Annotated in this window: 104 protein-coding genes, 2 tRNA genes and 1 riboswitch (2 of these 107 running past the window's edge); of the genes, 35 read left to right on the top strand and 71 right to left on the bottom strand. The window is 50.5% G+C overall.

Annotated elements, in window-relative coordinates; translation table 11 throughout:
- From METH5_RS0111660 to METH5_RS0111650, 3 genes are all read left to right on the top strand, one after another.
- Positions 1 to 526, top strand: the 3' portion of a protein-coding gene (locus METH5_RS0111660; protein ID WP_029148685.1) for a GTP-binding protein. 512 nt of this gene lie to the left of the window's left edge; only the last 526 of its 1038 coding nucleotides appear in the window; its start codon lies beyond the left edge, outside the window; the stop codon is at positions 524 to 526.
- A gap of 73 nt (positions 527 to 599) precedes the next feature.
- Positions 600 to 1127, top strand: coding sequence for a TIGR00645 family protein (locus METH5_RS0111655; protein ID WP_029148684.1), 528 nt, complete (start codon positions 600 to 602; stop codon positions 1125 to 1127).
- 227 nt (positions 1128 to 1354) lie between these two features.
- The gene (locus METH5_RS0111650; protein ID WP_036308274.1) at positions 1355 to 3865 is read left to right on the top strand and encodes a methyl-accepting chemotaxis protein; all 2511 of its coding nucleotides are present in this window, start codon (positions 1355 to 1357) and stop codon (positions 3863 to 3865) included.
- A 65-nt stretch (positions 3866 to 3930) separates the two neighbouring features.
- Here METH5_RS0111650 and METH5_RS0111645 read toward each other — a convergent pair whose 3' ends face one another.
- From METH5_RS0111645 to hemN, 9 genes are all read right to left on the bottom strand, one after another.
- Positions 3931 to 5811, bottom strand: a complete 1881-nt coding sequence (locus METH5_RS0111645; protein ID WP_029148682.1) for a potassium transporter Kup — start codon at positions 5809 to 5811, stop codon at positions 3931 to 3933.
- 80 nt (positions 5812 to 5891) lie between these two features.
- On the bottom strand, positions 5892 to 6572 hold the full coding sequence (locus METH5_RS0111640; RefSeq protein WP_029148681.1) for a winged helix-turn-helix domain-containing protein: 681 nt from the start codon (positions 6570 to 6572) through the stop codon (positions 5892 to 5894).
- Positions 6569 to 8092 carry a DUF4118 domain-containing protein gene (locus METH5_RS0111635; protein ID WP_232411029.1) on the bottom strand — a complete coding sequence of 508 codons (1524 nt, stop codon included), beginning with the start codon at positions 8090 to 8092 and terminating at the stop codon, positions 6569 to 6571. The genes METH5_RS0111640 and METH5_RS0111635 overlap by 4 nt, the downstream gene beginning before the upstream one ends.
- Positions 8093 to 8104: 12 nt before the next feature.
- Complete coding sequence (locus tag METH5_RS0111630) at positions 8105 to 9019, bottom strand: hypothetical protein (RefSeq protein ID WP_029148679.1); 915 nt, start codon at positions 9017 to 9019, stop codon at positions 8105 to 8107.
- A 34-nt stretch (positions 9020 to 9053) separates the two neighbouring features.
- Positions 9054 to 13064, bottom strand: a complete 4011-nt coding sequence (gene hrpA / locus METH5_RS0111625; protein ID WP_029148678.1) for an ATP-dependent RNA helicase HrpA — start codon at positions 13062 to 13064, stop codon at positions 9054 to 9056.
- Positions 13065 to 13870: 806 nt separating this feature from the next.
- A complete protein-coding gene (locus tag METH5_RS0111620; RefSeq protein ID WP_029148677.1) occupies positions 13871 to 14290 on the bottom strand; it encodes a hypothetical protein in 420 nt (139 codons plus the stop codon).
- A gap of 21 nt (positions 14291 to 14311) precedes the next feature.
- Entirely contained in the window at positions 14312 to 15154 is an 843-nt protein-coding gene (locus tag METH5_RS0111615; protein ID WP_029148676.1) for a DNA ligase, read from the bottom strand.
- A gap of 90 nt (positions 15155 to 15244) precedes the next feature.
- Positions 15245 to 15961: a sulfite exporter TauE/SafE family protein gene (locus METH5_RS0111610; RefSeq protein ID WP_029148675.1), complete on the bottom strand. Its 717-nt coding sequence runs from the start codon at positions 15959 to 15961 to the stop codon at positions 15245 to 15247.
- Between the two features lie 9 nt (positions 15962 to 15970).
- Entirely contained in the window at positions 15971 to 17356 is a 1386-nt protein-coding gene (gene hemN / locus METH5_RS0111605; protein ID WP_029148674.1) for an oxygen-independent coproporphyrinogen III oxidase, read from the bottom strand.
- A gap of 272 nt (positions 17357 to 17628) precedes the next feature.
- On the opposite strand from hemN, the gene fnr reads away from it, so the two are divergent.
- Together fnr and METH5_RS0111595 are read left to right on the top strand one after the other, a co-directional pair.
- The gene (gene fnr, locus METH5_RS0111600) at positions 17629 to 18348 is read left to right on the top strand and encodes a fumarate/nitrate reduction transcriptional regulator Fnr (protein WP_029148673.1); all 720 of its coding nucleotides are present in this window, start codon (positions 17629 to 17631) and stop codon (positions 18346 to 18348) included.
- A gap of 31 nt (positions 18349 to 18379) precedes the next feature.
- Entirely contained in the window at positions 18380 to 19222 is an 843-nt protein-coding gene (locus METH5_RS0111595; RefSeq protein ID WP_029148672.1) for a hypothetical protein, read from the top strand.
- 13 nt (positions 19223 to 19235) lie between these two features.
- Here the strand turns inward: METH5_RS0111595 and METH5_RS0111590 are convergent, their stop codons facing one another.
- The 10 genes from METH5_RS0111590 to METH5_RS0111545 form a co-directional block, all read right to left on the bottom strand.
- Positions 19236 to 19499, bottom strand: a complete 264-nt coding sequence (locus tag METH5_RS0111590; RefSeq protein WP_029148671.1) for a FixH family protein — start codon at positions 19497 to 19499, stop codon at positions 19236 to 19238.
- A 46-nt stretch (positions 19500 to 19545) separates the two neighbouring features.
- Positions 19546 to 20991, bottom strand: coding sequence for a cytochrome c oxidase accessory protein CcoG (ccoG, locus tag METH5_RS0111585; RefSeq protein WP_029148670.1), 1446 nt, complete (start codon positions 20989 to 20991; stop codon positions 19546 to 19548).
- A gap of 18 nt (positions 20992 to 21009) precedes the next feature.
- Complete coding sequence (ccoP, locus tag METH5_RS0111580) at positions 21010 to 21906, bottom strand: cytochrome-c oxidase, cbb3-type subunit III (RefSeq protein WP_029148669.1); 897 nt, start codon at positions 21904 to 21906, stop codon at positions 21010 to 21012.
- Positions 21907 to 21936: 30 nt separating this feature from the next.
- Positions 21937 to 22077: a cbb3-type cytochrome c oxidase subunit 3 gene (locus METH5_RS0111575; protein WP_029148668.1), complete on the bottom strand. Its 141-nt coding sequence runs from the start codon at positions 22075 to 22077 to the stop codon at positions 21937 to 21939.
- Positions 22078 to 22088: 11 nt separating this feature from the next.
- On the bottom strand, positions 22089 to 22715 hold the full coding sequence (gene ccoO, locus METH5_RS0111570; RefSeq protein WP_029148667.1) for a cytochrome-c oxidase, cbb3-type subunit II: 627 nt from the start codon (positions 22713 to 22715) through the stop codon (positions 22089 to 22091).
- Between the two features lie 10 nt (positions 22716 to 22725).
- Complete coding sequence (gene ccoN / locus METH5_RS0111565; RefSeq protein ID WP_029148666.1) at positions 22726 to 24162, bottom strand: cytochrome-c oxidase, cbb3-type subunit I; 1437 nt, start codon at positions 24160 to 24162, stop codon at positions 22726 to 22728.
- A gap of 101 nt (positions 24163 to 24263) precedes the next feature.
- Positions 24264 to 24401: a cbb3-type cytochrome oxidase assembly protein CcoS gene (gene ccoS / locus METH5_RS0111560; RefSeq protein ID WP_019881964.1), complete on the bottom strand. Its 138-nt coding sequence runs from the start codon at positions 24399 to 24401 to the stop codon at positions 24264 to 24266.
- 4 nt (positions 24402 to 24405) lie between these two features.
- Positions 24406 to 26700, bottom strand: coding sequence for a cation-translocating P-type ATPase (locus METH5_RS0111555; RefSeq protein ID WP_029148665.1), 2295 nt, complete (start codon positions 26698 to 26700; stop codon positions 24406 to 24408).
- A 216-nt stretch (positions 26701 to 26916) separates the two neighbouring features.
- Positions 26917 to 28986: a methionine--tRNA ligase gene (gene metG, locus METH5_RS0111550; RefSeq protein WP_029148664.1), complete on the bottom strand. Its 2070-nt coding sequence runs from the start codon at positions 28984 to 28986 to the stop codon at positions 26917 to 26919.
- A 183-nt stretch (positions 28987 to 29169) separates the two neighbouring features.
- A complete protein-coding gene (locus METH5_RS0111545) occupies positions 29170 to 29628 on the bottom strand; it encodes a fasciclin domain-containing protein (RefSeq protein WP_029148663.1) in 459 nt (152 codons plus the stop codon).
- A 214-nt stretch (positions 29629 to 29842) separates the two neighbouring features.
- Here METH5_RS0111545 and apbC point away from each other — a divergent pair, with 214 nt between their 5' ends.
- Complete coding sequence (gene apbC, locus METH5_RS0111540; RefSeq protein ID WP_029148662.1) at positions 29843 to 30931, top strand: iron-sulfur cluster carrier protein ApbC; 1089 nt, start codon at positions 29843 to 29845, stop codon at positions 30929 to 30931.
- Positions 30932 to 30952: 21 nt separating this feature from the next.
- Positions 30953 to 31507 (top strand): DUF1003 domain-containing protein, encoded by a 555-nt coding sequence (locus tag METH5_RS0111535; protein ID WP_029148661.1) that lies wholly within the window; start codon positions 30953 to 30955, stop codon positions 31505 to 31507.
- 184 nt (positions 31508 to 31691) lie between these two features.
- Here METH5_RS0111535 and pgl read toward each other — a convergent pair whose 3' ends face one another.
- Positions 31692 to 32378 carry a 6-phosphogluconolactonase gene (gene pgl / locus METH5_RS0111530; RefSeq protein WP_029148660.1) on the bottom strand — a complete coding sequence of 229 codons (687 nt, stop codon included), beginning with the start codon at positions 32376 to 32378 and terminating at the stop codon, positions 31692 to 31694.
- Between the two features lie 184 nt (positions 32379 to 32562).
- On the opposite strand from pgl, the gene gnd reads away from it, so the two are divergent.
- The 4 genes from gnd to METH5_RS0111510 all read left to right on the top strand — a co-directional run bounded on the left by gnd (position 32563) and on the right by METH5_RS0111510 (position 38208).
- Positions 32563 to 33471, top strand: a complete 909-nt coding sequence (gene gnd, locus METH5_RS0111525) for a phosphogluconate dehydrogenase (NAD(+)-dependent, decarboxylating) (RefSeq protein WP_029148659.1) — start codon at positions 32563 to 32565, stop codon at positions 33469 to 33471.
- A gap of 141 nt (positions 33472 to 33612) precedes the next feature.
- A complete protein-coding gene (zwf, locus tag METH5_RS0111520) occupies positions 33613 to 35088 on the top strand; it encodes a glucose-6-phosphate dehydrogenase (protein ID WP_029148658.1) in 1476 nt (491 codons plus the stop codon).
- Between the two features lie 182 nt (positions 35089 to 35270).
- Complete coding sequence (gene dcd, locus METH5_RS0111515) at positions 35271 to 35840, top strand: dCTP deaminase (RefSeq protein WP_029148657.1); 570 nt, start codon at positions 35271 to 35273, stop codon at positions 35838 to 35840.
- Positions 35841 to 35961: 121 nt separating this feature from the next.
- Entirely contained in the window at positions 35962 to 38208 is a 2247-nt protein-coding gene (locus METH5_RS0111510; protein ID WP_029148656.1) for an arginine/lysine/ornithine decarboxylase, read from the top strand.
- Positions 38209 to 39169: 961 nt separating this feature from the next.
- On the opposite strand, the gene METH5_RS0111505 is transcribed toward METH5_RS0111510, so the two are convergent.
- Both METH5_RS0111505 and METH5_RS0111500 read right to left on the bottom strand, forming a co-directional pair.
- The gene (locus METH5_RS0111505; protein WP_029148655.1) at positions 39170 to 39658 is read right to left on the bottom strand and encodes a dihydrofolate reductase; all 489 of its coding nucleotides are present in this window, start codon (positions 39656 to 39658) and stop codon (positions 39170 to 39172) included.
- A gap of 12 nt (positions 39659 to 39670) precedes the next feature.
- On the bottom strand, positions 39671 to 40210 hold the full coding sequence (locus METH5_RS0111500; RefSeq protein ID WP_029148654.1) for a peroxiredoxin: 540 nt from the start codon (positions 40208 to 40210) through the stop codon (positions 39671 to 39673).
- Between the two features lie 150 nt (positions 40211 to 40360).
- On the opposite strand from METH5_RS0111500, the gene METH5_RS0111495 reads away from it, so the two are divergent.
- Positions 40361 to 42196 (top strand): tetratricopeptide repeat protein, encoded by a 1836-nt coding sequence (locus METH5_RS0111495; RefSeq protein ID WP_029148653.1) that lies wholly within the window; start codon positions 40361 to 40363, stop codon positions 42194 to 42196.
- A gap of 16 nt (positions 42197 to 42212) precedes the next feature.
- Here METH5_RS0111495 and METH5_RS0111490 read toward each other — a convergent pair whose 3' ends face one another.
- Positions 42213 to 43043 (bottom strand): HDOD domain-containing protein, encoded by an 831-nt coding sequence (locus METH5_RS0111490; protein WP_029148652.1) that lies wholly within the window; start codon positions 43041 to 43043, stop codon positions 42213 to 42215.
- 216 nt (positions 43044 to 43259) lie between these two features.
- On the opposite strand from METH5_RS0111490, the gene map reads away from it, so the two are divergent.
- A complete protein-coding gene (map, locus tag METH5_RS0111485; protein ID WP_255337187.1) occupies positions 43260 to 44090 on the top strand; it encodes a type I methionyl aminopeptidase in 831 nt (276 codons plus the stop codon).
- Between the two features lie 11 nt (positions 44091 to 44101).
- Complete coding sequence (locus METH5_RS0111480) at positions 44102 to 46678, top strand: [protein-PII] uridylyltransferase (RefSeq protein WP_029148650.1); 2577 nt, start codon at positions 44102 to 44104, stop codon at positions 46676 to 46678.
- Between the two features lie 23 nt (positions 46679 to 46701).
- On the opposite strand, the gene METH5_RS15955 is transcribed toward METH5_RS0111480, so the two are convergent.
- Complete coding sequence (locus METH5_RS15955) at positions 46702 to 46836, bottom strand: hypothetical protein (RefSeq protein ID WP_255337152.1); 135 nt, start codon at positions 46834 to 46836, stop codon at positions 46702 to 46704.
- A gap of 235 nt (positions 46837 to 47071) precedes the next feature.
- On the opposite strand from METH5_RS15955, the gene METH5_RS0111470 reads away from it, so the two are divergent.
- Positions 47072 to 49636 carry a bifunctional diguanylate cyclase/phosphodiesterase gene (locus tag METH5_RS0111470; protein ID WP_232411028.1) on the top strand — a complete coding sequence of 855 codons (2565 nt, stop codon included), beginning with the start codon at positions 47072 to 47074 and terminating at the stop codon, positions 49634 to 49636.
- Between the two features lie 74 nt (positions 49637 to 49710).
- Positions 49711 to 50586, top strand: coding sequence for a hypothetical protein (locus tag METH5_RS0111465; protein WP_029148648.1), 876 nt, complete (start codon positions 49711 to 49713; stop codon positions 50584 to 50586).
- Between the two features lie 31 nt (positions 50587 to 50617).
- Here METH5_RS0111465 and pnuC read toward each other — a convergent pair whose 3' ends face one another.
- From pnuC to METH5_RS0111425, 7 genes are all read right to left on the bottom strand, one after another.
- Complete coding sequence (gene pnuC / locus METH5_RS0111460; RefSeq protein ID WP_029148647.1) at positions 50618 to 51229, bottom strand: nicotinamide riboside transporter PnuC; 612 nt, start codon at positions 51227 to 51229, stop codon at positions 50618 to 50620.
- A gap of 69 nt (positions 51230 to 51298) precedes the next feature.
- Positions 51299 to 51559: a YkoF family thiamine/hydroxymethylpyrimidine-binding protein gene (locus METH5_RS0111455; RefSeq protein WP_029148646.1), complete on the bottom strand. Its 261-nt coding sequence runs from the start codon at positions 51557 to 51559 to the stop codon at positions 51299 to 51301.
- Positions 51560 to 51609: 50 nt separating this feature from the next.
- Complete coding sequence (locus METH5_RS0111450; RefSeq protein ID WP_029148645.1) at positions 51610 to 53694, bottom strand: TonB-dependent receptor; 2085 nt, start codon at positions 53692 to 53694, stop codon at positions 51610 to 51612.
- Between the two features lie 98 nt (positions 53695 to 53792).
- A riboswitch (TPP riboswitch) is annotated at positions 53793 to 53898 on the bottom strand.
- Between the two features lie 204 nt (positions 53899 to 54102).
- The gene (locus METH5_RS0111440; protein ID WP_019881932.1) at positions 54103 to 54378 is read right to left on the bottom strand and encodes a cupin domain-containing protein; all 276 of its coding nucleotides are present in this window, start codon (positions 54376 to 54378) and stop codon (positions 54103 to 54105) included.
- 69 nt (positions 54379 to 54447) lie between these two features.
- Positions 54448 to 54537 (bottom strand) — tRNA-Ser (locus METH5_RS0111435).
- Between the two features lie 26 nt (positions 54538 to 54563).
- Positions 54564 to 55097, bottom strand: coding sequence for a peptide deformylase (def, locus tag METH5_RS0111430; protein WP_029148644.1), 534 nt, complete (start codon positions 55095 to 55097; stop codon positions 54564 to 54566).
- A gap of 30 nt (positions 55098 to 55127) precedes the next feature.
- Positions 55128 to 55883 carry an S-methyl-5'-thioinosine phosphorylase gene (locus METH5_RS0111425; protein ID WP_029148643.1) on the bottom strand — a complete coding sequence of 252 codons (756 nt, stop codon included), beginning with the start codon at positions 55881 to 55883 and terminating at the stop codon, positions 55128 to 55130.
- Positions 55884 to 55969: 86 nt separating this feature from the next.
- On the opposite strand from METH5_RS0111425, the gene hpnC reads away from it, so the two are divergent.
- From hpnC to hpnE, 3 genes are read left to right on the top strand one after another with little or no spacing between them, the layout of a single operon-like run.
- Positions 55970 to 56839 (top strand): squalene synthase HpnC, encoded by an 870-nt coding sequence (gene hpnC, locus METH5_RS0111420; RefSeq protein WP_029148642.1) that lies wholly within the window; start codon positions 55970 to 55972, stop codon positions 56837 to 56839.
- The gene (hpnD, locus tag METH5_RS0111415) at positions 56836 to 57678 is read left to right on the top strand and encodes a presqualene diphosphate synthase HpnD (RefSeq protein ID WP_029148641.1); all 843 of its coding nucleotides are present in this window, start codon (positions 56836 to 56838) and stop codon (positions 57676 to 57678) included. Before hpnC ends, hpnD begins: the two co-directional genes overlap by 4 nt.
- Positions 57675 to 59006, top strand: coding sequence for a hydroxysqualene dehydroxylase HpnE (gene hpnE, locus METH5_RS0111410; RefSeq protein ID WP_051412941.1), 1332 nt, complete (start codon positions 57675 to 57677; stop codon positions 59004 to 59006). The genes hpnD and hpnE overlap by 4 nt, the downstream gene beginning before the upstream one ends.
- A gap of 17 nt (positions 59007 to 59023) precedes the next feature.
- Here hpnE and METH5_RS0111405 read toward each other — a convergent pair whose 3' ends face one another.
- The gene (locus METH5_RS0111405) at positions 59024 to 59308 is read right to left on the bottom strand and encodes a hypothetical protein (protein ID WP_029148639.1); all 285 of its coding nucleotides are present in this window, start codon (positions 59306 to 59308) and stop codon (positions 59024 to 59026) included.
- 270 nt (positions 59309 to 59578) lie between these two features.
- Between METH5_RS0111405 and METH5_RS0111400 the strand changes: the two genes are divergently transcribed.
- Entirely contained in the window at positions 59579 to 59863 is a 285-nt protein-coding gene (locus METH5_RS0111400) for a hypothetical protein (protein ID WP_029148638.1), read from the top strand.
- 112 nt (positions 59864 to 59975) lie between these two features.
- Here METH5_RS0111400 and radA read toward each other — a convergent pair whose 3' ends face one another.
- From radA to METH5_RS0111360, 8 genes are all read right to left on the bottom strand, one after another.
- Entirely contained in the window at positions 59976 to 61331 is a 1356-nt protein-coding gene (gene radA, locus METH5_RS0111395) for a DNA repair protein RadA (RefSeq protein WP_029148637.1), read from the bottom strand.
- The gene (gene alr / locus METH5_RS0111390) at positions 61324 to 62391 is read right to left on the bottom strand and encodes an alanine racemase (protein ID WP_029148636.1); all 1068 of its coding nucleotides are present in this window, start codon (positions 62389 to 62391) and stop codon (positions 61324 to 61326) included. The genes radA and alr overlap by 8 nt, the downstream gene beginning before the upstream one ends.
- 87 nt (positions 62392 to 62478) lie before the next feature.
- Positions 62479 to 63861: a replicative DNA helicase gene (dnaB, locus tag METH5_RS0111385; RefSeq protein WP_029148635.1), complete on the bottom strand. Its 1383-nt coding sequence runs from the start codon at positions 63859 to 63861 to the stop codon at positions 62479 to 62481.
- A gap of 239 nt (positions 63862 to 64100) precedes the next feature.
- A complete protein-coding gene (rplI, locus tag METH5_RS0111380) occupies positions 64101 to 64550 on the bottom strand; it encodes a 50S ribosomal protein L9 (RefSeq protein WP_029148634.1) in 450 nt (149 codons plus the stop codon).
- A gap of 21 nt (positions 64551 to 64571) precedes the next feature.
- Positions 64572 to 64805 carry a 30S ribosomal protein S18 gene (rpsR, locus tag METH5_RS0111375; protein WP_024929836.1) on the bottom strand — a complete coding sequence of 78 codons (234 nt, stop codon included), beginning with the start codon at positions 64803 to 64805 and terminating at the stop codon, positions 64572 to 64574.
- A 19-nt stretch (positions 64806 to 64824) separates the two neighbouring features.
- On the bottom strand, positions 64825 to 65115 hold the full coding sequence (gene priB / locus METH5_RS0111370) for a primosomal replication protein N (RefSeq protein WP_029148633.1): 291 nt from the start codon (positions 65113 to 65115) through the stop codon (positions 64825 to 64827).
- A gap of 5 nt (positions 65116 to 65120) precedes the next feature.
- Entirely contained in the window at positions 65121 to 65495 is a 375-nt protein-coding gene (gene rpsF, locus METH5_RS0111365; protein ID WP_029148632.1) for a 30S ribosomal protein S6, read from the bottom strand.
- 135 nt (positions 65496 to 65630) lie between these two features.
- The gene (locus tag METH5_RS0111360) at positions 65631 to 65966 is read right to left on the bottom strand and encodes a hypothetical protein (protein ID WP_029148631.1); all 336 of its coding nucleotides are present in this window, start codon (positions 65964 to 65966) and stop codon (positions 65631 to 65633) included.
- Between the two features lie 245 nt (positions 65967 to 66211).
- Between METH5_RS0111360 and epsA the strand changes: the two genes are divergently transcribed.
- Positions 66212 to 66991: an XrtB/PEP-CTERM-associated transcriptional regulator EpsA gene (epsA, locus tag METH5_RS0111355; RefSeq protein ID WP_029148630.1), complete on the top strand. Its 780-nt coding sequence runs from the start codon at positions 66212 to 66214 to the stop codon at positions 66989 to 66991.
- A gap of 8 nt (positions 66992 to 66999) precedes the next feature.
- Here the strand turns inward: epsA and METH5_RS0111350 are convergent, their stop codons facing one another.
- The 8 genes from METH5_RS0111350 to METH5_RS0111315 form a co-directional block, all read right to left on the bottom strand.
- Positions 67000 to 67425, bottom strand: a complete 426-nt coding sequence (locus METH5_RS0111350; protein WP_036307854.1) for an RNA-binding S4 domain-containing protein — start codon at positions 67423 to 67425, stop codon at positions 67000 to 67002.
- A gap of 4 nt (positions 67426 to 67429) precedes the next feature.
- Positions 67430 to 69595 carry a Lon protease family protein gene (locus METH5_RS0111345; RefSeq protein WP_029148628.1) on the bottom strand — a complete coding sequence of 722 codons (2166 nt, stop codon included), beginning with the start codon at positions 69593 to 69595 and terminating at the stop codon, positions 67430 to 67432.
- Positions 69592 to 70068: a molybdenum cofactor biosynthesis protein MoaE gene (locus METH5_RS0111340; RefSeq protein ID WP_029148627.1), complete on the bottom strand. Its 477-nt coding sequence runs from the start codon at positions 70066 to 70068 to the stop codon at positions 69592 to 69594. The genes METH5_RS0111345 and METH5_RS0111340 overlap by 4 nt, the downstream gene beginning before the upstream one ends.
- A 1-nt stretch (position 70069) precedes the next feature.
- Positions 70070 to 70327, bottom strand: a complete 258-nt coding sequence (gene moaD, locus METH5_RS0111335) for a molybdopterin converting factor subunit 1 (RefSeq protein WP_029148626.1) — start codon at positions 70325 to 70327, stop codon at positions 70070 to 70072.
- A complete protein-coding gene (locus METH5_RS0111330) occupies positions 70324 to 71679 on the bottom strand; it encodes a DNA recombination protein RmuC (RefSeq protein ID WP_051413024.1) in 1356 nt (451 codons plus the stop codon). The genes moaD and METH5_RS0111330 overlap by 4 nt, the downstream gene beginning before the upstream one ends.
- Before the next feature lie 130 nt (positions 71680 to 71809).
- Positions 71810 to 72496, bottom strand: coding sequence for a hypothetical protein (locus tag METH5_RS0111325; RefSeq protein ID WP_232411027.1), 687 nt, complete (start codon positions 72494 to 72496; stop codon positions 71810 to 71812).
- A gap of 139 nt (positions 72497 to 72635) precedes the next feature.
- Positions 72636 to 74174, bottom strand: a complete 1539-nt coding sequence (locus tag METH5_RS0111320) for an alkaline phosphatase (protein ID WP_029148623.1) — start codon at positions 74172 to 74174, stop codon at positions 72636 to 72638.
- A 34-nt stretch (positions 74175 to 74208) separates the two neighbouring features.
- Entirely contained in the window at positions 74209 to 74952 is a 744-nt protein-coding gene (locus METH5_RS0111315; protein WP_232411026.1) for a PEP-CTERM sorting domain-containing protein, read from the bottom strand.
- 473 nt (positions 74953 to 75425) lie between these two features.
- Here METH5_RS0111315 and METH5_RS0111305 point away from each other — a divergent pair, with 473 nt between their 5' ends.
- The 3 genes from METH5_RS0111305 to METH5_RS0111295 are packed head-to-tail and all read left to right on the top strand — an operon-like array spanning position 75426 to position 78540.
- The gene (locus METH5_RS0111305) at positions 75426 to 77150 is read left to right on the top strand and encodes a CHASE2 domain-containing protein (RefSeq protein ID WP_029148621.1); all 1725 of its coding nucleotides are present in this window, start codon (positions 75426 to 75428) and stop codon (positions 77148 to 77150) included.
- The gene (locus METH5_RS0111300) at positions 77147 to 77638 is read left to right on the top strand and encodes an SH3 domain-containing protein (RefSeq protein WP_029148620.1); all 492 of its coding nucleotides are present in this window, start codon (positions 77147 to 77149) and stop codon (positions 77636 to 77638) included. Before METH5_RS0111305 ends, METH5_RS0111300 begins: the two co-directional genes overlap by 4 nt.
- A complete protein-coding gene (locus tag METH5_RS0111295) occupies positions 77635 to 78540 on the top strand; it encodes a M48 family metalloprotease (RefSeq protein WP_029148619.1) in 906 nt (301 codons plus the stop codon). Before METH5_RS0111300 ends, METH5_RS0111295 begins: the two co-directional genes overlap by 4 nt.
- 96 nt (positions 78541 to 78636) lie before the next feature.
- Here METH5_RS0111295 and METH5_RS0111290 read toward each other — a convergent pair whose 3' ends face one another.
- The 6 genes from METH5_RS0111290 to METH5_RS0111265 all read right to left on the bottom strand — a co-directional run bounded on the left by METH5_RS0111290 (position 78637) and on the right by METH5_RS0111265 (position 85194).
- Complete coding sequence (locus METH5_RS0111290; protein ID WP_029148618.1) at positions 78637 to 79641, bottom strand: AI-2E family transporter; 1005 nt, start codon at positions 79639 to 79641, stop codon at positions 78637 to 78639.
- Positions 79642 to 79681: 40 nt separating this feature from the next.
- Positions 79682 to 80239, bottom strand: a complete 558-nt coding sequence (locus METH5_RS0111285) for a YigZ family protein (protein WP_029148617.1) — start codon at positions 80237 to 80239, stop codon at positions 79682 to 79684.
- 10 nt (positions 80240 to 80249) lie between these two features.
- Positions 80250 to 81893 carry a formate--tetrahydrofolate ligase gene (locus METH5_RS0111280; RefSeq protein ID WP_029148616.1) on the bottom strand — a complete coding sequence of 548 codons (1644 nt, stop codon included), beginning with the start codon at positions 81891 to 81893 and terminating at the stop codon, positions 80250 to 80252.
- Between the two features lie 35 nt (positions 81894 to 81928).
- A complete protein-coding gene (locus tag METH5_RS0111275; RefSeq protein ID WP_029148615.1) occupies positions 81929 to 83422 on the bottom strand; it encodes a helicase HerA-like C-terminal domain-containing protein in 1494 nt (497 codons plus the stop codon).
- A gap of 244 nt (positions 83423 to 83666) precedes the next feature.
- Positions 83667 to 84200: a DUF302 domain-containing protein gene (locus METH5_RS0111270; RefSeq protein ID WP_029148614.1), complete on the bottom strand. Its 534-nt coding sequence runs from the start codon at positions 84198 to 84200 to the stop codon at positions 83667 to 83669.
- Positions 84201 to 84267: 67 nt separating this feature from the next.
- On the bottom strand, positions 84268 to 85194 hold the full coding sequence (locus METH5_RS0111265) for a CysB family HTH-type transcriptional regulator (protein WP_029148613.1): 927 nt from the start codon (positions 85192 to 85194) through the stop codon (positions 84268 to 84270).
- Positions 85195 to 85300: 106 nt separating this feature from the next.
- Here METH5_RS0111265 and METH5_RS0111260 point away from each other — a divergent pair, with 106 nt between their 5' ends.
- The 7 genes from METH5_RS0111260 to fdxA all read left to right on the top strand — a co-directional run bounded on the left by METH5_RS0111260 (position 85301) and on the right by fdxA (position 91895).
- A complete protein-coding gene (locus METH5_RS0111260; protein WP_029148612.1) occupies positions 85301 to 86071 on the top strand; it encodes a sulfite exporter TauE/SafE family protein in 771 nt (256 codons plus the stop codon).
- 41 nt (positions 86072 to 86112) lie between these two features.
- Complete coding sequence (locus tag METH5_RS0111255; RefSeq protein WP_029148611.1) at positions 86113 to 87777, top strand: nitrite/sulfite reductase; 1665 nt, start codon at positions 86113 to 86115, stop codon at positions 87775 to 87777.
- Positions 87777 to 88394, top strand: a complete 618-nt coding sequence (locus METH5_RS0111250) for a DUF934 domain-containing protein (protein WP_029148610.1) — start codon at positions 87777 to 87779, stop codon at positions 88392 to 88394. Before METH5_RS0111255 ends, METH5_RS0111250 begins: the two co-directional genes overlap by 1 nt.
- Complete coding sequence (locus METH5_RS0111245; protein ID WP_029148609.1) at positions 88391 to 89149, top strand: phosphoadenylyl-sulfate reductase; 759 nt, start codon at positions 88391 to 88393, stop codon at positions 89147 to 89149. Before METH5_RS0111250 ends, METH5_RS0111245 begins: the two co-directional genes overlap by 4 nt.
- Before the next feature lie 130 nt (positions 89150 to 89279).
- Positions 89280 to 90209, top strand: coding sequence for a sulfate adenylyltransferase subunit CysD (gene cysD, locus METH5_RS0111240; protein WP_029148608.1), 930 nt, complete (start codon positions 89280 to 89282; stop codon positions 90207 to 90209).
- Between the two features lies 1 nt (position 90210).
- The gene (cysN, locus tag METH5_RS0111235) at positions 90211 to 91485 is read left to right on the top strand and encodes a sulfate adenylyltransferase subunit CysN (RefSeq protein ID WP_029148607.1); all 1275 of its coding nucleotides are present in this window, start codon (positions 90211 to 90213) and stop codon (positions 91483 to 91485) included.
- A gap of 86 nt (positions 91486 to 91571) precedes the next feature.
- Positions 91572 to 91895 carry a ferredoxin FdxA gene (gene fdxA / locus METH5_RS0111230; RefSeq protein WP_029148606.1) on the top strand — a complete coding sequence of 108 codons (324 nt, stop codon included), beginning with the start codon at positions 91572 to 91574 and terminating at the stop codon, positions 91893 to 91895.
- Positions 91896 to 91973: 78 nt separating this feature from the next.
- Here fdxA and rnhB read toward each other — a convergent pair whose 3' ends face one another.
- From rnhB to METH5_RS0111150, 16 genes are all read right to left on the bottom strand, one after another.
- On the bottom strand, positions 91974 to 92555 hold the full coding sequence (gene rnhB, locus METH5_RS0111225) for a ribonuclease HII (RefSeq protein WP_029148605.1): 582 nt from the start codon (positions 92553 to 92555) through the stop codon (positions 91974 to 91976).
- Positions 92555 to 93718, bottom strand: a complete 1164-nt coding sequence (lpxB, locus tag METH5_RS0111220) for a lipid-A-disaccharide synthase (protein ID WP_029148604.1) — start codon at positions 93716 to 93718, stop codon at positions 92555 to 92557. Before lpxB ends, rnhB begins: the two co-directional genes overlap by 1 nt.
- Before the next feature lie 12 nt (positions 93719 to 93730).
- Complete coding sequence (lpxA, locus tag METH5_RS0111215; protein WP_029148603.1) at positions 93731 to 94510, bottom strand: acyl-ACP--UDP-N-acetylglucosamine O-acyltransferase; 780 nt, start codon at positions 94508 to 94510, stop codon at positions 93731 to 93733.
- Positions 94511 to 94553: 43 nt separating this feature from the next.
- Complete coding sequence (fabZ, locus tag METH5_RS0111210; RefSeq protein ID WP_029148602.1) at positions 94554 to 95018, bottom strand: 3-hydroxyacyl-ACP dehydratase FabZ; 465 nt, start codon at positions 95016 to 95018, stop codon at positions 94554 to 94556.
- A gap of 8 nt (positions 95019 to 95026) precedes the next feature.
- Positions 95027 to 96079: a UDP-3-O-(3-hydroxymyristoyl)glucosamine N-acyltransferase gene (gene lpxD, locus METH5_RS0111205; protein WP_029148601.1), complete on the bottom strand. Its 1053-nt coding sequence runs from the start codon at positions 96077 to 96079 to the stop codon at positions 95027 to 95029.
- A 45-nt stretch (positions 96080 to 96124) separates the two neighbouring features.
- A complete protein-coding gene (locus tag METH5_RS0111200) occupies positions 96125 to 96622 on the bottom strand; it encodes an OmpH family outer membrane protein (RefSeq protein WP_029148600.1) in 498 nt (165 codons plus the stop codon).
- Between the two features lie 52 nt (positions 96623 to 96674).
- A complete protein-coding gene (gene bamA / locus METH5_RS0111195; RefSeq protein ID WP_036307846.1) occupies positions 96675 to 98945 on the bottom strand; it encodes an outer membrane protein assembly factor BamA in 2271 nt (756 codons plus the stop codon).
- A 62-nt stretch (positions 98946 to 99007) separates the two neighbouring features.
- Positions 99008 to 100375 (bottom strand): RIP metalloprotease RseP, encoded by a 1368-nt coding sequence (gene rseP / locus METH5_RS0111190; RefSeq protein WP_029148598.1) that lies wholly within the window; start codon positions 100373 to 100375, stop codon positions 99008 to 99010.
- On the bottom strand, positions 100372 to 101580 hold the full coding sequence (gene ispC / locus METH5_RS0111185) for a 1-deoxy-D-xylulose-5-phosphate reductoisomerase (RefSeq protein ID WP_029148597.1): 1209 nt from the start codon (positions 101578 to 101580) through the stop codon (positions 100372 to 100374). Before ispC ends, rseP begins: the two co-directional genes overlap by 4 nt.
- 9 nt (positions 101581 to 101589) lie before the next feature.
- Positions 101590 to 102417 (bottom strand): phosphatidate cytidylyltransferase, encoded by an 828-nt coding sequence (locus METH5_RS0111180; protein ID WP_029148596.1) that lies wholly within the window; start codon positions 102415 to 102417, stop codon positions 101590 to 101592.
- 7 nt (positions 102418 to 102424) lie between these two features.
- Positions 102425 to 103192, bottom strand: a complete 768-nt coding sequence (gene uppS / locus METH5_RS0111175) for a polyprenyl diphosphate synthase (RefSeq protein WP_029148595.1) — start codon at positions 103190 to 103192, stop codon at positions 102425 to 102427.
- 27 nt (positions 103193 to 103219) lie between these two features.
- A complete protein-coding gene (frr, locus tag METH5_RS0111170; protein ID WP_029148594.1) occupies positions 103220 to 103777 on the bottom strand; it encodes a ribosome recycling factor in 558 nt (185 codons plus the stop codon).
- Positions 103778 to 103805: 28 nt separating this feature from the next.
- On the bottom strand, positions 103806 to 104522 hold the full coding sequence (gene pyrH / locus METH5_RS0111165; RefSeq protein ID WP_029148593.1) for a UMP kinase: 717 nt from the start codon (positions 104520 to 104522) through the stop codon (positions 103806 to 103808).
- A 135-nt stretch (positions 104523 to 104657) separates the two neighbouring features.
- Complete coding sequence (gene tsf / locus METH5_RS0111160; RefSeq protein ID WP_029148592.1) at positions 104658 to 105533, bottom strand: translation elongation factor Ts; 876 nt, start codon at positions 105531 to 105533, stop codon at positions 104658 to 104660.
- Between the two features lie 169 nt (positions 105534 to 105702).
- Positions 105703 to 106449, bottom strand: a complete 747-nt coding sequence (gene rpsB / locus METH5_RS0111155; protein ID WP_036307843.1) for a 30S ribosomal protein S2 — start codon at positions 106447 to 106449, stop codon at positions 105703 to 105705.
- A gap of 166 nt (positions 106450 to 106615) precedes the next feature.
- Positions 106616 to 106691, bottom strand: a tRNA-Arg gene (locus METH5_RS0111150).
- A gap of 122 nt (positions 106692 to 106813) precedes the next feature.
- Between METH5_RS0111150 and dhaL the strand changes: the two genes are divergently transcribed.
- From dhaL to METH5_RS0111135, 3 genes are all read left to right on the top strand, one after another.
- Positions 106814 to 107446, top strand: coding sequence for a dihydroxyacetone kinase subunit DhaL (gene dhaL, locus METH5_RS0111145; protein WP_029148590.1), 633 nt, complete (start codon positions 106814 to 106816; stop codon positions 107444 to 107446).
- A 60-nt stretch (positions 107447 to 107506) separates the two neighbouring features.
- The gene (gene dhaK / locus METH5_RS0111140) at positions 107507 to 108505 is read left to right on the top strand and encodes a dihydroxyacetone kinase subunit DhaK (RefSeq protein ID WP_029148589.1); all 999 of its coding nucleotides are present in this window, start codon (positions 107507 to 107509) and stop codon (positions 108503 to 108505) included.
- A gap of 356 nt (positions 108506 to 108861) precedes the next feature.
- Complete coding sequence (locus tag METH5_RS0111135; protein WP_232411025.1) at positions 108862 to 110814, top strand: diguanylate cyclase domain-containing protein; 1953 nt, start codon at positions 108862 to 108864, stop codon at positions 110812 to 110814.
- Between the two features lie 13 nt (positions 110815 to 110827).
- On the opposite strand, the gene glnE is transcribed toward METH5_RS0111135, so the two are convergent.
- Positions 110828 to 113560, bottom strand: a complete 2733-nt coding sequence (gene glnE, locus METH5_RS0111130) for a bifunctional [glutamate--ammonia ligase]-adenylyl-L-tyrosine phosphorylase/[glutamate--ammonia-ligase] adenylyltransferase (protein ID WP_029148587.1) — start codon at positions 113558 to 113560, stop codon at positions 110828 to 110830.
- 134 nt (positions 113561 to 113694) lie between these two features.
- Here glnE and acs point away from each other — a divergent pair, with 134 nt between their 5' ends.
- Positions 113695 to 115343, top strand: partial view of an acetate--CoA ligase gene (gene acs / locus METH5_RS0111125; RefSeq protein WP_029148586.1) — the 5' portion only. The gene runs 328 nt beyond the window's last position; the window shows 1649 of its 1977 coding nt (coding positions 1-1649); it begins with the start codon at positions 113695 to 113697; its stop codon lies off the right edge, out of view.

Genomic DNA, 115343 nt, shown 5'->3' with positions numbered 1-115343 from the left:
GCGCGACACGGCGACACCTGAACAGATTGAGGCCTTGCAGGCGAAGCTGAACGAAATCAACCCGAATGCGACGCAGCAGTTTGTGTCGCATGGCGAGATAGACCCGATGCAGATTATTGATGTAGGCTTGTTTGATTTTGCGAACAAGCAGGCCAACCCGCAGCGCTGGTTACGTGCGCCTGCCAGTGGGTTTAGCGCAGCTAAAAAAGGCACGCTGCCTAAAGCACCTGCGCATGATGATGTGAATACGTTTACGGTGTATTTGCCTAAACCAATGGCGTGGGCTGACTTTAAAGGCGTGATCCTTAAGCTGTGCCAAACACATGGTGAAAAGCTGCTGCGTTTAAAAGGCATTTTGCATGTGGAAGATGCGCCTGCGCCGCTGGCGATTCACGCGGTGCACTTTACGCCCTACCCGCCGACCTTGCTTGAAGGCTGGGATGAAGAAGAACCGATTAGCCGCATTGTGATTATCGGCAAGGGGATTGATGAGGAAGCTGTGCGCACAATGCTGACGCAGTTTTAGAAATAAGCCTCTGCGCGGGTGAATGCTTTGTTGCGCCGTGCTAGTGATTAAAAGTAGTTATTTTGGAGTTGATATGGGACGTTATTTAGAAAGATTATTAGAAGGCTGGATTTTTCAGAGCCGTTGGTTAATGGCGCCGATGTATCTCGGCCTGGTGGGTGGCTTGTTTATTTTGCTGGTTAAATTTGGCCAGGAGTTCTTTCATATTGCGGTGCATTTAGCCTCGTTCTCAGAGCAGGAAACCGTGCTCTCATTGCTGGCGCTGGTCGATATTACTTTAGTCGGCAACTTGCTGATTATGGTGATTTTTAGCGGTTATGAAAACTTTGTGTCGCGCATAGACACGGCAAACAGTGAAGACCGCCCGGAGTGGATGGGTAAAGTGGATTACTCAGGCCTCAAGCTCAAACTCATCGGCTCGATTGTGGCGATTTCTGCCATCGACCTGCTCAAAGCGTTTGTGCACCAAAGCTCGGGCACGGCGAGTTTTAGCACCGAGCAAATGGCCTGGCTGGTGGGCATACACCTGACCTTTATCATCACTGGCGTATTATTTGCCTGGATGGATAGAATCGCTGGTCATGGCGGCGGCCATAAATAGATGCACCACTTTTAAGCAACCCGCCGCTGGCGGGTTTTTTATTGCCTGATGCACTGGCTATAAACAACCAAGTTTGCAATAAAAGGCAAATCATGGCTGCTTATTTGAGAAATGGCAGCAAAAGGCTATTTTCTTCCATCAATTATATTGTCAACAATGTTGGTTTAATGCAGGTAGATAATTGTCGCGATACTTATTTTACTTGTTGCAGTACCCGGAGAAAAACCATGCGCCTGGCTATACTGAATAAATTTAAAAAAACATCCTCGCCGGAACAACGGCAACCACAGAGTGACCAGCGAGGGCAAATGGACGCCATTAGCAAGGTCATGGGCGTGATTGAGTTTGATCTCAAAGGTAACATCATTGCCGTGAACGATAAGTTTGCGGCGGTCACCGGTTACAGCAAACAGGAAATCGTCGGCCAGCACCATCAGATGTTTGTTGCCGCCGATGAGAAAGCCACCCCTGAATATAAACAATTTTGGGATAAATTAAGCCGTGGCGAGCCAGACGAAGGTCAATACAAGCGTATTGGTAAAGCCGGGAAAGAAATTTGGCTGCAAGCCAGCTACAACCCGATTTTTGGGGCGGATGGCAAGCCGTTTAAAATCGTTAAATATGCGACAGACATTACGGCAGATAAACGTAGAAACGCTGACTTTGCCGGCCAAATAGAGGCCATTAGCAAAGTAATGGGCGTGATTGAGTTTGATCTCAAGGGCAATATCACTGCGGTGAACGATAACTTTGCTGCCGTCACCGGTTATAGCAAACAAGAGATCATCGGCCAGCCGCATAGCATGTTCGTTGAAACGGCTTATAAAAACAGTGCGGCATACAAACAGTTTTGGGAACAACTCGGCCGTGGCGAGCCAGACGAAGGCCAATACAAGCGCATAGGCAAAGGCGGTAAAGAAATCTGGCTGCAAGCCAGCTACAACCCGATTTTTGATGCCGAAGGCAAGCCATTTAAAGTGGTGAAATACGCCACTGACATCACCGCAGAAAAACGCAGCAATGCTGACTTTGCCGGGCAAATTAGCGCCATTAGCAAAGTGATGGGCGTGATTGAATTTGACCTCAGCGGCAAGGTGACTGCTGTGAACGATAATTTTGCCGCCGTGACTGGCTATAGCAAACAAGAAATCATTGGCCAACACCACCAAATGTTTGTCGAAACCAACTATAAAAACAGCCCGCAATATAGACAGTTTTGGGACAAATTAGGCCGTGGTGAACCAGACGAAGGCCAATACAAACGCATAGGCAAAGGCGGCAAAGAAATCTGGCTGCAAGCGAGCTACAACCCGATTTTTGATGCCGAGGGCAAGCCATTTAAAGTGGTGAAATATGCCACTGACATCACCGCCGACACACTTAAAAACGCTGACTTTGCCGGGCAAATTAGTGCCATTAGCAAAGTGATGGGCGTGATTGAGTTTGACCTCAGCGGTAAAGTGACCGCCGTGAACGATAATTTTGCCGCCGTCACCGGTTATAGCAAGCAAGAAATCATTGGCCAGCACCACCAGATGTTTGTGGAAGCTGCTTATAAAAACAGCCCGGAATATAAACACTTTTGGGACAAATTAGGCCGCGGTGAACCCGACGAAGGCCAATATAACCGCGTTGGCAAAGGCACTAAAGAAATCTGGCTGCAAGCGAGCTACAACCCGATTATGGATGCCGAGGGCAAACCATTTAAAGTGGTGAAATATGCCACTGACATTAGCGCCAAAGTGGCTGAAGCACTGGCGATGAAGCAAGCGGTGCATGAAACGGCAGATGTGGTTGCCGCCACCAAAGCGCACGACCTGACCCAACGCATTGAAACGGCCAATAAACAAGGCGAAATCAAGCAGTTGTGTGAGGGCGTGAATGAGATTGTAGACACCATGAGCAATATTTTGTCGGCGATTAAAGTCGCGGGCGAAACCATTAACTCGGCGGCCTCAGAGATTTCACTGGGCAATAATGATTTGTCGCAACGCACCGAAGAGCAAGCCAGCTCGCTGGAGGAAACCGCCACCAGCATGGAACAAATTGCCACCAATGTGAAAAATAATGCTGAAAACGCCAAACTGGCGCATGGCATGACAGACCAGGCTAATGATATTGCCACCAAAGGCGGCGAAGTGTTTGGCAAAGTGGTGACGACCATGTCCGAAATCACAGAGAGCTCCTCGCGTATTGAAGAGATTATTTCGGTGATTGATGGCATTGCGTTTCAAACCAATATTCTGGCGCTCAATGCGGCGGTAGAAGCCGCGCGTGCAGGCGAGCAAGGCCGTGGCTTTGCCGTGGTGGCCAGTGAGGTGCGCAACCTGGCACAACGCTCTGCCAGTGCCGCCAAAGAAATCAAGGTGCTGATTAATGACTCGGCCGAAAAAGTCGCTAATGGCTCACAATTTGTTGAGCAAGCGAGCGGCACAATGGAAGAACTTGTGAGCGTAATCAGCAAGTTTTCGCAGTTGATAGGCGAAATTACTGTTGCTTCTGTTGAGCAAAGCACCGGCATTGAGCAAATCAACCTGGCCGTCTCCCAAATGGATGAAGTGACCCAGCAAAATGCCGCGCTGGTAGAAGAAGCTGCGGCAGCAGCCATGTCGCTGGTGACCCAGGCAGAGAAACTGCAAGAAACAGTGAATCAATACCAGTTGCCTGATGAGGAAACTGCATCATACAGCGCTGGCAGCCGGGCATATTTGCCTAGAACCGGCACCGATAATTACTAATAGCAATAATGTTTGACTTAAAACCCGCCAGCTGGCGGGTTTTATTTTTGCCGTTATATGCGTGTTTATATCTGCACCCGGCTCCCCAACTCAATCACGCTATTGGCCGGGATATTAAAGTACTCTACCGCACTGCTGGCATTGCGTGACATGACCGAAAATAATTGGTCGCGCCAGCGTGGCATGGCACCACCGACGTCTGGCACAATAATATCGCGGCTTAAAAAGTAGGAGTTGGTAAACGGGTCCAGGCGCTCGCCATCTAGCGTGAGTTGCAGCAAGGCTTGCGGAATATCAGCATGTTGCATAAAGCCGTAGCGCAGTTGCACTTGCCAAAAGCCATCGGCCAGGCGCGTAGCGGTTACGCGCTCAGCGGTATTCATAAACGGCACGTCTTCAAATGACACATTTACCAACAGGTTGCGCTGATGCAGCACCTGATTATGCTTGAGGTTATGCATCAAGGCCTGCGGCACGGTCTCGAGGTTAGACACCATATAAACAGCGGTTCTTGCCACCTGCGGCAACTTGCTGCTAGCCAGTGTGGCGAGCAAGGGCGCTAGTTTTGGGTCGGTATCGGCAATGCTATGCAGCAAGGTAAAGCGCCCTTTTTTCCAGGTGGTCATTAGCACAATCAGCACCACACTCAACGCTATTGGAAACCAGCCGCCTTGCAAAAACTTCATCGAGGCTGAGCTAAACAAAATCGCATCTACCGCGCCCAATGCGCCTGTGATCACCCACGCCAACCAGGCCGGAAACTGCCAGCGCTGGCGCATGACCACAAACAGCAGAATGGTGGTGATGAACATGGTGCCTGTGACGGCGATGCCATAAGCAGAGGCCAATGCCGATGAACTTTGAAAGGCCAGACAGACCACAATCACTGCCAGTAACAACGCCCAGTTAACTGCAGGAATATAGATCTGCCCCGACTCACTGGCCGAGGTATGAATAATGCGCATACGCGGCAAAAAGCCTAATTGAATCGCCTGCCGCGTCATGGAAAACGCGCCGGAAATCACCGCCTGCGAGGCAATAATCGTCGCCAGCGTGGCTAGAATCACTGCGGGGATTAACAATGGCTGCGGAAACGATAAATAGAACGGATTGCTAACAGTCTCGGGATGCTGCAACAGCAACGCGCCCTGCCCCAGGTAATTTAAAGCCAAACAGGGAAACACAAGCCCCAGCCAAGCCAATTGTATGGCTGGGCGGCCAAAGTGACCCATGTCAGCATACAAAGCCTCGGCACCGGTGACTGCCAGCAAGATGGCTCCAATGGCGATAAACACCCCGGCGCCACGCGCTTGCAAAAACTGCCAGGCATGTTGCGGATGCAGCGCTTGCAATATGTCTGGCGCTTGGGCAATTTGCCACAGGCCTATGGTCGCCAATGCAACAAACCAGACGATGACAATTGGCCCGAAAAAACGGCCCACTGCATGCGTGCCATGCCGCTGAAACCAGAACAGGCCAATGAGAATACCAATGGTAATGGGTAATACTTGTGCGGCGAGCGCGGGCGCAGCCACTTGCAAGCCCTCAACGGCTGAGAGCACCGAAATGGCGGGCGTAAGCACGCTGTCACCGTAAAACAAAGCTGCACCGAGCACGCCCAACAGCAACAACCAGCCGGTACGCTTATCTTGCGGGCGCAAACTGGACACTGCCAGTGACAGCAAGGCCATGACACCACCCTCGCCCTTGTTGTGCGCGCGCAACACCAGCAACACATATTTAAAGGTCACCACAAACATCAGCAGCCAAAAAATAGACGAAATCGCCCCCAGAATATTGGCCTGATTAAGCGGCACGCCGGTGCTCTCGCTAAAAATGACTTGTATGGTGTAGAGCGGGCTGGTGCCGATGTCGCCGTACACCACGCCGATGGCGCCCAGCGCCAGTGCCGCCAAACTACTTTTTCGTATGGAAAGATTGTCCATCACATCCCCTTATGGTTGATTGATGGAGGCAGTGTGCGACTAACGGTATATCAATCGCATAAACAAACGGGATAAATACCTCAGGCGAGGCGATAACCGATGCCGAGCTCAGTGAGTAAGGTTTGTGGGCTGGATGGATGGTCTTCAAGCTTGGCACGCAAGCGGCCAATATGAATACGCAGGTAATGCGTGTCGTTAATGTAATCTGCCCCCCATACCTGCGCCAAGAGCTGGCTGTGGGTAAAAATGGTGCCGGGTTTGCTGGCCAGTAACATCAGCAACGCATGCTCAATCGGGCTTAAATGCAGCGGCTCGCCATGTTTGGTGACCATGCCACTGGCGCGGTTGATGCTTAACGATTGATGTTGATACACATGGTCGCGCATCTGCATGATTGCAGTGCGCCGCAACGCGACTTGTATTCTGGCCAAGAGCTCCGGCAAACCAAACGGTTTCATCAGATAATCATCGGCGCCCAGGTTTAGGCAATGCACTTTATCCTGCTCGTCCTGCCGGGCAGAGAGCACCAAAATAGGCACGTCAGAATAGCCGCGCAGATGCGGGATAAACTGCTCACCTTCACCATCTGGCAAGCCTAAATCGAGAATCACCATGGCAAAACCACTCGCCGCGCGGGCTTGCGCGAGGTCACGCGCATGTTGCACGCGATAGCCATGCGCCGACAATGCAGGCAACAAAAAGGTGTAAACGCCGGGGTCGTCTTCTACCAACAGCACGGTTGGTTGCGCTACGTGGCTCATGACTCAGGCCCCTGTAGTAAATCTGCCGCCCGCGCATAAGGAAACAGCAGCCGCACACAGGTGCGCTGGTCTGCACCGGGGGCAATGTGTACCTGGCCTAAATGCAATTGCATCATACTGTGCACAATTGAGAGACCCAACCCAAAGCCGCGCATGCCCGCCACAGCCTGCTTGTGCGTTTCAAATGCAGCGATGGCAAAGCCAGGCGCAAACCCCGGCCCCTGATTCAACACCGACAACACCAGCCATGGCGCCTCTATAGTCATCGCCACCTCAACCACACTGCCAGCCTCGCGCCACTGCAAAGCATTATCAATCAGATTTGCCAGCGCATGCGCCACCAGCACCGCATCTACCTTAAATAGCACGTCTTGCTGCGGGTCTAGCTTGGGCAAAGTCACTTGCACCGCCACCGCAGGTGTTCGTTGCAAATAACGCTGCACAACGTGTTGAATAATGTCTGGCGGCGACTGCCAATCCAGATGCAAACTACTGCTACCCGCATCCAGTTTGACCAGTGTCAGAATATTCTCGGTGGCCTGGGTCAAATAGCTGGCTTCGGCCTGAATACTTTGTAATAACTGTGCAGACTGCGTGGGCGCCAGCGCAATCTGCGCGTCTGCCAGCACATTCACCGCCCCTATAATGGCAGTGAGCGGCGTACGCATATCGTGCGACAGCGCCGTTAACAGGGTCTTTTTAAAATGCGCCTCACTGGCATCACGCGCGGCTTGTGCTAGCGCAATTTGCTGGCGTAATTTGATGGTTGCTTGCGCACATTGATGGGTGAGCAAGCGCAAAAAATGCAGGTCTGGCGTAGCCTCATGGGCGCTAAACACCAATACCTCAGGCTGCGACAAGCCAAACGGCAACAGGCAGGCGCCCAACTCGGGCCAATCTGCAGTGCCTGCCCCAATCGCGCGCTGGTAATCCAGTGCCCATTGCACGCTGGAGGCCTGCAGCTCGATGGGTGGCGTTCCGGCCAGAGTCGTTAATGCGCCAGCATCGGATAATTGCACCACACTCACTTGCCAGCCGAATACCTCGTGCAGATGCTGGCAGGCCGCGTGCAACAAATGTTCAACGCTGGGTTGAATCGCCAGCAGCTCCGCCAACGATTGAAAAAAGCGTGATTGTTGTGCGGCGTGTTGCGCCTGTTGCCTTTGCTGCTTTAATTGCTGCATGGCGCGACTCACAATCAGTGCGAGTGTGGCAAATACACTGAGCATGACCCAGGATTGCAGGCTGGCGATGCCCAAGCTATAGCGGGGCTCAATAAAACAATAATTGATCAGCAACACAGCGATGACGGCCGTGAGCAAGGCATGCGAAAAACGCAAAAAATACGCTGCCCACAACACACACAACATATATAACAGCGCGATGACCGTTACCCCAAGCAGGGTAAAATAAAACAAGCCCAGGCTGGTCACCAATGCCAGGCCGGCTATTAAAACGCTATAGGGTTGCCAGGCTAGCGGTTTTGACAAAGCAGGATAATCAACGTTGCCTGGCATCATCAATGGCCGTGACTACCGCCCGTAAACATCCAGGTTTTTATAGTTGGGCCCAAAAAACTCTTTCATCATAAAGTCTTCAAGGAAGGCATTGTCTGCCGGGCGGGCAGATAGCGAGATGGTGCGGCCCAGACGGTTGGATATCCAGTCAAAATCGCCGTTGTAATGCTCACGGATAATCGCGATCATACGGCGCATCATCATCAGCCGAATATCTTCACCATTGCGCGCCTCCACCTCGTAATACTGCGTATTGGCCGAAGTGTAATCATTGACCCAGCCCTTAAAGCTGAACGTTGCATTGTATGGATCCATGCGCCGGATCTGGAACAAACCATTGGTGCCAAACTTCAGGTTGTTCATAATGTTTTTATTACGGCGTTCATCCTCAGATGGCCCACGCTCGGCAGCCGCAGCGGCGTCATTCACCTGCTTGGCGGCCATTTCGTCAGAGTTACGATCTGACTGCCTACGCTTGATAAAGTTAGAAAAATCTTCCACCGGCGGTGACGGCATAGGCGGTGTTTGCTCTGGCCTATTCTGCGGCTTGGGCTCAGGCAACTTAAACGGGCTATCCGGCCGTTGTGATTGAATGATTTTTTTAGGTAATTTTGGCTCAGACTTAGGCTGTGGCTTGGGTCTGGGTTGTGGTTCAGGTGGAGGCTCAGACGGCATTTGTGGCGGCGGTGACACCTTGGGTGTTTTAGGCGCGGGCACGCCAACATCCAGCACGATATTGAGCGGCTCTTGGGCCGGTTCTTCAAGTGGCTTGAGCAAGTCCAGTAAAAACCCCCAGAACAATACCGCATGAAACAGCAGCGACAGAAAAAACGCCCACATCAGGCGCGCCGGGATATGCAACACGCGGTCGCGTTGCTTGGGCTTTAGCCAGTTTGGCGTACTAAAGGGTTCAAAAGGAGAAGGCTGCATCAACTGAATTAATCAAAATAGCGGATGTCACGCATCACGATTGCATTTCTAGCCAGAGTTTTTCAAGACGTTTGATTGAGACAGGATAAGGGGTTCTTAATTCCTGCGCAAATAATGATACACGCAACTCTTGCAACTGCCACGTAAAGTCTTGTAACCGGCTTGTTACAGGCAAATGCGCTTTGCGCAATTGATCAATTTTTTGCTGCCAGCGCTGCTCTAGCTGCGCTAACGCCTGTGCGTGACGGCCATCGCGCTCTATGCTGGTTGGATATTTATCTATGCGCATTTTAATCGCTTTGAGATACCGCGGCAGATGCGGCAGATGCTCCCACGGCGTCTGGCTAAAAAAACCATGGTAGAGCATGCCTTGCAACTGCTGCTCACTCTCGCGTTTAATTTTCTGTGTCACTGGCGTCATTTTTTGCAACGCGGCAACCAGTATTTGATATTCGTTGGCAATCAGTTGTGCCTGCCGGGTGAGTGCCTCGGTCACGGCGGGCAACCGCGTGCGCGCACGCGCTTTGAGCTGCATAAACGCTGCATTGGTGCGCGGCAGCTCATCCTCGGCAATAAACGCACGGTCGGCAATGGCCTGCAGCATGTCTTCACGCAATTGGTCGGGGTTCATGACGGCACGCAACAACAAAGCATACTGGTTAAAGCCCGGCAAACCTTTCTCGAGCTGCTTGATTTGCTCTTTAAGCTCAAACCGCATTAACCGGCACACACCTTTGCGATGCGAGGCAGCCGCTTCTTCTGCGGTATCAAACAGTTTCACCGCTACGCTGTCACTGTTGTCTTCCAGCCCTGGGTAGCCGGTGAGTTGGCGGCCATCTTTGCTAAAGGTCAGTGTTTGCGGCAAGTCGCCAAAATCCCATTGCTTGAGGCCAGACTTTTCAATGCCGGGCGAACCGGTTCTAAACGTCAGTTGTGCCGCCGAACCCAGTTGTTTTTTGAGTTGAGCCCAGTCGCGGCCCATGCCCAGCTCGCGGCCCTTTTCATCCACCACACTAAAGTTCATCAGGTGATGCTGGTCCAGTCCCGCCAGGTCAAATTCTTCTGGCTTTAATTTAAGCCCAACCTTGTGCTGGATAAACTCAGCAAGCGCAGGCAACAAAGCATGCTGCGCATTTTTTGCCTCTAAAAAGCCGGTCACAAACTCAGGCACCGGCACGCACACGCGGCGCAACGTTTTGGGCAAGGCTTTAATCAGCGCCGTCACCTTATCGCGCACCATGCCGGGCACCAGCCATTCAGTGGCGGTGGCATCTAACTGGTTAAGCAACGCCAATGGAATCGTCGCCGTCACGCCATCGAGCACATGGCCAGGCTCAAAGCGGTATTTAAGCGGCACCGTTTCACCGTCTATCACCATTTGCTCCGGAAACTGCACCTCGGTAATCGCACTGGCACCATGCCGCATTAATGACTCACGCGTCAGGTATAACACGGTCGGATTAATTTTCTCTGCATCTTGCCGCCATTTTTCAAACGCGGCACCGTTATACACGCGATAAGGCTCTTGTTGACCAGGCCCCGCAATCTGCGGCACCACTTTGTCGTAAAACACAAACAATTGATACTCATCCACCAATACATCCTGGCGACGTGCCTTATGCTCCAGCGCTTCGACTTCTGCAATCAACCTACGGTTAGCTTCAAAAAATGGTGCCCGTGTATCAAATGCCATATTGGCCAGTGCTTCACGGATAAAAATCTCGCGTGACTCGGTCGGGTTAATCGGCCCGTAATGCACCCGCCGCTTAGGCACGATGGTCAGGCCGTACAAACTCACACGTTCCCAGGCCACCACTTGCGACGTTTTTCTATCCCAACGCGGGTCGGTATAGTCACTTTGCGTCAGGTCGCGGCTACCGCCCTCATTGGCAATCGGCTCTATCCAGTCCGGGTCTATCTTGGCCACCCCGCGCGCATACAGTTTGGTGGTATCCACCAACTCAGCCGCCATCACCCATTTAGGACGGTTTTTCTTGAGCGCAGAGCCAGGCGCAATGGTAAAACGAATGCCGCGCGCGCCAGCATAGGTCTCGCTCTCGCCATCCTTAAAGCCAATATTACCCAGCAGCCCAGACAACAAAGCGCGGTGCACCTGCTCGTAGCTGGCTTCTTTATCGCTACGCTTAAAATCCATCTCTTCGACCATAGATAGCAGTTGTTGATGCAACTCGCGCCACTCTTTCAGCCGCAAAAAGGACAAGAAATTTTGATGGCATTGATTCAGTAAATCACGATTAGACTTTTTGGTTTTAAGTGTTTGCTCGTACCACTCCCACAATTTTAAATAACTCATAAAATCAGAGTCATCGGCCTTAAACTTGGCGTGAGCGCTATCAGCTGCCTCGCGTTTATCCATGGGCCGCTCGCGCGGGTCCTGCATGCTGAGTACGCTGGCAATAATCAATATCTCGCGCAAACAGCCTTCTTTTTTCGCCGCAATAATCATGCGCGCCACGCGTGGGTCTAATGGCAAACGCGCCATTTGCCGACCCAGCTCGGTAATCTCGCGCCGCTCGGTGACCGCACCTAACTCTTGCAGCAGTTGGTAACCATCACTCACCAAGCGCGACGAAGGCGCTTCAATAAACGGAAACTCAGCCACATCGCCCAAGCGTAAATCGGCCATACGTAAAATCACGCTGGCCAGCGAACTACGTAAAATTTCGGGGTCGGTAAACGCCGGGCGCTGGTTAAAGTCTTCTTCAGAATACAAGCGCACACAGATACCGTTAGACACACGGCCGCAACGCCCTGCCCGCTGCTTGGCGGCTGCCTGGCTGATTTTTTCAATCTGTAATTGCTCGACCTTGGCACGCGTGCTGTAACGATTCACACGCGCCAAACCGGCGTCGATCACATACTTAATGCCCGGCACTGTCAGTGAAGTTTCTGCCACGTTGGTCGCCAGCACAATGCGGCGCTGGCCACTAGGGCGAAAAATCTTTTGCTGATCCTCAATGCTTAACCGCGCAAACAGCGGCAATACCTCAATCGACTTCAGTTTGAGCGAGCGGCCCTGATATTTACGCAAATGGTCGGCGGTGTCGCGAATTTCACGCTCACCAGGTAAAAACACCAGAATATCGCCATCGCCCAAGCGCAATAAATCATCCGCCGCATCCAGAATGGCGTCTTCCATCACCTCTTCTTCGTCGTCTTCCTCCAGCCAGCGCGTTTCGGTGCGAGGTGGCTTGCGCTTAATGCCCATCAAGTCTTGCGCAAAACGGTCTATGTCATCCAGCCCATCATCCACCGGCACCTCTACCGCCACCATGCTGGTTTTGTTGCCCAGCGGACGGTAACGGATTTCAACCGGATAGGTACGGCCACTGACCTCAATCACCGGCGCCCCATTAAAGTGATTAGAAAACCGGTCAGCATCAATCGTCGCCGAGGTGACGATGATTTTTAAATCTGGCCGCTTGGGTAATAACTGTTTGAGATAGCCGAGCAGGAAATCAATATTCAGGCTGCGTTCGTGCGCCTCGTCAATAATGATGGTGTCATAGCCATTTAAAAACTTATCGCTCTGCGTCTCAGCCAGCAAAATGCCGTCCGTCATCAGCTTGACATAACTGCTCTCGGACAACTTATCGTTAAACCGCACCTTGTAACCCACCGCTTCACCGAGCGGGCTTTTGAGCTCCTGTGCAATACGCGACGCCACCGAGCGCGCGGCGATCCGGCGCGGCTGCGTATGGCCGATCAAACCAGCCACACCCCGCCCCAGCTCCAGGCAAATCTTGGGTAACTGCGTGGTTTTACCTGACCCGGTTTCACCGCACACAATCACCACTTGGTGCTTTGCAATTGCCGCTGCAATCTCGTCTTTTTTGCCGCTCACCGGCAACTCTGGCGGATACTCAGGCTTAGGCAACGCCGCTAACCTGGCTTGCAAACGCTGCTGTGACGCCTGCACTTTATGCGCAATATCCACCAATGCTTTATCCACCGGCTTGTTCTGCTTTAAGGCATCTTTAAGCTGCTGCAAGCGACGTTTAAGCGGAAAACGGTCGGCCAGCATGCACTGGGAAAGTTGTTTTTCGAGTTGGGTGATGAGTTGGATTGGGGAGACGGCGGTCATAGGGTGGAGATTTTAACATGGCATACCAACAGGGATGCAGCATGGTAGCTTACGAGTGGCTGAATTTGCTCTGTTTCATGCATTGTTTTTCGCCTCTCGGCGAGTCACTTTCTGGTGCTTGTCCACCAGAAAGTAACCAAAGAGGACGACACCCAGCCATCACGGCCTGCGGCTCCCTTGCGTTGCTCAACAAAATAAGCGGTCACGAAACTCAACCTGACAAGCCACACAAAACGTGGCTTGTTGCGGAGCTCAGACAGTCGCTCCCTTCCTCCTTATTTTGTCTCCGCTACTCAGCGTGATGGAATGGGATTTATCTCATTTAAGTAGCAGTGTAGAAGTTTGGACGGCTCAAAAACTAAATTCATTTATTAAAATCACTAACCGTTGCGCCCAGTAGGTGTTCGGGGTCCCCATCTGACGCGCCGAGTAGCGCAGGCAAAATAAGGAGGAAGGGAGCGACTGTTCGAATCCCGCAGTAGCTCACGTTCTGTGTGAGCTACCAGGTTGAGTTTCGTGACCGCTTATTTTGACGAGCAACGCAGGAAATAAGCGGAAGCTGGGGTGCATTTCTTTTGGTTACTTATTCTTTGGGCAAGCAAAGAAAAGTAACTCGCCGAAAAGGCGAAAAGGAACCGATCAATCCAAAATAACCATTAGCCAAGACAACAACTCTGCCTGGACTCCAGGCATACGCCTAAATGGCGTAAATAGCGTGTCAATATCTAACTAGAAAAATGAAGGAATTACTTTCTAACACACTCTTCCACCCCGGTATTCCCACCCTTAAACCCCGGTTCAAAATAAAACTTCCTGAAGCTCAATTGCCCTTTGGCATTTTTCTTAAACTCGGCAATCCCGGTGCCATAGTCATGCGTCTTGCCGCCGTACTCCCCATTTTCTGAAGGTAGGGCAAAATGCATGGCGGCATGCATGCCGTGTACGGCGGCGTGACCTTTATACACGCCGTAATCTGGCACCTCGAGTTGAAAGTCGTAGCTAGCATCTGCGCCTTTGCTATGTTCTGGGCGCAGCTTCATGGTCACCGTGCCGCTATACTTGCCTTCGTGTGCATCATCACCGGTGCAGGCGTAAACACCGCTTAAATCGAGCGCATATGCGTTTGCTGCCATCCAGCCGCTTAATAATGCTGCTACCCATTTCATATTATTTCCTTATCTCAACATTTATTCAGGCGGACGTACACGTAGAAAACTGGCAAATTTAGGTTTGCCTTTATTGGTCACGTCACGGTAAGTATAAGTGACCTGGCTGCCTATCGGTGGTGGATGCGCGCGCTCTGCGTCGCTGAATCCGGTGCCGAGTTTAAATTGTATGCCTGCCGGTGTTTCAAGCAATAGCGCGCCCATTTTACCCAGATATTTGCCTTTGCCAGGCACATGGGCAATGACTTTGGCTTCCGCGTCTAATTGTGGTTTGAGTTTTAGCAGCACCTGGCTGCGACCGGTGAGGTATGGCGCATCGGCTTGATGCAGCATCAAGCCTTCTCCGTGTTGCGCGACAACACGCGCTAATGTACGTTTAAGTGCTTGCGTATTTTGCACTCTAAACTGTGGCAGGCGTTTTAAATAAGGGCTATGCGCTTGTTTAACAATTTGAGCAATCTGCTGTGCACGTTGAGAAAAGTCACCTGCGGCTTCTGGCAGCTCAAACACATAGTAAGCGACTTGTGACCAGGCGGCGTCATTGGGGCTGGATTGCCTGACCGTGGATGATAGCCGTTCAAATTGGCCGCGGCCTATCCACAACTCGCCATCTAATGGCTGCTTAGGGAAATCTTTGCTAAACCAGGCCGGGGCATGAATGGGGTGGCCCTGGCGACTCACAAATTGCTGGCCATCCCAGAGCGCGCGGATACCATCCAGCTTTTCGCTCACCAGGTAATCCTGCACATGAATATTTTCGTGGTAAATCTGAGCCAGCAAGATGGCTGGTGGCTGCGCACAGGATTGACCTACCCATAATAACGACAACAGCACACACAGCAAATATCGCACAAACTTCAGCATCACAACCCCAAAAGTTAATTTAAGTTAACAATTGAAAGTTACAGAATGCTGGCGATAAAAGCAATGATTGTGAAAACGCGGAGAACGGTTTTAAAGTAATTGGCACCACAGTTTGTCGTGATGCATGACGTCCATCCATAAAGCAACCACGCTAAGGGCGATGAGCAGTACACCGCTCAAACGCATGCCGGTAGATTCTTTAAACCAGCCTGGCATGGATTGCTGGCTGGCGCGCCATATCAAGGGGGCAAGCGCCAGCACAGTGGCTGATCCACAGGCAAACGCCATCATGACCAAGGCGCCTTGCAGCCATTGTGATTGTAGTGAGGCGAGCATGACGGCCGAGTAGAGTAAGCCGCATGGCAGCAAAGCCCAGATCATGCCTGTGAATAAAAACCCTAGTTTGGCATGCTCGGTGCGCTGTTTGATCCAGGCCCAGACTTGTTGCGCACGCCGCACCGCCCAATGTGGCTGCTGGCCGGTGACTAACAACAACACGCCCCAGGCAAAAATCAAGGTGTGTGAAAATGTCCACAAGGGTTGAAACACATGGCTCTGGTTAGATAGCCAGGCCAGGCCACGCAGAGTTTCTGCGGCAACGGCACCGAGCATGCCGTAACCGAGCATGCGGCCGAGGTAAAAACTCCACGGAACCGTTTTAATCACGCGCAATGGAATCGAACGAAACTGGCTGGTGGTGTGCTGTGAAGACTGCATGGCGCCGCAAGCTGCACCGCACATGGCAATGCAATGCGGGCCGCCTGCCAGCCCCATGACAAAGGCGGTCAGGAGTAAGCTGGCTAACATGCCGAGAGTTTAAAGGATTTTGGAAAACCTTGCACGATTGACATCGTGCTGCAAATAACGGTCAAACACCATGGCAATGGCACGCACAAAATACCAGCCCATGTCAGTCACTTTGAGGCCGTCCTCCTCCAGCACAACCAGGCCTTGGTTTTCTTTTTCTACCAGTTGCTGCATCTCCAACTTAAAGTAATCTCTAAAACTAACCATGTAGGAAAGATCTATAGACTCATAGCTGAGTTCGCCATGACACATAATGGCCATAATCACCGCGCGCCGAATCAGGTCGTCGCGGCTCAATGCCAGGCCACGTACAATTGGCAGCTGGCCTTGATCGAGAAAGTCGTAATACTCTTCCAGCGTTTTGGCATTTTGACTATAAGTGGGCCCCATTTTGCCAATGGCAGACACGCCCAACGCCAGAATATCCTGGTCGGCCATGGTGCTGTAGCCCTGAAAGTTGCGGTGCAATCTGCCCTGTTGCTTGGCAATGGCGAGTGCATCACTGGGCAAGGCAAAGTGGTCCATGCCGATATACACATAGCCTGCCTGCATCAATTGCTGCATGGCCTCTGACAGCATTTGAATCTTGTCGACCGCATGCGGCAACTCTGTTTGCAAAATACGACGCTGCGGTTTGAACCGTGACGGCAAATGCGCATAGCCATACAAGGCAATACGATCCGGACGCAAGGTGGTGATTTTGGCAATCGTCTCGCGAAAGGTCGCCGGGGTCTGCTTGGGCAAGCCATAAATCAAGTCGGCATTGATCGACTGATAGCCCATCTGCCGCGCCTGCTGCATCAGGCTATCGACTTGTTCATAAGACTGCACCCTATGCACGGCCTGCTGCACGTCGGTGTCAAAGTCTTGCACGCCAAAACTCAGGCGGTTAAAGCCCAGATTGCGCAAATGCTGCAACCGTTGCTGATCAACGGTGCGCGGATCAATTTCAATCGAGTACTCGCCCTCTTCGCTCCATGTAAAGGCTTTTTTCAGCATAGCAATCACACTGGTGAGCTCTTCATCGCTGAGAAAAGTCGGCGTGCCGCCGCCCAAATGCAGTTGGTTTACCGTTTGTGCTTGCGAAAACTTGTCCAGATGCAAGTTAAGTTCACGTTGCAGATAATTAAGATAAATCGCACTTTGTTCGTAGCGCTTGGTGACGATTTTATTGCAGGCACAATAAAAACACAGTGAGGCACAAAACGGGATATGCACATAGACTGACAGCGGCTGCGCCCAATGGCTGATATTACGTTGCTCTGCCGCTTTGCTATAAGCCGCTGCATCAAACGCTTCAACAAAGCGGTCGGCAGTGGGATAAGACGTATAACGCGGCCCAGACACATCATAGCGTTCAATATGCGCCTGCGTAATTATCAACGGTTGTTTCATGGTCTCTAGCAAATTCTTTCCTGTCGGCACAAGTGAGACATCGCGTCCCCGGGGTCATTGACGGCACTTTGCCACAAAGCAAACCATGACTTATTGATGCACATCAAACAGCGCACATAGCGGTCGGGGCATAATGTGACGCACTATAATAGGGAAGAGATTAAGCCATCATGCTCAATACAATTGTTGCTCATGAAATAGTGAGCCAGGAATCGGACACACAAGAAGCGTATAATCAGTCGCAAGCTCAACGATCGCCAAGGACATCCCCCATGCAAGCCGAACCCAGCTTCAAGGTCGCCTGCTCTAATTGCAACCTGCGCGAGCTGTGCCTGCCGATAGGCTTAAGTACTGATGAAATGAATCAGCTCGATGGCATGGTTGCCACCAGAAAAAAAGTCAAACAAGGTGGCCATCTGTTTAGCAGTGGCGACCCGTTTACCACCTTGTATGCGATTAGAACCGGCTTTTTCAAAACCTGCGTCGTGTCTGAAGATGGCCGTGAGCAAGTTACCGGCTTTCAAATGGCGGGTGAGATCATGGGCCTGGATGGCATAGTCAGCGACAAACATAATTGCCATGCGATTGCGCTTGAAGACGCCGAGGTTTGCGTGATGCCGTTTAATCACGTTGAAGACCTGTCGCGTCAAATCCCGATGCTGCAACGCCATGTACACAAAATCATGAGCCGCGAAATTGTGCGCGAAAATGGCGTCATGATGCTGCTCGCCAACATGCGTGCAGAAGAGCGCCTGGCGGCATTCTTGCTCAATTTACTGCAGCGTTTGCATGCGCGTGGCTACTCAAAAAGCGAGCTCATTTTGCGCATGACGCGCGAAGAAATCGGTAGTTATTTGGGCATGAAACTGGAAACAGTCAGCCGCACCTTCTCCAAATTTAGCGAAGACGGCATTATTGAAGTGAAACAGAAAAATATTCGCATTCTTGACCACGAAAAACTGCAAACTATTTTCAACGCCAGCACCTGCTAATTAAACACACAGTCGCTGGCTACTTACGCACATGGCGACCTCCACGCTGTTTGAGGCTTTAAGCGCCTATGTCAGCGCACGCAAATGGCGCTATATTTACCCGGTATGGTCACGCCGCGCACAAGGTATTTCTATCGGTGTTAACCTGCACCCTAACCACTGTTGTAACTGGCATTGTATTTACTGCCAGGTGTCAGGTTTGCAACGCGGCCCCTCGCCTGCCATCAACACGCCCAGCTTGCAACAAGAGCTTAGCGACTGCCTGAACTGGCTCAGCCAACACACACCCCTTAGCATGCGCACCTGCGTGCGAGACATTGCCTTTGCAGGCGACGGTGAACCAACCACCTCGCCACAATTTTTTGAAATATTACAGATGGTAGCCAATCTGCTGCAACAGCGCAGCCTGGATGACCGCCCTGCGACCATAAGACTCATCACCAATGGCAGTCAGCTACAACAGGCGCAGGTGCAACAAGCACTTAAACTGCTGAATAGTATGGAGGGTGAAGTCTGGTTTAAAGTGGATGCAGGCAATGATGCAGAGATGCTGGCTATTAACGATGCGCACTTGGCATTGGCGTTACATCTGCAGCGCTTGCAACACTGTTGCGCACTGTGCCCAACGTGGGTACAAACAGCAGTTGTTAGCAGAAAACACGCTGGCGGCACAATCACCACGCCGACACTTGATAGCTACGTGCAGGCGCTGTTGCCATTTAAACAGCAGATCGCCGGCATTTTGCTCTATGGCGTTGCCAGAGCCAGCCAGCAAGATGCACAAGGCAGTATTCAAGCCACGGCCGCAGCGATATTGGAAACCTATGCCGAAGCATTGCGCACACAAGGTTTCTGCGTGCGCATGTTCGTTTAACTGAGGTTAAAAATTACTCTTCGGCCGGTTTAAGACCGGTTTGCGCATGATTACGTGCTTGAATGGCAGGCGCCATAGACTCGTCCTGCATATCCTGGCCTTGTGCATCCAGCGTTTTATTGATTTCTATCCCCTTGCGGTAATAGTCATCAATCGCCGGATCCGGGTGTGTAATCGCCAGGTATAAGGTAATAAAAGACGCCACAATCACCAAAGACGGGCCGCCTATAATCAGCCAGACATACGCATTCTGGTACCATTTTTGTGAATTAACCATCTGTGTTCCTTTATTTATATTGCTTGGTGTCGCCATACGCTCGCCACTAATTACTGGGGACAATAAAAACAGATTTTTCCTTAATCGTTTCTTTGGTTTCAATCTCGGTTAACTCAAAGAAAATCTTGTGCGACCCGGCACGGGTCTCGGCTTCTGGCACCTGTATCTCTACAATGACATTACGCTTTTCAAAAGGTTTAAGCGCTTTGAGCTGCTGACTGTTATTGTCTGAAAAATGAACGGCAAGCGTAGGTAAACCCGTGACTTTCAATTCATAATCCCGCGCAACTTCGGTCTCATTTTCAAGCTTGAGGTTGTATACATTCTCGATGTTGCCATCGTTGGTGTAACGCGCCATCACCGAGCGATCACGCAACACGTCGAGCCTGAAATCGGGTTTGTAGTAGATACCCACCCCCATGCCGACAATCATGATCAACAAAATCGTCGTATAAATCAGCACGCGCGGTCTTAACAAACGCGCAAACATCTGCTGGCGGCTCCAACGACTTTCCATGCCATTTTGCGTCGTATATTTAATCAGGCCTTTGGCGTAGCCCATCTTATCCATCACGTCATCGCAGGCATCAATACAGGCGCCACAGCCGATACACTCATATTGCAAGCCGTTACGGATGTCGATGCCGGTCGGGCATACCTGCACGCAAATACTGCAATCAATGCAACTACCCAGCCCATTGGCGTTCTCACCCGCTTTTTTGGAGCGTGAGCCACGTGGCTCACCACGTGTCTCATCGTAAGTCACCGTCATGGTGTCGCCATCAAACATGGCACTCTGAAAGCGTGCATATGGGCACATGTATTTACACACCTGCTCACGCATGTAACCGGCGTTGCCATAGGTGGCAAACCCATAAAAACACACCCAGAATGTTTCCCAGCCACCGGCCTGAAATTGGAGCAAGCTAGGCACCAGTTCACGCATGGGCGTAAAGTAGCCGACAAACGTCACACCGGTCCATAAACCAAAACCGATCCAGGCAAACTGTTTTAGGGATTTACGCGTGATTTTATTCAGGTTCCACTTGCTGTCATCAAGACGCATGCGAGCGATACGGTCACCCTCTATTTTTTGCTCCATCCACATATAGATTTCGGTATAGACCGTTTGCGGACAGGTATAACCGCACCACAAACGCCCTGCAATCGCAGTAAACAGAAACAGGGAAAGTGCAGAAACAATCAGCAGAAATGCCAGATAAATCAAATCCTGCGGATGGAAAATCAGGCCAAACACATAAAAGCGCATGCCTTCCAGATCAAACAGCATGGCCTGGCGACCATCCCATTGCAACCACGGCACACCGTAGAAGAACAGTTGCGTCGCCCACACCATCACCCAACGCCAGTTAGTGAAAAAACCGGAGACGTGACGGGCATAAATCTTATCTTCGGACCTATAAAGTGATAAAACCACCTCCTGTTCAGGGATGGTGGTTTTATTCACAGCGTTTTGTTTAGTATCGCTCATGTTTATATCTGCATTCGCTTACTTGTTGGAGAGACCCCAAACATAAGCGGTCAGCAAATGAATTTGCTCAGGACTGAATTTCTCTTGCCAGGCTGGCATCTGGTTGGTTTTGCCTTCGTGAATACGCTTGATAATGGCGGCCTCACCTTGACCATGCAACCAGATATTGTCTGTCAGGTTAGGCGCACCAATCATCTGGTTACCTTTGCCTTCTGGGCCATGACAAGCAGCACACACCACGAATTTGTCTTTACCGGCATTAGCACGACCAGAGTCATGAATACTGCCAGACAAACTTAACACATAGTTGGCGACATTTTTCACGTCTTCTTCGTTACCCACTGCGGCTGCCATCGGCGGCATCATGCCCATACGGCCACCAGTAATGGTTTCCTTGATACGCTCCGGGCTACCACCATACAACCAGTCAGTGTCGCTCAAGTTAGGAAACCCGCGGCTACCTTTGGCATCTGAACCATGGCAAGCCGCACAGTTGTTCAAGAAAATACGCTTACCAATATCACGTGCTTCCGGGATCTTGGCCACATCTTCCACTGGCATCGCCGCATATTTGGCATACAGCGGTGCGATTTTTTCATTGTTTTTAGCAACTTCAACTTCGTATTGCTTCACGCCAGTCCAGCCAAACTTACCGTCGTAAGTCCCCAGGCCTGGGAACAGGTACAAGTAAGCCAAGCCAAAAATAACCGTGATGATAAACAAACCCACCCACCACATTGGCAGTGGATTGTTCATTTCTTTAATGCCATCCCACTCGTGACCATTAGTGTTGTCACTGTCCAGGGTTACTTTGACGCGGCTTGCAAAAATCAGCAAACCCACACAAAAAGCGATCCCACCCAAGGTAATGGTCGAAATCCAAATCGGCCAAAATCCGCTTACAAAATCATTCATGATGTTTTCCTTAACCTTTCCGCGCAGCTATTAGTCTTGGTCGAACGGCAGGTTTTGCGCGTCCTTGAATTGCGCGGAGTTGCGATTGCGCCATGCCCAAACGAGGATTGTGATGAACAGGGCAAAACTCAATACCGTAAATAATATGCGTAATACATTGATCATATCCATGGCGCGTCTCCTTATTTCAGGTGTGTACCCAGAATTTGCAGGTATGAAACCAAGGCATCCATCTCGGTTTTACCCTTAATGTCTGCACCAGCCGTTTTAATCTGCTCATCGGTGTAAGGCACGCCCACTTTACGCAGTGCAGTCATATGGTCACCAATCGTTGCATCATCTACCAGGTTTTCATTCAACCATGGATAAGCTGGCATGATGGATTCCGGCACAACGTCACGTGGCTGGTTCAAGTGCACACGATGCCAGTCGTCACTGTATTTGCCGCCTACACGGTGCAAGTCAGGGCCGGTACGCTTACTACCCCACTGAAACGGGTGGTCATACACGTACTCACCCGCCACAGAGTAGTGGCCATAACGCAGTGTTTCTGCGTGGAAAGGACGAATCATCTGTGAGTGGCAGTTGTAGCAGCCTTCACGCAGATAAATATCACGTCCAGCCAACTGCAATGCAGTGTATGGCTCCAAGCCACGAATAGGCTCAGTCAGCGATTTTTGGAAAAACAAAGGCAAGATTTCAACCAGGCCGCCAAAGGAGATCGTGATAAACGTCAGCACGATCAGCAGGAAGTTATTGGTTTCAATCTTTTCGTGCAGATTGCCACTATTGTTTTGATGCGTTGCCATAATGAGCTCCTTAAGCGTGTGCAACAACAGCTGGTATTTCTACCGTTGCTGGTTTGCCATTAGTGGCTGTTTTATAGGTGTTCCACAACATGATGACCAAACCGCTCATATACAGGAAACCACCCAATGCACGTGTGAAGTAGTAAGGGAACTTGGCTTTCACACTCTCAACGAAGGTATAAGCCAATGTACCGTCAGCGTTCATGGCACGCCACATCAGGCCTTCCATCACACCAGAAATCCACAAGGCAGCGATGTACAACACTACGCCAATCGTCGCCATCCAGAAGTGCACTTCAATTGCTTTGACGCTGTACATGGTTTTCTGACCAAACAAACGTGGGATCAGGAAGTACAGGGAACCGATAGAAATGAAACCAACCCAGCCCAACGCACCAGAGTGCACGTGACCAACCGTCCAGTCAGTGTAGTGAGACAAAGCGTTCACGGTTTTGATCGCCATCATTGGGCCTTCAAAGGTACTCATACCGTAGAAAGACAATGAAACGATCAGGAAGCGCAAGATAGGGTCAGTGCGCAGTTTGTGCCATGCGCCGGACAAGGTCATGATACCGTTGATCATACCGCCCCAGCTTGGTGCAAACAGAATCAGAGATAACACCATACCCAGAGACTGGGTCCAGTCAGGCAAAGCGGTGTAATGCAAGTGGTGCGGACCCGCCCACATGTACGTGAAAATCAGTGCCCAGAAGTGCACGATAGACAGACTGTAAGAATACACAGGACGCTCAGCTTGTTTAGGCACAAAGTAGTACATCATGCCTAAGAAACCCGCTGTCAGGAAGAAACCTACCGCGTTGTGACCATACCACCACTGCACCATCGCATCTTGCACACCTGCATAGGCAGAGTAAGACTTGAACCAGCCAGCCGGAATCGCCGCACTCTCAACAATGTGCAATAAAGCCACCGCCAGAATAAATGCACCGTAGAACCAGTTAGCCACGTAGATGTGTTTAACCTTGCGGATACCGATGGTACCGAAGAACACAACTGCATAAGAAATCCATACAATCGCAATCAGGATATCAATTGGCCACTCCAGTTCACCGTACTCTTTACCCTGGGTGTAACCCAATGGCAGAGAGATGGCAGCAGCAACAATCACCGCTTGCCAGCCCCAGAAAGTAAAACTGGCCAGTTTGTCGCTAAACAAACGGGTTTGGCAGGTACGTTGTACCACGTAGTATGAGGTGGCAAATAAAGCACAGCCACCAAATGCGAAAATCACTGCATTGGTATGCAGTGGTCGCAAACGGCCAAAAGAGGTAAACGGCAAGCCCAGGTTAAGCTCTGGCCACACCAGCTGAGACGCAATAATCACGCCCATCAATGTACCCACAACACCCCAAACCACTGCCATGATTGCGAATTGGCGGACCACCGTATCGTTATAGGTCGCAGCCTTCACACTTGCATTTTGCATGGATTTCTCCCAATGATTAAAACAAACACCCAACACTAAAAAACTTCTAGTTGTTCAACTTGGATCATCTCAGACTTGTCACAAATCTGATTTGACACATATCAATCCTGTTCAAGAATTCGTGAACCTTCTTCTTCCAGGTCTTCAAACTGACCGGTTTGAATCGCCCACCAGAGGCCACCCAAAATCACAAACACCAGCAACACTGCCAGCGGGATCAATAAAAATGCAATTTCCATAACGCTATGCCTGACCTTTCTGCCAGCCCGACTTATCCCAGTCGGTCAAACGTAATGCATTGAGCAATACCAATAGCGAACTGGCCGCCATGCCGAGCCCCGCGAGCCAGGCGGGCAACAGGCCCATAATCGCCAATGGCACACCAGCCGCGTTATACAACGCGGCCCACAACAAATTCTGTTTTACGATGAGAATGGTTTTTTGACAATGCGAAATGAGCGAAACCAGCACACCGATATCATTACCCAACACCACCATATCGGCCTGTGCCTGCGTCAAAGGGACGCCGGAACCCATTGCAATAGAAGTATGCGCTGCTGCAATGACAGGGCCGTCATTCAAACCATCACCAACCATTAATACTTTCCGCCCCTGTTGTTGCAACAACTTTACGTGCTGCAGCTTATCTGCTGCTTTTTGTAACCCGAATGCGCGCTCAATACCTAGTTGCGCTGCAAGGTTTTTAACGGGCGCTATTCTATCACCAGATAACAGTTGAATATCAAGCCCATGTGCAATTAATTGTGAAATCGCCGCTTTGGCATGCGGTTTGACCTGCTCCGACAAGGTCAGTCGCGCCAGCATCATTTCACCCGTGGTGACATAGACCTGGCGCAGTGCGTCACCCTCAACTTCATTGGTCACGCCACAAAATTCTGCATTGCCTAGCTTGACCGGCAGTAACGTACCATTGGGGGCATTAAAGCTAGCAGACATGCCGCCGCCTACCGTCTCCTGCCAATCCTGCATCACGCGTTGATCTTGCGCAGCCTGTTGCAAAGCAAACCCATGCAGTGCTTGCGCCACCGGATGCAAAGAATCACGACTCATGCTGGCAATCACATCGAGTATCCACTGGCGATCCCATGCGTCACGGCTCTCTACCAAAGTAATTTGCTGCAAATTCTCAGTCAAGGTGCCGGTTTTATCAAACACGATGGTATCAACCTCACTGATGGCTTGAATCGCCTGCAAGCGACGAATCAACACGCCACCTTTGGCAAAGGTGCCCGCACTGGCCAGCATCGCCGCCGGCGTCGCCAGCGACAATGCACACGGGCAAGTCACTACCAGCACTGCCACAGCTGACATAATGGCTTTGGCAGGGTCAGTCGTCCACCAGAAAAACACCGCATAAATGGCTGCCAACAGCACTACCCACAAAAAGGGTTGCGCCACTTTATCTGCCAGCAAGGCAATCCCCGGCTTTTCAGTCGAGGCAGACGCCATCAGGTTAACCAGCGCATGGTATTGCGTGCCCTCGCCGACTTGCTCCACCTGCATTTCAATCGCAGAGGTCAAATTGCCAGAACCGGCAATCACTTTGGCGCCCGCAGGTTTCATTACCGGCTCAGACTCACCGGTTAACATTGATTCATCGGCGCTGGTGCTGCCAGAAAGCACTAAACCATCCGCCGCGAATACCTCACCCGGACGCACATACAGCACATCGCCCACATTAACATTGCTGGCTGCAATTTGCACCCATTCACCAGGAGCACTTTTTTTAAGCACCGCATTAGGCAAGCGGCGCATCATATTTTCCAAGGCACCAGCCGTGCGGTTGCGCAATTTGACATCCAGCCAGCGACCAATCAGCAGAAAGCTGACGAACATGGTGAGTGAATCATAATAAACCACATCACCCCACCAACCGCCTGGCGCAAAGGTGGCCAGGGTGCTCATGACAAAGGCGGCAATAATACCCAGCGACACCGGCACATCCATGCCCAACTGGCGTTGTTTGATACTGGCCCAGGCTTGCGACAAAAATGGCGTGGCTGAAAACAGCATCACCGGCAGGGTGAGCACCCATGACGCCCATTTCATTAATTGCACCATATCCGGCGCCATATCATTGCTATGAGACCAATAAGTAGGATACGCGTACATCATGACTTGCATCATGCAGAACACGGCCACCACCAAACGCCACAGCATTTTTCGTTGCTGCACGGTGCGGTCTGTAATTGCGCTGTATTCGTTGACGGGGAGTGCCGGATAGCCAATCTCATTTAAATTGGCAAACCAGCTGGATGGAGAAATCTGTTGTGCGTTCCACACCACACGCACGCGTTTGGAGGCAGAACTGGCATGCACGGCAAGCACGCCGGGCTGTTGTTTGATGGCTTGTTCAATACGCCCGCTACAAGCGGCGCAGTGCATATTATCAACCCACACATGAGAGGTCCACACCTCGGCAGAAGCTGCATCGCGCTGACTAAATCGCTCCCATTCAGACTGGATATCCAGTCCTTGCCAGGGGTTTGCACTGCTCACTGCTAAAGGTTTTGCCATTGGGCGATGGACCATCCATGTAACAATATACAACTTTATATTATATGATTGAATATAATATAAATCAATGTGTTAGCTGCTTTATCTCACGATGATTAAACCAGCCAACTGTCGTAGATGCTTTGATATAACACAACTAAATCGTCATGCGCACGGCCTCAATACAAGCGATGTCGGCACAACCATGCACCAACATCGCCCATACTGGCACCCGAATTATTTTACGCGCATACCCGCTTGCGCCCCACTGTCGGGCGACAGGATATAAGGGCCGCCACGCTCATCACTGGCGGCGAGCACCATGCCCTCGCTCATGCCAAACTTCATCTTACGCGGCGCAAGGTTAGCCACCATCACCGTTAAACGGCCAACCAGCGTCGCTGGATCATAAGCCGATTTAATGCCGGCAAATACCTGGCGTGGTTTTTCTTCGCCAATATCCAGCAACAGCTTCAGTAGCTTTTCAGCGCCCTCTACATGCTCGGCGCTGACGATTTTAGCAATGCGCAAATCCACCTTGGTAAAGTCATCAATCGAAATATAAGCGCCCTCTTCGGTTGACTCATCTTGCGCCTTCACTTCACCCTTGGCATCGGCTTTAATATTGGCGTCAGCCTTAACTGGCACCACTGCCTGCAAATTATCTTTATTAGCTTCGACCATGGCTTCAATTTGCTTGCCTTCCAGGCGCGTCACCATATGATTATAAGGCTGAATTGTTTGCGCCCCCAACCCTTGGCCAACATCCGCCCATTGCAACGGTTGCACGCTGAGGAAAGCTTCCACTGCGGCAGCAATATTCGGCAATACCGGTTTTAAGTAAATCGTTAACAAACGGAACATTTCCAGCGCGTTGCTGCAAATGGTATGCAATTCAGCCGCTTTACTGTCGTCTTTTGCTACCACCCAAGGTGCCGCTTCTGCCACATAAGCGTTGGCTGCATCGGTCAGCTTCATGATTTCACGCAACGCACGCGCAAAATCGCGCGCGGCATACGCTTCGGCAATCGCCGGTGCGGCAGCACGCATGTCATCAATCACCGCATGCTGCGCAGCAATCAGTTTATTATCAAATTTCTTGGCCACAAACCCGGCCGTGCGGCTGGCAATATTGATGTATTTACCCACCAGGTCACTGTTCACCCGGGCAACAAAGTCTTCCAGGTTAAGGTCGATGTCTTCCATGCTGCCATTGAGTTTAGCCGCATAGTAATAACGTAAATACTCAGGGTTTTTCACATGCTCTAAATAGCTGCGCGCAGTGATAAACGTGCCACGCGACTTGGACATCTTTTCGCCATTCACGGTCAAAAAGCCATGCGCAAACACCTGTGTTGGCGTGCGGTGACCGGAATATTCCAACGTCGCAGGCCAGAACAAGGCATGAAAATACAGAATATCCTTGCCGATAAAATGGTACAACTCGGTCGAAGAATCCTTTTTCCAGTACTCGTCAAAGTCCAAGTCGGCTTTTGCACACAAATTTTTAAAACTAGCCATATAGCCAATCGGCGCGTCCAGCCAGACATAAAAATACTTGCCTGGCGCATCCGGGATTTCAAACCCAAAATAAGGCGCATCACGTGAAATATCCCAGTCTGACAATTTGTTTTCGCCAGCTTCGCCCACCCATTCTGACATTTTGTTGGCAGCCTCAGCCTGCAAGGTGCCAGAACGCGTCCAGTCACGTAAAAAGTCCGCGCACTCGCTTAATTTAAAAAAGTAATGCTCGGTCTCTTTGCGCACCGGCGTCGCGCCAGACACGGCCGAGAACGGGTTAATCAATTCCGTCGGACTATAAGTCGTGCCACACACTTCGCAGTTATCGCCATATTGGTCTTTGGCATGACACTTAGGGCACTCGCCTTTAATAAAGCGGTCCGGCAAAAACATGTTTTTAACCGGGTCAAAATATTGCTCAATGGTTTTGGTAGCAATTTTGCCGTTGGCCTTGAGCGCCCGGTAAATGTTGCCGGATAACTGGCGGTTTTCTTCGGAGTTGGTGGAATAGTAATTATCAAACTGCACTAAAAATTCAGCAAAATCCTGGCTGTGCTCAGCATGCACTTTTTCAATCAACGCTTCCGGCGTGATGCCCTCTTTTTCAGCGCGCAACATAATAGGCGTACCGTGGGTATCATCTGCACAGACATAATGCACCGTATGGCCCTGCATCTTTTGAAAACGCACCCAGATATCGGTTTGAATGTACTCAACCAGATGCCCTAAATGAATGCTGCCGTTGGCATATGGCAAGGCGGACGTCACCAGAAGTTTGCGTGTCATGAAAACAGGACCAAGAGAAAACCGCTATTTTAGCAAACCCCTTGCGGTTTCAACGAATCTTTATCTTTAAATCATTGGCAACGCGCTTGAGCAGGCGTGCAGAGAGAGCCTCTAGCGCGCTTTGCTAGTGAACGCACGGTTAGACCTGTATAACTTTCGCCAGACCTAACCGCCACCATAAGGTTAGCTTTTAGGCATCAATACTGCACTCACCGTATGAATCACGCCGTTATCCGCATTAATTTCATCGCCAACGACTTTCACGTTATTCACTTTTACGCCATCCGTCACAGATAGTTGCAAATCAGCGCCTTCGAGTGACTTGACTTTGCCCGCGCTCACGTCGGCCTGGGTGATTTTGCCGGGGTAAACATGGTAAGAGAGTACTTTTTTGAGTTCATCGCTATTGGCCATCAGCGCACTCAGTTTGGCTTTGGGCAGCTTGGCAAATGCAGCATCATTAGGCGCAAACAAGGTAATCGGGCCTTTGTCGTTAAGCGCGCCTTCAAGGCCAGCCACTTTGACTGCTTTTAAAAAGGTTTTAAAACTGCCGTCTTGCTGCGCCGTCTCTAATAAGGTATCGGCAAAGGCCACACTAGAAAAACTGATGGCGAGAATAGTGAGTGCTAGGATTTTTTTCATGTGAGTTCTCCTGATGGTGGTAACAAGTAAACGTTCGGCTTTAAACCGATGTGCTTAAGTTACTTATCTAGCCTTACGTTTAGCTGACCCGGCCTTGCAACTGGCTTACAAACAATTTGACCAGCCCGACTCAGGAGATGATCATGACGAACATTTGCTGATGGGGTAGAATACCCGATTCATTTAGTCAGGCATTTCCGCAGGAACCTCCAGCATGGCGATTAGCGAACTCATCATTCAAAGCACCTTAAAACTTTGCATAGACCCCAATACCGGTAAAGACTTTGTTAGCGCAAAGTCAATTAAAAACATTCAGATCAATGGCAATGATGTCAGCCTCGATGTAGTACTTGGCTACCCGGCACAGAGTCAGCTAGAGCCGATTCGCCAGCAAGTGACTGACGCACTAAAAGGCATAGACGGCATCGCAAAAGTAACGGTGAATGTGGGCAGCCGTATCGTGGCGCATGGCGTGCAACGTGGCGTTAACTTATTGCCAAACGTGAAGAATGTGATTGCTGTGGCTTCAGGCAAAGGTGGTGTCGGCAAATCCACAACCTCCGTCAACCTGGCGCTGGCGCTGGCCGCCGAAGGCGCTACCGTGGGCTTGCTCGACGCTGATATTTACGGCCCTAGCCAGCCACAGATGCTGGGTATTTCCGGCCGCCCGGATAGCGCCGATGGCAAAAGCATAGAGCCCATGCGCGCGCACGGCATCCAGGCCATGAGCATCGGCTTTCTGGTCGACACCGACACCCCCATGGTGTGGCGCGGCCCTATGGTCACCGGCGCCTTAGAGCAGCTATTGCGCGACACGCGCTGGCAAGACTTAGACTACTTAGTGATTGACCTGCCACCGGGCACTGGCGACATTCAGCTGACATTAGCGCAAAAAATCCCGGTCACCGGCGCAATTATCGTGACCACGCCACAAGACATTGCCCTGCTCGATGCGCGCAAAGGCTTGAAAATGTTTGAGAAAGTCGGCATTCCTATTTTAGGCATCGTCGAGAACATGAGCACACACATTTGCTCCAACTGCGGCCACGAAGAGCATATTTTTGGTGCCGGTGGTGGCGCGGTGATGGCCAGCGATTACAACGTCGATTTACTAGGTAGTTTGCCGCTGGATATCAATATCCGCATGCAGGCCGATAGCGGCCAACCGACTGTCGTCGCCTCGCCAGACAGTGCGATCGCACAAAGCTATAAAGAGATCGCGCGCAAAGCAGCCAGCAAAATCGCCATTGCCAGCCTCGATCACAGCGCAAAATTCCCTAATATTGTGATTCAAAAAACCTAATCTCCAGCAAGGACGCTGCCTATGTCACTCCGCAAACACCATATTGCAGAAGGCCTGATGGGCGCGCAGTACGAGGCCATGGACGAACATATGCAACGCGTTGCCCGGCACATGACCGAGCGCCACCCAGTCTCACGCAATCTGACGACACCCCACACAGACGACACGCCCAGCCGCGGCCAGCGCGCTGCCGATGCCATGGCTCGCTTTGGCGGCTCTTGGACCTTTATTTTCATCTTTATGCTGATACTGGTGAGTTGGGTGATCCTGAATTCGGTGATTCTATTGCGTGTCGATCGCGCGTTTGACCCTTATCCTTATATCCTGCTCAACCTGTTTTTATCCATGCTGGCCTCGATTCAGGCGCCCATTATCCTGATGTCACAAAACCGGCAGTCAGAAATTGATCGCCGCCAGGCCGAGCATGACTACGAAGTGAATTTAAAAGCAGAATTAGAGATTTTGTTGCTGCATGAAAAACTGGATGGTTTGCGTGAGCAACAGTGGCAAGAGCTGATTCTTTTACAGCAAAAGCAAATTGGGTTACTTGAGCAGTTGCTGGCTGAAAAAAATTAAAAACAAGTACTTTAGCCACAGAGGGCACAGAGAACACAGAGTTAAAAACCTGAGAGACTTTTCTCTGTGACCTCCGTGTCCTCTGTAGCTCAAACAAATACTTAACTGAAGTTCAAGGGTTATAAAAAAAGCCACAAAGATTTCTCTCCGTGGCCTCTGTGTTCTCTGTGGCTTTAACTTAAGCTTAGTTAAGTGCAACACCAAAACAATACACGTCTACACCGTTCGGCGATTGAATCAAAGTCGCTGGAATGGCTACGCCATTACGCCAATTGTCGACAGCCTCTTGCTTGCCTGCACCCGTCACTAAAAACATGACTTCATGCGTATTATTCAAGCGGTCCTGGCTAATAGTAATGCGGTCCGCCGGTGGTTTTGGCGAGTTAAACACCGGCACGGCATCTGCCGTATTATTCACTACCTGGCCTGGGAACAGGCTGGCGGTATGCCCATCTTCACCCAGGCCTAAAATCACCAGGTCAAACGTGCGCACACTTTTAAGTGTCTCAGCGTAGGCTTTGGCGCCTTCCACATTGCCCAATTCAGCCGGAATATCGTGAATCTGGCTGGCGGGAATCGCGACATGACTTAACCAGGCATCGCGCGCCATCTTGCTGTTGCGCTCGGCATGATCCACCGGCAAACAGCGGTCATCATTATGATAAACATGCCAGTTAGCCCAGTCGGCATCGGCCTTGGCTAATAATTGATACACGGCTTTAGGGGTGCTGCCACCCGCTAAAACAATTAAGAAACTACCATGCTTGGCAATGGCTTCATTGGCCGCTGCCAGCACTCTAGAGAGCGCTGCCTGGTTAATTTCTTCCTGGGATTGAAACGAGTGCCAACGAGTTTGAACATTCAAAGACATAGAAAACCTGTAAAAAACAATACAAAAAAGCGTGCGCAGCCTTTTAGTGCGTGACTGCATTTGCTATAATTATAGCTGACTCGACATGATAATTCTGCAAAATTATCCGATGACACTGATCGAGTTCATGCCATCCAAAAGATGGGTGTTTCTTAAACTGTCCTCACACCATAGGAAAATCCGAATGAAATTAGCAATGATTGGCTTGGGCAAAATGGGCGGCAACATGGCTGCACGTTTGCTTCGTCACAAAATCAAAGTCGTAGGCTTTGACTTTAATACCGAATTCGTAAACAAATTAGTAAAAGACGAAGGCCTGGAAGCAGCGACCTCAGTGGCTGATGCAGTGGGCAAACTGGAAGGCCAAAAAATCGTCTGGTTGATGTTGCCAGCAGGTGAAATCACCGAAAAACAAATCAAAGAACTGATCCCGATGCTGAACAAAGGCGACATCATCGTCGACGGCGGCAACTCAAACTACAAACACAGCCAACGTCGTGGCGCCATGCTCGCAGAGCAAGGTATCGGCTTTATTGACTGTGGTACTTCTGGTGGTGTTTGGGGCTTGGACAACGGCTACTGCCTGATGTACGGCGGCGAAAAACAATACGCAGACGTATTGGCACCTTATGCACAAGCACTGACTCACGCTGATCGCGGTTGGGCACACGTAGGCCCAGTCGGCTCCGGTCACTTCACCAAAATGATCCATAACGGTATCGAATACGGCATGATGCAAGCGTTTGCTGAAGGCTTGGACCTGATCAAAGGTAAAGAAGACTTCAACCTTGACCTGGCACAAATCACTGAATTGTGGCGCCATGGTTCTGTGGTACGTAGCTGGTTGCTGGACCTGACAGCTGAAGCGTTGAAAGGTGACCAGACTCTGGAAGGCATCGCTCCTTATGTTGCTGACTCCGGTGAAGGTCGCTGGACAGTGGTTGAAGCGGTAGAGCAAGGCGTTGCGGCACCAGTATTGACCGTTGCATTGCAAGCCCGTTTCAGAAGCCAAGATGCTGATGGTTACAGCTACAAGCTGTTGTCATTGATGCGTAATGCCTTTGGCGGTCACGCAGTAAAATCATCTAAGTAATAAAATAGCCTCTCTTGATGAGAGGCTTTTTGCTTATTATTTAGAGCCGACTGTTAGAACTAAACTTTTTAGAACTGATAGTGACAAATATATGGGAAAGGCTTGCCCTTTCCCGTTTACATTTTTATCTTAAGGTTAGAAATGACGAATAAAATTGATCCATGCACACTGGTGCTGTTTGGCGCTAGCGGCAACCTGGCCCGCGTAAAACTCTACCCTGGTTTGTTCAGACTGGACTCACTGGGCCGTTTGCCAGCAGACCTCAAAATTGTGGGCGTTGGCCGTCAAGTGGTTGACCTGGAAGCCTGGCGTGCAGACATCAAAAGCATGCTGGATGCCAAATTTAAAAAAGGCTATGACCAAGCCGTGTTTGAGCGCTTTATTGCGCGTAACTTTTACCATGCCAATCCACCGACAGATCCAGATGCGTTTGGCAAATTAAAAGCCACGCTAAGCGACGAAACAATCTTCCCGCAAAACCTGGCTTACTTCCTGTCTGTGCGCCCGGTTGATTTCGCCCCGGTGGTTGAGTCGCTGGCTAACGTTGGCCTGACGCAAGAAGACAAATACTGGCGCCGTGTAGTGATCGAGAAGCCATTTGGCACCGACTTGCCATCCGCGAAAGAACTGCAAGCTGCGATTACCAAGCACCTCAAAGAAAGTCAGATCTACCGTATCGACCACTACCTGGGCAAGTCTGCACTGCAAAACATTTTGCTGCAACGCTTTACCAACACAGTGTTAGAGCCAATCTGGAACAACCAGTACATCGACCACGTACAAATCACCAACACCGAAATGCTGGGTGTAGGCGACCGCACGCAGTTTTATGACAGCACTGGCGCATTGCGTGACATGTTGCAAAGCCATATTCTGCAAACATTGGCACTGACTGCGATGGAGCAGCCGAAAGATTTGTCACCAGAAGGTGTACGCGACGCTAAAATCGCATTGCTGGAGCAAATCCGCCCTATTCCGGTCAATGAGCTGGAAAAACATGCTTTCCGCGCGCAGTATGCTGCTGGCGAAATCAATGGCGAAAGCGTTCCAGGCTACCTGGAAGAGCTGGGCAACAATGACAGCGTGGTTGAAACTTATGCTGCACTCAAATTGTTTATCGACAATCCACGCTGGGAAGGGGTGCCGTTCTACATCCGCACCGCTAAACGCCTGCACGAAGCCGATACCCGCATTTCTGTGCGCTTTAAAAAAGCACCGCTGCAGATCAATGACCAGGACCAGAACTGGTTGATCATTGGTATTCAGCCACGTGAGTGTATCAAACTGGAAGTACAGTCCAAGATTCCAGGCCTCGACATCCAAACGCGTACCATTCAACTGGATGCAGCAAACCGTTGGGACTCAGATGACTCCGTAGATGCATACGAAGCCTTGCTACTTAACCTGATGCAAGGTGACAACTCCAACTATCTGCATATTTCTGAAGCCGAAGCACAATGGCGCCTGGTCGACCCGGTCGTTAAAGCGTGGGCAGAAGACAAGCAGCCAGTCCATCAGTACCCTGCTGGCAGCCGTGACCCTGAAGCTTCTAAAGTCATTTTTGAAGCCGAAGACCAGTTCTGGCGCTACAGCATTGAATTAGGCGGCGACCAATAATCACTGGCGGCTGCAAATGCCGCTGGCTGAATAAATCGCCAAAAATTCATAAAAAATTTGCAAAAGCATCAACATTTGTTGTTATTATTTGCACTCATTAAAAGCGGAGTTTAAACTCCGCTTTTTTCTCTTTATTGCAAGCACTTTTGCACAGAAAAGCAACGTTAAGACTGGACAAGGCAATGAGCATTAAGTCGGATAAATGGATACGCAGAATGGCTGAACAACACGGCATGATTGAGCCGTTTTCGCCCAGCCTGGTGCGTGAAGAGCATGGCCAGAAAATTGTCTCTTACGGCACCTCTTCTTATGGTTATGATATCCGCTGTGCCGACGAGTTTCGTGTGTTTACCAATATCAACAGCACCATTGTTGACCCCAAACAGTTTGACCCGCAGTCATTTGTTGAAGTCTCGGGCAAAGGTTATTGCGTGATTCCGCCTAACTCGTTTGCGTTGGCACGCACGGTTGAATATTTCCGCATCCCGCGCTCGGTCTTAACCGTCTGTCTGGGTAAATCAACCTATGCGCGCTGTGGCATCATTGTCAATGTCACGCCGTTTGAACCAGAGTGGGAAGGTTATGTCACACTGGAGTTCAGCAACACCACGCCCCTGCCTGCCAAAATTTACGCTGGCGAAGGCTGTGCCCAAGTGCTGTTTTTTGAGTCTGATGAAATTTGCGAAACCAGCTATAAAGACCGCGGTGGCAAATATCAGGGCCAGGTTGGCGTGACGTTGCCAAAAATATAGCCTCACCCAACATTGAAAAACAACCCATATTCTCCACAAAGGCACCGAGTAAAAGCATGGCTTTCTCAGTGCCTTTGCACTTTAAGTTACACGTTTCAGTGACAAGTTAAGGATTCATTGAATGAAATTTAGATTTCCCGTCGTCATTATTGACGAAGACTTCCGCTCCGAAAACTCTTCCGGCTTAGGCATACGCGTACTGGCTAAAGCCATCGAAGAAGAAGGCATCGAAGTGCTGGGTGTCACCAGCTATGGCGACCTGACCTCGTTCGCTCAACAGCAAAGTCGTGCATCCGCGTTTATCTTGTCTATTGATGATGAGGAAATCGTCGAGGAAAAGCCGGAAGCCATTGAGCAATTGCGCAACTTTGTTGCCGAGATCCGCTACCGCAATGAGGAAATCCCGATTTTCCTGCATGGTGAAACGCGTACCAGCCGCCATATCCCTAATGATGTGCTGCGAGAGCTGCATGGCTTTATTCACATGAATGAAGACACGCCTGAGTTTGTCGCACGCCTGATTATCCGCGAAGCAAAAGCTTACCTGGATAGCCTGCCGCCACCATTCTTTAAAGCGCTGACACACTACGCAGCCGACGGCTCTTACTCCTGGCACTGCCCAGGCCACTCTGGCGGCGTCGCGTTTTTAAAATCGCCTGTTGGCCAGATGTTTCACCAGTTTTTTGGTGAAAACATGCTGCGTGCAGACGTGTGTAATGCAGTCGATGAATTAGGGCAACTGCTCGACCATACCGGCCCGGTTGCCGCCTCTGAGCGCAATGCCGCCCGTATTTACAACTGTGACCACTTATATTTTGTGACCAACGGCACCTCAACCTCCAACAAAATCGTCTGGAACTCAACTGTGGCACCAGGTGACATCGTGGTCGTTGATCGCAACTGCCATAAATCGGTCTTGCATTCGATCATTATGACTGGCGCGATTCCGGTGTTTTTAATGCCGACACGCAACCACTTTGGCATTATCGGGCCTATTCCTAAAAGTGAATTTGCCTGGGAAAATATTCAAAAGAAAATCGCACGCAACCCGTTTGCCAGCGACAAAAATGCCAAGCCGCGTGTATTAACCATCACGCAGTCTACCTATGACGGCGTACTGTATAACGTCGAAGAAATCAAAGAAATGCTGGATGGCAAAATTGACACCCTGCACTTTGACGAAGCCTGGTTGCCGCATGCGACGTTCCATGACTTTTACGGCGACTACCACGCCATTGGCGCGGATAGGCCACGTTGTAAAGAGTCCATGGTGTTTTCTACCCAATCTACCCACAAATTGCTGGCTGGCTTGAGCCAGGCGTCGCAGATTCTGGTGCAAGACGCGCAAAACAACCATTTGGATAGAGACTTATTTAACGAAGCCTATCTGATGCACACCTCTACCAGCCCGCAATACTCGATTATTGCCAGCTGCGATGTCGCTGCAGCCATGATGGAAGCGCCAGGCGGCACTGCATTGGTAGAAGAGTCCCTTAAAGAAGCGCTGGACTTCCGCCGCGCCATGCGCAAGGTTGACGAAGAGTGGGGTACCGACTGGTGGTTTAAAGTCTGGGGCCCGACTGATTTGTCTGAAGACGGCCTGGAAGAGCGTGACGCCTGGATGCTGAAAGCCAACGAACGCTGGCACGGTTTTGGCAATCTGGCCGAAGGCTTTAACATGCTGGACCCGATTAAAGCCACCATCATTACGCCTGGCCTGGATGTTGATGGCGAGTTCTCTGACGCGTTTGGTATTCCGGCCGCGATTGTGACCAAATACCTGGCAGAGCACGGCGTCATCGTCGAAAAAACCGGCCTTTACTCATTCTTTATCATGTTCACCATCGGCATTACCAAAGGCCGCTGGAACACCATGGTAGCCGCTTTACAGCAATTTAAAGATGACTACGACAAAAACCAGCCATTATGGAAAGTGTTGCCGGAGTTTGTGCAAAAGCATCCACGTTATGAGCGCATAGGCCTCAAAGATTTGTCTACACAAATCCATGAAGTGTATAAAGCCAATGACGTCGCGCGCCTGACAACAGAAATGTACCTGTCTGATATGGTGCCGGCTATGAAGCCAACCGATGCCTTCTCAAAAATGGCGCACCGCAAGATTGAGCGTGTCGCCATTGATGAGCTGGAAGGTCGCGTGACGGCAGTGCTGTTAACGCCCTACCCGCCTGGCATTCCATTGCTGATTCCTGGCGAACGCTTTAACAAGGTGATTGTGAACTACCTCAAGTTTGCGCGTGAGTTTAATGAGAAATTCCCGGGCTTTGAGACCGATAACCATGGTTTAGTCAAACTAATCGTAGATGGTAAAGCTGTGTATTACGTGGATTGTGTGCAGCAGGAAGACTAGCTTCTGTTAGCTTGTATGAGGGAAACGCATGGCTGTTAGCAACGCGTTTCCCTTTTTTGTTTTAAGGCCATCGATATTTAAGATATGCCGACACACATCGTCATTTCAGTGCAGGGTAAAGCAGGGATTTCGCAGAGCTTGCTTTGCATAAGCCAGCTCTGCGTTCAAGGTGGTATGCAGGCAGGGCGCGATGACAATAAAAGCTTATTCTTTTTTGTGATGTTTCTTTTCGCTTTTTCAGCGAGTTACTTTTCTTTGCTTGCACAAAGAACAAGTAACCAAAAGAAATGCACCCCAGCTTCCGCTTATTTCCTGCGTTGCTCGGCTTAGGACTTTCGTCCGATGCTTTGCTGGACTTAGGCATAAGCGGTCACGAAACTCAACCTAGCGGCCTGCACAAAACGCAGGCCACCGCGGGATTCGAACAGTCGCTCCCTTTGTCCTTATTTTGCCTGCGCTACTCGGCGCGGCAGATGGGGACCCCGAACACCATGCGACTGCGAGCGTCGATGGTTATAAGACAAAGAATTACTTTTTTGAACCGTCCGCATTTATGCAATGTGAGTTTGGCGAGATAAATCCCATTCCATCACGCTGAGTAGCGGAGACGAAGTGGGAGTAGTCGGCCATCGTCTGTTCGAGTTCCGCTTTGGCTTGCGTCTTTTGCAAGCCACTAGGGCGAGTTTCGATGGACGCCCACGTGAAGTCCGTTAACGGATGAAAGTCCTAGGTTGAGCAACGCAAGGGAGCCGCAGGCCGTGATGGCTGGGTGTCGTCCTCTTTGGTTACTTGTCTTAAGGACAAGCACCAGAAAGTGACTCGCCAACAGGCGAAATAAAACATCTAATCAACCCACCAACACTAGATGAAAGAACAACCTTTGAATAAACATCTAACCAACTAGATTCCAATCTACGACAGAGTGACGTTGTGATCGGAATCTGTGAATCAGGTTCATCCTTTAGGCACGCCTCTGATAAACCATATCACTATAATGCAAGCCATTCACCGAGGTATGCGCATCTTCACTCACCAACGCCCAATCCTGCATGTCAATCTCTGGAAAAAACGCATCCCCACCCACCTGCGCATACACCCGCGTGAGATATAACCGCGTAACGTAAGCCAAACCTTGCGCATACATCTCGGCGCCACCAATCAAAAATGGCTCATCATCGCCTGCACACGCGGCCAGTGCCTCTGGCAATGAATGCGCGACTTTGGCGCCTTCAACCATGTATTCAGTATCGCGCGTAACAATCACGGTAGTCCGCCCCGGTAGCAACCGCCCCAGTGACTCATAGGTTTTACGCCCCATGATGATATGGTGACCCATGGTCAGTTGCTTGAAGCGTTTGAGGTCTTCTGGCAAATGCCACGGCAATTGGTTGTTGTGGCCGATCACACGGTTGTCGGCATGGGCGACGATAAGGGAAAGTGCTTGTTGCATAAAAAACGCCCTTTAAAAAGCAGATAACCGTTTGAGGTCATCAATAATGGCCTGGCTATGACCATCTGGATTCACATTGCTGTAGGTCTGCGCAATCGTGCCTTGCGGGTCAACGATAAAGGTCATGCGCTTGGCGGCCTGAATCACGCCCAGGTTAAACAAAGCGCCATAGGCGTCAGCGACCTGGCCATTGCTATCCGCCAGCAAGGGGAAAGACAAGCCATGCTTTTGCGCAAACTTGGCATGGCTGGCAACGGTGTCTACACTCACGCCAACCACCTCTGCACCGAGGGCATGGATTTGTTGAATATCATCGCGAAAATGGCAGGCTTCGCGCGTGCAGCCTGGCGTGTCATCTTTGGGGTAAAAATACAGAACCAGCCATTTGCCTTGCCAGTCAGCCAGGCTGCGCACATGACCTTGGGCATCCGGCAATTTGAAATTAGGAGCTTTCATGCCAACACTGACACGATTTGACGGCTGTTGATACTGGCGATAACCCCAGATGGCCAGCCAGAGTAATAGTCCGTACATAATCAGTTTGACGAGCATTGTTTGATTCCTTTTTTAGACGTGAAGTGACTTAAAGTTTGGCCGCAAGACCGTTTGGTCGTTGACGCTTCAGGCCGCTTATTGTACCTTAATCCGCCATCTGTCATTTTAAGGTCATCCGCAAACGTTTGAAGTGTTGCAGTCTCTCCCATGAACAACGAAGCCATTGCAAAACTGCTCAAACTGATTGCCGACGACCCGCAACGCTGGGACGCGTACCAGAAGCTGGCTGGACTGATGTTGAAAAACCATGAGTTTCATGCGGCTGAGCAGTATTTGCTGCAAGCGATTAACCTGCAGCCAAAAATACTTGAGCTACATGTGCAACTGGCTAACCTGCATATGCGCACGCAGCAATTTAAGGCGGCGCACGATTGTTATAAACGCGCCATTGCACTCGATGCTAAACAAGCACACCTGTATTACCTGGATGCACGTGCCTTAAAAAATATGGGGCGCACGCAAGAGGCGATTTTGCGCCTGCGCACAGCGACCAAGTTCGACCCACAGCAATTGCAGGCGTTTAGTGAGTGTGTGGATTTAATGCTACAAGCACAGCAACCTGAGCAAGCAGTAAATATGCTCAGGCAAGCGGTGGCTGCACACCCTGAGCACGCCCACTTTCATTACCGCCTCGGCATACTATGCCAACAGTTACAGGCGACCGATGAAGCCCTGCAGTGCATGCAGCAAGCGATTCATATCCAGCCGGACTTTGCCGAGGCTTATCATCAGCGCGCGCTGATCTTACAGTTGCAGGGACAAACACAAGCAGCGGTCGATAGTTTTAATGCGGCCATTGCCTACCAGCCTAATTTGCCGGTGCCTTACAACAATCGTGGGGTCGTGCTGTGCCAACTTGGCCAATATCCGGCAGCCATTGCTGACTTCAGGCAAGCACTGGCCCTAAACCCGGGCTATGCCTCGGCTTACTGCAACCTGGGCCTGGCACTATATGAAAACGGTGATGCTGACGAAGCCTATATTTGCCTGGAAGCAGCCTTACAGCATGCGCCTCACCATGCGCAGGCGCGCTACTACCTGAGCATGCTAAAACTGGCCAGAGGCGAGTATGAGGCCGGCTGGCCCATGTATGCAGCGCGCTTTCAGGTCTTGCCCGACAACCAGCGCCCCAATGAAACCTTGTTGTGGCGCCAAACCGGTTCGCTGGTTGGCAAAAGTATCCTGATACTGTCTGAAATGACACTTAGCGACACCTTGCAGTATTGCCGCTATCTGCCATTGATCAAGGCATTTAAACCTAACCAGATGATTGTCGCCGTACCAGAGGCATTGTTTGATTTGCTCAATGAGTTTTGGGCCCAGGATGCTGCGACTCAGGTCATTCGCCAGGATGGCCGCCCGCTGCCGCACTTTGATGTGTATTGCCCGATGCTGAGCCTGCCAGCCGTTTTTAACACGCTGCCAGACACGATACCGGCCAGCCTGCCCTACCTTGCCATCAATGAACGGCACAGCCAGCCCTGGCAGGAACTGCTAGGCCCCACCAGGCGCCTGCGCATAGGCCTTAACTGGTGTGGAGATGCTGATAATAAATATGACAAACTACGCAGCATCCCGCTCTACCAGATGGCGCCTTTACTGCAAATGGAGGTCGAATGGCACAGCTTGCAAAAAGAGTTTCGGCGCGAAGACCACATTATGCTCAAGCGCTTTCCGATGCTGGAATGCCATCATCCGGCATTGACTGATTTCACCCAAACTGCCGGGCTGATGATGCAAATGGATTTGGTAATTTCAGTCGATACTGCTGTTGCGCACCTGGCGGCGGCCCTTGGTAAACCGGTCTGGTTATTGTTGCCGCATCAGGCGCACTTTCGCTGGTTGCAACAACGTGAAGACAGCCCGTGGTATCCGGGCATGCGGCTATTCAGGCAAGGCGCTGAAGAGCCGTGGGAGAGCGTGATTGACCGTGTGCATCAGGCCATTACCGACTTATTGGCAAACCGCGGCACTGAGGTCTAAGCAAGCCTGTAAGCGGCTAGTGTGAAACACCTACAATATGCATCACCCGCTCCACATCTACATGCAGCAGCTGGGCAATATCCTTATAGTCGTCTGGCAACGCCGCATTCTGCCAGCCGTCGGCAGAATGTCTAGCCAAATTCACGGCTAACTGCACATTGCGCACTCTGGGCAAATGCGCGCGCTGCTCATCCATTAAATCGGTTAACAATGAGGGTAAGTTAAACACGCGCACCAGCTCGGCCTGTAACTCCACCACGCGAAAACCAAGCACCTCTTGTTGCACAACGCGGCTACGCAGGGTTTTATCGGCAGCTTGACGCTTGCTGATCTCAGCCATAGCTTCCGGATTAAAACACCACATCAGCATTTCGGCAAAATCATACAATGAGGCAGCCACGCGCAACTCTTCTGCATGCAAGTCCATCAGGTGTGACGCAAATTCAGCCGCAAAATAACCAGCCCGGTGTGCACGTATCATCAGCTTAAGTAAATCGACCAAGGCCGGCACATGCTGGTTGAGTACTTCTTCAACATGCGGCACAGCGGGAATCTGGGCAAAAAAGGTGCTGGTGCCCATCATGATAATGGCCTGCTCTACCTGCACCAGGTCTTGCAACTGATGGCGGCTACGATGATTATTGGCAAACGTCAGCACTTTAAACATCATCAGCGGGTCATTGATCACCACGCGCGTAATATCGCGTGCGCCAGTCTCTTCTTCATGCTCACGGAGTAGCGCCAACTCCCTGGCGGTTTGTCGCAATACCGGGATATCTGCCTGCTGTAAAAAAGCGACCCAGTCATTTACAGTCCGGTTTGCCCTTGCTTCGGTGAGTGTCACCATGTGTTCGCTCCAGCTTGATTTATGCGCCCGAGTATAAAACATCACCAACCTGCGCGATGCGGCAATCAATCGCACAAATCAGCGCCTGTTTCTTTTTATGGCATATCCGTTTTAACGCCTATGGTGGTTTAACGCCAATAAAGGCGTGCTTCTTTAGTGATGACTGATAAATGCCTATGTTAGAATGCCATTTTAGTTATTGATTCCCAAGATCGGATCCTCAACGATCTGGCTTTAAAGGTCGTCAAGCATATGGCAATTATTCTGCACACCCCCGAAGAAATCGAAAAAATGCGCGTCGCTGGTCGCCTGGCCTCCGAAGTGCTGGATTACATCAGCCCGTTTGTTGTGGCTGGCGTCACCACTAACAAGCTAGACCAGCTCTGTCACGATTACATCGTCAATGTGCAGCAGGCAATTCCAGCGCCGCTTAACTATGCACCGGATGGCCATACGCCGTATCCTAAATCCATCTGCACCTCAATTAACCAACAAATCTGCCATGGCGTGCCCAGTGAAAAAGAGCTGAAACAAGGTGATGTCGTCAACCTCGATATTACCGTGATCAAAAATGGCTACCACGGTGACACTTCGCGTATGTTTATGGTTGGCGATGTGACGCCACAAGCCAAACGTTTGTGCGAACTCACCTACCAGGCCATGTGGCGCGGTATTGAAAAGGTCAAACCGGGCAATACCTTGGGTGACATTGGCTACGCCATTCAATCTTTTGCCGAAAAAAATGGCTACAGCATCGTGCGAGAATTTTGCGGTCATGGCATAGGAAAAAAATTTCATTGCGAGCCGCAAGTATTGCACTATGGCAAACCAGGTGCTGGCATGACACTGAAAGCCGGCATGATTTTCACTATAGAACCGATGATTAACGCCGGTCGCCGCGATATTAAATTTATGTCTGATGGCTGGACAGTCGTCACCAAAGACCGCAGCCTGTCAGCGCAATGGGAGCATACCGTGCTGGTCACCGAAGAGGGCTTTGAAATCATGACCACCTCTGCCGGTACGCCGCCGCGCCCCGTACTGTAAGCCGCTTGACCATGACGGTGATTGCCAAAGAACAACTCAAGCACTGGCGGGAGTCGTTACAACTGGCACGCCAGCAACTTGCAGACGCTTATCTGGCGAATCCACAAGCCAAAACGCTGCTGCTGCAACATACCCGCCTGCTTGACCAACTACTCAAAGAACTCTGGCGTAGTCACGGCCTGCCGCTTACGGCCAGCCTGATTGCCGTCGGCGGCTACGGCCGTGGAGATATGTTCCCCCAATCAGACATTGACCTGCTGATTCTGATGCCGGATAACAGCGACAGCCAGTTGCAAACAAGTGTCGAATCACTGATTGGCACTTTGTGGGATATCGGTTTAAACATTGGCCACAGTGTGCGCACCTTGCAAGAGTGCCTGGATGAAGCCAAGCTGGACGTGACCATCATGACCAACCTGCTGGAGGCGCGCTGGCTCATCGGTGATAAATCCAGTTTTAAAACCCTCACCCAGACTTTACACACAGAACTCGACAGCGCGCGCTTTTTTGCCGAAAAACTACGTGAGCAACAAATTCGCCATGCCAAGTTTCACGACACGGCCTACAACCTGGAGCCTAATATCAAGGAAAGCCCAGGCGGCCTGCGTGACCTGCATATGATTTTATGGGTCGCACAAAGCCAGGGCCTGGGCCATGACTGGAACGACCTGGTGCGTGCGGGCTTACTCAACCGCAGCCAGGCCAGCCAACTCAAACGGCACGAGCGGTTGCTAAAAAATCTGCGCATCCGCTTGCATTTGCTGGCCAAACGACGCGAGGACCGCCTGGTATTTGACTTTCAAAACACCCTGGCCGAGCAAATGGGCTATCAAAACACGCCACAAAAACGCGCCAGCGAGCAACTGATGCAAGGCTTTTACCGCAGCGCCAGGGCTGTGATTATTGAAAACGAAGTCTTGCTCAAGCGCATGCATGCACGCGTGAGCCCGGCGACAGAAGCCACCAGCGTGATTGATCAGGATTTTACGCTGTCACAAGGCCTGTTAAACGCCCAAACCCCAGACTTGTTTGAGCGCAAGCCTGAGGCCATTTTGCGCTGCTTTCAGCTGCTACAGCAGCACCCTGCCATCACCGGTTTTAGTGCACCGCTGGTCAGAGCACTGCAAGCTGCGCACCCCTTAATTGATCGCAATTTCAGGCAAAATGCCGCCCACAAAGCACTGTTTCTGCAGATTTTGCAAAGCCGTGAAGGCGTGCACCGCAGCCTGCGCCGCATGAACCGTTATGGCATCCTCGGGCGCTATATTCCTGTATTTGGCCGCGTGATTGCACAAATGCAGCACGACCTGTTTCATGTTTACACCGTCGACGAACACACGCTCAATGTGCTGCGTAATTTACGCCGCTTTGCCAAGCCAGACCTACGCCATGAGTTTCCGCTCTGCAGCCAGCTGTTTAATGAGTTTAGCCAGCCACACTTGCTCTATTTAGCCGCCATTTTTCACGATATTGCCAAAGGCCGTGGGGGTGACCACTCACAATTGGGCACCATTGATGCGCGACGCTTTTGCAACAAACTGGGCTTACCCAAAGCTGATACCGAGCTAGTGTCCTGGCTGGTCGAAGCGCATTTAAAGCTCTCGAGCACGGCGCAAAAAAGTGACTTATCAGACCCGGATGTGATTGAATCTTTTGCACAATTGGTGGGTTCAGAATATCGCCTGACCGCCTTGTATTTACTCACCGTGGCCGACATTCGCGGCACCAGCCCGAATGTGTGGAACGCCTGGAAGGCCAAGCTGCTCGAAAGCCTGTTTTTACAAACACGCCGCGTATTGCAACAATCACTCAACACCGAAGCCCAGCTCAGTTTACGCAAGCAGGAGGTGCTACATAAACTCAGTAGCTTTAACCTTAAAGAGTCCTCGGTGCAACCCTTATGGCAAGCCTTTGGCAGCGGTTATTTCAGCCGTTTTGACAGTGACGAAATTGCCTGGCAGAGCCGCTTGCTGATTCCGCACAAGCTCTCAGAAAAGCCGATTGTACGCGCGCGGCTTAGCCCTAAAGGCGACGGCATTCAGGTCATGATTTACAGCCGCGACCAAAAAGAAATTTTTGCCCGCATTTGTCACTTTTTTGACAGCATGCAATACAACATTGTGCAGGCCAAAATTTATACCACCACGCATGGCTACGCACTGGATAACTTTATTGTGCTGGAGCCAGACACACGCCAGATTAGTTATAACGGCTTACTCAAACATATTGAACAAGGCCTGAACGACCAACTGCTCAGCGACCAGGCCATGCCTAGCCCAATCAGCGGGCGTGTTAGTCGACAGGTCAAGCATATGCCGATTCCGACTCAGGTCAGCTTGCGCCCGGTCGCCAACCAGCAAGAGCCCGCAACGGCGTTTCAGCAACTGGATGTGATTGCGAACGACAGACCAGGCTTGCTGGCCAGCATGGCACTGGTGTTTCTTAACCATGGCATTGAATTACATAATGCAAAAATCAACACGCTGGGCAACCGTGTAGAAGACAGTTTTCTGATTTCTGCCCACCATGGCCAAGCCATAGATGACATCCAAACGGCCGCCCTCAAACAAGCGCTGACTGCGCTTTAAGCGAACCGTACTCATCACGCTTTTTATTGCGACGCAGCCTTCAATCCGGCGTTTTCCAAACCAAACACCACACGCACTATCACGCTATCTCTTTGATTAACGCCTTGGTGATGGCCGAATACATGGCTCGCCTGTGGCAGCCAGGCTACCATCATCATGCAGTTTTTCTAACTTTGCTAAACCACCCTAACGCCGTTAGTTCTTATCAAATCTTTTCACTTTAGCCGCATTAAACCACATTGATTATGCGGTTTTAAAAGCGCACAATTACCTTAACATACGTAAAGAAATTGGCATTTATTGCCGAAATAGAAGAAAGACGTGTGTCATGCCATACAAAAATGACTACGAACAGTATTGGGGGTAGTTATGGTCAAACAGGGATCCGGGCACGTGCCCACATATTTAGTGCTAGACGATATTGACGTGCCGGAAACGGTACTTCAAAGCTGGCAGATTACGACAGATTTGCTGGCGTGTATTGCGCATATTCCTGCCGCACTGATCATGCGTGTACACGCCCATGAGATCGAAGTGTTTGTCGCTAGCCATAGTGAAGGTAATGTTTACCATCAGGGAGAACATGCCAAGCTCAATACCGGACTCTACTGCGAAAACGTGATCAGCAATCATCAAGCGTTGCTTATCCCTAATGCACTCACCCACCCAGGCTGGGAGAACAACCCGGATGTCGCCCTTGGCATGATTTCTTATTATGGATTGCCGATCAACTGGCCAAATGGCGAAGTGTTCGGCACCATTTGCATTCTGGATAACAAAGAGCATCACTACGACCATCTGGTGACAGACCTGATTAGTCAGTTCAGAGACAGTATTCAACTCAGTCTCTACCATATTTACCACTCCAGCGTCGCCACCGAGCAAAGAGATCAAGCCAGAGAAGCCCTGCGAGATAACGAAGCCTTGTTTCATGCTGTGTTTGAAAATGCAGCGATCGGTATTGCGCAAGTGGCATTAACGGGGCATTTTCTGCAAATCAACCTTGAGTTTTGCCGCATCATTGGTTATAGCCAGGAAGAAATTCTGGCACAGCATATGACCTACCAGCAAATTACACTGCCTGACGACGTAGGCAAAGAAACCGAAACCGTCACCCGCTTATTACAAGGTAATATTGACCAATTCAGCATAGAGAAACGCTACCTGCATAAAATGGGTCAAGTGGTTTGGGTGAATCTGTCAGTGCATTTGTTGCGCGATGATCAACAACAGCCATTGTATTACATCAGCGCGGTGCAAGACATCAGCGAAAGAAAACTGGTAGAAGAAGAGCTCAAGCTTGCGGGGCTGGTCTATAACAACAGCAGTGAAGCGATGGCCATTACCGATGCGCATGGCATCATGTTAGCCATCAACCCCGCATTTAGCAAAATGACCGGCTATACCCTGGAAGAAATCAAGGGGCAATCCATCACCTTGTTACACACTAATCAGCATGACGCTGACTTTTATGGCTCACAGAAACAAACGATTGAGGCCAATGGGCAATGGCAAGGAGAGGTGTGGACTAAACACAAAAATGGCAGCACCTTCCCCACTTGGCTGACCATCAACACCTCCTACCTGAACGACGGTATAGTGCACAGGCGTGTGGGCTTATTCTCAGACATTTCTGCCATTAAAGAGGCTGAGGCGCTGATTCTCAAACAGGCTAACTTTGACCAACTGACCAAGCTACCTAATCGGCAACTATTTCAGGACCGTCTCGAACAAACCATTAAACTCTCACACCGTGAGCATCAAAAATGCGCGCTCCTCTTTATTGACCTTGACCGTTTTAAAGAAGTGAATGATACCCATGGCCATAACGTTGGCGATACGCTGCTGATTGAGGCCTCAGCGCGCATTGCCGCATGCGTGCGTCAGTCGGATACGGTCGCCCGCCTTGGCGGCGATGAATTCACCGTAATTTTGAACGACATTCACGACAACATGATGATTGCGCATATTGCACAACACATTATCGACAAATTATCAGAGCCGTTTCTTACCGCAAAAAAAGAAGCCTTTATCTCGGCCAGTGTCGGCATTGCCATTTACCCGGAAGATGCCAACGATGCGCAGCAATTACTTAAAGTCGCTGATCAGGCCATGTATGTGGCCAAAAATGCAGGCCGCGGCTGCTATCGTTTTTTCACCAAGCTGATGCAACAAGAGTCTGACTTTCGCATCCGCTTGTCTACCGATTTACGGCAAGCGTTACAGCTCAAGCAGTTTTCTGTGCATTATCAACCTATTATTGAGCTATCGACTGGCCGCATCAATAAAGCAGAGGCCTTGCTACGCTGGAAACACCCAGAGCTTGGCTACATCAGCCCGGATATTTTCATCCCTATTTGCGAACACTACGGCACCATACACGAGATTGGTAACTGGGTATTTATAGAAGCCGTGAAGCAAGGCGCCAAATTGAAACAGCTGCTGGGGCGCGAGATTGAAATTGCCGTCAATAAATCGCCAGTGCAATTTAAAGCCAACGAAGAAATGATGCATAACTGGATTCAGTTGCTCGAAAACATTCATTTTCCGACCAAATGCGTGGTGATTGAAATTACCGAGGGCGTACTGATGGATCTTGTTGGTAACATTGAAGAAAAACTGATGGGGTTCCACAATGCCGGCATGCATATCGCGATTGATGACTTTGGTACTGGCTACTCTTCGTTGTCCTATCTTAAAAAATTCAACGTCGACTATTTAAAAATTGACCGCTCATTCATCTGCAACTTGGCGGCCAACTCCAGCGAAGTGGCGATTTGTGAAGCCATTATTGAAATGGCCCACCGCCTCAATATTAAAGTGATTGCCGAAGGCATAGAAACGGAAACCCAACTGCATTTGCTCGAAGACATCCATTGCGACTTTGGCCAGGGCTATTTATTCGCCAAACCGATGCCTGCGGCTGATTTTGAACAATTGCTGATTGACTTGGGCTAGTTACACGCCAACAAAAAAACCTGCCGACAGGCAGGCTTTTTGACCGTCTGATGACTTAAAATGTCAGCCTGATTATGTTTACCTATCCACAACTCACATCATCCGAGCAAGCCAGTTTGCCCATACTGATTGCCCAACCAAGCGCTATGCCCAATAAATTTGAGGATAGTACGCATAGCCTTTTTTATTGCCAAACGGCGAGCGGCGACATGGTACTAAAAGTGTGTAATGAAGCGACCATTACAAAGTCTCACTTTTGGTTAGGCGCAAACCATTTATTTGCAGCCGACTTTCCAAACAGCTTGGGCAAGATCCATTTAACGCATCATTTTTTGGAGAAAAACGGCGCGCTGACAGTGCCTAATTTTGTCGCTGCGGGTGCCAACCGATTTGTGCTCAGCCGGTTTTTAGCGGGTAAAGATTTAGGAACAGAACACATAGCCGACCAATGGGTGATTCAGCTAGCTGAACATATCGCACGATTGCATCAATCAACTTACCCCAGTTGGGGCAAGCTACACGCACCACAATTTTCTGCAAACAAATGGGCCAGTCGCTTGCACGCCACGCTTGTTTTTTTGGCTAAGCAACACGATCCGTTGATTGCTGAACCGTTACTGGCCGAGGTGTTAGCACAGGCAAACAATTGCCACGAAACCGAATTTGTCCCGATGATGCTGGATTTACGCTGGGATCAATTCCGTTGTATCAACGCAAATAAGTTGGCGCTGCTTGATCTTGATGCATTTGTGATTGCGCCACGTGCGCTGGACCTGGTGTTGCTCGAATATATACTCACGCCCGCACAACTGGCTTTATTTAAACAGCACTATATTCAAACGCATGCCTGGCCCGACCACACAGCCAATACGCCCTGCTACCAGCTACTGTTGTTTTTAATGAATGTACTGGGTGAAACGGATTTGGCGAAGTGGATGCAGCGCATATAAAAAGGCAATGCTCGTCACCAAAATGCGCTGTTTAAGTCGTTTGCTGCTGGTAAAGCTTCACCCAGCTAATAAAGCCTGCAATGGCCAAAATAGTATTCAACACAAATAAAACGGCCGTTGCGTAATAGCCTGTTTGTACATACAACAGCGTAGCAGCGCCATCAATCACCGCCCAGTACAGCCAGTTTTCTAACACCTTCCTGGCGATCAACCAGGTATTCATGACAGAAAAAACTGTCGTATAAGCATCTAATACCGGGCTTTGCGATTGTCCAGTTTTTTGCAAATAGGCACTCAGCAACGCACTCACCACCAAACCAATCACAATAAAACCAAGATGGTTTTTCCAGGGCCAACGGCTAATCAGCAAGGTGTCAGTTTGCTTGCCATGTTTATGCCATAGCCAAAAACCATAAATCGCCATGCCCATATAGTAAAAATTCAACAACGCCTGCATAGGCAGTTGCCCCTCCCAAAACAGCGCGGTGTAAACCAGCGTGCTTAAAAAGGCAAACAACCAGCACCATTGAGACTCTTTGGCCGCCAACAGAATATAGGCAACGCCCATTAAAGCAGCGGCAATTTCCCAGCCGGACATTTGATGGAATGCAGCAATGATGGACTGATAATAATCTTGGTTCATGGCGATAAAACAGCAAATAAGTTAACAAGTACGCAAAGCGTATGTGACTATTAATGGCCTGAGTGCAGCTTATACATCGACAACATCAGCCCTGTCCGTGCCAATAAACTTCATCACAAATACACTGTGCGGCAACGCATTAAACACTGCCTCCATTTCTGCATCCAGGCAATCCATCACATCGCGGTATTCGCCAAACACTTGCGTGGCCAGGCTATTGCGTTTCACCACCAAATTTTTATTGGCTTCGAGTGTGTTGATAAAGGCCAAAATGGGTTCCACATAGCCTTCGGTTAAAGGATACAAACTAATATCGACTGAAATACGCATATAAACTCCAACATTTATAAAATTAAAGCGGGCAATGAGCGCCCCTTGATTTAGTAATCGTAAGTGACGGTGATACCACCAACGCGAGGCTCACCGTATTGCACGTAACGTTGTTCACCGAATCCGTTGTCAAAGTAAAAGCCACGGGTTGCATAATCTTTATCTAATAAGTTTCTCGCCCATACACTGACTTTCCAATGTTTATCGTACTTATAATCAGCACTGGCGTTTAATAAAGCATAGCCATTGGATTTAGAATTGTTGCTGTCAGAAAAGTAGAAGGCATCCTTACCTTCGACATTGGCACGTATTACCCAGGCTGCATTGGCATAAAACTCAGAACCCAAGTTAAAGGTATATTTAGGCGCATGAGCGACTTGCCGGCCTTGCGGACTGTATGCGCTCGGATCTGGATTTTTATAGCTATCAAATTTTGCATCCAGCAACCCGATTGAACCCAGCATCCGAAATTGATCGGTCAAGAACCAATCCATGCTGGCTTCTACCCCTTGATGGGTGGCACGGGCAGCGTTGTCATAGAACTCCGTAAAAATCCCCGTGCTCGGTACTTGCGCAGAACTATGTGTTTGCGCATCTAGGCGCTTGGCATAAAAAGCCGCCAGATTGGTGATCAACGTGCCGTCCAGCCAGCTGGATTTCAGCCCTGTTTCAAAGTTCCACATATACTCGGTATTAAACTGCCTTTGATTTTGAGCCAAACTGGCATTGTTATTGATACCACCAGGCTTGTAACCACGGGTTAACGAGGTATAGATGAGTTGATTCGCGTCAGCTTGGTAATTCAAGCCCAATTTAGCGCCCAAAAGGGTTTCATTCACGTTTTTTTTCACGCTACTTGGGGCTGATTCAACGAAGCCACTATCGGCATAGTGGGCCTTAAAATCCTCTATCCGCAGTCCTGAAACGAGCGTCAACTTGTCAGTTAAATGGCTATCTAATTGCCCAAACACCGCCGTATTTTCTGTATTGTACTTACCTGCTATCTGCGTTAAGTAGCTAGGTCCATAACTTCTATAATCTACACGAGAATTAAAACGCTCATCTTGCACAAAACGATAAATGCCAACCGTCCAATCGGTTGAGTCGTTGAAAATACGGCCCGCCTTATCAGACAAAGCACGTAGTTCAAAAGAGTAATTGTCGCGATCACGGTTATGTTTTTCGCCATCATTTAATGTTGTCCAATCACCATCAAAACTATAGGTCGATGAAGAATTTAAATAACTGGCCTCTGACTGAATAATGACCGCATCGGAAGCTTGCCAATTGGCTTTCACAGCAAAAGCGTTGGTGTTTTGCGTATCTACGCCAGGCTGGTTGGCTTTACTGTGCCTGGAGTTGTCTAAGGTAAATCCGTCATAACCGTTATTCACATTCACATGCATCAAGGTGAAATCTAAGGTTAAATCCTCGGTCGCAAATAATTTAAATTTACTGCGAAAGGTCAATTCATCTTGTTTTTGCGTGTCATCACGACCCAAGGTGTCATTTTGCATATAGCCATCAGATTTGTGCGTATAAATCGAGGCACGACCGATTAACTGATCTTCAACGATCGTACCGCCTACCGCTGCCCCAAAATTACGCGTGTTGTATTCACCCACGCCAGCTTGTGCACGCATTTTAAATTGTTTGGTCGGCTCGGTACTGCGCATGGTAATGGCGCCGGCGATGGCATTCGGGCCAAACTTAGTGCCTTGCGGGCCTTGCAACACTTCTACCGCATCAATATCAAACATGGTCGCGGCGCCACCCAAGCGGCTAAAATCAATGCCATCAATGATTAAGCCGACGGATGGATTCACCGGATTATCATATTGGCTGAGGATGCCCATGCCACGAATCTGGAAAAAACGCCCGCGGGACGCCCCTGCTGAGATATTCACATTGGGCGCCAGATTCAATACTTCTTCCAGATGCTGCGCGCCACGTGCCTCTATGGTTTCTTTATTCACTTCAGTCAGGCTGACGGCTGTTTTTTGTGCGATGCTGGGGCGAAAATCCGCGCTCACCACCACCTCAGAGAGTTCGCGTGTCTCTTCCTCTTCTGCGGCTAACACAGGCGTGGTGAGTAAAAGTCCAATTAAGGACAGCGGTTTTGTAATCGGTTTCATGATAATCCTTTCTATTAAGACACATAAAAAGGACAGGGTGAGAGTGACAATGACGTGAGTAGATTTGTGGATGACCCAACAAACCAGAAACATTTGCGTTGTAGATGCTCTGCCTGTCCCTACGCCAGCATTATCTGGGTCAGGTTCATTGGGTTTCCCGCGTGTGCGAGATCTCAGGCGTTATAGCCACCCCAAGGCGTTTGATTTTTCAATCAGGGTGAGATTGTATTTTAATATCAACCACTTGGCTAGAGCACAATTCAGAATTCGCTTTACAGCCTGTGCATATGTTGCAAAGTTTAATGATGAGGGCTGTAAACAGATGGCCGCTGAGAATATCCCGCGGGCCAAAAACAAAAAACCCTGCAAGGCAGGGTTTTTTATTGAATACTGGCTAAAACAAATCAATTAGAAATGTTTGTAGTGTTTTTTCAATTGTTTAACCACTTCCCACTGGGATTTCAGGCCTTTTGGAAACTCAACATAGTCACCAGCCTTGATTGTTACTGTGTCGCCACCTTGTGGAGTCACTTTGAATTCGCCTTCTAATACGTAGGCTTTTTCAGTTGCAGTGAAGTCCAAAGGGAATTTTGAAGGTGCGCAATCCCATGTGTTCCAGCTTTTTACGCCCAGTTCTTTCAGCTTTTCTTCTGACGGGTTATGGTCGATGATGATTTGTGTCATGACGATTCCTTAAATGTGTAATTAAAACCTGCAAATAGAAATGCCGCAAAAACTGCGGCATGACGTGTTTGGCGGAAGAGGTGAGATTCGAACTCACGGAGGGCGTGAACCCTCGACAGTTTTCAAGACTGTAGCATTAAACCGCTCTGCCACTCTTCCGGAATGAGGCGCATTATAGCAAACTATCAGTCATCTGGAAGCGTTATTCCAGGAAAAAGTACATCATTAAAGCCAAATTTTGTTAGATCACGGATACGCATGGGGTAAAGCACACCAAATAAGTGGTCACATTCGTGCTGTACCACCCTGGCATGAAAGCCGCTCGCGGTACGATCAATGACCCGCCCTTGCGGGTCTAAGCCGCGATAATGCAAGTGTTGGTAGCGTGGCACCAGGCCGCGCATGCCGGGCACGGACAAGCAACCTTCCCATCCATCCCCTTCTGTTTGCTCTATTGGGGTCAGTTCCGGATTAATCAAAATAGTGAACGGCACTTCTTCAGCATCGGGGTAACGCGGGTTGGCGCCCACGCCAAACATCACTACCTGCAAACTGACGCCAATTTGCGGCGCCGCAATACCTGCGCCGTTCATCTGCGTCATGGTGTCATGCATATCCTGAATCAGGGCATGCAATTCGGGCGTATCAAACTGGGTCACTTTATCGGCCACCCGATACAACAATGGCTCGCCCATTCTGAGCACAGGTTTCACCGCCATAGAAGTTTTCCTTAGGGTTAATTACTGGATTTAAACAACTGCGCAGTCATTGTCAGATAAATATTGCGCAATCACCGTGCGCACTTTATCCATGGTTTGCTGCAACAACGGCATCACCTGCTCAAACTGGATAGACTGTGCGCTGTCACCACGCCCTGCGGCAAAATTAGCCACCGGGCAAATCGCGGCATAAGCCACACCAAGCTCACGCGCCAATACGGCCTCAGGCATCCCGGTCATGCCGACGAGAGTGGCGCCATCGTGTTCATACCGATTAATCTCCGCGGCAGTTTCTAGCCGCGGCCCTTGCACACAGGCATAGACACCGCCATCCACTAGGCTGTAGCCCACATCGGCCGCCGCTTTCAGGCAGCGTTCACGCATGCCTTGTGAATAGGGTTGGGTAAAGTCGATATGGCGCACCGGCAACTCAATGCCATCATGGTAAGTATTGCTGCGGCCATAGGTATAATCCAAAATCTGGTTAGGCAGCACAATATCGCCTGGAATCAGGTTGCGGGCGATGCCACCCACGGTCGCGACCGCCAGCAAATCACACACCCCGACAGAATGCAGCGCCCATATATTGGCCCGATAATTCACCGCATGTGGCGGAATGGTATGGCCGCCACCGTGACGCGCCAGAAACACCACTTCTTTGCCATTGATCTCACCAAACACCAGCGGTTGCGAAGGTTCGCCATACGGCGTACGCACAATCAGGCGTTTTGAAATATTTAAATTATCCAGCGCGGTCAACCCGGTGCCGCCAATAATGCCTAACATTCTGTTATCCCCAACTTTGATTTCTCTTTACGACTTGTTCATCTGCAAGGCGTAAGCGTATCACGGATTTATGGCATACTTAAGCCATGCAAGCCTTTTCCAAGCCAGCCGAGCCAACTCCCAGCCTGACGCTGGCTCACACGCACTACGAAAACTTTCCGGTCGCCTCACTGCTGTTACCCGCCCATTTGCGCCATGCGGTGACGGTGATTTACCAGTTTGCGCGCGAAGCGGATGATATCGCCGATGAAGGCAATGCCACTCAGGCGGCACGCTTGCAAGCCTTGCAAACCTATGAAGACGAACTACTGCTGATTCAAGCCTATATTCAGCCATCGCAGCCATTGTTGATTACCCTGCAGCAAGTGGTCAAAACACACCGGCTGGACGTGCAATCGCTGCTAGACCTGATAAATGCCTTTAAGCAGGATGTGGTTAAAACCCGCTATGCCACTTTTAATGAAGTGCTAGACTACTGCCGCCGCTCGGCCAACCCGGTTGGCCGCCTGATGCTGCAACTCTATGGCAGCGATACCCCGCAACATCGACTGTGGTCTGACCAGATTTGCACCGCCTTGCAACTGATTAATTTTTATCAGGATATTGCGATTGACCTGCAAAAACATGGTGAGATTGGCCGTATTTACCTAAGTCAGGACGAAATGCAGTCCGCAGGGATTAGCGAGCGGGATTTGCGTCAGCAGCGCCTGGACGCCACCTGGGAGATGTTCTTTTTACACAACGTGATGCGTGCAGAAGAGTTGCTGCTGGCCGGCAAACCACTCGGTCGCGCCCTGCCTGGCCGTATCGGTTTTGAATTGCGCATGATGATTGCAGGTGGCGAACGTATCCTACATAAATTAAAATCCTGCCGTGGCGATATCTATCATCATCGCCCGACCTTGAAAGCCTATGACTGGCTGCTGATTTTGTTGAAAGCCCTGTTTAAACAATGACCCCGCAACAATATTGCCAACAAAAAACCCGTGAAAGTGGCTCTAGTTTCACGCTGAGTTTTATGTTCTTACCTAAACAAAAACGCGATGCCATGACGGCACTGTATGCGTTTTGCCGCGAAGTGGACGATGTGGTCGACGAGTGTACGGACTACCAGATCGCCCAGACCAAACTTGCCTGGTGGAAACAGGAAATTCACCGCTTGTTTCACGAAACACCACAGCACCCGGTCACACAAGCATTGCAACCGGTGGTCAATAGCTTCGGTTTGCAAGAGGCCCATTTTGTTGAAATCATCGACGGCATGCAAATGGATACGCAATACAACCGTTACGCCGACTTTGAGCAGTTAGCCTTGTATTGTTACCGGGTTGCCAGTGTGGTGGGGCTACTCTCAGCACAGATATTTGGCTATCAAGACCGTGCCACACTCGAATACGCGCATGATCTGGGCATGGCCTTTCAGTTGACGAACATCATTCGTGATGTAGGCGAAGATGCCAGACGCGGTCGTCTGTATATTCCACTCGATGAATTGGAGCGTGCGGGCGTGACGGAAGCGGCATTACTCAATAGCCAAGCCTCACCACAAACGCGCGCGCTATTACTCAAACAAATTGAGCGCGCCGAATTGTTTTATGACAAAGCGCTGAGCCAGTTGCCAAAGGCAGATACCAAACAGCAGTTGCCCGGCCTGATGATGGCCGCGATTTACCGCGCGCTGCTGCAAGAAATCCGGCAAGACCCCAACCTGGTGCTGACGCATAAAGTCGCGCTGCCACCTTTTAGAAAGCTCACACTGGCGCTGGGTGCATGGTTTAAATACCGCAAGCCATGACCACGCACGCGCCTTTTCGTGGCCAAACACCCGTTGGTAAAAAAGTAGCGGTCATTGGTGCAGGACTCGCCGGCATTGCTGCTGCACTCAAACTGCTGCAACATGGCCATCAGGTTTGCCTGTTTGAAGCCGCCCCGCAAGCGGGTGGCCGCGCACGTGGTGTCATACATGCAAACACCACCATGCTCGATAACGGACAGCACCTGTGTATAGGCGCTTACCGCACCACACTGGCGTTGCTGCAACAAGCTAATATAGAGGCAGAGCAAGTATTTATGCGCCTGCCGCTGTCATTGCATATGCACCATGGCGCTCAACGCATGTCACTGGTCACGCCCACATGGTTGCCTGCCCCGCTGCATTTATTATGGGGGTTACTCACCGCACATGGCCTCGACTGGCGCAGCAAATGGCGAGCGATCTGCTGGATGCAACAGCTGAAACATCAAGCGTTTACGCTGCCAGCAGATATCACGGTTGCCACCTTGCTGGCTAAGGGCAAACAAACGCCAATGGCGATCCGCACTTTGTGGGAGCCATTATGTTTGGCCGCACTCAACACCCCAATCACGTTCGCCAGCGCACAAGTGTTTCTCAATGTGCTGCGTGATAGCTTTCAGCATCGTCGCCACGATAGCGATTTTTTAATTGTGAAAGCAGATTTAAGCAGCGCGCTGATACACCCGCTATTGCAGCATATACAAACACTCGGCGCTGAAGTCAGGCTACACAGCACGGTCACTGCGCTGCAAGCATCAGATGCGGCTTGCGTCATATCAACCGCCACAAGTAACGATACTTTTGAGGATGTGATTGTCGCGGTGGGCCCGCATCAACTGAAAACCATCGCTGGCGAGCTGAGTATCCCGGCATTTGACTATCAACCCATTACCACGGTCTACCTGCAATACAGCGCTGAGACGCGCTTGCCTCACCCCATCATGGGCTTATGTCATGGCCTGGCGCAATGGGTCTTTGATCGCGGGCGATGCTGCGGGCAAGCAGGGCTGCTAGCGGTAGTCATCAGTGCACACCCGCCTTTAAACTCAGATAAAGCAGTGTTGGTGACGCAATGCATCGCGGAAATTAACCAGGCCTTGGCGGCGTATCACATCACATTAAATACCGCCCCACAGTGGACGCAAGTGATCACCGAAAAACGCGCCACATTTAGTTGCACGCCCGACGTGCTGCGGCCTGGCACCCGCACATCTAACCCACATGTTTTTCTGGCGGGTGACTATATTGCTGGCCCCTACCCGGCGACTATTGAAGGTACCATCACCAGCGGCTACGCAGCCGCACAAGCCATCATAGATCGCCTGTAGAGAAATCTGGGCCTGCCCTAGCCCGCTGCGCCCTTGCACTCAACGGCAAGGTGATTATTGGCGGGCCTGTAAAGGCCATCACCGCTGTCAGGAAAAGTCTCTTTAAAAGACAATTTTTTATCCAAGTCATAGCCTTGGGCGCATAACTCACCCGCCTTGGACTGACACTGCTCCCACGTCGTATTAAACTCACTACACGTCAGCGTATAGCCTACCCGGCCTTGTTGCGTCGTGTATTGATGCGGGGTAACGCTGGCACACGCAGTCATGATCAGTGGTAAAAGAAATATGATTTTTTTCATTATTTTTGCTCCTGATGTATTTTTTATTGAATGTCATCTTATTGTCACACCCATGTGATAAGTGACACTCAGTTTGGGCAGGTGCTTGTTGTGAATAGTTGCATGAAGTTTTTGTGACTAAATGCCACGGTGGCGGCCACACAATGCACGTGTCAGCGCCCTGTATCGAAGTCGCTACAAATCGCTACAAAACCCCACCTGTTTGTACCTGACAAAGCCGGACACGTTTTTTATACTGCATGCATCGTTAATCACACAAAGGCAGTCGCCATGAAATATGCCACCGTGATGACCACCGCCCTGTTAGTCAACCTGTCGATGTTTGCATCGGATATACCATCTACAGAACAATATGCTGACTTGATGGATAGCAAACAACGCATGATCAAGCAACTAGGTAAACAGGTGGAATGTGTCAGACTGGCCAGCGACGAGCAACAACTGGCCGCCTGCGAGGCGCAATTAACACGTGTTGAAGTAAATTCGGCGGATAGAAGGGCGAAGAATGCCCAAAAATTGAAAGCTGATGATCCGAAACAAACCGAGTTTTTTTAATGATTTAGCCTAAAAACAGGCTAAAAACCACTTCCCTGTGGCTGTCCTCCCTCTTCTGGGCAGCCTCACTCTCTGGCAACGATTGCTCTCCCAGCAGTCGTTGCCATTTTTTTTATGCGCGCAGCAGGTCTATCGCTTGCTCCAGCCGATCAATGGCATCGATATGCAAACCAGCCACACCGCCTTTTGGTGCATTGGCTTTAGGGATAATGGCATGCGTAAAGCCCAGTTTAGCCGCTTCTTTCAAGCGCTCTTGCCCACGCTGCACTGGCCGCACCTCACCCGCTAACCCAACCTCACCAAACACAATCAGCTTATTCGCCAGGGGCTTATTTTTAAATGACGACACAATGGCGAGCAATACCGCCAAATCCACCGCCGGTTCGCTGATCTTGACGCCGCCCACCGCATTGATAAAAACATCCTGGTCATAACAGGCCACGCCTGCATGCCTATGCAACACCGCCAGCAACATCGCCAGCCGGTTTTGCTCCAAACCAACACACAAGCGCTTGGGGTTAGGCGCATGTGCCGTATCTACCAGCGCCTGAATTTCAACCAGCAACGGCCGCGTGCCCTCTTGGGTGACGGTAATGCAAGAACCAGGCACCGGTGACTCGTGATGCGATAAAAACAACGCCGAAGGATTGCTGACTTCGCGCAGGCCTTTCTCAGTCATGGCAAACACGCCCAACTCATTGACGGCACCAAAGCGATTTTTAAAAGCGCGGATCAGCCGGAAACTCGAATTCTGGTCGCCTTCAAAGTAAAGCACGCTATCCACAATATGCTCGAGCACGCGCGGCCCGGCTAGCGAACCTTCTTTGGTCACATGCCCAACCAATATCATGCTGATACCCAGCTGTTTGGCGATGCGCGTGAGTTGCGCACTGCATTCACGCACTTGTGCCACTGAACCCGGCGCTGATTGCAAGGCCTCAGAGTATACGGTTTGAATCGAGTCAATCACCACGACATCAGGCTGATGCTGTTGCAACACCTGGCTGATCTTTTCCAGGTTAATTTCAGCCAGCACATCCACTCGCTTCGCATCCAGCCCCAAGCGCTGCGCGCGCATGGCAATCTGCTGCGCAGACTCTTCGCCACTGATATAAAAAGCCTTGAGTGATTGCGACACCTTGCACACGGTTTGTAACAGCAAGGTAGATTTGCCAATGCCAGGATCACCACCAATCAGCACTACACCACCAGCAACCAGGCCGCCGCCCAGTACACGATCAAATTCGGCAATGCCTGTCGCCTGTCGCGAGACGTCCTGCGCCTCAACTTCGGCTAATTTTTGCAACTGCGCCGTCGGCGCCAGGCTGGCAAAACGGCTTTGTGTCACCGCCTCCGGCACGGTTTCCACCAGCGTGTTCCAAGCATGGCAACTCGGGCACTGGCCTTGCCATTTAGGCTCAGCCGCACCACATTCAGTACAGGTATATTGTGTTTTTATTTTAGCCATAGACTTTGAACGGCACCCTTGACGCCACAGCACACAACAATTCATAACCTATGGTGCCTGCCGCTTGCGCCACAGCATCCACCGGCACTAATGCGCCCCATAACTCAACCGGGCTACCTATTTGTGCCTCTGCGATGTCAGTCACATCCACCGCCAGCATATCCATAGAAACTCGGCCCAGTGTACGTGTCAGCTTGCCATTCACGGCAATTGGCGTCCCGGTGCCTGCATGGCGTGGATAGCCATCGGCATAACCACATGCAACGATGCCTACTTTGGTCGGTTTATCAGCGATAAATAAGCTACCGTAACCTACGCTTTCACCGGCCTGAATTTCCTGCACACTGATGAGTGCAGATTGCAAAGTCATCACCGGTTTTAAGCCCAGCGAGGCTGCTGTTTTTTCTGCAATGGGTGTTGCGCCATACAACATAATGCCAGGGCGCACCCAGTCTGCGTGTGTGTGTGGTTGCTGCACCACGGCGGCCGAGTTGGCCAGTGATCGTTGGTAAGGCTGATCTGCCATCACCTGCGCCACGGTTTGCATGGCTTGTGTCACGCCATTACTCACATCTGCATTGGCAAAATGGGTCATGAGCACGATGTCACTAACATTGGCGCAACTAGCCAACTGAGTGCGTGCGTGCTGGTAATCCGCTGGTTGAAAACCCAAACGGTGCATGCCGCTATCGAGCTTGAGAAAAACACGAATAGGTGCGCTCAATGTTGCTTGTTGCAGCCAGGTAATTTGCGCCGCATGGTGCACTACCATGTCCAGGCGGTAACGGTCCACGTCTACCAATTGCTCAGCCGAAAACACGCCTTCCAGCAACAAAACAGGCTGTTGATAGCCGGCGTCACGCAAGGCAATCGCTTCGGATGGACTCAGCACCGCAAAGGCGTCGGTGTCAGTTAAGCCCTGCGCCACATTGAGCAGGCCATGGCCGTAACCATTGGCCTTCACCACTGAGATCACTTTGGCGTGCGGCGCGTACTGGCGGACTTGTGCCAGGTTGTGGGCTAAGGCAGGCAGTGAAATATGGGCAACAATCGGTCGCATAGGTGTCAATCAGAGGTTAAAGCTTGAACAACTTTTCACCTGGCCAGGAGACTCACACAAGTGAATGCCCTGACAACAGGTGCCAAATTAATACTCGTCTGGCATATACGCCGCATTGGCGTAATCCATAAAGCGTGTATGCGCGCCCATAAAGGTCAGGCGCACGCGGCCAATCGGGCCGTTACGCTGTTTGGCGATAATAATTTCAGCGGTGCCTTTTTCGGCGCTGTCCGGGTTGTAATACTCGTCACGGTAAACGAACATAATCAAGTCAGCATCCTGCTCAATCGCGCCCGATTCGCGCAAGTCACTCATCACCGGGCGCTTGTCAGGGCGTTGGTCCACGCTACGGTTAAGCTGCGAAATCGCAATCAAAGGCACGTTTAATTCTTTGGCCAAGGCTTTGAGAGAACGTGAAATTTCAGAAATTTCGGTCGCGCGGTTCTCGCCCTGGCGACCAGCCGGTGAGCTCATTAACTGTATGTAGTCGATCACAATCAATCCGAGCTCGCCCGTCTGGCGATGCAAACGACGCGCACGTGCGCGCACGTCAAAGCTACTCAGGCCCGCACCTTCATCAATGAAAATGGGCGCTTCATTGAGTTTGCCCAGCGCAGTGGTCAGTTTTTCCCAGTCTTCATCCTCTAGGTTACCATTACGCATCTTATGCTGATCGAGGCGGCCAATCGAACCGATCATACGCGTGGTCAATTGTGTTGCGCCCATCTCCATCGAGAAAATGGCCACTGCTTTATTCGTCTCCAGTGCCACATTTTCAGCAATGTTAATCGCAAAAGCGGTTTTACCCATGGACGGACGACCGGCAATAATCACCATATCGCCGCCTTGCAAACCCGAGGTCATCGCGTCGAGGTCGCTAAATCCGGTCGGGATACCAGTCACATCAGACTGATTTTCACGCGAATATAAATAGTCAATGCGGTCAGCCACTTGTGGCAATAGTACCTGCATCCCTAAAAAGCCCTGGCTCTTGCGATTGCCACCTTCAGCAATCTGGAAAATCTTGGCTTCTGCTTCATCGAGCAACTGCTGTGCATCTCGCCCATTCGGCAGGTAAGCGCTTTCGGCAATATCGGTCCCGACAGTGACCAATTGGCGCATGACAAAACGCTCATGCACAATTTCCGCGTAGCGGCGAATATTGGCCGCAGTGGGTGTATTTTGTGCCAGCGCGCCCAGATAAGCGACACCACCGACAGTGGTCAACTCATTGCTGTTTTCCAGCGACTCGGCCACGGTCACAATATCCGCCGGCTGATTGCGCTCAATCAGTTTGGCAATGTGCACATAAATCAGCTTGTGGTCATGCTGATAAAAATCCTGCGGCGCCAGAATATCTGCAATTTTGTCCAGCGCTTCGTTGTCGAGCAACAGCCCGCCCAGCACCGATTGCTCGGCTTCAATGGAATGTGGAGGGAGTTTTAAGAATTCGAGTTGTTCATCAGCCATCTGGCGATTATACCGAAAAGCCGTCACGCATTTTGGGGTTTTGGCCGAGATGAAAGATTAAAAATATTTTAGCCACAGAGGGCACAGAGCACACAGAGAAAAACTAACTTCTAAAAAATGGATGATCAGCCTATTGCAAATATCCGCGTGCATCTGCGTTTATCTGCGGCTAATCAATCACCATAAAAAGCAAAAAGGCTACCGAAGTAGCCTTTTCTTATACTGCAGCAGAGGCTTGATTAAGCTTCTGGTGTTACTGTGACAGTGATGTCTACAACCACGTCGTGGTGCAGTGCAACGCTCACAGCAAACTCACCAACGTTTTTCAGTGGGCCGTTTGGCAGGCGTACGTCCGCTTTTTTCACTTCGTGACCTTGTGCTTGCAAGCCTTCAGCGATGTCCATGTTAGTCACGGAACCGAACAGACGGCCATCAACACCGGCTTTTTGAGAAACTGTCAGGCTGAAACCAGACAATTTTTCGCCACGTGCTTGCGCAACAGCCAACAAATCAGCTTGTTGTTTTTCCAACTCAGCACGTTGTGCTGCGAAAACCGCCTTGTTTGCTTCAGTTGCGCGCTTGGCTTTACCTTGTGGGATCAGAAAGTTACGGCCGTAACCGTCTTTCACTTTAACCACGTCGCCCAATGAGCCCAGGTTTGCTACTTTTTCCAATAAAATCACTTGCATGTTGTTCTCCTAAGCCGCCAATTAACCTGGGTGTTTGTCTGTGTAAGGCATCAGCGCCAGGAAACGTGCGCGCTTAACCGCGGTTGTCAGTTGACGTTGGTATTTAGCCTTGGTACCAGTCATACGGGCTGGGATGATTTTGAAGTTTTCAGAAACGAAATCTTTCAACAGATCTACGTCTTTGTAATCAACTTCTTTGATGCCTTCTGCGCTAAAACGGCAGTAACGGCGACGTTTGTACATATCTCTTGCCATTTGAAACTCCTTAAATTCTTTAATACTGTATTCGCTGTAATTCTTGTATATGCAGTACCACTTGTGTGCTTTTTGCACTGCGCTGCGCCAAAAACCCTTTTACTTTGATGTGATCGCCGCTTTGCAATGGCAAACTGGCTTTTTCACCAATCAGCATTGCGGGTAATACGCACTGCACTTTACGATTCATTCCGGCTTCTTGCTGTTCTGAATCATGTTGCAATTGCAATCGCAACAAGGGTAAGCCTGCCGGTGTGTAACGTAACGGTTCGATAGACTGAACGATTGCCGCGATCACCAGCGTATTCACAACACTTAAGCAGCCGCCTCAGTGGTCGCCGCAGGTGCGTCACCAACGATGGTTTTGGCTTTTTCCTCTTTCATCATTGGGCTTGGTGCTGTGACTGCTGTTTTCGTCGCGATTGTCAGGTGACGTAATACAGCATCGTTAAATTTGAAGCCATGCTCCATCTCTTCCAGCACTTCCTGGCTGCACTCGATGTTCATCAACACATAGTGCGCTTTGTGTACTTTTTGAATTGGATAGGCAAGTTGACGACGGCCCCAGTCTTCCAGACGGTGGATGTTGCCGCCATTGCCAGTGATTTGAGCGCGGTAACGCTCGATCATTGCTGGCACTTGTTCACTCTGGTCAGGGTGAACAATAAACACGATTTCATAGTGTCGCATGAGATTTCCTTGTGGTTGTTAGCCACCTTCAGATCCAACTACTGGCCGCTTGAGGCGCTCAATGGTTGCGAACAAAGTGTGGCAAGGTTGCAAAGCACGCGATTATAAACCAGATTTCATGCTGCAATCAAGGACTTATTGCTTTTTGGGTGGATTCTCAAGTGCCTTGTCTTCTTTTGGCAGGTAATAAGGATCAGACACATAGCCTGGCCCTTTCATAATAATGATGACAATCAGGCCTATTGTCGTGGCACCAATAAAAAACCAAAAAGTAAACAGCAGGCCCAAAAACATCGCGGTACGCTCAATGTCGCGCGTGAGTAAGTCACCATATTGCCACCATGCATGTAGCAAAGGTGTCGCAAACACCAGGGTGCCCAACAACAACCATTTGGGCAGTTTTTTCAACAACTGCCATTCTTTATGGCTGGGATAGCGTACACCATTCGGAAGTTTATTTAATCTACCCATGCGATTCCTATATATACACACGAATCAATACGATTCTTTACTTATCCATTTTAACGCAAGTATGACTCTGTTTTAAAAGGAAAATATCCAGATTAAGCATCAATTGACCTGTATCAGGCACTATTGACGCCGTGCAAACAGGCGATCATATTAAAGAAGCGGAAAATTACGCCGTAAAACCCTTGAGACCATGAAGACACAGTGGGCAAAGTTTGCCCTGCGTAAGAATAACTTGAGGTAACTGCATGCTGGTACAAAAAAAACAAACCCATTGGGAAGGCATCTTGCAGGCCATACAAAACTCGTATGCGATCAAACGCCATATCGAGTTCTTTAACTGGCTAAAACAAGACATTCATCCGCTGATGCGGCACGATGTGCTGTTAGCCGCCTGGGGCGACTTTAGCAGTGGCGAGCTGCATTTTGACGTATCGTCCTCATTACCTGAGGCCTCTACACAGCGTTTGCTTGAAGATTCAGCCATTGTGAACTACCTGATGTGCAACCTCTATAAGCGCTGGGTAGAAAACGATGACAAGTGGTATGTGATTAACCGCTTTGACGCCAGCGGCATTCACGCCCAATCGCCTAACCCGTTTACACAGCAACTACTTAAAATGCATTCATTAATGGTGTATGGCGTGCGCGATACGCGCGGTAAAGCCGATTGCATTTATGTCTTTTTTGACCGCACCAAAGAATTCACTGTGCCAGACCAGATGCTGGGCATGATCATGCCGCACCTGGATGCTGCCATTCGCCGCGTTGGCCATCTGGCGCCGGTGGTTAAAGATGAAGACTTGCTTGATAGCATGGCGCAAGGCGGATTGTCTGACCGTGAGCAGGAGATTTTGCATTGGGTGCGCAGCGGCAAAACCAATCTCGAAATTGGCATGATCTTGAACATCAGCGCCAACACGGTCAAAAACCACCTCAAACGTATTTTTCAAAAGCTGGATGTGTCCTGCCGCGCGCAAGCGGTGGCAAAAACAGGGATGCCTGTTGCTACACGCCGCCCGAGTTAATTAAGCAGCTAGTCGCGCCCGGTAAAGCGCTGAATATCGCGCATTTGCCGTTTGGTCGGGCGCCCCAGGCCACGATCACGTTCAGCAAACTGATCGGCGCCGGTTTCTTGCGCTTGCTGGCGCAGGCGCTGGCTTTCATCGGTTTCGCGGTAGAGCAATGCCGCCTCAGGCGCACCACGCCGCACATTGCTTAAAGCCAGCACCTCAACTTCAATCTGCATATCTTTGTTTTTAATTGTGACGCGCAGGCCAGGCTTCATTTCGCGCGCATTTTTAGCGCGGTCGCCATCAATCCGTACTTTGCCACCCTCCACCGCTGCGGCCGCCAAACTGCGTGTTTTAAAAAAACGCGCCGCCCACAACCATTTATCCAAACGACAACCATCGTCTTTTTCTGGCAGGGTCTCTTGCTTGCGATGATGTGTGCGTGGCATAAACTTAGAGATTCAGGTTATCTTGATGCTGCTGAAAATAAGCCATGCGCGCCTGGTTACGCTCCAGGGTATGACGGTAACTGGCGAGTGCATCCTGTGCTTTCGCCATCAGGCTATCACCTGCATAAGTGCCATCCGCCTCTTGCGCACCAGCTTCACACTCGGTGAGGTGGGCAATCCCTTCCAGCACATGGTCAATAGCAATAATCTTGAACATGCCATTATTCACAGCCCTCACTACGCTGTCATCTAGCACCAGATGGCGCTGATTGCGTTTAGGAATAATCACGCCCTGCTCGCCATTCAAACCCAGAGCCTCGCAGACACGGAAATAACCTTCAATTTTTTCGTTGATACCGCCAATCGGCATCACCTCACCAAACTGATTAAGCGCACCAGTCACCGCCATGCCTTGCTTGATCGGCAAGCCGGTTAAAGCAGAAAGCAGCGCGAACAACTCGGCACAAGAGGCAGAGTCGCCCTCTACGCCGGTATACTCCTGCTCAAACACCAGCGACGCACTCAAGCTTAGCGGCGCCAGCGCCCAAAAACTGGCACTGAGCCAGTTTTGTAAAATATAAATCCCTTTATCATGGGTCGGCCCACTCATATTCACCTCGCGGTCAATATTAATGACGCCGCTACGGCCGGGATAACACCGCGCCGTAATGCGGATCGGTGAACCAAAGCTAGCGTCACCCAATTCAATATGCGTTAAGCCATTCACCTGCCCCACCACATTGCCATGGACTTGAATCAGCAATTCGTTATCAATAATCGAGTCACGAATCTGGGTTTCAAAAAACTGCTGGCGCAGCAAACGGGCCGTGAGTGCCTGTTTGACATGTACATCGGTAATCAAACGCGCATCTGCGGCAGCGGCGGCACTTTCATGCATCAGTTGGTCCAAATGTGCAAAACGCGTGCTGATACGGCCTTGGTCTTCTTCTAGCCGGTGCATAAATTGCAACAGCACATTCACTGCCGCACCACTAAAATGCGACAGCGCCTGCTGCTGGCATTTGCGTGCGATATACCCGGCGATCCAGGCATAGTTATCTAGTGTGGCGCTGACGCGATCTTCAAACTCGACTTTAATCGGAAAAAAATCAAAGAAATCCGGCTGCGCTTCCAGGCAATCGTAATAGTCTTCGCGGCTGGCGATCATGATAATTTTCACATGCACCGGCAGTGCGCTATGGCGGTTGCCACCCGCACCTTGCTGCGCGTGATTGGCCCAATCTTCAATTTGCACTTCGCGATTGCGCATCAAGCGGTATAGTTTCTCCAGCAAGGCGCTGCCGTTGCCTTCATCCTGCATCAAGTCACGCAGGTGCAATAACAGCATGCCGCCATCGGCCTGATGCAAGCTACCGGCGCGCAAACGCAGAAACTCCGGCCATTGTGCTGACTCACCAACTGCCGTCTCCAACATGCCGAACAAGGCCGCAAAACCGGGGTCTTTTTCTTCGACCACCGGTTGCTTCACGCCTGCCGTGAGATTAGCACGCTGATCGACCAGCAAGTTGACGCGAAAGCGCGATAAGAAACTATCATTAACAATGCTGTCAGCCCCATTTTCACCATCGCTGCCTACTTGCTGCCAGGCCTGTAAATAAGCCAGCACTTCCGGTTTGATGATATTAAAAAAGGGCGACAACTTAGCACTGCTCAATTGCGAGCGTAAACCATCCACGCGCTCTTCCAGCCAGGTTTCTGCCTGTGACAGATTCACCTGTCCGCTGGCATCGAGCCACTGCTGCATTTCAGCAATTAGCGCCTTGATAAACGAGTCCATCACGGTGCGCAATTGCGCGCCTAAGCCAGCCGGCAGCTTGATGTAGTTAACACAGGATTGCTGACTAAAATCATAGAGTGCGACCAGGTCTGTCAGTGAGCTATCAATACCAGTCACCGCGGATGCTTTCATCGCGGCCATGGTGAGCCCGGCACGACCAGAGCCAGGGGTACCCAGCACCAGCACATTACACCCTGATTGTGGCAGTGACAGCCCCATCATTAATGTTTTTTGTGCTTCGGGCTGCAACTTCCAGCCGTAATCGTTTAGCCCCAGATCAGCGGCATCCAGCAGCGACTCGGTAGAGTCAAACGACATTGGGGACAGTTTGTAGGAAACGGTCATTTCATCAGGACTGAGTACTTGCATCATTTAGGCAGTTTCCACTGTTGTTTTAGTTGTTCATCGGACGCCCGGGCCTCTACCCAGTGCTGGCCAAAATCACCGACTTCTTTTTTCCAAAAAGGCGCCTCGGTTTTTAAATAATCCATCATAAAAGTGCAGGCCTCAAACGCGGCTTGCCGATGCAAACTGGTGGCGGCCACCAGCACAATCTGCGCCTGCGCAGGCAATGCGCCAACGCGGTGTATCATATGTGCGCCAAGCAATGGCCAGCGCAGTGCGGCTTGCTGTGCAATGTCTAGCAATGCTTTTTCTGTCATGCCAGGATAATGTTCAATCACCATCTCGTTTAACTGGCCTGCGGCAGACACATCGCGCACCAGGCCAACAAAGTTAACCAGTGCGCCTGCTTGCGGCGTGGCGGCGCGCAGTTGCTGCAACTCTGCGCCAATATCAAAATCTTCAGTCTGTACCGCAACCTTGAGATAAACGGATTCACTCAAACTAGCCTCCGGTCACTGGCGGAAAAAACGCCACCTCGTCGCCATCATCAAACGTCGCCATGTCATCAACCAATTCATGGTTAATCGCGGCACGCACCACTGTGCCGCCGCTAAACAGCTTTTGCCAGGTGTCACCGCGGCCGGATAACCAGGACTTGAGCGCCACAATCGTCTCTACGCCCTCAGGCAACACGACATCCTCAGAGGAATAGTTAACGACCTCTTTGATGCGGGCGAAATATAAAATGGTGATATTCATGTGGGGGTACTCTTTCCAGCCTCATCTAATTCATCCAGCATATCCAGTGCTTCCAGGCCTGCGGTCTGCGCCAGTTCAACTTTTTCAATCTGTGCAAAGCGCCTGGAAATCTTCTGGCTACTGATATGCACATCCTGTGCGTTTTCATGCGCCTGGCGGATATTATCGGCCAGTTTCTTCATACGGGTATCAAAGCGGTCAAAATCTTTACTTAGTTTGCCCAGTTCGTCTTTAATAATATGCACTTGTTTGCGCATCTCAACATCTTTAAGCACCGCGCGTGCCGTGTTTAACACGGCCATCAAGGTGGTCGGTGACACCAGCCAAACCCTTTTTTGCATGGCGTAATCAACCACATCGCCGTGATAGGCGTGAATTTCGGCAAACACCGCTTCGGCCGGGATAAACATCACCGCGCCATCCGAGGTCTCATTGGCAATAATATATTTACTGCTAATGTCGTCGATGTGTTTTTTAATATCCGCTTTAAACAACTTGGAAGCCTGCGCCTGCACCAGTTCACCCAGGCTGCTATCAATCATGCGGTGATAGTTTTCCAGCGGGAACTTACTATCTACCGCCACGGTGCCAGTCGGCTCAGGTAAAAACAACGCGCAATCAACGCGTGCACCATTGCTTAAGGTATGCTGCATAGCAAAACTGCTGGCAGGCAATACATTACGCACCAAGCCCTCTAACTGCACCTCACCATAAGCGCCACGGCTGCGTTTGTCCCCTAGCAACTCTTGCAAACTCACGACATTCACGCTCAGGCCATCAATTTTCTTTTGGGCTTCATCAATGGTGGCAAGGCGCTCCATCACACTGACAAAAGTCTCGTTGGTTTTTTTAAAGCCCTCTTCCAAACGAATCGACACCTTGCCGCTCATTTCTTCCAGGCGGTTATCAACGATTTTGGTTAACGCTTCTATACTTTGGGTCAGGCTTTGCGTGGTGGTTTGCAACGCGGTTTTAAGCAAGTTTTGTTGCAACATGCCCTGCTCTGACAGGCCGTTACGCAAACTCAGGCTGAGCTGCTCGCTGCTCTGGCTTAAATGGTCACGCTGCGCCACTTGCAAGGCTTGCATGGCTTCACGGGTGGCGGTGAGCTCTTGCGATAACTGCGCACGCAAACGGTCTTGTTGATCAGTATTCAGGCTTTGTAAACGGTCTGCCAATTGATTGAGCGATTGATGCATCTCGCTCATCATCATGCGATGTTTTTCTTCAAGCTGTTGTGAAAGTAATTGCGCGAGTGCCTGCTGCGAGGCTTGTTGCTGCGTGCGCCATTGCCAGATTAGCATGGCAATAATCAACAGCAACAACAATAACTGAATAATTTGTAGCGTCATGGCGGCATTATAGCCGATGACCGTGTACGCCACATCGACGCAGCACAAATTCGCTGCGTCGATGTGGCGTGTTTGAGACGGGTGTTAACCGAGCAAGTTAGTGCTCATGTGCGCGCAAACCAGCTGATGCTTAATGACTGTGCCCCTGCAAGCCAGGTGCACCGTGCGCCTTAGCCAGCCACTGCATTTCTGAAGGATTATGTTCCATATCGCCCAGATCAGTGTAATCCACATGCTGGTAATTACTCAGCGCGGTCAATGAGGTCGCTGGTGCGACTTCTACCGACTGATCAGCCTTGGCGGCTGGTTGCAGCGACTGCATCTGGATATTCACCGTGTGCTGCGGATAGCTATAAGCCACCTTATAAGGCAGTTTCAAGGCCGGAATCCACCACACTTCGCTATGGATACCATTCCCCAAAGTACCTACATATTTTTCTACTGGATAACCATATTGCGTGCCAGACTCGGCAGCCACTTTTTGCAAGCTTGCCAGTTCACTATCACTCACCAGCTGTGATTTTAACTGCCAGAACTGCTCATCCGTTTTAATAGACAGCAGCTTCAAATCAACATCGGCATAATCAATGGCGCGACGCTCATCATGCATCAAATACACATAATTCATTTGCCCGGCCGGTTTTTTTAACCACAGACTGCTGTGATGCGCCGGTTCACCGTTTTGATACAGATTGCGTATCTCGACCTGGTTGGTGTCACGCATCAACCACCACTGTACATGCTTGGCCTCTTCTGCGTTGCATGGCTGTGCGCATTGCACGGTTTCATAACGTGCATTCACCACGTCATCTGCCATTGCGGTAGCGCTTATTAACAGCAGCGCCAGGCATCCAGCTGATTTTTTAAATATCATGTTGTGTCCGTTCCAACTCAAAGGGATCAGGGCAGCTTTAAGCTGCCCTGCCATTACTCACTATTTACCAGCGTACTTTAACTTAAAAACCAAAAGCATCTTTCATGACCTGGTAGATATAGCTTTGCTCTTGTACACCATGCACCAGGTAGGCTTTAGGGCCAATCGCGTAAATCGCGACTTCTTCACCGGCATGGGTTTCTGAGCTCAGTGGCACCAGTGCTTCCTGGTGGAAGTCAGGATCTTCAGTATCTACACCAGACATATCGACCACACGGCCAGCAGCGATAGACTCGTTGTACACAGCGTCGCCTGGGGAGTTGGTATGGTAGCCAGGGCCGTTAGCAAAGCTCACTGTGGTGTAAGGCTTGCCATCTGCTGCCAGCGTTGGTGTGGTTTTGCCTGGTTCAACCACTTTACCCAAAATCGGGTTGCCGCGTTTTGGATAACCGCCAATAGTCAATGTGTGGCTGTGGTCAGCGGTCACAATGATCAAGGTTTCATTCATATTCACCTTAGAGGCCGCTTCGCGCACTGCATCAGACAAGGCCACTGCATCTTTAAAGGTACGGTAAGCGTTACCCGCGTGAGAGGCATGATCAATACGACCACCTTCTACCATCAAAAAGTAACCGTTCTGGTTTTTCTTGAGGATATCAATCGCCTTACCTGTCATGTCTGCCAGTGAAGGTTCGCCAGCAATGTCATTTGGGCGATCTTGCTCGTATTCCATATGTGATGGATTGAACAGGCCCAATACTTTAGTGGTGGTTGCCGGGTTCAGCGCATTGAATGCGGTCTGGTTTTCAATATACACGCCACCAAACTTGCTGACGTATTCTTGTGTCAGGTTACGGCCGTCAGTACGGCGACCTTTGGTGCCTTCGATATCGGTAATGCTGTTTGGCAGGAAGTAGCTACGGCCACCACCAAACACCACGTCAATACCGTCACCGATTTTGCCAGTGCCAAAGTTATCAATCAGTTGTGCTGCAATATCTTTCACACCATTGCTGGCAGCGGCGGCCGACAAGTTCGCGTTAGCTTCCCAGTCACGGTTGGAGATATGCGCATAGGTCGCGGCAGGTGTGGCGTGGGTGATACGTGCAGTCGATACTACGCCAGTGGATTTGCCTGCTTGCTCAGCCTGCTCCAGCAAGGTAGTCACTTTGTTAGCATTTAATACGGTTGGGCTAGGCTCATTGCGAGCCACAGACTGGTTCAATGACAAAATACCATCATTGGTTTTTACACCAGAAATCATGGCCGTCATGGTTGGGGCAGAGTCAGCCGTTTGCTGGTTGGTAGAGTATGTTTTAGACAGCGCAACATAAGGAAACTCTTCAAAAGACAGTCTGTGGCGTTCGCCATCAATGCCTTTGAGTTGACCTTCAAAAATGCGTGCGCCGGTCACGGTAGAAATCCCCATGCCATCACCCACAAACAAAATCACGTTTTTGGCTTTTTTAGCGTTTGGTACCAGTTTTTTGCTGTCATTCAGGCTGGCGGCACCATCATTGAGCCAGAACTGTGCATCTTCGGCCATCGCTACGTGAGACAGAAGTTGTGAGCCCAGCAGCATGGCTACCATGGCAGTGCGTTTTACATTAAACAATTGCATGATCATTTCCTTTATCAGGTTTTAATATTGTAATTTATGAATAGCGACGACGCATCACTGCCGCCATCAAACCCAAACCAGCCAGCATCAAGGCATTGGTATCTGCTTCTGGTACGGATGACACCGTTTGCAAGCTGACATTGTCCAGGCCCAACTGCAATGAGCTCTGGTTAGCGACCGTGGCAAAACGCAACACATAGCTGCCACCCGCTGCCAGGCTGGATGAAAGATCAAACTGGTAGTTAATGTAGTCATTGACTGCCAGGCCGCCATTGGCGCCACCGACATACAGTGTTTGCAAAATATCTGCACTATTGGTAGAAAACAGATCGCTACCTGCTTTGAGCACATCCACACGTACGTGCTGGTTAGCATGGTCAGTCGCATCCACGCTGTAATCCAGGCCTGCGGCATCAATCTCGGTCGTCGCATTCTGGTTATTCACAAACATCTGGAATGACAAGGTCGCCTGGCTCACCGCCGCGGTTGTAAATGACTGGTACAACACGTTAGCCGCGAGACCGTAGTTATCCAGCAAGCCATAGTAGCTGCCTTGATAAGCACCAACCGTTGTATTGCCGGTCACTTCTGTCACCGTACCGGATTGTGACAATACGCTGCCAAAAAAGCCTTGCTCGGCGACTTGCCAGCCAGGAATATCGTAGCTATCTACGCCCTGCACCTCAAACCCACCGTTTTGAATCAACTCTGCTGCCTGCGCCTGAGACAGCGCTGCTGCCCCTAGCACGCCAGCCATCACCCAAGGTTTTAGCTTCATTTATGAACATCCTCTCTGAATGCGATGATTAATATACATATCGTTTGCCACCTCGCCGTATCGACGCGGTGTCACCATGAGCATTCTTGAAAAACTGTATGTCAGAGAGTTTTCACTGGCGTGAAGCTTATATGACGGGCCTGACTACGCCGCTGACAAAAAGATAAAATAATAAGGGGGATTAGAAAAGAAAAAACCCCGCATTGGCGGGGCTATAAAGAGACTTTAAACTTGAAAAACACGCCACAATCACACAAAAGCATCCACGATGCCGATGATGAACAAAAGCAAAAACCCGAATAATAAAATGTTCAGATTTAAGCAGCTGATCATCGCTGCGTCCTTGTGATGTTGCTAGAATACTGACGATGCTAGGTGGTCACAATGACCCGTTCGGGTCATCCGGCGTCAATCGCAAGCAAGATCAGGAATAAGCAAAGCCAGGAACAGGCGAACAATAACAAAGGAGCGATATGTTAAAACTCAAATTGATGCTGGGCTTTTGGCTGGCCAGCCTGACCCGAAAACTAAAGAATAACTTTTACCTGTATCTGGCCCTATTATTCAGCGTCATGATCTTGCTCGACGCCGCCGTGTTTCATGTCGGGCAAAATATGCGCGACAAAGCCTTTGACCTGATGGTCAAGAACCGCATTCTCAAACCGGCAGTTGACCCGTCTATCGTCATCGTCGACATCAATGAAGCCAGCCTGGATGCCATGGCCAAAGAGTATGGCCGCTGGCCGTGGCCGCGCCAGGTCATTGGTGAGCTGGTCGAAAATATTCAACAGCAACAGCCAGCGGCGATTGTGTTTGATATTGTGTTTTCGGATGCGGATGTTTATAACCCCGATAGCGACAGCTACTTTAATGATGTCATTACCGATTGCCAGCATTGCTTTTTTCCATTGCTGCGCCTGGATACTAGCCAGGATAACCAAAGCCAGCTCAAATATGCGCAAATCCCCGGCTTGGTTGCCGCCGCCGATGCAGATAGCCAAGCCACGTTTGCGGCGATTCCGCCTTACTTTAAAGGCGCCTGGAAAGCTGGCCGCCTGGGCACACATAATGTTTACCCGGATAACGATGGCGTGGTCAGGCAATATCGCATGCGCCATCAGGACCGTGGCTGGACGCTCCCCGCCCTGCCGCTGGTCGTCGCCAATGCCGAGGGTGACCTCAGCCATAACACCCCCGATGAAATGTTGCTCAACTGGCGCGGCAAGCCGTTTACCTACCACTATGTGAGTTTTAGCGATGTGTATCGTGACCTCACCAGCGCCAAACCAACGCGCGTCAAAGATGAATTCAAGGGCAAAATTGTCATCATCGGCTCTACCGCCCCAGCCCTGTTCGATATTAAACCGACCGCCATGGATAAACAGTTTCCCGGCGTGGAGATTTTAGCCACCGCGCTGGATAACAGCCTGCACCAGGACTACCTCAAAGTGTGGCGCGGCAAACTGCCTTATATCCTGCTGAGCTTTTTACTGGTGTGGCTCACTACGCTGGCGTTTTACTTTAAGGTAGACCGCGACCGCTTTAACGGCGTGTTTACCGGCAGCCAGATTGGCTTGCTGGTGTTGTCTTACCTGGCGATTAACCTGTTTCACACCTATTTAGACCTGGCCGCGCCTATTTTCTGGGCGGTGGCTTATTTTGGGGTGGCTAAAATCTACGCACTGGCCACCGACCGCGCTTTACAACGCTGGCTGGCATTCGGCCTCACCTCAAACAGCGCAGAACTGGAAGTCCTGCTAATGCCAATTGCGATTGAAAGCCCTGAAACATTGGGCGATGCGGCGATGAAGCGCATTCGTCGCGAAATCGAGCAAGCCTGTCGTGCGCCGACGCAGATTGATATTTTAACCGGCACCCAAAGCGGCATCTGGGGCTTATTTGGCGATATGGTCATGGTCAGCTGGCAATATGCGCCCGAAACCACCTACCGTGAGGCGGCGCAACAAGATGCCCAGCAATTGTCTGCCCAACTGCAAACATTACTCAATCAACTGAGTCTACCTGGCGCGCCTGTCGTGCGTTACAGCACACATCAGGGCAAGATTGCCAACCATGCGTCACAACTGGCGGCACATTGGCGTATATTGTTTGCGCAAGCCATGATACAACTGGAAATGACGCATTTATCGAGTACAGAAACAACGACGACTAATAATAATCTGGAGAACAACGCATGATGAAAAAAAGCTTAATCTGGCTGGTGACAGCATTGGCGTGCAGCCAGGCAGTTGCCGCCGAAACCGGGGTGGCACTCAAAGCCGACCAACTGCGCGCAGATACGTTTAGTGATGCCAAAGTGGTGGGCAGCGTCAATAAAAACGATGCCGTAGACATTCTCACGAAAAAAGGCGCCTGGCTACAAATTAAGGTAGCGGGCAAAACTGGCTGGGTGCGGTTGCTCACGGTGAAACGCAACAGCACTGGCGGTAGCAATGTCGCTGGTGTGGTGGGCGTAGCGACTGGCCGTAGCGGCACAGGCAAAGTCGTGTCGACAACGGGCATCCGCGGCCTAAGTGCCGAAGACCTAAAAACAGCGCAATTTAACGAAGCAGAAACCAAAAAACTGGAAAGCTATACCGTGAATGCAGACGAAGCCAAACAGTTTGCCAGCAACGGCGGACTCAGCAGCCGCAGCTATCCTTACTTTACCGGGAGCGCACAATGAACAAGACCTTAAAACAGGCCATCGCGCTTGCGTTGTGCAGCAGCCTAGCATGGGGCACCGCGTCTGCGCTGGACCTTAAAGGTGTGCTCAAAGATGCAGTGAATGAACAACTGGGTACTGGCAGCAAGACACAGCCTACCACTGCAAATAATGACACGCAGATTAACGCCTCGGCACAAGACAAGCTGGCTAACATTAACTGGAGAAACCCTAGCCGCGAAGATGAAATTGCGGTTGGCCGCAATTTCACCGGCACCATCCTCGGTGCTGCGCCATTGGTGAATGACGCGCAACTACAGCAATACGTGAACAAGGTCGGCCGCTGGGTCGCCAGCCAATCCGAGCGTGCCGATTTACCTTGGCATTTTGGCGTGATTGATAGCAATGATGTCAACGCCTTTGCCGCGCCTGGCGGCTATGTGCTGATCACCAAAGGTCTGTACCTGCGCCTGACCAGTGAAGCACAACTGGCAGGTGTACTGGGGCATGAAATCGCGCACGTGGTGCAAAAACATCACCTGAAAGTAATGCAAAAACAGGCATTGCTGGATGCGGGCACTTCTTTTCTCAAAGATAAAATCAGCAAAAACAAACTGACGCAACGTGCGGTATCAACGGGCGCAGAAATCAGCGCACGTAATTTAGATAAAAGCGCCGAGTTTGAAGCCGACAGCATGGGCACGGTGCTGGCAGCGCGTGCAGGTTACGAAGCTTATGGCCTGGCCGAAGTACTGCAGGACATGGAAACCATTAATAACAATGATGGCAGCGTGGCACTGCTGTTCCAGACCCATCCACACCCGGACGACAGGCTGGCGCAACTCAGCCTGGTCAGTGGCGACCAGATGGACAAAATGAGCGGTGGCAAAACACTGGAAAACCGCTTATATAAACTGAAATAAACCAAACCAAGAGATAAGCAAAACCAATATCTAAACTGAAGCCACAAAATAAATCAGGCTCGCCACGGCGAGCCTGATTTATTTAAAAAATGACCTTTATACCCAGCCACGTTCACGGCACTCGCTTTTAATATAGGCATAATATACAGGCGCGGCAACAATCCCCGGCAACCCAAACGTCGCCTCCATCAGCAGCATCGCCAACAATAACTCCCAGGCATAGGCACGAATCTGTCCGCCGACGATACGGGCATTGAGAAAGTATTCCAGCTTGTGTATGACGATTAAAAACGCCAGCGAGCCCATGGCCACCATAAATGAATGACTGGTGCTGACAATCACAATCACGGTATTGGAAATCAGGTTGCCAATCACCGGCAGCAAGCCGACCAAAAAGGTAATGGCAATCATGGTTTTGGTAAATGGCAAATGCACGCCACATAAAGGCAAAATCACCGCCAGGTAAACCCCGGTGAGCGCGGCATTCACGGCAGAAATTTTCACCTGTGCAAACACAATATTTTTAAAGGCCTGTGAAAACAAGGTGATACGCTGCAACAAGCTTTGCGCAAATGGCTGATGGTTGGCCTTGGTTTGCACGTCATGCAAGGCGATCATGGCGCCAATCACCATGCCGATCAGGATATGCGCCAGATGATGCCCGGCCTCTTTGCCCAGCAGCTGCCAATCAGCAGAATGTGCACGCAACCAGTCAATCACCGTTTGTTGTAAGGTAATCGCATCGTCTGGCAAACGTTCATTGAGCCATGGCGGTAATACCTTGCGCGAGTCTTCAATAATTTTTGCCAACTGGTCGAACAACACGGCCAGGCCACCAGCATCACTGCGAATCAAGGTGACGATACCCATGCCCAGCGCTACCAGCAAGCCGATCACCAGCGTGGCAATCAACACCACTGCCAGCCATTTGGCGTATTTTCCTGGTAATTTACGTGCAATGAGCGGCGAAATCACGTGAATTAACTCAAACACCAGCAAACCAACCAGCAAGGCTGGCAGCAATTGCACTTGCAATACCAGCCACATCAACACCGCCATTAAAATGTAGGTTGCAGTCTCAAATCGTTGGGTTTGGGTCACCACGGGCTCCGGTTGATGATGTTCTGATAAAAGTGGCCAGTTAAAACCTGGCTTGTATTTGCTTGGCAGCGTCTAGCGGTAATTTGAGCAAAAAATGGACAGCTTCATCGAACTGCTTGTCCAAAATTTCACCATGACATTTTTGCACTTCACGCGTCAACTCATCGACACGCTTATAACTGGTAGATACTTTGAGATGCACCATTTCTACAAATGGCATGCTACCCGCCTGCTCCATCGCCTGCTTGGCAGTACCACCGTAGGCACGCACTAACCCGCCAGTGCCAAGGTTAATGCCGCCATAATAGCGCACGACCGCGACACAGCAGTTGACGTAATTTTGCCCGTCCAGCATCTGCATAATGGGCTTACCCGCCGTGCCCGCAGGCTCGCCGGCGTCAGAAAATCGCGCCACGATCCCTTCTGCCGTTTTCATGCGAAAGGCATACGCCAAATGCCCGGCCGTCTGATGCTCACTGGCAAACTGGCGCAAAAACAAGGCGAGCTCGCGCTCGTCTTCACAACGCTTAGCGCGGGCAATAAAACGGGATTTATGAATGGTTTGCTCGGCCTGGCCGAGTTGGCTAAAGGTTAACATGGCAAATACGTCAGGAAAGGCCAGCTATTCTACCATTGGCATCGACGCTAATGCGGGCACTGGCAGGCTGCTTGGGTAAGCCAGGCATGGTCATAATCTCGCCGCAAATCGCCACCACAAACCCGGCGCCGCGTGACAACCGCAACTCACGCACATGCAAGACATGCTGTTGTGGCACGTTGCGTAGCTTGGCATCACAAGAGAGCGAATATTGTGTTTTAGCCACACACACCGGCAAGCCAAGGCTAGCCTCGGCCATCTGCGTTAATTGCTGTTGGGCCAGTTCACTGTAAGTCACGCCACTGGCGCCATAAATAGACTGCGCGATGGTCGTCAGTTTTTCTGACAGCGATAAATCATCTGCATACAGCAAGCGTGGCGCAGCCCCTTGTTGCGCTTGGTCAGCCACAGCATGCGCCAGACTTAATGCTCCAGCTCCGCCTTGCGCCCAATGGCGACACACATGCAGGCTGGCTCCCAGCGCCTCAACGGCAGCTTGCACCAGAGCAACTTCCGCCTCTGTGTCAGCGGTAAAATGATTGAGCGCTACCACCACCGGCAACCCAAAATGCTGGCGCAAATTTTCAATATGCTTTCTTAAATTGGCCACACCAACCGCCAGTGCCGCCAGGTTCTCCGTATTCAAATCGGCGACTTCCACGCCACCGTTGTATTTCAACGCACGCACGGTGGCGACAATCACCGCCACATCCGGCCGCAAGCCGGATTGGCGACATTTGATATCCATAAACTTTTCGGCGCCTAAATCAGCACCAAAGCCTGCCTCAGTCACGACATAATCAGCCAGGCGCAACGCCGTTTGCGTCGCTACCAATGAGTTACAGCCATGCGCGATATTGGCAAAGGGGCCGCCATGCAATAACGCCGGTGAACCTTCCAGCGTTTGCACCAGGTTAGGCTGAAAAGCATCCTTTAATAAGGCGGTCATGGCGCCTTCGGCCTGTAAGTCACTGGCCAAAATTGGGGTTCCCTGCTGATTCAATCCCACCTGAATCTGACCCAATCTGCGTGTTAAATCCGCCAGATCGGTCGCCAGGCAAAAAATCGCCATCACTTCACTGGCCACCGTAATATCAAAGCCAGTGTGTACCTCATTTTCTAATGTGATGCGCCGCAAGGCCCGATCATTCATATCCATGCAGCGGCGCCAGCTCACGGTATCAAACTGCAAGGCATTGCCATGGTAAATATGGTTATCGATGAGGGCTGCCAGCAGATTATTGGCAGCACTAATCGCGTGAAAGTCGCCGGTAAAATGCAGGTTGATGTTTTCCATCGGCACCACCTGCGCATGGCCTCCGCCAGTCGCGCCACCTTTCATACCGAACACGGGCCCAAGGGAGGGCTCACGCAAGCAAGCCATTGCGTGATAGCCCGCCTGATTCAAGGCGTCAGTAAGACCAACCGTCGTCGTGGTTTTACCCTCTCCGGCGGGCGTCGGATTGATTGCCGTGACCAAAACCAGCTTGGCTTTGGCAGGCTGCGCATGCAAACGGTTGACAGTCGCCTGCGTCAATTTGGCCATATGCTGGCCATACGCATGCAAATCTTGTGACGACAAACCGACTTTGGCAGCAATCTCTACAATGGGCTGTAGCGCAGCGGCCTGGGCGATGTCGATATCACTTAACATGCAGATGTCCTGATTGGGCTGACGTAGGTAAACGATTATCGCTTGGTCTTGCTGCCACCAAGAATCGAGCCAAGCACGCCGCGAATAATGGCACGCCCAAGCTGCGAACCAATCGCACGCGCTGCAGATTTAGCGGCAGACTCCAGCACCGAATCTGAGCGACTGGTTTTGCCACTCAATATGCCGCCGAGATCAAAGCCTGATCCCTCTTGTTCCTTTTGCGTGTCTGCCTGATCGGCAGAGGCTGCCTGCTCTGCCCGTTTCTTAAGAATCTCATACGCAGACTCACGGTCAACCAGCTTGTCATAGACGCCTGCCACCAGTGACTGCGCCATCACCTGTTTACGCTCGGCATCGGTCGCCGGGCCAACCCGGCTTTCTGGCGGGCAAACAAACACGCGCTCAACTGGCGTCGGTGCGCCCTTTTCATCCAAAAATGAGACCAGCGCCTCGCCCACGCCCAACTCAGTGATGGCTGTGGCCACATTTAACTTAGGATTCGCGCGGAAGGTTTGCGCGGCCACCTGCACCGCTTTTTGGTCACGCGGCGTGAATGCACGCAAAGCATGCTGCACGCGGTTACCCAATTGTCCCAGTACCACGTCTGGAATATCCAGCGGGTTTTGTGACACAAAATACACACCGACACCTTTGGAGCGCACCAGGCGCACCACTTGTTCAATTTTCTGCATCAGAATTGCAGGCGCATCGTTAAACAACAAGTGCGCCTCGTCAAAGAAAAACACCAATTTGGGTTTTTCCATGTCGCCGACTTCAGGCAATTTTTCAAATAACTCGGACAATATCCACAGCAACAGCGTCGCATACACGCGTGGCGAGTTGAGCAACTTGTCAGCTGCCAGAATATTAATAAAACCTAATCCTTTAGCATCGGTTTGCATCATGTCTTCGAGATTTAAGGCTGGCTCACCGAACAGGATGTCGCCGCCTTCTGTTTCCAGTTGCAGCAAAGAGCGCTGAATCGCGCCCACGCTGGCGGTGGAAATATTGCCATACTGGGTTTGATAAGTAGCTGAATTTTCAGCACAATGCTGCGCCATAGCGCGCAGGTCTTTCATATCCAGCAACAGCATGCCATTGTCATCAGCAATTTTAAAAATCGCATTTAACACACCACTTTGCACGTCATTTAAATTCAACATGCGCGCCAGCAACAACGGCCCCATCTCACTCAACGTGGTACGTACCGGATGGCCTTTTTCGCCAAACATATCCCACAGCATCACCGGATAAGCTTTATTGGCATAATCAGTCAGCCCCAATTGCTGCACGCGCGCTTCGACCTTGGCGTTACCGCCACCCACCTGGCTCATGCCGGATAAGTCACCTTTAACATCCGCCATAAACACCGGCACACCAATACGCGAAAACTGTTCAGCTAGACTTTGCAAGGTCACTGTTTTACCTGTGCCGGTGGCGCCTGCAATCAGGCCATGACGGTTAGCCATTTTTGGCAGCATCACGCTGTCGACATCATTATTTTTTGCGATAAGCATAGGTTGAACCATGGCGTGTACTCAAACAATTAAAGTTAAGTTGAGTATAGGCGATGGCTGATAAAAGAGGAAGATTGTTGTTTTGCCGGAAGCGCGAAATTGTTTAAAAACATTAGCCACAGAGGACACAGAGCGCACAGAGAAAACCAATGAATGCCAGCTACAGCGTATAAGAACATACTAAATCGCATGTTGCAGGGATCTTCTCTGTGGCCTCTGTGCTCTCTGTGGCTTAAAAATGTCTTTGTAATGAATATTAGAAGTCACCACGGCGTGCTTTTTCCATCAGTTCGATCAACGCATCCTCAAGCTGCTGTGCAGAGACTTGCGCCCTGGCGGTGGGCTGCTTGATGTTTTTTAAATCGTGCGTCGGCCGGTCGAGGCCAAGATAGAGTTGGCGCTTGCCGCTGGCATCAGGTTTTTCATAAATCGCCAGGCGGCAAGGTGCAAATACCAAGAACTCAGGGTGGTCGAGAATAATCTCGGTGCCCATGCTTAAGTTACAAAAGGTGCGCACTTCTTTCACGCCTTGTGGATCCTGGCCACGCAGCTTCATATGTGCACCAATCGGAAAATTGGCTGGATTGACGAAGTTCATGCCCTCTGAAATCGACTTCAAACTATCGACCAGGTCTTGATAAGTGACGCCAGGCTTAACCGGGACTTCATAAATCGCGTTATCCAGGTCAATATCCGGCATGCCTTTACCAATCACACGCACATGGGCGGGTGCTGCCCATGCCAGGCTGAGACTCAACCAACACAGCATGCACAAAATGAATAAACGCATGATGGTACCTTTATATAATGAACTGGTTGATTACAGCATGGCGCAGGCAGCTTGATTGTGACTACGATCACAAGTCCTGATGTAGCGCACGTTGTACGGTGCGTTTGTCATACTGCGGCGACAGCATGGTAATAAAGTTCAGCATGTAATCGCGCAGAAAAGCATCGCGCCGTACGCCGAGATAGGTGGTGCTATCAGGAAACAAATGGCTGCAATCCAGGCTTTTGAGCGGTGCGTCGCGTGTTTGTTCATAAGCCATATTAGCAATAAGGCCTATGCCCAAGCCCAAATTCACATAAGTCTTAATCACATCGGCATCAATGGCGGTAAACACCACATTGGGCTGCAAGCCTGCATCGTGAAACACCTTGGACACTAGCGTGCCGCCAGTAAAAGCAAAGTCATAGGTAATCAAGGGGTAGCTGGCCAAGTCTTTTAAAGTCACCTGATCAGTGTTTAAAAGCGCGTGCTCAGGCGGCACCACCAGGCAGCGGTTCCACTCATAGCAAGCCAGGCATGACAAACGCTCATCATTGCTGATGCTTTCTGTCGCGATACCAACATCCGCTTCACCTGAGGCCACCAACTCGGTCACTTGCGCCGGGTTACCCTGATGGATGGTCAACTTAACATTGGGATATTGCGCAATAAACTGCTTCACTGCAGAAGGCAAGCGATAACGTGCCTGCGTATGCGTAGTCGCAATCGTCAGTTCGCCGGTGTCTTCGCGGCTATATTCATCGCCAACACGTTTGATATTTTGCATATCTAGCATGACGCGCGCCGACAACTCAACGATTTTTCGACCAGGCTCAGTCACGCCAATCAAGCGTTTGCCGTTGCGCTGAAAAATCTGCAAACCCAACTCGGCTTCAAGCAACTGGATCTGCTTGCTGACACCCGGCTGCGATGTATGCAATACTTCAGATGCCGCAGAAATGTTTAATTGCTGCCGCACAACCTCGTGCACATAGCGCAACTGGTGGAATTTCATCGCCTACCCCATATAACCAAATGCTATATCATAGAACATCTGATTATTAAATCAATCATTAAAAGCCTGCTACTATCCCGCGCTGATAGTTTTTAAGATACTCCTCATGGAATTCGGATACATACTGGCAGGGTTTGTGGTTGGCTTTTTGGTGGGTTTAACAGGTGTAGGTGGTGGCTCGTTAATGACGCCTATCCTATTATTAATCTATAACATCAAACCGGCCGTGGCGGTTGGCACAGATTTACTTTACGCATCTATCACCAAGTCGGTAGGCATTTTTGCCCATGGCAAACTTGGCAACATTGACTGGGTGATCGTCAAACGCCTGGCCACAGGCAGCTTACCCGCCTCTATGCTTACGCTATGGGCCTTGCACAGCATGGACCTGCAGTCCGGCAATACCGTCTCCGCCATCAAGTTTTGGCTAGGCATTGCACTGATTGTGACCTCAGTCGCCGTGCTATTGCGTAATAAACTGATGTCTTTGGTGGCAAAAGAAGCATGGATTCCGGCGCGCTTTGTGCCAGGCTCAACCGTGGCACTGGGTGTGGTGCTGGGCGCATTGGTCACTCTCACCTCGGTTGGCGCAGGCGCACTGGGGGTCACCGCGCTGCTTTTGCTCTACCCAAAAGAAAAAATCACCACCATTGTTGGCAGTGATATTGCGCATGCCGTGCCACTAACGCTGATCGCCGGCCTCGGCCACGCCTCGCTAGGCACCATAGACTATCAATTATTGGGCACCTTACTGATAGGCTCCATTCCAGGCATTTATCTCGGTAGCCACCTGAGTTCTCGCGTGGCAGAGCACTGGGTGCGCATTGCGCTAGCTATGATATTGATTTTTGTAGGCTTTAAGCTAGTTTTCCATTAAAATATTGCCTCTTCGCTTTTTGCGAACAAAGTGACTCAAGCATGTACAAATACGACCCTATAGACCAACAAATTGTCAACGAACGTGTCGCCCAATATCGCGACCAAACACGCCGCTATCTGGCTGGCGAGTTAACCGATGAAGAATATCGCCCGCTGCGCTTGCAAAACGGCCTGTATATTCAACGCCATGCGCCCATGCTGCGTATCGCCGTGCCTTACGGCCTGATATCAAGCAAGCAATTGCGCAAGCTCGGCGATATTGCCAAGCAATACGACCGTGGTTATGGCCACTTCAGCACCCGCCAGAACTTGCAATTGAACTGGCCTAAGCTGGAAGACACGCCGGACATTCTGGCGGATTTGGCGACTGTTGAAATGCACGCCATTCAAACTTCAGGCAACTGCATTCGTAACATTACGACTGACCAGTTTGCGGGCATTGCACCGGACGAGGTGATTGATCCACGTGCGATTGCAGAAATCATGCGCCAGTGGAGCACGTTCCACCCTGAGTTTGCACTGTTGCCACGCAAATTTAAAATTGCGGTGTCAGGCACAGAAAAAGACCGTGCCATTGTGCAAGCGCACGACATTGGCCTCGAGTTTTATAAAGATGACCAAGACCAGATGGCGATTAAAGTCTGGGTGGGTGGTGGCTTGGGCCGTACGCCTATTTTGGGCACCGTCATTCGCGAGCATCTGCAATGGCAACATGTGTTGTCATACTGCGAAGCCGTGATTCGTGTTTATAACATTCATGGTCGCCGTGATAACGCGTACAAAGCGCGCATCAAAATTTTGGTTAAAGCACTCGGCATTGACGAATTTAAACGCCAGGTGGAAGAAGAATGGGCGCACCTCAAAGATGGCCCATTAACCATCACGCAAAACGAGCTGGATCGCGTCGCCAAGTATTTTGAACCTATGCCTTACAAAACGTTGCCAGCGCACGATGCAAGCTTTGATGCTGCAGTTGCCAGCAATCCGGCCTTTGCGGCCTGGGCAAAGCGCTGCGTGCAACCGCACCGCGTCGCTGGTTATCGCGCAGTCACCCTGTCACTCAAGCCACACGGCAAAGCGCCAGGTGACATCACCAGTGAGCAAATGCACGTGGTGGCAGACCTGGCCGACGCTTACAGCTTTGGTGAATTACGCTCATCACATGAGCAAAACCTGATTTTGGCCGACGTGCAACTGTCTGACCTGTTTGCCGTCTGGCAACAAGCCCACGCCGCTGGTTTGGCGACGCCGAACATCGGCTTGCTGACTGACATTATCTGCTGCCCGGGCGGCGATTTCTGCAGCCTGGCCAACGCCAAGTCGATCCCAATTGCCGAAGCGATTCAAATGCAATTTGACAACCTCGATTACTTGCATGAAATCGGCGACCTCGAACTTAATATTTCTGGCTGCATGAATGCCTGCGGTCACCACCACGTCGGCCACATTGGTATTTTGGGCGTCGATAAAGATGGCTCCGAATGGTATCAGGTGTCAGTGGGTGGCAAACAAGGTAATGATGCCAGCATTGGCTCTGTGATTGGGCCTTCATTCTCGGCAGACGAAATGCCGGGCGTGGTACAACGCCTGATTGAGGTGTATGTACGTGAGCGCCAGGATGAAGAGCGCTTTATTGATACCGTGCGTCGCTTGGGCGTGGCACCATTTAAAGCCCATGTTTACGCCGAAAAGGAAACTGCATAATGAGCCAACTGATTCAATTGGCCGCCAACGGTCAAGCCAACATTGTGGCAGATGAATGGACCCGCGTTGTGCCGCCAGCGGCCGGTGAAGAGTCTGTGCGTAAACAAGCCGGTAAAGTGGTGCTGTTTAAACTCACGGGCGAACAAACCTACACTGCCGAACAAATTGCCAGCACCGACATTCCTGCCACAGGCAAAATTCTGGTCCCACTAACAATCTGGCAAGCACGTAAAGACGAGCTGCAACCACGCCTGGTGGCTGGCGAGCTAGGCATCATCCTGGCCACCAATGAAACTGCCGAAGCCTTACAGGCAGAGTTTAGCGACCTGAACACCTTGCCGCTGATTGCCGTGTTTGTGGAGCGCTTTGCTGACGGCCGTATTTTCACGCTGGGCAACTGGTTGCGTACTCGCTTTGGCTTTAAAAACGAATTGCGTGCCATTGGTGACGTATTGCGTGACCAATTGTTTTTTCACAAACGGGCCGGCTTTACCAGCTTTTTGGTCCGTGCTGACCGCTCTGCCGCAGACGCACTGGCTAGCCTCAATGACTTTAGCCAGCCTTACCAGGGTGGTGTCGCAGACGTGCCGGTCTGGCGCAGGATCACCCGCGCATGAGTTTCGGCGTGAGCATGCTCAAACCAGCTGCCAGCAATCCGGCCACGCGCCCGGAGCTGACAGAGGCGCTCATCGCCAGCGTCCACGCCAAACGTGCGCAAGCATTGGCGTTGCTGCAAGCGGCTGCCGCTGAGTTTCCGGCCATTACCTTTGCCAACAGCTATGGTGCTGAAGACATGGTGCTCACCGACCTGATCGCCAAAGAACAATTGGCGATTGAGATTTTCTCGCTGGATACCGGCCGCCTGCCTGTTGAAACCTACACACTGATGGCCGATGTTGAGCAAACTTACGTCATTAAACCGCTGGTGTTTTTCCCAAAACACGAAGCCGTGGAAAACTACGTGCGCACCCAAGGCATCAATGCTTTTTACGAAAGCATAGAGCTGCGTAAAGCCTGCTGCCATATGCGCAAAGTTGAGCCATTGCAACGCGCGTTGTCTGGCAAACAAGCCTGGATTACCGGCATGCGCGCCGAACAGGCAGCTACCCGCAGCCAGTTGCCGACACGCGAATATGACGCCGGCAACAAGCTGGAAAAATTCAACCCGCTGAGTGACTGGACAGAAAAAGAAGTCTGGGCTTATATCAGGCTGTTTGAAGTGCCTTACAACGGCCTGCATGACCAGTTTTACCCCAGCATCGGTTGTGCACCTTGTACGCGCTCAGTCGCCATGGGTGAAGATATTCGCGCTGGCCGCTGGTGGTGGGAAAACCCGGACAGCAAAGAGTGCGGTTTGCATGTAAAGAAATAACTGGCCGCAGATGCACGCTGATAAACGCAAATGTTTCTAGCGAATCGCGATGTATTTAAAGCTTAAAAATTTTTGATTTTGGATTTTATCTGCGTTTATCCGCGTTTATCCGCGGCTAGATTTGAAAGCTATGACAACAAAACAACCTTTATCTCATCTCGACTGGCTAGAAGCTGAAGCCATTCATATTTTGCGCGAAGTCGCAGGCCAGTGCGCCAATCCGGTATTATTGTTTTCGGGCGGCAAAGACTCACTGTGCATTTTGCGTTTGGCAGAAAAAGCGTTCCGCCCTGGCCGCTTCCCTTTCCCGCTCATGCATATCGACACTGGTCACAACTATCAGCAAGTTATCGACTTTCGTGACCAGCGTGCGGCCGAGCTGGGCGAACGCCTGATTGTGCGCTCGGTAGAAGACTCCATGAAACGCGGCACTGTGGTGTTAAAAACCCCGGATGAGCCACGCAACAAGCACCAGTCTGTGACCTTGCTAGAAGCGATTGAAGAGTTTGGTTTTGATTGCTGCATTGGCGGCGCGCGTCGTGACGAAGAAAAAGCCCGTGCCAAAGAGCGCATCATGAGTTTCCGTGATGAGTTTGGCCAGTGGGACCCGAAAAACCAGCGCCCGGAATTGTGGAACCTGTATAACGCCCGCGTGCACAAAGGCGAAAACATCCGTGCGTTTCCGATCTCAAACTGGACTGAAATGGACGTTTGGCAATATATCGAGCGCGAAAAACTCGAGCTGCCTAGCATTTACTTTGCACACCAGCGCGACATTGTCATGCGCCAAGGCGCTATTTTCCCGGTTAATGTGCCCCTGGCCTCTGGCGAGCTGATCAACCAGCCGAAAGCAGGCGAAGAAGTCATTAACATGCAAGTGCGCTTTCGCACGGTGGGTGACGTGACGTGTACGGCCCCGGTGATTTCCGACGCCGACAATGTGAGCAAAATCGTGATAGAAACCGCGACCACCACCATTACCGAGCGCGGCGCGACCCGCCTGGACGATCAAACTTCCGAGGCTTCTATGGAGCAGCGTAAGAAAGAAGGTTACTTTTAATATGACAACTCAACATAACGACTCTTTGCTGCGCTTTATGACCTGCGGCAGCGTGGATGATGGCAAAAGTACCTTAATTGGCCGCTTGCTGTATGACACCAAAACCATTTTGGCCGATACGCTGAACAATATTGCGCGCACCTCACAAAAGCGCGGCATGGAAGCAGTCGACTTGTCACTGCTAACCGACGGCCTGCAAGCTGAACGCGAACAAGGCATTACCATCGACGTGGCCTACCGCTACTTTAGCACCGGCACCCGTAAATACATCATTGCCGATGCGCCTGGCCATGAGCAATACACACGCAATATGGTGACTGCGGCCTCAACCGCTAACCTGGCGATCATCCTGATTGATGCGCGTAAAGGCGTGTTGACGCAAACACGCCGCCACAGCTATCTGGCGCATCTGGTTGGGATTCCGCATATCGTGGTCGCCGTGAACAAGATGGATCTGGTGAACTATGACCAGGCCACTTATGAAAAAATTAAAGCAGACTACATCGCTTTTGCCAGCGAAATTGGCCTGGCGCAAGCGCGCGACATCAAATTCATGCCCATGTCTGCGCTCAATGGCGACATGCTGGTAGATCGCCTGGACAACATGAACTGGTATCAGGGCGAAACCTTGCTCGATATTCTGGAAGCCGCGCCTGCTGCCCACAGCGATCAGGCTGAGGCCTTCCGCTTCCCAGTGCAATTTGTCTGCCGTCCACATGACTCTGCCAATCCAGAGTTGCATGACTTCCGTGGCTTTATGGGCCGCGTTGAGTCTGGCTCAATTGCCGTGGGTGATGCCGTCACGGTGTTGCCAAATGGCTATCAGTCAAAAGTAAAAGCGATTCAACTCGGCAGCGAGCAACTGCAAAGTGCGCAAACAGAGCAAAGCATCACGCTATTGCTAGAAGACGAAATTGACACCTCACGCGGTGACATGATCGTTAAAACCAGTGAAGCGCCAGAAGCAGTCAAGCAAATTGAAGCGCATGTATGCTGGCTGTCCGAGACACCGCTCTCCCCGGCCCGTACTTATATCGTGCGCCACACCACGCGTGAATCTAAAGCCAAAATTGGCAGCATTCAATACAAAGTGGATGTGAATACCTTAGAGCAACAAGCAACAGCCGACCTCAAAATGAATGATATCGCGCGCGTCACCTTTAAACTGGCGCAACCACTGATGGTTGACAGCTACGACAAAAACCGCGCCACAGGGGCTTTTATCGTCATTGACGAAAGCAGCAACAACACCGTTGGCGCTGGCATGATTGTTTGATCAGGCACAAAGCCATGCATCGTCAATTTGATTAAATTGCAATAAAATATCGTTTTGGCTCAAAAAGCCCACAAAGGATTTAAAACATGACTTATGTAGTAACCGAAAATTGTATTCAGTGCAAATTCACCGACTGCGTTGATGTATGCCCGGTAGATTGCTTTGTTGAAGGCCCTAACTTTCTGGCCATTAACCCTGACGAGTGCATTGACTGCACCCTGTGCGTTGCTGAGTGCCCTGCAGAAGCCATTTTCTCTGAAGACGACGTACCAGCTGATCAACAGCACTTTATCGCCCTCAACGCCCGCCTTTCAACCGTATGGCCCACCATCACGGCACGTAAAGACCCGCTGCCAGATGCAGATGCCATGAATGGCAAAACAGGCAAAACTGAGTTGCTGGTTGAATAAGTCACCAATTAAAGCAGACATTAAAAAGCCGCTCAATGAGCGGCTTTTTAATGTCTGCTTATTGCTGTTGTATGCAGTTTAAAGAATCAGCTTTTTAACTGGCCCATAGCTGCGTCTATGCTCAGGCGTGATGCCATGCTCTGCCAAGCGCGCCAGGTGTAGCGCGGTGGGGTAACCTTTGTGCTGTGCAAAGCCATATTGCGGATACTGTGCATCTAATACCAGCAAGGAGGCATCTCTGGCGGTTTTAGCGAGGATGGACGCTGCAGAGATTTCAGCCACTTTGCTGTCGCCTTTTACAATGGCTTCACAAGGTAACTCAAAGGTTGGCGTGCGGTTACCATCGACCTGGATTAAGGTTGCATGCACACCAAACTGCTCAAGCATGGCTTGGTAAGCACGCTGCATGGCAAGCAAGCTGGCTTGCAAGATATTAATCTGGTCGATTTCTTGTGCGCTGACGCTGGCAATGCCCCATGCCAAGGCGTGTGCCTTGATTTCAATTGCCAGCGCATCTCGTTTGGCTTCGGACAGTTTTTTTGAGTCGGCCAGGCCACTAATAGGGCGCGCCGGATTCAGGATGACTGCACCGGCATAGACTGCGCCAGCCAATGGCCCCCTGCCCGCTTCATCAATGCCGCACAATCGTTGCATATGCATTAGGCCTGTAAAAACTGCTTGACCACAGCGGCGGCTTTTTTCGCGCTGTTTTGTTTGAGCTGGGCATGAATGTGGCGGTATTTTTCTTGCAAGATGGCCAGGCCGGTTTTATCTGCCAGCAAATTGTATAGCGTTTGTGCCACTTGCTCAGGCGTCGCTTCTTTTTGCAGTAGCTCGGGCACAATAAACTCGCCGGCCAAAATGTTAGGCAAACCAACATAAGGTTGCAAGCGCATGCGTTTAAGTAAGCGCCAGCTCATGTTAGACATTTTGTAAGTGATCACCATCGGTTTTTTAAGCAAGGCGGCCTCAAGCGTTGCCGTGCCAGATGCGACTAACACGGCATCTGCCGCGGTCATGGCATCATGGGCATGCCCAAACATGATTTGCAGGTCTATGGTGGTATCAGGTTTTTGCGTTAAGAGCTGATGCCAGGCACTGGTAAAAATATCACGTGTTTCGCGCGTGACCAGCGGCACCAGAAACTGCACTTGTTGCCCGTTTTCGCGCATCAGGCGGTCAAATACAATCGCAGTTTCGAGCAGTAGCTCTGCATGAAACGCCACTTCTGACTGACGACTGCCAGGCAACATGGCAATCACCACCTGATTTTTTTTCAATTTGAGTTTTTCTCGGGCTAGGCCAACATCGGGCTCCATCGGCAACGCATCGGCCAAAGGATGACCGATATAAGTCACAGGCACGCCAACTTGCTGATAAAGCGAAGGCTCAAATGGAAACAGCGCCAGCATGTGAGACACCGCGCGTTTAATTTTATGAATTCGGTTAGGACGCCAGGCCCAGATGGAAGGGCTGACGTAATGAATCGTCGGAATCCCTTTGGCTTTGAGTTTACGTTCTAGCCAAAAATTAAAATCTGGCGCATCAATGCCTATAAAGACGTCAGGTTGCTCTTTAAGGATGTGTTTATAAAGCTGCTTGCGCAGCTTTAACAAGCCCCACAAATGCCTGAGCACCTCAAGATAACCACGCACGGACAGCCGCTCTATCGGGAACAATGACTGAGCACCCAAGCCCATCATTTTAGGGCCAGCAATACCAAAAATCTCAACCTCAGGCTGTAGTGACTTCAGCTCCTGAATGAGGTGATAGCCCAGCAAGTCTCCCGAGGCCTCTCCCGCCACCATTGCAATCTTAGCCATAGTATCTTTGAATTAACGCACAATGCCGCGCGTGGTTTGCGCGAGAAAACGGGTCATCAAGCCAATTTCCGGGCAAGATTTTTCCATTTCGGCCAAAGCAAGTTTGGCTTCTTCAAACGACAGGCCCTGGCGGTACAGCACCTTATAGGCGCGTTTGATTTGCTGTATGGTCTCAGCACTATAACCACGACGTTTGAGACCTTCTGCATTGATGCCATGCGGCTCGGCGTCGTAGCCTGCAGCAGTCACATAAGGCGGAATGTCTTTAAATACCACAGAACCAACCGCCGTAATGATATGTTCGCCAATCTGGCAAAACTGGTGAATCAGCGTGAAGCCTCCCAAAATGGCATGATCGTAAATAGTCACGTGCCCAGCCAGCGATGAATTATTCGCCATGATGGTGTGATTACCGACAATGCAATCATGGGCGATATGCACATAGGCCATGATCCAGTTATGGTTGCCAATTTTAGTGGTGCCTTTATCTTGCACGGTGCCACGGTTAAAGGTACAAAACTCACGGATGGTATTGTGGTCGCCGATTTCCAGCAACGTTGGTTCATCTTTAAATTTTTTGTCCTGCGGCTTGGCACCCAGCGAAGAAAACTGAAAAATCTCGTTGTGCTTGCCGATGGTCGTCGGCCCTTCAATCACCACATGCGGGCCAATTGTCGTGCCTGCATCAATGCGCACACCAGCGCCAATAGTGGTATAAGGGCCTACTTCTACCGAGCTATCCAGCTCGGCTTTAGGGTCTATGATTGCGGTAGGATGAATCAGGCTTTGCATGTTTGGGTGTCCCAGGTGTCTTTCAGGACACGCTAGTCAGTAGTTATTTTTCAATGGCTTTTAAGATACACATCATATTGGCTTCTGCCACAACTTCGTCGCCTACTTTGGCAACTGCGTTGTATTTCCAGATGCCTTTCAGAATGCGGTCAATCTTCACATGCAGAATAATCTGGTCGCCAGGTGACACCGGTTTTTTAAAGCGCACATTGTCGATACCGGCAAAGTAGTACACCGAGTCATTGGTTGGCTTGGTGCCCATCGTTTTAAATGAGAGTAAAGCTGCGGCTTGCGCCATGGCTTCTACAATCAATACACCTGGCATGACTGGATGGTATGGAAAGTGGCCAGGAAAATAAGGCTCGTTCACCGAAACGTTTTTAACAGCGGTAATCTCTTTACCCAGCTCCATGGATAACACACGGTCAACCAGTACAAATGGATAGCGGTGCGGCAGGTGTTCCAAAATCTCATGAATATCCATGCTATTCATTGTGTTTTCAGCCATAAATTCTCTCAATCTTCCGAATGTTTTTGTATGTTGCTTATTGCTTGCTCAAGCTGCTTCAGCTTGAGGTTGTGTTGTTCTAAATGGCGGATATTTGCGGCCGTCCGCAGCCAGTCTTCGTGTTTTTGAAACGGCATCAGCGCAGTATAAGTACCTGCTTGCTGTATCGAACGCATAATCATGGAGCCAGGCGAGATGGTCACACCATCGACAATGTGTAAGTGCCCCAAGATCATGGCTGCCCCGCCAATTTTGCAGTGCGCACCAATCACAGCACTGCCGGCAATGCCAACGCAGCCCGCAATCACAGTATGCGCGCCAATACGAACATTATGGGCGACCTGTATCAAATTGTCCAACTTCACACCGTCTGCAATCACGGTATCATCCAGCGCGCCACGGTCAACCGTGGTATTGGCGCCGATATCGACATGGTCACCAATCACAACCCGCCCGATTTGCGGTATTTTAACCCATTGCCCCTGCTCTTCTGCATAACCAAAACCATCGTTACCAATCACGCAGCCCGAAAATAAATGGCAATGACTGCCAATCACACTGCCATGCTTAACCACCACGCGTGGCTCCAGCACGGTATGCGCACCCAGGGTGACATCATCCTCAACCACACAGCCTGCACCAATGCGCACGCCCTCGCCCAAGGTCACACGGTGACCCACATGGGCCAGTGCATCAATCGTGATCGCATTGGCAAACTGCCCATCATTACCAATCACGGCTGAAGGATGAATCTGGTCAAGGTAGACCCGCGGCGGATTCATAAGGGCCGACAGCTTGGCAAAATAGGCATACGGGTTGTCTGTCACAATGCAAGGCAAGGCAGTCAAATGACGGTGCTCTGCCCTTAAAATAACCGCGGCTGCTTGAGTGGCTTGCAATGACTGGGTGTATTTGGTGTCATTAAAAAAAGCGATGGCATCAGATTGTGCTTGTGCCAAAGAGGCCATGCGAGTCACGTTTAGCGGTGCCGCATGTGCACCAACGTCTACCTGCCCACCCAGAGACGCAACAATCTCTTGTAATGTAAAGTGTTGCGCCATAAGAAGTACTACCCTTGAGAATAACTTGAGAACGATGATTGCAGGCTATTTTTTACCCAGCAACTTAAGGACTTTATCGGTAATATCAATCCGCTTGCTGGCAAACGCCACACCGCTGTATACCACCAGATCGTAGCCTTCACCTTCAGACACCGTTTGCACGGCTTTGTTAATGCGCTCCTGCAGCAAAGCAAGCTCTTCATTCTTACGCAGGTTAATATCTTCACGCAACTCGCGTTGCTTGCTCTGAAACTCAAGGCGCAGGTTATTCAACTGCCGTTCTTTTTGACGGCGGTCTGCTTCCGCAATATTGGCGCGGTCATGATCCAATTGCGACTCCAGGTCACGAATCTGTTTTTGCAATTTTTCCAGCTCTAGTGAGCGCGGACTAAACTCTTTTTCAAGTTTTTTGCCAGTCTCAGCCGTTTGCGGCGCCTCTTGCAACAATTTATCTACCTGCACATAGCCAACCTTGAAATCAACCGCCGCCGCCTGGCCGCAGCACAGCAACAGGCCGAGCAACCCTACCAGAATACTTCTCATGCCATGACTCCCTTCTGTGCCTGCAGTGTTACAAATTGATGTTGTTCAACCATTAAAATTGTTGTCCAAACTGGAATTGCAACATTTGCGTGTCATCACCGCTCTTGTCGTTCAGTGGCTTGGCGAGTACCAGTTTCAATGGGCCAAATGGTGATACCCAGGTCACGCCAACACCAGTAGAAAATCTTAAGTACTCGGAGTTAATCGAGTCATCCTTACCATACACACCACCACCATCGACAAATGCACTCAAGCGGAACTGGTTAGACTGCGAGACAAAAGGTACAGGCATAAACAACTCTACGTTACCCACAAATCGTTTAGTACCACCGATGGCAAAGTCTGACCCGGTGCTTGGGTTGATTTGGCGCGGCCCCAGGGATGAGTTGAGGAAGCCACGTACACTGTTCACGCCACCGGCATAAAAGTTCTTGAAGAACGGATAGTTTTTACCGCCATAACTGTCAGCATAACCAGCTTCGCCGTTCAGCATCAGGGTAAAGTCTTTACCTAAATCTTTGTACCAACTATGTTGATAGCTGACTTTATAATATTGCAAATCCAGCCCTGGAATGGAGACATCCCCAGACAAACGCTGCAATACACCACGACGCGGGAACAGGATATTGTCACGTGAATCGTAAGTCCAACCGGCGTTAAATACGACGGAGTTACTACTACATCCACTGTTATTACCGCAGAAATTCAGGTACTGAATCGGACTGCTGCTAGACAACTCAACCTCGGTAAAGTCCAGCGTCAAGCCTGCACTGATAAAGTCCATTTCGGACATCGGCATGCCAAAACGCATCCCTACACCGTAAGACTGGCTGTTATAAGTACCCACGTTTAATGTACTGGAGTTTCTGCGGCTGGTATCCACATCTCGGCGATAAACATCGAAACCGCGGCTGATACCATCCGGCGTGAAATAAGGGTCGGTATAAGACAATGAATACACAGTGTTGTAGCTGCTGGTATTCACTTGTAATGCCACACGGTTACCGGTGCCTAAAAAGTTAGGCTGGTTAATATTAAAACCAAGCACCACACCGTCACTACTGGATAAACCGGCACCAAACTGCACGCTGCCGGTGGCTTTTTCTGCCACCGTCACGTTCATATCGACCTGGTCATTGATGCCTGGCAGAGACGGTGTCTCAAGCTCAACACTATCAAAGAAGTTTAAACGCTGGATACGCTCTTTAGAACGCTTGATTTTGTCGCCAGCATACCAGGCTGATTCCAGTTGACGCATTTCACGTCTAACCACTGAGTCACGCGTACGGGTATTGCCTTGTATATTAATGCGTCTGACGTAAACTTTACGGCCAGGGTCAACAAAGAACGTAAACGCAACCGTATGCTCCAGCTTGTTAATTTCAGGCACCGCGTTCACGTTGGCAAACGCATAGCCCTCTTCACCCAGCTTGTCATTCATGTTTTTGCTGGCATCCGTCACCTTTTGACGGCTAAACACTTCGCCATCCTGGATATTGATCAGCTTACGCAAGTCTTCTTCTGGCAACAGCATGTCCCCAGCCAGTTTGGTCTTGCTAATATTGTATTTTTCACCTTCGGTCAGGTTGATGTTGATATACACATCACGCTTGTCCGGCGAGATCGACACCTGTGTCGAATCAATTGAAAACTCCAGATAGCCCTGGTTCATGTAAAACGAACGCAATGCTTCCAGATCAGCGGTCAGTTTTTGCTTGGAATACTGGTCATCTTTATTCCACCAACTCATCCAGTTGGGTGTAGTAAGCAAAAAGTTGGCGCGCAAATCCTCTGTTTTAAACAAATGGTTGCCAACAATATTGATGTCGCGGATTTTAGCCGCCGGGCCTTCTGTAATTTCAAACCGAATCGCCACACGGTTACGCTCCAGCGGGCTAGCGGTCGCTTTCACTTCGGCGCTGTATTTGCCCTGTGACAGGTATTGGCGCTTGATTTCCTGCTCAGCTCTATCCAGTTGAGATTTATCAAAAATCTGGCCTTCGGCGATACCGATCTGTTTCAGACCATCCTTGATTTTGTCGGTTTGAAAGGATTTGTTACCGCTAAAGTCAATCTGCGTGACAGAAGGACGCTCTTGTACCGTCACAACCAGTACATCGCCTTCATTTTCAATGCGGACATCTTTGAAAAAGCCAGTCGCATACAGGGATTTAATCGCCTGGGCTGCTTTTTCGTCACTCATCACATCACCTACCTGCATCGGCAGGTAGTTAAAAACGGTTCCCGGTTCGGTGCGCTGCAAACCTTCAACACGAATATCGGTAATCACAAAAGGTTCTGCGGCATAAGCGTTGAGGTGCATGACCCCCGCCAACAAACACAACCACAATTTGGAACTGGATTTTATTCTCATTAACTATGCTTTCAACCTATCAGGTAACGATTGATGTCATTAAAAAACGCAATCACCATCAATGCCCCTAAAATACCTAAACCCAGACGCTGCCCAATCGCCAACACCTTGTCAGGTAATGGTTCTCCTCGTATCAATTCCGCCATATGATACAACAAATGACCGCCATCCAATACTGGAATCGGTAGCAGATTCATGACGGCAATACTGATACTCAGCAAAGCAATAAAACCGATGTAAGGCTTGAGCCCCATCCCGGCAGATTCGCCCGCAGCATCTGCAATGCTAACTGGCCCACTAATGGCCTTGAGCGAAGCTTGGCCGGTAATCATTTTTCCTAGCATTTTCAGGGTAAATGCAATGGTTTCCTGCATTTTATCCAAGGCACGCAGTGCCGCCTGTGAGGCACTGTAATGGCGTATCACCTGATAAGGCGTTAAATCAACGGCTTCCATATTCACGGCTGCACCCAACCGCCCGATTTTTTGTCCGCCCTGCTGTATCGTTTCTGGCACTAACTTCACCTGAAACAGCTGCTCACCACGCTGATAGTCTATTTTTAATGCCTTTGCCGGACTAGCACGCACCTGTTTGACGAACTGCTGCCAGTCGGCAATCGGCTTCTGGTTGACCTTGAGAATACGGTCACCAGTTTGCAAACCACTTTGCTCCGCCACTGAATCGGCCATAATGTCACCAATCACAGCAGGCACCACCGGCATCAACACGGCCAGACCCGTTTTTTGCATGACTTCGCCATCCGGGTCGCCAGCCAATTGGTTAAGCGGCAAAACATGCTGATGCACTTCACCCTGCGGCGTTTTGGTGACCACAGCCACCGGTTTATGCACCATCCAGCTTTCGAGCAATTGCCATTGCGCTTCTTGCCAGGTGCCAACGGCCTTGCCATCCAGCGCAACGATCAGGTCACCTTGACGTAACTTGGCAGTCGCCGCCAGTGAGCCTTGTTCAACCGGGCCAATATAGGGTTTAAGTCCAATCTCACCTTGGGCAATCAAGCCCCAGTAACAGACAAACGCCAGCAACAAGTTGGCTAATGGTCCGGCAAATACAATCCACATTTTTGCCGCGATCACTTGATGGTCAAAGGCTTGCGACCAGTCTGCGGCAGAGTGACTTGCCAGTGCGGCGTCAGTCTCGCGGCTATCCAGCATCTTGACGTAACCACCCAGCGGAATCCACGACAACACCCATTCGGTAGCACTTGGATTAGCCTGATATTTGAATATTGGCTGACCAAAGCCAATAGAAAACTTGAGCACACGCACGCCACAACTGCGCGCCGCCAGATAATGGCCAAACTCATGAATCGTGACCAATACGCCAATGGCGACAATAAACGCCCAGACCGAGGTCATACGCTGACCACCTTGCGCACAGATGACGCTGTCATGTTAGCAATCGCCTGCGTAGCCAAGGCTCTGGCTTGCTTATCGACAGCCAGTAACTGCTCAATCGATTGCACCGGCTCGGCGGGCAATTGCTGCAAAGTGGTTTCAAGTAAACGCGGTATATCCAGATATTGAATCTGCTCGCGTAAAAAGGCGGCAACCGCGACTTCATTCGCCGCATTGAGGATGGCTGACGCTGTACCGCCTGCGGCTAATGCGTCATAGGCCAATCTCAAACATGGAAAACGCTGGGTATCAGGTGCTTCAAACTCCAGCTTGGCAACCTCAATCAAGCTCAATGGCTTTACGCCTGATGCAATGCGCTCTGGATAAGCCAGGCCATAGGCAATCGGTGTGCGCATATCAGGGTTACCCAACTGCGCCAAAATACTGCCATCGACATAAGACACCATGGAGTGAATCACACTTTGCGGATGCACAACCACTTCAATCTGGTCAGGGCGCGCATCAAACAACCAATGTGCCTCAATCACCTCTAGCCCCTTATTCATGAGCGTAGAAGAATCAACCGTAATTTTTGCCCCCATCACCCAATTAGGATGCTTGAGTGCCAACGCCGGCGTGACTTCTTGCAATTGTGCCTGGGTATAACGACGAAACGGGCCGCCGGACGCGGTGAGAATAATCTGGTTAACGCCCACATCGCGTAAGTCGCTGTAGGCTTGTCTGGGCATCACCTGAAAAATGGCATTATGCTCGCTATCAATCGGCAACAAAGTCGCTTGCCCCTGCTTGACGGCATCCATAAACAATTGCCCTGCCATCACCAGGGTTTCTTTATTGGCCAGCAGGATTTTCTTGCCTGCGCTTGCCGCCGCCAGCGCAGGCAGCAAACCTGCCGCACCGACAATGGCAGCCATCACAATGCTGACTTCTGCATGGGCGGCTACTTCGGTTAACCCTTCAACCCCGGCTAACACCTCGACCTTAAGCTGCTCAGCTTGCACTCGTTGCTGCAACAATTGCGCAGACGCGGCATCTTGCATCACTGCATAGCGTGGCTGATACTGCGCGCATTGCTGCAACATGACATCCACATTGCTGTGGGCCGTCAGTGCAAACACGCCATAACGGCCAGGATGCTGCGAAATCACATCCAGTGTCTGCTGACCGATGGTGCCGGTACTGCCGAGTATGGTGACGTATTGCAAAGTAACCTCTTAAAACGAGTAAGACTGTTGCCAGTAATGAAACCAGAACAGCAGGCACATGCCAATCGGCAAGGCCGGAATCACGCCATCCACGCGGTCTAGCAAACCACCGTGCCCAGGTAAAAACTGGCCACTGTCTTTCAGATTGGCGCGGCGTTTAAAAAAAGATTCAAATAAGTCGCCATACACACCGGCAATGGTCACCACCCACAACCCGGGCAACACCCACCAGGTGGCCACTGCGCCGGTGAGCTTCAACGCAGCGGCATAGCCAGCAACGGCCAGCAATGCGCCCGCAACGCCCTCCCAGGTTTTGCCAGGGCTAATAGACGGTGCCAGCTTGTGGCGCCCAAACTGCTTGCCAGCAAAATAAGCCGCGCTGTCTGCCAGCCAGATGGTCGAAATAATCACCAACAGCACATAAGGGTTGACTTCCTTGGCCGTCACCAATGCCATCCACAACGACATCATTAAGCCCCAACCAAGTAAAAGGTTAAGCGTTTTTTGTTTGAAAAAGGCATTAAAAAACAACGCAACAGGCACCAGACACAACCAAAACACAGTAGCAGCAGCAAAGACCTGCAAAGCGCCGTAAAAAAACCAGTGAAAACCTAATTGTTGCAGCAACCATAGCAAACCGAGGCCACTGATTGTCGAGACAAGCAGGTAATACCGTGTTTGTGCCGCATTGAGCTGCAAAAAGCCAGCCCACTCACGCAAGCAAACCAGCGTCAGTGCCAGCATGACTGCGGCCCAAACCATCAGTGGCAGCCAAAACAGCGCAGGCAAAAACAAGCCTAGCAATACAATTGCAGTAATAATTCTGGTTTTTAACATAGTTTATTTAAGCGCTACCGCTGTCACTGTCAACGCTTAACTGCTCGCTGGTTCGACCAAAACGTCTTTCGCGTTGATGATAGGAGGTCAATGCAGTTGTAAAAGCCGCATCGTCAAAGTCTGGCCACAAGGTGGGGGTGAAATAAAGCTCAGTATAGGCCAATTGCCAGAGCAAGAAATTACTAATGCGGGTTTCGCCACCGGTACGGATAAACAGATCCGGCTCTGGTGCATACGGCATAGACAAATAAGGCGCCAAGTCTGCCTCACAAATCTCAGTAATGGCGCCTTTGTCAGATAACAGCTGATTAAGGGCGTGCACCACATCCCAACGACCACCATAATTGACGGCAATCGTCAGCATGAGCCCGGTATTTGCCGCCGTTTGTTGCTCAGCTTCCAGCATTTTCTGCTGCAAAGCCTGATTAAACGGGCTACGGTCACCAATCAGCTTCAAGATCACATTGGCTTCGTGTAGTTTTCTCACTTCACGATCTAGTGCCTCCAGAAACAGACTCATTAAAAAAGTCACTTCATCTGGCGGGCGTCGCCAGTTTTCACTGCTAAACGCAAACAAGGTCAGGTACTTGATGTCGAGCCGGACACACGCTTTCACCAGCGCACGCACAGATTCCAGCCCACGCTGATGACCAGCCACGCGAGGTAAAAAACGTTTTTTTGCCCAACGTCCGTTGCCATCCATAATCACCGCAACATGTTGCGGCACCTCCTGAATGGGCGGCACTTGCTTGGTAGAACTGGAAAATAAACCCAAATCGATACCCGATTCCCTGATTAGCGGTTAAACCGCCATCAAATCTGTTTCTTTTTGCTGCAGAATTTTGTCGACTTCAACCACGGCTTTGTCGGTCATTTTTTGCACTTCGTCTTGTGCACGGCGCTCATCATCCTCAGAAATCGCTTTGTCTTTGATGAGTTTTTTCAAAGCATCGTTAGCGTCGCGACGCACGTTACGAATCGCTACCTTGGCACCTTCACCTTCAGTGCGAACCACTTTGGTCAGGTCACGACGGCGCTCTTCTGTCAGCATTGGCATAGGCACACGGATCAGGTCACCATTGGTGGCCGGGTTCAAGCCCAAGTCGCAATCGCGAATGGCTTTTTCTACCTTGCCAATCATGTTTTTTTCATACGGCTGCACATTCAAAGTGCGCGCATCGCCCAAATTGATATTTGCCACTTGACTCACAGTCACCATAGAGCCGTAATACTCGACCATCACATGGTCCAGTAAACCGGTATGCGCACGGCCAGTACGGATTTTGGCCAGATCCGTTTTTAACGATTCCAGCGTTTTGTGCATTTTCTGCTCGGCAGATTTTTTAATTTCTTCAACCATCGTTGTTCTCCAATGTCCCGTGCAAGGCTTACGCCATCACACGCGTTCCTTCATTTTCGCCCAGAATCACGCGTTTTAATGCGCCCTCTTTAAAAATACTAAAAACAGCAATCGGCATTTTCTGGTCACGGCACAAGGTAAATGCCGTGGCATCCATCACTTTTAAGTTTTTGTTGATCGCTTCATCATAAGAGACCATATCATAGCGCGTCGCTGTCGGGTCTTTTTTCGGGTCTGCCGTATAAATACCGTCTACCTTGGTGGCTTTCAACACAATCTCTGCGTCAATCTCTACGCCGCGCAATGCTGCTGCCGTATCGGTGGTAAAAAACGGGTTACCGGTGCCTGCACCAAAAATCACCACTTTACCTTCTTCGAGGTAACGAATCGCTTTTCCACGGATATAAGGCTCTGCCACCGCTTCAATATTCAAGGCACTTTGTACGCGCGCAGCCAAGCCGGCGTGTTTCATCGCATCTTGCAATGCCATGGCATTCATCACGGTCGCCAGCATGCCCATGTAATCAGCGGTTGCTCTATCCATGCCCTCAGCCGCCGGCGCAACACCGCGAAAGATATTACCGCCACCAATGACGATGCCCACTTGCACGCCCATATTGACGACTTCTTTCACTTGCGCCACGATAGATGTCACTGTTTCGCGATTAATGCCATAGGCATCATCGCCCATCAGCGCCTCACCAGACAACTTGAGTAAGATGCGCTTGAAAGCAGGTTGTGCCATGATTATTTTCCCAAACTCAAAATGTGCTTATTTAATCACAAAATGTGCTTTCTTTGGCGTCTTGCGCCTGTATCAGCCATAAAAAAAGTGGAATCAACAGATTCCACTTTTTCGGATACAGCGTCAGAAAGTCAATTAGACTTTAGCAGCAGCAGCCACTTCAGCAGCGTAATCAACCACTGCTTTTTCAATGCCTTCACCAACCACGTACATGCTGAAAGAGGCCACGCTAGCACCTTTTGATTTCAGCAATTGCTCGATGCTCAGTTTGTCATCTTTAACGAAAGTCTGGCTCAACAAAGTCACTTCTTTCAAGAACTTTTGCACAGTACCTTCAGCGATTTTTTCCAACATAGCATCAGGCTTGCCTGCTTCTTTGGCTTTTTCAATCGCGACACGGCGCTCAGCTTCGATCAAGGCAGCGTCCACACCACTGGCATCCAGTGATCTAGGTTTAGCCGCAGCAATGTGCATCGCGATATCTTTACCCAATGCTTCATCACCACCCACCAAGTCCAGCAACACACCAATTCTGCTACCGTGCACATAGCTAAACAGCTGGCCTTGTGCTGATGTACGGACAAAACGACGTGGCGTGATGTTTTCGCCGATTTTACCAACCAACTGCGCACGCACTGCTTCAGCAGTTTCACCACGCAATGGTAAAGCACCCACCGCGTCGATATCAGCCGGGTTATTTTCATTTACCGTTTGTGCCAGATCGGCCACAAACTTAAGGAACTCTTCGTTTTTAGCACAGAAGTCTGTTTCTGAGTTCACTTCGATCAATGTACCCAGTTTGCCATCAGCAGAGATACTAATACCAACAGTGCCTTCAGCAGCCACGCGACCAGCAGCTTTGCTGGCTTTATTACCAAAACGGACACGCAGAATTTCTTCTGCACGGGCCATATCGCCTTCCGCCTCAGTCAGTGCTTTTTTACAGTCCATCATTGGGGCATCGGTGCGCTCACGTAAATCTTTCACCATGCTTGCGGTAATTTCAGCCATTTATTTGCTCCTTTTATTCAACGACTGATGCAGTCGCCTTAAATATTCTTTTCAGTGTACAAGGGCCATGTGACAGCGAGATTTCGCTGCGCGACAGCCAGAAGTCTATCAGTAGAACCAGATGCAATAGAAAAAGGGGCGCTGCGCCCCCTTTTCAACCGATCCGAAATTACTCGGCAACAGCCTCAGCAGCTGGTGCAGCTTCTTCCTGAGCAGCTTTCACGATTTCGGAAATCGCATTTGCGCGACCTTCCAACACCGCATCCGCCATGCCACGTGCATACAAACGAATTGCGCGTGAAGAGTCATCGTTACCAGGGATCACGTAAGTAATGCCATCTGGAGAGTTGTTGGTATCAACGATACCAATCACTGGGATACCCAATTTACGCGCTTCAGTGATCGCGCCGCTTTCATGACCAACGTCGATCACGAAAATCGCATCTGGCAAGCCGCCCATTTCCTGGATACCGCCGATAGAGCGCTCCAGCTTTTCGATTTCGCGCTTGATGCCCAATGCTTCTTTTTTGCCGAACTTCTCAATGCTGCCATCTAACATCATGGCCTCAAAGTCGTTCAGGCGCTTGATAGACTGCTTCACTGTTTTAAAGTTAGTCAACATACCACCCAACCAGCGGTGGTTTACATAAGCACAACCAGCACGTTGTGCTTCTTCTTTAACGATGTCGCGGGCTTGACGCTTAGTGCCCACAAACAGAATACGACCCTTGTTTGCTGCCAAAGTGCGCACGTATTTTTGCGCTTCTTCAAACAGTGGCAGTGTTTTTTCAAGGTTTACAATATGGATTTTGTTACGATCACCAAAAATGAACTCAGCCATTTTCGGGTTCCAGTAACGAGTTTGGTGGCCAAAGTGAACACCGGCCTCCAGCATTTGACGCATAGTCACAGACATGATTTTAGTCTTTCAATTCAAAGGGTTATTCATTAACATGCAATCAAAAACACCCGTTTAAAGGCACCCAATGTGATCGCATGCAAGTTAATTGACACGAAAGTCAATCCAAAATTATAGCGCTTAAATCAATTACTTTCAAGCACTTAACGATTTTCAGCTGAGCTGGCGTCCCCGTCAGGACTCGAACCTGAAACTAGCCCTTAGGAGGGGCTGGTGATATCCTGTTTCACCACGAGGACCGCGGCGCCATTTTAAACGCAAGTGGCCAAAACGCCTACCCTGAAAACAATAAATTCAGGCTTGCCGAGTCACAATGCTTGTGAGTAACATGGGGTTTTAACCATATGCTAGCCTCTTCACAATGAATAGCCCCACCATCAACCACTATGCCGCCGCCATTCGTGATGCCATTCTGGCGCATGAAGCCGATATTGAATGCCTGGATCGGGAGATCGGCGATGGCGACCACTACATCAATATGAAGCGCGGCTGTGAGGCGATTGTCGGTCTGGCAGACGAACTAAACCCTCTTTCTGCACCAGAAGCTCTAAACAAAATTGGCATCAAGTTGCTGAGCACCATTGGTGGCGCGTCGGGGCCGCTGTTTGCCAGTTTTTTCATAAGCATGAGCAAAGCACTCAACAGCAGCGAAGCAACCACCACTAATCAAATTGCACTGGCTTTCGAGGCTGGCGTGCAGGCGATTATGCAGCGCGGCAAGGCGCAAGCTGGCGAAAAAACCATGCTGGATGTATTGATTCCGGTAGCCGACACCTTCAAACAACTGGCTGCGCAAGGCCAGTCAGCCAAAGATATCGCTACGGCATTAAAAACGGTCGCCAGTGATGGACTCGAATCTACGCGCAACATGCTGGCGACCAAAGGCCGCGCCTCTGGTCTGGGTGAGCGCGCCATTGGCCACCTGGATGCGGGGGCCAAAAGCTGCCAGGTCATGATAAATACCGTGTGCGACATCGTATTATCAAATCAGTAAACATCACGAACCAAGCCCCATTCAGGGTGTTTGCAACCGTGATTCACGTGAGAGTTAAATATGAAAAAATTTCTGAACAATGTTGATCACATGCTGATAGAAAGTCTGTCAGGCTTTGCTGCGGCACACAGCGACCTAGTAGCTCTGCAATTTGAGCCCACTTTTGTGACTCGCCAACAAAAAGCACAAAACAAAGTAGCAATTATTTCTGGTGGCGGCTCAGGCCATGAGCCCCTGCATGCTGGCTATGTAGGCAAAGGCATGCTGGATGCGGCCTGCCCGGGCCAGGTATTCACCTCACCGACGCCAGACCAGATGCTGGCCGCCGCAGAGGCAGTGCACGCAGGCAAAGGCGTGCTGTTTATTGTCAAAAATTATGCTGGCGACGTGATGAACTTTGAAATGGCAACCGAAATGCTGTCATTTGAACACGCCACCGTACTTACGTCTGATGATTGCGCCGTCGTCAACAGCACTTACACCACAGGACGCCGCGGTGTGGCAGGTACGGTGATTATTGAAAAATGTGTAGGCAGTCTGGCAGAGACGGGTGCCGACCTTGCCAGCTGTAAAGCACTGGGCGACAAAATAAACCTGCATACCTCCAGCATAGGCGCTGCCTTAACCAGTTGCACCGTGCCTGCAGCCGGTCGACCAACTTTTAACATCAATGACAGCGAACTTGAAATGGGCGTTGGCATTCATGGTGAGCCTGGCCGCCGCCGCGAGCCCATGCGTGCAGCCGACGCCATTGTCGCCGACATGGTGGCGGCCATTGTGCATGACATCAGCGCCAAACAATTACCGACCCAAGGTGACATCCTGCTACTGGTTAATGGCCTGGGCGCCACGCCACTCATGGAGCTATACCTGATTTATAACACCGCAGCAAAACTGCTGGCGGAGCAAGGCTTTAACGTCGCCCGCAGTTTGGTTGGCAACTACATCACCGCCATTGACATGGCGGGCGCCTCACTCAGCGTGTGCTTGCTGGATGACGACATCAAACAACACTGGGACAGCCCGGTGCATACCGCCGGTTTACGCTGGGGCTGCTAACCACGCCCCGCCCTCAACACAGCCTGTGAGTTGCACCGTGCAACTTGCAGACTGCCCGCTGTCAACCATACGCGCATTCAGCCGTTTTCAACAAAATCAGCACAATGCTGGCAATCTGCAACACGCGGCATCGTTAGCCGCATTTAGTCGTTGCTTCTGATTGATGGCAGGAGTATGTTGACTCTCAGAACAGGGAAAAAATCCAGCCTACAGGCGGATTGATATAAAACAAAACAACATAAATATAAGTTCAAACAGCGTGTATCACTACTGCAACAATCCTTTGAAATTCTTTCTGAATCCACATTCAGCACGACGTTCTCATTCTCCAGAAATTTAGCTTTCCCGGAATTATCATGCGCTTCCCGAATTACAAACAATCGCTGACCATGGATGTGATGTTGCAGATGGCTGTCAGGGTCAGCATCGTCATTATTGCCGTGAGCGCGCTGACCTACTGGCATATTTATAAAACCCTGGTGAGCTCAACCATAGATGGCCTGGAACAATATATTCAGGAGCGCGGCCAGCGTGAGAGCGGCATTTTTAAACTGGCAGAATCGAATCACGAAATCTTCAGAGCCACTTATCTCGCGCACTGGCAGCAAGATTTTTTTTATAACGATAAGTTCTTTTGGCATGCGTTTGAGAGACGGCCAGACCAGACCATTCATTTGCAAAAAAAAGCCTACGACGGTTACTTCAATCACTCCGGGCTCATTAGCAAAGATGTCACCGCCTATATTGGCGCTAACGCGCCCATAGAAAACAATGCCTTTAGAAAAAAGCTGCTGCTCGCCTATACCATGGTTGATCACTTTGGTGTGGCCTGGACCCGGCAATTTGCCAATCTGTATGTGTCGATGCCAGAGAACGTCAATATTGTGTATTGGCCGGGCGTGCGGTGGGCAGATAACGCCACCAGCAAGTTAAATGTGCTAAGTGAAGAATGGGTGTATATCACCACCCGGCAAAATAACCCGAACCGCGAAAGTGTCTGGACTGGCCTTTACTACGACCCAACCGCGCTGGAGTGGATGGTGTCACTGGAAACACCCATTGACATTACGCCCACCAACACGCTGAATATCGGCCATGACATTTTGCTCAATGCTTTGTTTGACCGCGTGTTTAAGGACCATTTGTCTGGCACCTATAACTTTATTTTTAGAGAAGATGGCCGCCTGATTGCACATCCAGCCAAAAGAAAAGAGATGGACCGCACGCGCGGCATGTTGATGATTTCAAAGCTTAAAGACACGCAACTCAATCATTATTTCCAGACCCTACAGGCCAAAATCCAGAAAAAACAAGCCGATTACTTTATTGTGGAAGCTGAGGACGAGTTTCTCGCTGTGAGCAAAATTGAGGGCCCCGGCTGGTGGTTTGTCACGGTTTATCCTAAATCCTTGCTCTCCTCGCCTTCGCTCAAAGCGGCTAAATTTATCCTGATTGTGAGTCTGTTTGCGTTGGTGATTGAACTCGTCATGCTGTATCTGGTGATGATGAAAAAAGTGGTGAAACCACTAGAAACCTTTATGGATGCATCGAGTGCGATTGAAGGGCAACGTTACGAAAAAATTACCGGCAATGTGCTGCCCTTGCCCGACCACCTCGACAATGAAATCGGCAAGCTGGCCAAGTTGTTTAAAAGTATGTCTGGCAGCCTGCAGAACTTCCGCAGCGATATGCAACGCCTGACCCACTCACTGGAGGATCAGGTCAAGGTCAGAACCCGCGAATTGCAGCGCGCCAAAGATAAAGCCGAAAAAGAAGCCACCATCGACAGCCTGACGCAGATTCCTAACCGCCATTCTTTTTACAACCGCGCCAAAGCTTTGTTGCAACAAGCAGACCATGCGGGCGAGCCGCTGTGTTTTTTAATGCTGGATATCGACTTATTTAAAATGATTAATGACACCTACGGCCATCCGCAAGGCGACCAGGTGTTGGTGGCTTGTGCGCGCACTATTGAAAACACCATCCGTGAAAAAGACTTGCTGGGCAGGCTGGGCGGTGAAGAATTTGCGGTGGTGTTACCAAACACTAGCTTAGAAGAAGCACGTGTGATTGCTGAGCGCATTCGCGTCATGATTGCCGAGCTATCATTTTATACGGCGCAGCGTACACAAAGCTTTCACACCACCATCAGTATTGGTATCTCTTGCGCGACAGAGACAATTTACGCCTACGAACTATTGTATAAACATGCCGACTTAGCACTTTATGAGGCCAAACAGTCCGGCCGCAACCTTGTGATTAGCTATGCAGGCAATGCAGCGACACCGGAAGGCATGCCTGACAGTTAAATATACGATGCAATCACACAGCCAGGCCAGAAGCAAATAAGGCGTGCCACAGCTGCACCACAGCGGCACGCTCAGCTTGCAGTTGGTCACTAGCCACCACTGCCTCCTGCCCTTGCAATTTAGCATGATGAATCAAGGTGCGATATTCGCGATAAGCATCTGCCACCCGCTCTGCCAGCGCAGCTGATTCAATCAAGCCCAGGTTGGCGCAGCGCTGCAACAAGGCAATATTACCAATATTATCGGTGAGTTCTGGGTAATGCACCGCCTGCGCTAATACCAGATATTGCACCATAAACTCCACGTCAATAATGCCACCAACCCCCTGCTTCACCTCAAAACGGTCGGCTTTGGGCTTATGTGCCTCGCGCATTTTTTCGCGCATCTGCGCAATGTCATTTTTTAGCGCCTGCGTATCGCGTGGCTGGCACATCATTTGGTGACGAATTCGCTCAAACGCCTCACCAATGCTGGCGTCACCTGCCACAAACCGCGCGCGCGTAATCGCCTGATGCTCCCACACCCAGGCTTTGTGTTGCTGATACGCGTTGAACGCCTCAACGGTGCTCACCAGCAAACCACTGTTACCGTCTGGCCGCAGTTGCAAATCGGTTTCATACAGCAGCCCGGCATTGGTCAAGGTGTTAAACCAGGTATTTAAGCGCTGGGCAAAGCGCGCATAAATTTCCTGCGCCCGCTCTGCATCATCTTCAAACAAGAAAATAATGTCCAGGTCTGACAAATAACCGAGCTCTTTACCTCCCAGCTTGCCATAGCCGATCACCGCAAACTTCGGTGTCTCCATATGCTTAAACGACAGGTTTTGCCACACGGTTTGCACACTCACCTGCAAAATCACATCAGCCAATGCGCTCAAATCGTCTGAAATAGCCTCCAGCGGCAAGGCCGTCATCAAATCTTGTGCTGCAATTTTAAGCACATTGGCGTGTTTAAAATGCCGTATGGCGTCCATTTGCGCTTCAACATCGCCTGCCAGTTGCTGCATATGCCGCGTCAGTTCGGCCTTTAACTGCACGGCATCCAGCCGCTTAAACAGAGTTTGTTTGTTGAGCAATTCGTCGAGCAAAATCGGGTGCGCAGACACGTACTGCGCAATCCACGGGCTGGCCGCACATAATTTGACGATTAACGCCAGCGCATCTGGAAACTCGGCCAATAGCGCCAAATAGCTGGCACGGCGGCAAATACTCTCCAGTAAATCCAGTGTGCGTATTAAAGCTGTATCCGGTGTTGCGCTTTGCTGCTGGCTCGCCTCGCGCAATAACAAAGGCATCAGTTGATCTAGTCGACGGCGGCTTTGTTCCGGCAGTTGCTGTATGCGTTGACTGTTACGCGTTTGTTGCAGCAAATGCACCACATCGCTGGCACGTGTGTAGCCATGTTGTTGCAACCACTGCTCGCCTTCAGCCGCGCTCAGCGTGCCTTGCCACAGCGCAGTTTCCTGCTGTAAATCATCGCTTTTTTCGTCTTTAAACGTGTCATCAAAAAAGCGCTGTACGCGATCACGGTGCACATTAAGCTCAGCTTTAAAACTGGCCCAATCGGGCTGTTTAAGCATTTGTAGCAAATAGCCTCGATAGGTTTCCGAGTCAGGCAAATCCTGCGTTTGCTGGTCGTCGATATACATCAGCCGATGTTCCAGATTGCGCAGGTAAATATAGCTTTGCTTTAACTCAGCCACATCAGCCGCAGGCAGCATGCTACGGGCAGCCAGACAATCCAGCACCGCCAGTGTCGGCTTAATCTGCAAATCCGGCACTTGCCCGCCACGAATCAACTGAAACACCTGTGCAATAAACTCCACCTCACGAATACCGCCACGGCCCAGTTTGATATTGTCGGACATGCGGCGCTGTACTACATCGCGCTGAATCTGCACTTTGAGGTCGCGCATGGAGGCATAGGCATTAAAGTCGAGGTATTTGCGAAATACAAACGGCTTCATCACCTTGCTCAATGCCGCATCTGGCCCATACACGGCGCGGCCCTTAATCCAGGCATAACGTTCCCATTCGCGGCCATAATTCTGGTAATAATCCTCCAGCGCATCCAGGTTGCACACCAGCGCACCTTCCGAGCCAAATGGCCGCAAACGCATATCAACCCTGAACACAAAGCCGTCGGCGGTAACATCATCCAGCGCCGCAATCACCTTTTTACCTAGCCGGGTAAAAAAGTCCTGGTTACTGATAGACTTTTCACCATCAGTCACGCCTGCTTGCTCATAAGCGAAAATCAGGTCTATGTCAGACGACACATTGAGTTCGCGCCCGCCCAGCTTGCCCATACCGACCACAATCAGCTGTTGCGTCTGGCCACTGTCGTCGCGCGGCGCACCATACACCTCAGCCAAGCGTGCATGATAAAAATCAGCCGCAGCGGCAATCGCCGACTCTGCCAACGCGCTAGTGATCTCAGCCACCTCGGCAAAGTCGGCCAGGCCATTCAGATCACGCACGATCATATGCGCCATTAAACGTTGTCGAGTTAATCTGATTTGTTGCAAAAAAACAGATTCTTCAATATCTTTTTCATATAAAAACAATGCATTAACATTTCCAGTCTTATATGTCTTATATAAGTTGTCTAACAAATCAGTTATAAAATCTGTATGTTTCGTAACGAATCTGGCAAAAAACGGGCTGCAGGCTGCTGCATGCAGCAAATAGGCGGCCTCTGTAGACGTGACCTGCTTTTCTGTTAGAATTTGGGCAAGCTGTTGCATGAGTTTTTGCTCGTGTAATGAGTGGTGTGCTCGGAGAGTTTGTCAATTTAGAACCAGAATAATAATACCTGAGGTTCGCTTACGTTTTTGTCTTTCGCACTTTACATTTTTGACATTGATTTTTGGGGGTCGCTATGTCTATCGAATCTGTACTTCATGAACGCCGCGTATTTGCGCCAGATAAGGCTTTTGCCAATCAGGCCACCGTGGCCAGCATGGAGGAATATCAACGGTTGTGCCAGGAAGCCGCACAGGATTACGAAGGATTCTGGGCCAAGCTGGCGCGTGAGTTATTGATTTGGCACAAACCATTCACCAAAACGCTCAATGAAGATAACGCGCCGTTTTACAAGTGGTTTGAAGATGGTGAGCTCAATGTCTCAGCCAATTGCCTGGACAAACACCTGCACACCATTCCGAACAAAACAGCCATTATTTTTGAAGCGGACAATGGTGACGTTAAAAATATCAGCTATAAACAGTTGTATCACCAGGTTTGCCAGTTTGCTAACGGCTTAAAATCACTCAACCTGGTGAAAGGTGACCGTGTCATTATCTATTTGCCGATGGGCATTGAAGCGATTGTGGCCATGCAAGCCTGCGCGCGCTTAGGCATTATCCACTCGGTGGTATTTGGCGGCTTTTCAGCCAAAAGCCTCAATGAGCGCATTATCGACGCTGGTGCAGTGGCTGTGATCACCTCAGACGGCCAATACCGTGGCGGCAAAACCTTGCCGCTTAAACAAGCGGTGGATGAAGGCATTGCCATGGGCGGCTGTGACAGCATCCGCCATATGGTGGTATTTAAAAAAACCGGCCAAGACGTGGCCTGGGATAGCAAATGTACCTGGTGGCATGACCTGATTGCAGGCAAAGCCGACGAATGTGAACCAGTCATGGTCGACGCCGAGCACCCTTTATTTTTGCTCTACACCTCGGGCTCTACCGGCAAGCCTAAAGGCGTACAACACAGCTCGGCAGGTTATCTGCTGCACGCCATGAACACCATGCGCTGGACCTTTGACATTAAACCGGACGACATTTACTGGTGTACGGCTGATGTGGGCTGGATTACCGGCCACAGCTACGTGACTTATGGCCCGCTGGCCATGGGCGCGACGCAAATTGTATTTGAAGGGATTCCAAGCTTCCCCAATGCCGGTCGTTTCTGGGAGATGATCCAGCGCCACAAAGTCAGCGTGTTTTACACTGCGCCAACGGCGATCCGCTCATTGATTAAAGCCGGTGAAACCGACTTCACCACACACCCTAACCACTTTGACTTATCCAGCCTGCGCTTGCTGGGCACGGTCGGCGAGCCAATCAACCCGGAAGCCTGGATGTGGTACTACGAGCAAGTGGGCGGCAACCGTTGCCCGATTGTCGATACCTTCTGGCAAACTGAAACCGGCGGCCATGTCATCACGCCATTGCCAGGGGCAACCCCATTGGTGCCAGGTTCGTGTACCCTGCCTTTCCCCGGTATTGATATTGACGTGGTCGACGAAGTCGGCAACGACACGCCCTGGGGCAGCGGTGGCCTGCTGGTCATAAAAAAACCGTGGCCCTCGATGATACGCACTATTTACAACGACCCTGAGCGTTACAAAGCCAGCTACTTCCCGCCTGAGCTGGGCGGTACGTTGTATTTAGCTGGTGATGGTGCGGTGCGCGATGTGAACACCGGCAACTTCACCATCATGGGTCGTATCGACGACGTGCTGAACGTGTCTGGTCACCGCCTTGGCACCATGGAGATTGAATCCGCACTGGTCGCTAACCA

The sequence above is a fragment of the Methylophilus sp. 5 genome, assembly GCF_000515275.1.
Classification (GTDB): Bacteria; Pseudomonadota; Gammaproteobacteria; order Burkholderiales; family Methylophilaceae; genus Methylophilus.
Note: the sequence above shows the minus strand (reverse complement) of the source record. Positions and strands in the feature narration are given on the sequence as shown.

What these genes read in the sequence shown, in the direction of transcription:
- METH5_RS0111655 (WP_029148684.1), top strand. Translation starts at nt 600, where the DNA reads ATGGGACGTTATTTAGAAAGATTATTAGAAGGCTGGATTTTTCAGAGC.
- METH5_RS0111650 (WP_036308274.1), top strand. Translation starts at nt 1,355, where the DNA reads ATGCGCCTGGCTATACTGAATAAATTTAAAAAAACATCCTCGCCGGAA.
- METH5_RS0111645 (WP_029148682.1), bottom strand. Translation starts at nt 5,811, where the DNA reads ATGGACAATCTTTCCATACGAAAAAGTAGTTTGGCGGCACTGGCGCTG.
- METH5_RS0111640 (WP_029148681.1), bottom strand. Translation starts at nt 6,572, where the DNA reads ATGAGCCACGTAGCGCAACCAACCGTGCTGTTGGTAGAAGACGACCCC.
- METH5_RS0111635 (WP_232411029.1), bottom strand. Translation starts at nt 8,092, where the DNA reads ATGATGCCAGGCAACGTTGATTATCCTGCTTTGTCAAAACCGCTAGCC.
- METH5_RS0111630 (WP_029148679.1), bottom strand. Translation starts at nt 9,019, where the DNA reads ATGCAGCCTTCTCCTTTTGAACCCTTTAGTACGCCAAACTGGCTAAAG.
- hrpA (WP_029148678.1), bottom strand. Translation starts at nt 13,064, where the DNA reads ATGCTGGCCGACCGTTTTCCGCTTAAACGTCGCTTGCAGCAGCTTAAA.
- METH5_RS0111620 (WP_029148677.1), bottom strand. Translation starts at nt 14,290, where the DNA reads ATGAAATGGGTAGCAGCATTATTAAGCGGCTGGATGGCAGCAAACGCA.
- METH5_RS0111615 (WP_029148676.1), bottom strand. Translation starts at nt 15,154, where the DNA reads ATGCTGAAGTTTGTGCGATATTTGCTGTGTGTGCTGTTGTCGTTATTA.
- METH5_RS0111610 (WP_029148675.1), bottom strand. Translation starts at nt 15,961, where the DNA reads ATGTTAGCCAGCTTACTCCTGACCGCCTTTGTCATGGGGCTGGCAGGC.
- hemN (WP_029148674.1), bottom strand. Translation starts at nt 17,356, where the DNA reads ATGAAACAACCGTTGATAATTACGCAGGCGCATATTGAACGCTATGAT.
- fnr (WP_029148673.1), top strand. Translation starts at nt 17,629, where the DNA reads ATGCAAGCCGAACCCAGCTTCAAGGTCGCCTGCTCTAATTGCAACCTG.
- METH5_RS0111595 (WP_029148672.1), top strand. Translation starts at nt 18,380, where the DNA reads ATGGCGACCTCCACGCTGTTTGAGGCTTTAAGCGCCTATGTCAGCGCA.
- METH5_RS0111590 (WP_029148671.1), bottom strand. Translation starts at nt 19,499, where the DNA reads ATGGTTAATTCACAAAAATGGTACCAGAATGCGTATGTCTGGCTGATT.
- ccoG (WP_029148670.1), bottom strand. Translation starts at nt 20,991, where the DNA reads ATGAGCGATACTAAACAAAACGCTGTGAATAAAACCACCATCCCTGAA.
- ccoP (WP_029148669.1), bottom strand. Translation starts at nt 21,906, where the DNA reads ATGAATGATTTTGTAAGCGGATTTTGGCCGATTTGGATTTCGACCATT.
- METH5_RS0111575 (WP_029148668.1), bottom strand. Translation starts at nt 22,077, where the DNA reads ATGGATATGATCAATGTATTACGCATATTATTTACGGTATTGAGTTTT.
- ccoO (WP_029148667.1), bottom strand. Translation starts at nt 22,715, where the DNA reads ATGGCAACGCATCAAAACAATAGTGGCAATCTGCACGAAAAGATTGAA.
- ccoN (WP_029148666.1), bottom strand. Translation starts at nt 24,162, where the DNA reads ATGCAAAATGCAAGTGTGAAGGCTGCGACCTATAACGATACGGTGGTC.
- ccoS (WP_019881964.1), bottom strand. Translation starts at nt 24,401, where the DNA reads ATGGAAATTGCATTTTTATTGATCCCGCTGGCAGTGTTGCTGGTGTTT.
- METH5_RS0111555 (WP_029148665.1), bottom strand. Translation starts at nt 26,700, where the DNA reads ATGGCAAAACCTTTAGCAGTGAGCAGTGCAAACCCCTGGCAAGGACTG.
- metG (WP_029148664.1), bottom strand. Translation starts at nt 28,986, where the DNA reads ATGACACGCAAACTTCTGGTGACGTCCGCCTTGCCATATGCCAACGGC.
- METH5_RS0111545 (WP_029148663.1), bottom strand. Translation starts at nt 29,628, where the DNA reads ATGAAAAAAATCCTAGCACTCACTATTCTCGCCATCAGTTTTTCTAGT.
- apbC (WP_029148662.1), top strand. Translation starts at nt 29,843, where the DNA reads ATGGCGATTAGCGAACTCATCATTCAAAGCACCTTAAAACTTTGCATA.
- METH5_RS0111535 (WP_029148661.1), top strand. Translation starts at nt 30,953, where the DNA reads ATGTCACTCCGCAAACACCATATTGCAGAAGGCCTGATGGGCGCGCAG.
- pgl (WP_029148660.1), bottom strand. Translation starts at nt 32,378, where the DNA reads ATGTCTTTGAATGTTCAAACTCGTTGGCACTCGTTTCAATCCCAGGAA.
- gnd (WP_029148659.1), top strand. Translation starts at nt 32,563, where the DNA reads ATGAAATTAGCAATGATTGGCTTGGGCAAAATGGGCGGCAACATGGCT.
- zwf (WP_029148658.1), top strand. Translation starts at nt 33,613, where the DNA reads ATGACGAATAAAATTGATCCATGCACACTGGTGCTGTTTGGCGCTAGC.
- dcd (WP_029148657.1), top strand. Translation starts at nt 35,271, where the DNA reads ATGAGCATTAAGTCGGATAAATGGATACGCAGAATGGCTGAACAACAC.
- METH5_RS0111510 (WP_029148656.1), top strand. Translation starts at nt 35,962, where the DNA reads ATGAAATTTAGATTTCCCGTCGTCATTATTGACGAAGACTTCCGCTCC.
- METH5_RS0111505 (WP_029148655.1), bottom strand. Translation starts at nt 39,658, where the DNA reads ATGCAACAAGCACTTTCCCTTATCGTCGCCCATGCCGACAACCGTGTG.
- METH5_RS0111500 (WP_029148654.1), bottom strand. Translation starts at nt 40,210, where the DNA reads ATGCTCGTCAAACTGATTATGTACGGACTATTACTCTGGCTGGCCATC.
- METH5_RS0111495 (WP_029148653.1), top strand. Translation starts at nt 40,361, where the DNA reads ATGAACAACGAAGCCATTGCAAAACTGCTCAAACTGATTGCCGACGAC.
- METH5_RS0111490 (WP_029148652.1), bottom strand. Translation starts at nt 43,043, where the DNA reads ATGGTGACACTCACCGAAGCAAGGGCAAACCGGACTGTAAATGACTGG.
- METH5_RS0111480 (WP_029148650.1), top strand. Translation starts at nt 44,102, where the DNA reads ATGACGGTGATTGCCAAAGAACAACTCAAGCACTGGCGGGAGTCGTTA.
- METH5_RS15955 (WP_255337152.1), bottom strand. Translation starts at nt 46,836, where the DNA reads ATGATGATGGTAGCCTGGCTGCCACAGGCGAGCCATGTATTCGGCCAT.
- METH5_RS0111465 (WP_029148648.1), top strand. Translation starts at nt 49,711, where the DNA reads ATGTTTACCTATCCACAACTCACATCATCCGAGCAAGCCAGTTTGCCC.
- pnuC (WP_029148647.1), bottom strand. Translation starts at nt 51,229, where the DNA reads ATGAACCAAGATTATTATCAGTCCATCATTGCTGCATTCCATCAAATG.
- METH5_RS0111455 (WP_029148646.1), bottom strand. Translation starts at nt 51,559, where the DNA reads ATGCGTATTTCAGTCGATATTAGTTTGTATCCTTTAACCGAAGGCTAT.
- METH5_RS0111450 (WP_029148645.1), bottom strand. Translation starts at nt 53,694, where the DNA reads ATGAAACCGATTACAAAACCGCTGTCCTTAATTGGACTTTTACTCACC.
- METH5_RS0111440 (WP_019881932.1), bottom strand. Translation starts at nt 54,378, where the DNA reads ATGACACAAATCATCATCGACCATAACCCGTCAGAAGAAAAGCTGAAA.
- def (WP_029148644.1), bottom strand. Translation starts at nt 55,097, where the DNA reads ATGGCGGTGAAACCTGTGCTCAGAATGGGCGAGCCATTGTTGTATCGG.
- METH5_RS0111425 (WP_029148643.1), bottom strand. Translation starts at nt 55,883, where the DNA reads ATGTTAGGCATTATTGGCGGCACCGGGTTGACCGCGCTGGATAATTTA.
- hpnC (WP_029148642.1), top strand. Translation starts at nt 55,970, where the DNA reads ATGCAAGCCTTTTCCAAGCCAGCCGAGCCAACTCCCAGCCTGACGCTG.
- hpnD (WP_029148641.1), top strand. Translation starts at nt 56,836, where the DNA reads ATGACCCCGCAACAATATTGCCAACAAAAAACCCGTGAAAGTGGCTCT.
- hpnE (WP_051412941.1), top strand. Translation starts at nt 57,675, where the DNA reads ATGACCACGCACGCGCCTTTTCGTGGCCAAACACCCGTTGGTAAAAAA.
- METH5_RS0111405 (WP_029148639.1), bottom strand. Translation starts at nt 59,308, where the DNA reads ATGAAAAAAATCATATTTCTTTTACCACTGATCATGACTGCGTGTGCC.
- METH5_RS0111400 (WP_029148638.1), top strand. Translation starts at nt 59,579, where the DNA reads ATGAAATATGCCACCGTGATGACCACCGCCCTGTTAGTCAACCTGTCG.
- radA (WP_029148637.1), bottom strand. Translation starts at nt 61,331, where the DNA reads ATGGCTAAAATAAAAACACAATATACCTGTACTGAATGTGGTGCGGCT.
- alr (WP_029148636.1), bottom strand. Translation starts at nt 62,391, where the DNA reads ATGCGACCGATTGTTGCCCATATTTCACTGCCTGCCTTAGCCCACAAC.
- dnaB (WP_029148635.1), bottom strand. Translation starts at nt 63,861, where the DNA reads ATGGCTGATGAACAACTCGAATTCTTAAAACTCCCTCCACATTCCATT.
- rplI (WP_029148634.1), bottom strand. Translation starts at nt 64,550, where the DNA reads ATGCAAGTGATTTTATTGGAAAAAGTAGCAAACCTGGGCTCATTGGGC.
- rpsR (WP_024929836.1), bottom strand. Translation starts at nt 64,805, where the DNA reads ATGGCAAGAGATATGTACAAACGTCGCCGTTACTGCCGTTTTAGCGCA.
- rpsF (WP_029148632.1), bottom strand. Translation starts at nt 65,495, where the DNA reads ATGCGACACTATGAAATCGTGTTTATTGTTCACCCTGACCAGAGTGAA.
- METH5_RS0111360 (WP_029148631.1), bottom strand. Translation starts at nt 65,966, where the DNA reads ATGGGTAGATTAAATAAACTTCCGAATGGTGTACGCTATCCCAGCCAT.
- epsA (WP_029148630.1), top strand. Translation starts at nt 66,212, where the DNA reads ATGCTGGTACAAAAAAAACAAACCCATTGGGAAGGCATCTTGCAGGCC.
- METH5_RS0111350 (WP_036307854.1), bottom strand. Translation starts at nt 67,425, where the DNA reads ATGCCACGCACACATCATCGCAAGCAAGAGACCCTGCCAGAAAAAGAC.
- METH5_RS0111345 (WP_029148628.1), bottom strand. Translation starts at nt 69,595, where the DNA reads ATGATGCAAGTACTCAGTCCTGATGAAATGACCGTTTCCTACAAACTG.
- moaD (WP_029148626.1), bottom strand. Translation starts at nt 70,327, where the DNA reads ATGAATATCACCATTTTATATTTCGCCCGCATCAAAGAGGTCGTTAAC.
- METH5_RS0111330 (WP_051413024.1), bottom strand. Translation starts at nt 71,679, where the DNA reads ATGACGCTACAAATTATTCAGTTATTGTTGTTGCTGTTGATTATTGCC.
- METH5_RS0111325 (WP_232411027.1), bottom strand. Translation starts at nt 72,496, where the DNA reads ATGGCAGATGACGTGGTGAATGCACGTTATGAAACCGTGCAATGCGCA.
- METH5_RS0111320 (WP_029148623.1), bottom strand. Translation starts at nt 74,174, where the DNA reads ATGCAATTGTTTAATGTAAAACGCACTGCCATGGTAGCCATGCTGCTG.
- METH5_RS0111315 (WP_232411026.1), bottom strand. Translation starts at nt 74,952, where the DNA reads ATGAAGCTAAAACCTTGGGTGATGGCTGGCGTGCTAGGGGCAGCAGCG.
- METH5_RS0111305 (WP_029148621.1), top strand. Translation starts at nt 75,426, where the DNA reads ATGTTAAAACTCAAATTGATGCTGGGCTTTTGGCTGGCCAGCCTGACC.
- METH5_RS0111300 (WP_029148620.1), top strand. Translation starts at nt 77,147, where the DNA reads ATGATGAAAAAAAGCTTAATCTGGCTGGTGACAGCATTGGCGTGCAGC.
- METH5_RS0111295 (WP_029148619.1), top strand. Translation starts at nt 77,635, where the DNA reads ATGAACAAGACCTTAAAACAGGCCATCGCGCTTGCGTTGTGCAGCAGC.
- METH5_RS0111285 (WP_029148617.1), bottom strand. Translation starts at nt 80,239, where the DNA reads ATGTTAACCTTTAGCCAACTCGGCCAGGCCGAGCAAACCATTCATAAA.
- METH5_RS0111280 (WP_029148616.1), bottom strand. Translation starts at nt 81,893, where the DNA reads ATGTTAAGTGATATCGACATCGCCCAGGCCGCTGCGCTACAGCCCATT.
- METH5_RS0111275 (WP_029148615.1), bottom strand. Translation starts at nt 83,422, where the DNA reads ATGGTTCAACCTATGCTTATCGCAAAAAATAATGATGTCGACAGCGTG.
- METH5_RS0111270 (WP_029148614.1), bottom strand. Translation starts at nt 84,200, where the DNA reads ATGCGTTTATTCATTTTGTGCATGCTGTGTTGGTTGAGTCTCAGCCTG.
- METH5_RS0111265 (WP_029148613.1), bottom strand. Translation starts at nt 85,194, where the DNA reads ATGAAATTCCACCAGTTGCGCTATGTGCACGAGGTTGTGCGGCAGCAA.
- METH5_RS0111260 (WP_029148612.1), top strand. Translation starts at nt 85,301, where the DNA reads ATGGAATTCGGATACATACTGGCAGGGTTTGTGGTTGGCTTTTTGGTG.
- METH5_RS0111255 (WP_029148611.1), top strand. Translation starts at nt 86,113, where the DNA reads ATGTACAAATACGACCCTATAGACCAACAAATTGTCAACGAACGTGTC.
- METH5_RS0111250 (WP_029148610.1), top strand. Translation starts at nt 87,777, where the DNA reads ATGAGCCAACTGATTCAATTGGCCGCCAACGGTCAAGCCAACATTGTG.
- METH5_RS0111245 (WP_029148609.1), top strand. Translation starts at nt 88,391, where the DNA reads ATGAGTTTCGGCGTGAGCATGCTCAAACCAGCTGCCAGCAATCCGGCC.
- cysD (WP_029148608.1), top strand. Translation starts at nt 89,280, where the DNA reads ATGACAACAAAACAACCTTTATCTCATCTCGACTGGCTAGAAGCTGAA.
- cysN (WP_029148607.1), top strand. Translation starts at nt 90,211, where the DNA reads ATGACAACTCAACATAACGACTCTTTGCTGCGCTTTATGACCTGCGGC.
- fdxA (WP_029148606.1), top strand. Translation starts at nt 91,572, where the DNA reads ATGACTTATGTAGTAACCGAAAATTGTATTCAGTGCAAATTCACCGAC.
- rnhB (WP_029148605.1), bottom strand. Translation starts at nt 92,555, where the DNA reads ATGCATATGCAACGATTGTGCGGCATTGATGAAGCGGGCAGGGGGCCA.
- lpxB (WP_029148604.1), bottom strand. Translation starts at nt 93,718, where the DNA reads ATGGCTAAGATTGCAATGGTGGCGGGAGAGGCCTCGGGAGACTTGCTG.
- lpxA (WP_029148603.1), bottom strand. Translation starts at nt 94,510, where the DNA reads ATGCAAAGCCTGATTCATCCTACCGCAATCATAGACCCTAAAGCCGAG.
- fabZ (WP_029148602.1), bottom strand. Translation starts at nt 95,018, where the DNA reads ATGGCTGAAAACACAATGAATAGCATGGATATTCATGAGATTTTGGAA.
- lpxD (WP_029148601.1), bottom strand. Translation starts at nt 96,079, where the DNA reads ATGGCGCAACACTTTACATTACAAGAGATTGTTGCGTCTCTGGGTGGG.
- METH5_RS0111200 (WP_029148600.1), bottom strand. Translation starts at nt 96,622, where the DNA reads ATGAGAAGTATTCTGGTAGGGTTGCTCGGCCTGTTGCTGTGCTGCGGC.
- bamA (WP_036307846.1), bottom strand. Translation starts at nt 98,945, where the DNA reads ATGCACCTCAACGCTTATGCCGCAGAACCTTTTGTGATTACCGATATT.
- rseP (WP_029148598.1), bottom strand. Translation starts at nt 100,375, where the DNA reads ATGACCTCGGTCTGGGCGTTTATTGTCGCCATTGGCGTATTGGTCACG.
- METH5_RS0111180 (WP_029148596.1), bottom strand. Translation starts at nt 102,417, where the DNA reads ATGTTAAAAACCAGAATTATTACTGCAATTGTATTGCTAGGCTTGTTT.
- frr (WP_029148594.1), bottom strand. Translation starts at nt 103,777, where the DNA reads ATGGTTGAAGAAATTAAAAAATCTGCCGAGCAGAAAATGCACAAAACG.
- pyrH (WP_029148593.1), bottom strand. Translation starts at nt 104,522, where the DNA reads ATGGCACAACCTGCTTTCAAGCGCATCTTACTCAAGTTGTCTGGTGAG.
- tsf (WP_029148592.1), bottom strand. Translation starts at nt 105,533, where the DNA reads ATGGCTGAAATTACCGCAAGCATGGTGAAAGATTTACGTGAGCGCACC.
- rpsB (WP_036307843.1), bottom strand. Translation starts at nt 106,449, where the DNA reads ATGTCTGTGACTATGCGTCAAATGCTGGAGGCCGGTGTTCACTTTGGC.
- dhaL (WP_029148590.1), top strand. Translation starts at nt 106,814, where the DNA reads ATGAATAGCCCCACCATCAACCACTATGCCGCCGCCATTCGTGATGCC.
- dhaK (WP_029148589.1), top strand. Translation starts at nt 107,507, where the DNA reads ATGAAAAAATTTCTGAACAATGTTGATCACATGCTGATAGAAAGTCTG.
- METH5_RS0111135 (WP_232411025.1), top strand. Translation starts at nt 108,862, where the DNA reads ATGCGCTTCCCGAATTACAAACAATCGCTGACCATGGATGTGATGTTG.
- glnE (WP_029148587.1), bottom strand. Translation starts at nt 113,560, where the DNA reads ATGCAACAGCTTGCCCAAATTCTAACAGAAAAGCAGGTCACGTCTACA.